The following is a 112087-nucleotide window of genomic DNA, read 5'->3' as shown; positions in this document are numbered from 1 at the left end:
CCATGTTGATTGCGTTGGCGACCATATCGATCGGCTGCCGAGCCAATGCGTAGGCGGCTGCGAAGACAGCCACCGCGCCGGCATCGTAGTAGAGCTTGAGGAAGACGCGTTCAGCGCTGTTGAGACCGAAACCGACCAGCGCCATGATGACGAGGGGCACGCCGAGAGCAAAAAACTCCTTGTGGGTGAAGCGCGGCGGGCCGCCAATAACGCGCCCGGATGCCACCACGCACGCCACGATGCCGGCAATCAGCACGGCGAGGCTCGAGCCGAGCGATACCGTCAGAAACGAGCGTTGGAAGATAAGGATGGCGGCGATCGGCAAGGCGAGTTGCAGCAGGCCGCGCAGATATTCAAGCATCGAATAGAGGGAATGACGCTGCTGCATTTGCAGCACCGTCAACGCGAACCGGCTGATGGAGCCGGCAATCAGATAGCTGCAGACGGCGATTGCAAATTCGATCCAGCGCTCCGGCACGATCACCGCCGAGGCGATCACGGATATGATCAGGGCCAGCACCGTGGTGACAAGCAATACCTGTCCGGCAAGCATCAGGCTGCCACGGCTGACGTCGCCTTTTCCGCCAAGCCGCAACAAGGCAATGCGCAGCCAGTTGGTAACGGCAACATCCGTCATTTCGCCCACGGTGACCACCAGGGTCAGCAGGCCATACTCCGTCTGGTCGATCAGCCGCGTCATGACGACCAGCAGGAGCAGAGCGGAAACCCGCGTCAGCAGAATAGCTGGGCCATAGATGAGTGTGGAACGGAGCAGCAAAGGGTTGTTCCCGGAAAATTTGCCGTCGATTAATCGTTGACCGACGGGAATTCCAGCACGATGACGGCAAAGGGTGAACGGATATAGTTTGAACCAAAAGATTTGTCGTAAATCTTTTTTGGAACCTTTGCTTTACGGTCACCCGGCATCCGCAATCCAAATGGTGTCATGTTGCAGCGTCTCGCCCACAATAGAAAAATACATGTCTTGGTCGCAACGCCCTCGGGCGTTTCGGGACAAGGCGGCATCGACCGGATCATGGGGGCGCTGAAGCAGGAGTTCGAACGGCAAGAGATCGCCGACATCGATCTGCGCTTTCTTTCCAGCCGTGGCCCGGGACATGTCGGGCTTTCGATCTTCTACATGCTTGGTTTTTGCGCGCGGATGCTTGCGGCCCGCCTCGACAGACGCGCCGACGTCATTCACATCAATATATCGGTCTCCGGCAGCACCTTTCGCAAGATGATGATCGCCGCCTGCGCCAGGCTGTTGTCGATACCATATGTCCTTCATCTGCATGGGGCGCAGTATCAGACATTCTGGAAAGATGATCATAGTTTCATGAGCCGCCGTATCAGGGCTCTGTTCGAGCATGCCGGCCGGGTGATTGTCCTGGGGGGGCTTTGGCGCGATTTCGTCGCCAGCCGGGCACCGGCGAACGGCGGCAATATTGTCATCGTTCCCAACGCCACGGCAGTTCCTTCCCTGGCGCATGTCGGCGGAGGCGATCACGTGCACATCCTGTTCCTCGGCCGCATCGGCGAGCGAAAGGGCGTGCCGCAGTTGGGCGAGGCGCTGGAGCGGATGAAACATCTCAGGGGTTGGCGTGCCACGATCGCCGGCGATGGTGAGGTCGAGCCGGCACGAGCGAGGTCGGTCGCTCTAGGGATTGCCGACCGTATTGCTTTTCCGGGCTGGGTGGGACCTGACGAGGTCGCATCACTGATCGCTTCGGCCGATATTCTGGTGCTCCCCTCGTTCGCCGAAAATCTGCCAATGTCGGTGATCGAAGGCATGGCGGCCGGCCTGGCTGTCGTGGCCACCCCGGTTGGCGCGGTCGAGGACATCATCACCCACGAACAATCCGGTCTGTTGGTGCCGCCCGGCGATGTGGCGGCGTTGACCGAGGCGTTAACTCGGCTGGTCGAGGATACGGCGCTGCGCGCGCGGCTTGGCGCCGCCGCCATGGCGGTGCACCGGGAAAGGCTTGAGCTTGCACCGTTTGTCGACGCGATCTGCGATGTCTGGAGATCGGTCGCGTCCGAGGCGCGATCGGTCAAGCGCTGACGCTGTCCTTCATTGTCGTCACTGCGGCGGGCCAAGCGCGAATTCGCGGTGGAATATCTCCAGGTTCAAAAGCGCCCATATCAGTTTTTCGTGGTCCGCGGCGCGCTCGGCGTGCTCCCTGACAATCTGGTCCAGCTTCTTGGCGCTCAAATAGCTACGGATGACCGAATGGGACGAACACAGATGGTCCCGTACATAATCGCTCATCGGCCCGCGGAACCATTCGGCGACGGGCACCTTGAAGCCGATCTTTGGGCGGTTGAGGACCTCGTCGGGAACCATGCCGGCCATGCAGTCGCGCAGGATCTGTTTGCTGTGCAGGAAGCCCAGCCTGTAACGATCGGGCAGTTGGCTGACGAAGGAAACCAGATCGCGATCAAGGAATGGCATTCGCCCCTCGATTGAACCGGCCATCATCACTCGGTCGCCCCGTTCCAAGAGGTTGTCGGGCAACCACGATGTCTGATCAAAAAACAACACACGGCGCAGATGAGATTCCGTCACACTCGAAGAGAACGGGAAATCGTTGCAGTCATGGCCGCAAGTGGCCAACCCACCGAGGAGCGAATCGCGTTCCCGCGCCGTCATGGCTCCAAACCAGGAGATCATCCGGGTGGCAAAGTCCCGTTCACCCGCGCTTCGGGCAAATGTATCGAACTTGGCCGATGCGCCGGGCAATGCGCGCATCAAAGGGGCGAGGAGATTGTTGTGAAGCGACGCTGGAACAAGTGACCGGTAGACACCCGCCAGAGACTCTGCGCGATGTTTGGGGTAGCCGCCGAGTATCTCGTCCGCACCTTCGCCCGTAAGCACCATCTTGACGTCCTGCGAGGCTCGAACCGACATCAGGTAAATTGGAATGTCCGTACTTTGTGAAACAGGTGCCCCCCGATGGCGGACCATCTTGGGCAGATGATTCATCAGGTCATCCGCCTGGATGACGATTTCGCAATGATCGGTCTTGAAATGATCGGCGACGCGCCGGGCGAATGGAAGCTCGCTGTAAGCCTGTTCGCTGAAACCGACCGAAAACGTACGAATGGGGTTGTCGCTGTGCCTGGTCATCAGGGCAACGATTGCCGACGAGTCGAGGCCCCCGGACAGAAAGGCGCCAAACGGCGCATCACTGCGCATCCTGATCTCGACAGAACGGTCGAGCAATTCCAGAAATCGCCGCTTGGCGGTTCCTGGATCGATATCCGCTGTCAGATCGGTCTGATCCGGGGGCGCATAGTAGCGCGTTTCCGTTACTTCCCCTTGCGACCACACAGCGTAGCTTCCCGGGTTGAGCTTGCGGATCTGTTTGAAAAGCGTCCGCGGTCCAGGCACGTAACGCCAGGTCAGATACTCGCGCACTCCATCCAGATCGAGCTGCTGGCCATCTGGCTGCGCAGACAACAACGCGCTGATCTCCGAGGCAAACGACAGCAAATTTCTGCCTTGCATGAGGTAAAGGGGTTTTTTTCCAAAGGGGTCGCGAGCGAGGATCAATTCGCGCCGTTGAGCGTCCCACAGCGCAAAAGCGAACATCCCGCTCAATCGGTCGAACATGGCCAGGCGCCACTGGTCATAAGCCCTGAGCAGCACTTCCGTGTCGGAGCGTGTGCGAAAACGGTGGCCGAGACCGATCAACTCCTCACGCAACTCGATGTAGTTGTATATTTCGCCGTTGAAAATAATCCGGAGCCGTCCGTCCTCGGTCTGCATCGGCTGATTTGAATCGGCGTTTAAGTCAATAATCGCCAGGCGGCGATGCACCAATGCCAACTGGTCCTCGCCTGTGTTCAGGTCCAGGAGTTCGATGCCTTCGGCATCGGGACCACGATGCTGCAAGGCATTCGACATCCCGGCGGCCCGATCTTGTGGCTTCTCGACCCTGCGCCCAATCCAGCCGGCAATTCCGCACATTCTTTCCCTTGGCCCTCTTTCCCTTGTTTGCGTATGATCGAGGACACCAATCTACAGCGAATATATTAAATAGCTGCTCGGTGGAGTGATTTTAAAACTGAGCCTGATTTGGTTCGATCAGGCCCTCTCGGCTGCAACTGGAGACGACAGTCCTTGGGTTTCACGCGATTGATCGCCAGCAACCAGGCAGACCGCTCGAACCGATCCTGACCCGATGACGAGTTATGGCAGGCCCAGTGCCCGCAACATCTCCCGGTCCGGGATCGCAGGCCCCTTGGGTTGGATAACACTCATTCCGTAAGGATTGGAGAATTCCCAGGCCGACCACGGCATCGCGAAGCGTTCCGCCTCTCTGCGCACTGCCATGAGATAGCGCAGGCGATCAGCATCGAAAGCTCCCATGCGGCCATCCGCAGACATCAGGATAACGCCGAATTCGCCCACGAACAGGCGTCTGCTCGCTATGCCATGGGCTTCAGCCCAGTCGACCGCCTGACGGAAACCCGCTTCGAGCTGGCTCTGCCCCCAATTCTGCTCAAAGTATCGGGCGATCGTTTCACGCGCCGAGGCCATGTTCATCACCTCTTCGATCTGGCTCAAGCCGGCGGCGTCCATCTGCGCCTTGAGGGTTTCGGCGACCACTTCGGGCGTGCTGGCGTCGGCAGGCCAGGGAAGGCCGGAGGAGAAAGCGTTCTTGTCATCGGCCCGCTGGTGCGTGAAGCTGTGCGGATCATACATGTGGAAGCTGTAATAGACGTTGGGGTCGTCGAAGTTGGGGTCCAGGTTGACCAGTCCCGCGATGCTCCCGCCGCAGGCGCCGGTCGCGACGATGGTGAGTTCGCTGCTGACGGCGCGAATATCGCGAACCGTGCCTGCCATGATCCGCTGCCAGTCATCGCTGCCGCTTGAATCGCAAGGGTAGTAGGCGGGCTCGTTATAGGGCTCGAGGGCGACCTTGTCGGCGCCAATTTTGATCAGCATGGCAGCCACCGCCACTACCATTTTGCGATAGCGGGCAACACCCTCGCTGTCGGCCCCGCCATGGATCATTTCCATGCTGTAGGCCGGAACCTGGCTGACGCCATGCAGATCGAAAACCACCTTGAGCCCGCTTGAAACCACCCGCTGCACCGCAGCGGCAAGCATGTCCAGCGCCTGTTGTCGTTTGGCGCCCTCGCTGGCAAGCAGAGGGCCAGGGTCGACACTCAGCCGGACAAAGTCGAAGCCCATGGATCGAATGCGACCAAACTGGTCGCCGTCCGGCCAATCGGTGAGCGGCCTGCCGCCCGCAAGCCATTCCTTCTCGCTGCGATAGGGCGGCCATTTGTAGGAACCATCTTTCTCCACCGGCGACCAGTTGAGCCATTCATGGACGCCAACGCCGCGCTCAAGCGGGATCGGCGCCGCCTCGGCTGACAAAGCCATGCCAAGCGCGCACGCTATGACGTAGACAACTTTTCTCATCGCAAAACTCCGCGTCATGGCCGAAGATATTAACCGCGGGAACGGAAAAGAGGATGCCGCCACACGCTTTTTCGACGGGATGGTGTATGAGGATCAAAATCTTGGCGGAGCGCGGATGAGGGTCGGGTGGTATTTCAACCGATTGCGCAGCATGGAGTTGGCCGAGATATTGCATCGGTTGGACGAGCAGCGCCGGAGGACCGTTTCGCGCCGCCGCGACAACGGCTGGCAGCGCTATGCGTCGCCGCAGTTGCACCCGGTGCTGCACGGATTGCGGAATGCTGTGCCGGCCGCTGCGACACCAGCCCAGCGGCAAGCTATCGAGGCGGCTGCGCAAAACACTCTTCGGGGCCAGTTTTCAGCACTTGGGCAGACCTGGCCACAGCGAGACCCCTATACTCTCTTTCCACCCGAGCTCTGGCGCCTTGATCCGGTGACCGGCCGGCTTTGGCCAGGCCCCAAGACCCATACTTTCGATATCGATTTTCGCCATGCCACCGGCCGTGGCGATGTAAAATATGTCTGGGAAATCAACCGGCTGCAGCAACTGCCGCCACTGGCTGCCCATCTGCTTCTCACCGGCGATGATCAATCCCGTGCGGCCATCGAGGCGGCGATCGAGAGCTGGCATTTCGCCAACCCACCATTTCGGGGCGTTGGCTGGGCCTCGGGCATCGAGGTCGCGCTACGAGCCATCAGCCTGATTGTCACGCTCGACCTCGTCGGCGACCGGCTTGGCGCGGCGACGCGAGAAAAAGTCGGTGAAATACTGGCGGCAAGCGCCTATTGGCTGCCGCGGTTTCCCTCCCGTTTTTCGTCCGCCAACAACCATCTCGTCGCGGAATTGGCTGGCGAATATTTGATCGGTCTGGCTTTCGGGGCCGAGGTGGCTCGCGAGTCGCTCCTGGCTGAGGTGCTCAAACAGATCCTGGCCGATGGCGCCGGGGCCGAGCAGACCCCGACCTACGCCGCCTTCAGTGCCGAACTTTTCCTGCTGTGCGCTGCGGCGGCGCGCCAGGCCGGACTGCCTTTTCCCCAGCCCGTCGAAGCGCGTTTGGCCGCTTTCGCCAATTTCGCAGGCTGGCTCCCGCCGAAAACCAGCGGCTTCGGCGACAATGATGAAGGCCGCGTGATCACGCTGGGGGGCGAAACCGATTATGTCGGATCGGTCGCGGCCGCCATCCGTGGTTTTCTACGGATGCCGGGCAGCGCACCGGAGCCTGGCGATTTTCGTGCGCTTTTCTTCGGCGCGCCACCGCGGCCGGCGCCGGTGCCGAATGGATTGCATACATTCACGCAAGGCGGGCTCTCCGTCTGGCGCGGCGAGATGAATGGTCGCAACGTCCATCTGACATACGACCACGGCCCGCTGGGCTACCTTTCGATAGCGGCGCACGGTCATGCCGACGCGCTGTCGCTCACCCTGTGCATTGACGGCGATCCGGTGCTGGTCGACCCCGGCACATGGCTCTATGGTTCGGGGGGAGGCTGGCGCGACTGGTTCCGCTCGACGCCGGCGCACAACACGCTGAACCTAGAGGGTAAAAGCCAAAGCATCATCTCCGGGGCGTTCAACTGGTCGCACAAGGCGGTTGCGACATTGGTGGAGAGCGAGCCGGGGCCGCACTGGAGGCTGTGTGCCCGACATGACGGGTACAAAGGCCGCTTCGGCGTTGTGCATCAACGCGCCGTGACACGCGATGGCGACGGCATCCTCGTGACCGACCAACTGCTCGGCGGCAGCCGCGTCGCTGAGATCGTCTTCCAACTCGCCGCCGACCTCCACGCCAACAGGGATGGAAACATTGTCACGATATTGCGCGGCGCTGAACCTTTGATGACTATCCACTTTCCAGACGCAGCGATCCACATCCGTTCCGGCGGCGACACACCGGGCCAGGGCGGCTGGGTTTCGCCGCGCTTTGGTGCAAGGCAGCCAGCCGAACGCCTCGCATGGCGTGGCCAAGTAGGCGAAAAGGGAGTAGTCATCCGGCTCGCGCCAAGTCCGCCGCAGACCCGATAACGGGCAGGTTGCAGGCGCAGCGTTCGACATTAATTACGTTCAGATATTTAGCGGTTTTGACACCGTTGATCTGCTAATTTGGCCATGATTGTTCTGCCAGTCGCATCCCGATACACAGTTGCGGGCAGCATATGATAGGCCTGGCAATATGTGCTTCGCGACGAGCCGGATCACCATTTCACCACCTAGGAGCCACTGCATCGATGTTTTCGGAATTCGCCAGAGTGATCGTGGAAAAACTCTCACACATCGATCTGCTGACACTCGGTCTCCTGTTGCTCACGGCGCTGGGGAGCGCGGTGGTCGCCTACTGGCGAACGGTCGAACAGAAATCCTTCCGGGACTTTTTCGACTTCGCCTTTCCCGCGGAAGTCATCATGCACCCATCGGCGCGAGCGGACGCATTGTTCTGGATCACGAAAAGGCTGGTGATGCCCTTCCTGCTCATTCCTGCCGGTGTCACCTTCGTTGCCGCCACGGGATATGCAACAAACCAGGCAGTCGGCTGGCTCTTCAGCATCTCGCAACCGCTGATACCCGGCCCCGCCGGCCCAGTGACGATCATCCTCTTCACCGCAACCATGCTCGTTGCTTACGATATCTCCTACTACCTATATCACGTTGCCCAGCACCGTTTCCCGTTCCTGTGGGAATTGCACAAGGTGCATCATTCGGCCGAAGTGATGGTTGGGATCACCAAGGACCGGGTTCACCCCCTGGACGATCTGATGAACCGGATCTGGGACGGCGTCATACCGGGGATCAGTTTCGGCTTGTGGAGCCTGATTGCGCTTGATCCGGTCGAGATCGCCATATTTGGCATCAACGTCTATGTCATTCGCAACATTCTCATGATGGACTTTGTTCGCCACACGCATCTGAAGATTTCCTTCGGCCGGTTGAACGGCGTCATCTTGTGTCCGCACTGGCACCAGGTGCATCACAGTGTCGACCCTCGCCACTACGACAAGAATTTCGGGCTGCTTTTTTCATTCTGGGATCGCATATTCGGAACGCAGTTCATCCCGGATCCGGACGAAGACCTCAAGTTTGGACTGATAGATCGCGACGTACGCGACTATCAGTCGCTTTTCGGACTTTACGTGCTGCCGCTCAAGAAAATGGCAAACCATATCATGCGACTTTTTCAAAAGCGCATCGATGTCGCGCAGCCGCAGGACCGTCTCCAACCATGAACAAAATGGCTTCGATTGACGCTGTTGGTGCGGAGCGACTGGAAATCGTCAGTTCGACGGATCGCCTGGCCGCCATCGAAGCCGAATGGGTAGACCTATGGCATCGTACCCATGCACTGATCTTTCAGAGCCATGCCTGGGTTTCGGCATGGTGGAGCACCGTGCGTGACCGCGACCGGCGCTCGCTGCGGATCGGCCTGGTATGGAGCGATGACAGGCTGGTCGCTGTCATTCCCCTGGCGATCGGCAGACGAAAAGGACTTCGGCTCCTCGAATGGGCCGCCAATAGCTATACGGACTATGGTGATATTCTTGTCGCGCCGGAATGCTCCCTATCGGCCCTCCAGAACCTCTGGAACCGGATCTGTTCGGCGGGTGGCTTCGATCTTGCTTTTATCAATCGTCTGTCGCCGGATGCGGCAGCCCGCAGGATTTTTACACCGGGCTCTTCCAGCGGCGTCAAGCTTCGCGCCAATCACCGGGAGGAAGTCAGTTATCGCGTCGCTGGACAGTGGGCCAGCGGAGCAGCATGGCTGGCGGACCAGCCGAAAAAGATGCGCCAGAACTATCGGCGCGGCATCAAGATACTGGAAGAAACAGGCGAAGTGAAATTCCGCCTCCTGTCGGCTGACGAGCCGCTGCAGCCATTGCTGGAGCGACTGTCGGCGCTGAAGCGCAGATGGCTGGAAAAGCACACGCGTGAATCCGACCTTTTCGAAGAGGGCGAGCCGGTTCTTGCCGCCCTGGTGGACGCGCTGTCACGCGCCGGTGTGCTGCGCATTTTCGTACTTGAATGCAATGGTGCGATGGTCGCGGTTTCCATCAACATCGTCCAGCACAACGTCATGATGGCATTCGTTACCACCTACGACCCTGACTTTAGCCGAGCGTCGCCGGGTGCGGTCCTGATTACGGAGTATATACAGTGGTCGTTTGATCACGGCTTGGGATTGGTCGATTTCCTCTGTGGCGGAGAGGCCTTCAAACATAGGTTTGCAACACAGGCCGTTACCCTCCAATCCGTTCTTGGGGCACGCACTGTGCAGGGCGCGCTCGCTTCTCTCGCTGATCGTATCTGTCAGACGATCCGCGTACGCTCACGCGGATTGGCGTCGGCGAATCCAGAGCGCCCGCCCGATGAGACTGCTTAATTTAGCTGGATAACTTGGGCATAAGCCGCCGAGCGTTGAGGGCTGGCGTGCGACATGGGCGCGCCATTCGAAAATCCGCGTCGATTGCGCCTCGGAATTGGGACCGAATGGGTCCGCAGGTGCAGACTTCAATTCCCGCAAATCACGTCTCTCGAGGCGCAGTTTGTCGTCTGCGAAGCGTTGCAACACGTTCGTTGGCGTCACAACGGTAGCAGGCTAGGTCCTGAGAATCATTGAAGATTTTTTCGGACAGGGCGCTACCATAGGTCGGCGTTTTTACTATGATTTCAGTAGCTTAGGTAGGCTGGTAGCGGGAGAGCGCTACCGCCTTTCCGCCCACTCGTCGAACTACCGGTTCCTGCTTAGGTGCTGCGGCTGAGCTGTGTCGCTGCAATCTCCCGCCAGACATGCGCGCCAGCATGACATATGATGAACGTGACAACCCAAGGAGTGTGAGCCGGAGTCGATGTCTGGACGCCCCGGGTTCGGAACTGCGCTGCGGATGGCCAACGCATGGAAAAGGAGTGCCTGTCAGTTCAGGGTTCTACCGTTCCCTGCCGCGCTGCCCAGTCGAACGGGTAAAGGCAATAGAAATAGCCGGTACGCTCGGTGGCGATGTATTTCAGGTGGGTGGCGTTTGGCAGCCAGACGATATCGCCGGGATTGCACTCATGGCGACCGTCGTCCAGTTCGATCGTCAAGGTGCCCTCGTGGATGAACAGCACCTCGTCGTAGGTCACGGTCCAGTCGATCGAGGCGTTCTCGAGATACTCGATGCCGCCGCCCATGGTCCGACTTATATCGGCATTGATGACGCGGGCAATCGAGGATGTGCCAGTCGGTGTGACCGACGGCTTCAGGGTCAATTCGCTGTGCTTGAAGATCTTGGCCTTGGACACCGTTTATCCTTTCCTTGCGCGGAGGTTGGCTTTCGAAGGGGTGACGCCGGACGGGGCCAGTCCCGCGAGCCATCTGGTCAAGAGGTCGGGTTTTCGGCCGGCATGTTCGAGATCGTCGCGCCGCCGCACCGCGCCACGAACGAAATGCGCGCCGACGAACCGGAATGGTTCGGATGGGAAGCCTCGCGTCACTGGGCGCACGAGCGCCGAATGGGTGAGCTCGGATTCGCCGCCGGTCAACAGGCCGGTCAGGATCTTGCCGCCGAGATAGGCCATCGTCGTGCCGTTGCCGGAGAAGCCGTAGCCGTAGACGATGTCGCGGTTGGCGGGCAGGGCGCCGAACAGTGGCACGCCGCTGACGGTCCGATCGATCGGGCCGTTCCATGATGTATCGAGCGGAAAGTCGGCGAGCGCCGGGTGACCATCCCGCAACGCGCGGCGCATGTCGGCGACCCGTGGCGATAGACCATGAAACCGCCTGTCGACGATGCCGCCGAGGCCGATGACGCCGCCACTGACGCCGACAGACAGCCGACCATCGCGCGTCGGCGACCAACCGCCGACGAAAACGCGGGAATCGATCATCAGCGGCGCGCGGCGGTAGCCGATCTTGTCGAGAAGGTCTGGAATGGGTTTTGACATGGCGTCGTCGCTGGAGATGTTGAAGATTGCCGGCGCCAGTTCTCGAATGGCGCCGGACCATGCATTCATGGCAAGCACAATCTTGCCGCAGGACACAGTGCCTCTCCCCGTCTCCACCTTGAGCGTGCCGTCGCGCGAAAACCGCGTCATCGGCGACTTTTCATAGATGCGCACGCCGCGTGTTAGTGCTGCCCGGCGCAGGCCGCGCACGAGGAAACCGGGATGCACGGTTGCCGACGACGCATCGAACGCGCCGCCGAGGTGGCTCGTCGTGCCGGCTATCGCTGCGATCTCGTCGCGCGAAACTCGTCGCGCCGGCACGTAGCCATGCGCCGCCAGCTTGTTCAACGCGTCGTCCCAGGCGCCAAGCTGGGCTTCGCACGTCGCACCCCAGATCCAGCCGATGCGATCAAACCAGCTGTCTATTCCCTCGGCCTTGCAGAAAGCCTCGATGCCGCGGATTGCGGCTTCGGATGCCTTGATGATCGAAAGTGCATCGTTTCCGTCGCGCAGCGCGGCGAGCGCGCTGTATTTCGTCCATGCCGAGAGCACCATGCCGGAGTTGCGGCCGCTCGGGCCACCGCCGCAAATGTCGCGCTCGACGATGACAACATCGAAGGCGGGATTGTGCTCCTTGAGGCGTATAGCGGTCCACAGGCCCAGATAGCCGCCGCCGACGATGCAGATGTCAGCCTGCGTCGCCTCTTCGAGCGGAGGCGCAAGGTCTGGGTCCTCGGGCAGGGCCTGCCGCAGCCAATGGCTTCGCCAGACGATGTCCTTTTCCGTCAGTTGCATCACGATGCGCCTCTGGCTGATAGGCGGCGCTCCACGAGCCTGACCCAAAGGCTCGCGCCAATCGGCAGGATTGCGTCGTTGAAATCGTAGTTGGTGTCGTGAGCCGCGGCCTGGTGCGCATCGTCGGCCTGGCCGAGCAGGAAATAGCAGCCGGGCCGCTGTTCCAGCATGTAGCAGAAATCTTCAGAACCCATCTCGGGAGGCGGATCGATGACGAGACTTGCCGGTCCCATCACCTCGTTCACAATCGCGATCATCGCGTCGGCTTGCGCCGCAGTGTTTATCGTCGGTGCGAAGGGCGTTTCGTAGCGGAGGTCGACGCCGGCGCCAAAAGCTTCAGCTTCGTTTTTCGCGATGCGGCGGATTGCCGTCTCCAGCGCCTTTTGAACCTGGTGGTCGAAGGTGCGCACGGTGCCGGTCAGAAACGCCGTATCGGGGATGGTGTTGAAGGCTTCGCCTGCGCGCAGGCTGCCAACGGTGACGATTGCGGGAGAATGCACATCGGTGACGCGGCCGGGCAGGGCTTCGATTGCCAGCAGGATGCGCGCGGCGATGGGGAGTGGATTGATCGCCAGATGCGGCATCGCCGCATGGCCGCCCCTTCCGTGGACGACGATCTCGAAGCGATCGGCCCCCGCGGCCACCGTTCCGCGGTGGACGGCGATCTCGCCGAGCGGCCGTTCGCAATTGTGCAGCGCGTAGACTTCATCGCAGGGGAAACGCTCGAAAAGGCCCTCGTTCAGCATGGCAAGCGCCCCACCTCGACCCTCCTCGGCCGGCTGGAAGATGAAATGCACCGTGCCGGCGAAGTCGGGCGAGCGAACAAGCGCCGAGGCTGCGCCGAGCAGCATAGTGGTATGGCCGTCATGGCCGCAGCCATGCATCCGCCCGGGGGTGCGGGACGCATGCGCCAGCGGCCGTGCCTCAGTCATCGGCAGGGCATCCATGTCGGCGCGGATGCCAAGGCTGCGACCAGCGCCAAGCCTGCCCCTGAGCGTGCCGACGACACCTGTGCGTCCGACGCCTTCGGTCGTCTCGATGCCCCACGCGCGCAGTTTGTCCGCCACGAAACGGGCCGTCTCGAACTCTTCGAAACCGAGCTCGGGATTGGCATGGAGATGCCGCCGCCACGCCGTCATCTCGGTCTCGAGTTGCTGCACCGGCGGAACCAGTTTCATGCCGATGCCTTTGCGCGGAGAGCTTGCGAGCGGCTCTGCAGGATAGCGATGAGCCCAAGCAGGATCGCCGAGAAAGCCATCAGCAGCACGGCGACAGCCGCGATGGCAGGGCTGATGGACTCGCGCACCCCGGAGAATATCATGCGGGGCAAGGTTCGCTCCGCGCCCGTCGAGAGGAAGCTTGCGACGACGACTTCGTCGAAAGAAATGATGAAGGCGATGATGGCCCCTGTAACGACGCCCGGCGCTATCAGCGGCAGCACCACCTTGAAGAAGGTGCGCATGGCGCCGGCGCCCAGCGATGCCGCCGCACGAACCAACGTCCGGTCGAAGGTCGAAAGACTGGCGACGACGGTGGTTAGCATCACAGGCACGGCCATCGCCGTGTGCACCAGAATGATTGATAGCTTGTTGCCAACGAGTCCCAGCGTGGCGAAGAATGAAAAGGCCGCGACGCCGACGATGACGACCGGCGTCACCAAAGGCGCGGCGATGATCGCGTAGAGGATCCGTTTCCCGGCAAAATCACCCCAGGCGAGCCCGATCGCCGCAGGTATTCCGAGCAGCAAAGCCAGAACCGTGGTGGATAGCCCGATGACGACCGAGTTCCACAGCGCGTTCGGCCAGCGCTCGTCGATCCACAGTTCGGCATACCAGCGCAACGACCAGCCCGGCGTCGGAAATGCCAGCGAATTGCTCGAGGTCAGCGACATGGGGACCACGATCAGCAGGGGCAGGATCATGAAAGCCAGCAACGTCGCCGCATAGGCATACATCAGCCCTTTCCGGAAGCGGTCGGCGCTCATGCGACATGCGCCTTGCTGCGGAAGAGGACGGATGCCGTCCAGAACAGGAACGCAAACAATACGAGGATCATCAGCAGTTGCAGGGAAAGCGCTGCGCCCATGCCCCAGTTCAGCGTGCTGTTGGTGTAGAAGGCTATGTAGCTGGAGATCATCTGGTCTGTCGGCCCGCCGACAAGCGTCGGGGTGATGTAATAGCCGAGCGCGAAGACAAAAACGATCGCCCCGCCGGACAGGATCCCGGGCAGGATCAACGGCAACTGGACGCGGCGCCACGCCGTGAGCCACGGCGCCCCCAACGACAGCGCCGCGCGCATGTAGGTGGTCGGAACCCGCCGCATGACGGCGACGACGGAGAGGACCATCATGGGCAGCAGAACCTGAACCATCGCCAGATACAGCGAAAAGCGGGTGTAGATGAGGTCGAGGGGTTCGCTGACGATACCCAATCCGAGCAGTGTGGAATTCACGGGACCGTTCTTCTGCAGCACGATGATCCAGATGACGGTGCGCACCAGCAGCGATGTCCAGAGCGGAAACAGGATCAGCGCGAACATCAGCTTCGACCAGGCAGGCGGCGCGCTGACGATCGCCTGCGCCAGCGGCACGGCGAGCACCGCGCAGATGACCGTCACCACGATGCTGATCCAGATCGTACGCAGCAGCGCGTCGACGAAGATGGCGCGGTCGGCCGAAACGGCTTCGATCGAATTGTCCGCGCCGCGCTTCAGGTCGAGGCTCGCAAGCAGATAATAGTCCGTTCGCGCGCTTTGCTGACGCGCTATGACCTGCCAGAGATCGATGTTTTTCCAGCCGGCCTGTTTGGCGAGCACCTCGTCGCGCACGGGGCGCATGCCGAGCTTGCCGTCGGCCGCATCCTTTGCCGTCTTGATGACGAGGAAACGGCTACCGACAACGCGCTGGTTCACGAGTTGCGCCAGGACGCCTTCCTTCCCGGCGCGCCGCGCGTCGGCCAGGTCCTCGACGAGTGCTGCAAAGACGGGTTCGCCAGGCAGGCCGCTCTCTGCTTTCCAGCCGGCAAGAGCGGCAATGGTGCGCGGCAGGTTGTTCGAGAAATCCGAGTTGTCGACGGCCAGAGCGAGGAAGCGCGCCACCGGCCACAGAAACAGAATGACGACGAATAATATAAGCGGAGCCGTCAACAGGGCGAGCATGCCGCCCCGTTGGCGTCGCTTCATAGCCGGTTTTGTCCCGACCAACATGCCCAAGTTACTTCGCGAGCCAGGCCTTGAAGCGTTCTTCCAACGCTTCCTTGTGCTCGGTCCAGAAGTCGTTGTCATAGGCGGCGCCGTACTGGAGGTGCTCCGGCGACGTCGGCAGGTTGGCCTTCCAGTCCGCGGGAATGAGGTCGGCGGCTTCCTTGCGGCCGGTGCCATAGGCATAGAGCTTGGAGAAGCCGGCCTGGTTTTCAGGGATGGAGAACCACTTGAGGAGATCCAGCCCGCCTTGCTGGTGCGGTGCGCCCTTCACCACGGCCCAGTAGTCGGTGCCGTAGAAGAAGCCGGCGTCCCACGCGATGGCGTAGGGCTTCTTCTCGTTGATGGCTTCGTTGGTGATGCGTGCATTGAACGCGTCGCTGAGCGTCACTTCGCCGCTGTCGAGGTTCTGGATGCCCTGCGTCGTGGTGGACCACCAGACGACGTTCGGCTTGATCTTGTCGAGCATGGCGAAAGCCCGGTCGACACCTTCCGGCGTGGCCAACACCTTGTACATGTCCTCGCGTTTCACGCCGTCGGCCATGAGCGCGTTTTCCAGCGTGAACTGCGCTTGCTGGTAGAGGCCGCGCTTTCCTGGAAATTTCTCGACGTTCCAGAAGTCCGCCCAACTCTTTGGCGCGGCGTCGCCCTTATAGACATCGGTGTTGTAGGCAAGAACCGTTGCCCATGTGTCGGACGCGACACCGCATTCATGCAGGGTGCCTGGGAGATAATTCGCCGCGTCGCCGGTGATCTCGGGCGTCAGCGGGACGAACAGGCCTTCGGCGCAGCCGACCTCCATGGCGGGCGCTTCCACCGAGACGACGTCGTAGGTAATGTTGCCCGCCTGCACTTGGGCACGCACCTTGGCGACCTCGCCGCCCCACTCTTCCATGATGATCGGGACGCCCGTCTTTTCGGTATACTTGTCCCAGACTCCATCCTTGTAGGCCTTGTCCCATGTACCACCCCAGCCGACCACCGTGACGGGATCGGCCGCGGACGCGGCAAAAGTCGAGGTCGCGAGGCAGATAGCGGCGGCAGATACGGCTTGCAGATAAGTCCTCATCGCAGTTCCCCTTTCTTATCGTTGCGGATTTGATCAAATTTCAAACGCAAAATGGATTGATTAGCAACAGGAATTTGCGATAGGGTGCAAAAAAGTTAAAAAGACAAGGGGATTTGATCGAATGCTGCAAGGCACTAGAGACGTGCGCGCCAATGTCAGTCTCGCTGCTGTTCTGGACGAGGCGCGACAGTGTTTCGCTGACGCCAACCCAAACAGCCTGGCGCGTCAGAACGAGGCCGCGGCATCGTTGCCGGGCGGCAATACGAGGGCTGTACTTTGGTACCCGCCATTCCCTGTTTCGTTCGTCTCCGGCGAGGGCTGCAGGGTGACCGATCTGGACGGCCATACCTATGTCGACCTGGTCTCGGAATACAGCGCCGGCTTCTACGGCCACTCCGACAAGGCGATTTCGGCGGCCCTTGTGGACGTCATACAGGGCGGCATCATGCTGGGTGCACCCAACCGCTACGAGGCGCGCCTGGCAGCGGCGGTGGTCGAGCGTTTTCCAGCCATCGAGCGCGTGCGCTTCTGCAACTCGGGCACCGAGGCGAACATCATGGCGATTTCCGCCGCTCGCGCCATCACGAAGCGTTCGAAGATACTCGCCTTCCGGGAAGGCTATCACGGCGGCGTACTGACTTTTGCGCATGGCGGCTCACCGCTCAATTTGCCTTTCCCCTTTGTTTTCGCCGACTACAACGATAGTGCAGGCGCCGTGGCGCTCATCAAGGAACAGGGCGACGAGCTTGCCGCCGTCATCGTCGAACCGATGATGGGCGGCGGCGGCTGCATCCCGGCGACACGCGAGTTCCTGCAGGCGCTGCGCACAGCGACGAAGGAGACCGGCGCGCTGCTGATCTTCGACGAGGTCATGACCTCGCGCCTCGACTATCGAGCGCTCCATGGTGCGCATGAAATTTTTCCCGATTTCGTGACGCTCGGAAAGTACATCGGCGGCGGTGCGAGTTTTGGCGCATTCGGTGGACGCGCCGACCTCGTCGACCGCTTCGATCCGGCTTTGCCTGGTGCGTTCTCGCATGGCGGGACGTTCAACAACAATATTCTCAGCATGGCTGCTGGTTTCACCGGTCTGACGCAGGTGCTGACGCAAGAGGCGAGCCGCGCCATCAATGCGCGCGGCGATCGCTTGCGTGAAGCGATGAACGTCTCCCTTGAACGACATGGCGTCGAGGGCATCGTCATAGGGCGCGGGTCGTTGATGAACCTGCATTTCGTCAGGGGGCCGGTGGACAAGCCGGCGCGGCTCGACGATGCCGATCCATCGGTGATTGCGCTGTGGCATATCGAGATGCTGTTGCGAGGGTACTACGTGACGCCGCGCGGCATGCTGGCGTTGTCACTGCCATTTGGCGACGCCGAACTCGACGGCTTCGCCGCCGCATTCGACGATTTCCTGTCGAGCAACCTCAAAATACTGCCCCGCCGGACAAACTGATGCTCGATCGCAAGGATGCCACCGCCGGCTCGGCCGCGCAAAAGACAGCTCATGTTCGTGTCCATACGGGCTTGAAGGAAGCACTGATGAACGGTGACTTCCTGCCCGGCCAAAGACTGGTCGTGCGACAGCTTGCCGAACAGTACCGGACCAGCGCCATGCCGGTGCGCGAGGCCTTGCGGCAACTCGTCAGCGACGAGGCGATGTTCGACCACCCAAACCGGGGCGTCATCGTCCCCGAGGCCACGGTGGCGCGTATTTCGGATCTCGTGCGTGTGCGCTGCAGCGTCGAAGGGACCGCGGCCGAATGGGCTGCGACGACCATCACGCCCGAAGAACTCGATGAATTGGCGAAGCTGAACAGCCTGATGCGCGAGTGCGTCGAGAGCAACGTCATGGCTAACTATCTCGGCCTGAACAGGCGGTTCCATTTCACGATGTACCATGCCGCGCGGTCACCTCTCATCCAGCAGATCATCGAGAAATTGTGGCTGCAGGCAGGACCGTTTTTGAACATCGTCCGCTCGGACGTGACCTACGGCCTGGGCCTGGACCATCACGACGAAATGCTCGCGGCGCTGCGTCGCGCCGATGGCGCGGCTGCGCGCAAGGCCTTGGTGGCCGATCTGCGCGAGGCCGCCGACATCATTCTTCGCGCCGCGGCGGCGGCTGAGGCGCAGCCTGCTCGAAAGCGCTCGACTTCGGTGCGCCGTGATCCGAAGGCGCAGGCTCGGTGATGGGCGGATCTCCGCGTGGGCCGGTTCACGTCGAGTTTCGCGGCGTCAGCAAGCGCTACGGGCATGCGGTCCAAGCGGTGCGCCAGCTCGACCTGGAAATCATGCGCGGCGAATTCCTGACGCTGCTAGGCCCTTCCGGGTCCGGCAAGACGACGGCGTTGATGATGCTGGCAGGATTCGAAGATACGACCGAGGGCGAAATTCTCATTGACGGTCAGCGCATCGACAACGTTCCCGCCAATCGTCGCGGCATCGGCATGGTGTTCCAGAACTACGCGCTTTTCCCGCACATGACGGTCGCCGAAAATCTGGCTTTCCCGCTCGAGGTCCGCAAACTTGGCCGCGAGGAGGTCAGGCGACGTGTCGGGAACGTTCTCGACATGGTCCAGTTGCCCGAATTCGGCAATCGGCGGCCAGCGCAGCTTTCGGGCGGGCAGCAACAACGCGTGGCGGTTGCCCGGGCCCTGATTTTCGAACCAAATCTTGTCTTGATGGACGAACCGCTTGGCGCCCTCGACAAGCAGCTGCGCGAGCAGATGCAGTTCGAGATCAAGGATATTCACGCCCGGCTGGGCGTGACCTTCGTCTACGTCACGCACGACCAGACTGAAGCGCTGACCATGTCGGACCGGATCGCAGTGTTCAGCGCCGGCCGCATCGAGCAACTGTCGACGCCGCGCGAACTGTACGAGCGTCCCGCGGCGAGCTTTGTCGCAAGTTTCATCGGCGAGAGCAACCGCATGTTGGGTGCCGTGCTGGCCGGGAGCGAGGATGGCGGCGTATCCGTCCGCCTCGACGACGGCGACGTTGTGTTGAACGCCATGTCCTGCGGTGCTGCGCTTTCTGCGGGTGTCAGGGTGACGCTGTCGATAAGGCCCGAGCGCCTGTCCGTTCTGCAGGACGGCGTCACGGCGCTCAACGAGATTCCGGCGACGGTCGTTCAATCAATCTACGTCGGCGATCATGTCCGGCTCGTCGCCGCGACCGCGAGCGGCCAGAAATTCATCGTCAAGCTAGCCACTTCATCGTCTCAGCCGAAGCTCGATCCAGGTACGGCGATCCGGCTGGGCTGTGGTCGTGAGGATTGCCTCGCGCTCGATAGATAACAACAAAAGGCAGACAAGGGAGACTCTAACCATGAAGAAATCGCCGAAAGTCGTCATCACCTGTGCGGTCACCGGCTCGATCCACACGCCGACGATGAGCCCGCATCTGCCCATAACGCCGTCAGAGATCGTCGATGCCGCCGTCGGCGCAGCCGAAGCTGGCGCCTCGGTGATCCATCTGCATGCCCGCGACCCCGAGACGGGCAAACCGACCCCCGATCCCAAGCTCTTCATGGACTTCCTGCCGCGCATCAAGCAGCAAACCAACGCGGTGATGAACATTTCTACCGGCGGCGGCCTCAAGATGACGCTCGACGAACGTCTCGAAGCCGCTCATGCCGCCAAGCCCGAACTCTGCTCGCTCAACATGGGGTCGATGAATTTTGCCTTGCACCACATCGCGCCAAAATACACCGAATGGAAGTTCGACTGGGAAAAGCCTTATCTCGAGGACACCAAGAACGGCATCGTCTCCAACACGTTCCAGCAGATCGAGCGCATCATCGTCGAGGTCGGCCAGGCCTATGGGACGAAGTTCGAGTTCGAGTGCTATGATGTCAGTCACCTCTACACGCTGGCGCACTTTCTCGACCGCAAGCTGCTGAAGCCACCGCTTTTCGTCCAGACGATCTTCGGACTTCTAGGTGGAATTGGCTCTGACCCCGAAGACATGATGCATATGCGCAGGACGGCGGAGCGACTGTTCGGAGACGACTATCTCTGGTCGATCCTTGCAGCCGGCAAGCATCAGATGAACCTTTGCACGATGGGAGCGATCATGGGCGGCAATGTGCGGGTTGGGCTGGAAGACAGTCTCTATGTCGGCAAGGGCGCGCTTGCCAAGAGCAATGCCGAGCAGGTCGCCAAGATCAAGCGAATCCTTGGCGAACTCTCGCTTGAAATAGCGACGCCCGAAGAGGCGCGGCAGCTGCTGGATCTCAAGGGTGGCAACGAGGTCGGGTTTTGACCGCGCCCGGCATTGAAACCTATGTCGGCGTCGTGCACCCTTGGATGTGCGACGCGATGGGCCATCTCAACGTTCGTCACTACGTCGCCATGTTCGATGATGCCAGCTTTCAACTGCTGGGCAGGATTGCCGCTCCCAATCTAACGCCGACTCTCGGCTGGGCGGACGTCAGGATGGAGATCGACTATGCGCACGAAACCGCGGTTGGAACCTTGGTCACCATTCGCTCGGTTGTCGAAAAGGTTGGGAAGTCGTCTCTGACCTATCTGCATGAAATGCGCGGCACGCTGGACGATGTGCTGCATGCACGCATGCGCACCGTAACGGTGCGCTTCGATCTTCAAGCGCGGAGCAAGATCGAGATCGAAGGCAAGGCCCGACAAGCGAGCGCAAATCTCCCGAGGGGTGAAGCCGATGCGCATGCGTGGTCAGAGCGCAGATCATGAACCTGTTTCTGAAGCTGCGCGATGATTTCGGAATGTCATGTCTTCTCATTGCGCACGATCTGGCCATCGTTCGCCAGGCCGCACAGCGCGTCTACGTGATGTATCTCGGCCGCGTCATGGAAGAAGGTGAGAGCGGCGCGCTCTATAGCCAGCCCGCACATCCGTATACACAGGCGCTGCTCAGCGCGGTCCCGTCGACAAATCCAGTTGAGGAGCGCGAACGTCAGCGGATCATTCTAAAGGGAGATGTGCCAAGCCCTGTGAATCCGCCGACCGGATGCCGTTTTCGTACGCGCTGCCCTGCCGTGCAAAGTGTTTGTGAGACATCGCCTCCGGTCAACAGCTTGTCGGAATCGAATCTCGCAAGTTGTCATTTCGCTGGTCGGATCAAAGCGGGTATCCTGCAGGAATACGACGTGAGACAAGTCGGATAAACCGGCGTGGGAGACGGAGAGGCCCAGGTTCTCCAATATTGATGCGTACTCGCGGCGCCGAATACGGCTTGGGGATCTCCATGCCAGTAGCCGGAGACCGGATTCCTCTGGTCGGCACAGTCGCAACGTTGCGTCGGCGCGATCGGTGCTTCAGTCGGCATTCAGCGGTACATGCATCGGCTACTTGGGTTTCTCCTCAAGCTTTTCATCCCCGAAAGAATTGCCTCCCAGGTGCGGCTCGATATCCGAAGCTTGACGATTCTATCCCACATTCGCCTCACGTCCGCACCCTCAACGCCTGCTCCAGCCTGTCGGCAATCTGTGTGACGATATAGGCAATCACCATGTAGATCACGACGGCAATCACGAAGGCTTCGAGGTAGTAGTAGTTCAGGGCGGCGGTCAGCTGGGACTGGGCGAAGATATCGACGACCTCGATGGCGAATCCGAGAGAAAGCGCCTTCATGATGACCATCATCGAAGTCGTCAGGTCGGGAATTGCCGTGAGGGCCACCTGGGGAAACAGGATACGTCGAAACAGTTGGCCGCCCGTATAGCCGAGCGAATGGGCCGCGTCCGACTGACCGGTGTCGAATGCATTCAGGGCTCCCTTGATAATCTCGGATTGGAACGCGGCGACACAGCCGGTAATCGCAACGACAAGAATGACCCAATTGGGGGTTTCGTGAGCGTTGAAGTTGATCCCGAGCAACGAGAACAGGAACTGGAATGCGGGCGGCAGACCGAAATAGGCGAGGAAAATCACGATGACCATTGGAACGCCCTTGAAGACGATCTTGTAAGTCATGATGAGCTCTCGCAGAACCGGCACCCGTCTGTATTCGATCAGCGCGAATATGCTGCCGACTATCGTCGACAGGACGAAAATCAAGAGTGCCATTCCAACGGTCACGGGTACGGCACTCAGAATTTCCTGCGTGTCCTGGAGCAAAATATCGGTATCAAACATGGTTGAATACCCTTACGTCAGACGCTCGCGAGGAGCTCGTTCTTGATCTGAGTTGTTGTCGTTGCCTCTGGCGCTTGCATCGGTGATCGAAGCTCGAAGAAGCGCACGATGAGCCATGCGACCAGGCACATCAGCGAATAGATGACCGCCAGGACGAGGTAGGTTTCGAACTGGAACTGGTTGTAGTCGCGCTCCATGATCAAATGCGCAGTCGCCATGACGTCGGCGGCGCCGATGTACATGACCAGCGCAACGTTATGGATCAGGTAGATGACGGAGTTCCCGTAGCCCGGTAGTGCGAAGTGCACCCCTTGCGGGCCGACGACGCGAGTAATTTTCTGCCGGAACGTATATCCAAGGCTATCGGCCGCATCGTGCTGGCCGCGATCGACGGCAAGATATGCAGGCCGCATGACTTCCGACAGATATCCTCCATGGTAGAGGCTCAACCCCACCATGGCAGCCATCGTCGGCGAAATAAAATCTTTGGCGCCGAACAGGATCACCAACAGCGGAAGCCCATAAAACGCGACGAACAGCTGCAGGACGACAGGAACGCTCCGGGCATAGGACACGTAGAGGTCCACCAGGTGACTGATCAGTGGCACCCTGCGAACACGGAGTGTTGTCGCGATGAGAGCCAGACAGAACCCGGAAATGAGGGCCGTAAACGTGATGGCGAGCGTCAGCGGCAGTGCCGTTAGCAACTCGGGAATCATAGCAGATACATCCACTTTGAAACGCTCCTTCTTGCAATTCAGCCTTGCCGCTGACTAGCGAATATGGCCCTCAACGGCCGTGCTATTTCATGTACTGGACGATGCCCTCGCCGAACCACTTCTGCGAGAGCTTCTCGATCGTGCCGTCGTCTTTCAATTCCTTGAGAACCTTGTTCACATCGTCAGCCAGAACCTTGTTCTCGTCTGATCTGTGGATCAGCATGTAGGTGTTGTTGCTGAACACTGGTTCGGACGCCACGATATCGAGTTTCTTTTGCTCGATGACGGTCTGCTCACCGAGATTGGACGGCAAGACGAGAGCGTCGAACTTGCCGTTCTGAACTTCGTCCAGCCGGTTCGGGTAGGGAATGCCTGCACTCGATGCCGTGACATCGAGCTTGTATTGCGGGTTTTCTTTCTGCCAGTTCATGATGAACTTGTAGGTTCCACCGCCGGCCGTGGTCGGAACGATCCTCTTGCCGACCAGGTCTTTCATTTCCTTGATGCCGCTGTCTTTCTTGCTGTAGATCTTCATCAGGCTGGCGCCCATGGGATTTTCCGGAATGAAGAACTGCTTGGAGCGCTCGGGCGACTTGTAGTAGCCACCCACCGCGATGTCGTACTTGCCCGTGGCGAGGCCAGTTTCCTGCGCGATGTCAGAGACACCTTCCATCTCGAACTTGTATTGCGGCAGCTTTGCGTTGATCGCCCTCAGGAGATCGGGCTCATAGCCTTGCGGCTCGACGCCGATCGCGCCCCATGCCAGCGGCTTGGATTCGGCAGACGTCGCGATCTTGATTGTCCGAACGGTCTGACCATAACTGACTCCTGCGGTTGCAAGGGCTATTGCGATGCCGCCGACGACAGCCAGGGCATGACGACGGGAAAAGCGGGATGTGATTACAGACATTTCTTAGGTTCCCTTGTTGTTGGATTATTGAAAAGCGAGTTCTGACTGCAGGAATTGAGCAAGTCGTGGGCTGGAAGGCGCGTCGAAGATATCAGCCGGGCTGCCATCGGCGGCGACCACGCCACGGTCCATGAAGACGATCCGGTTGGAGATGTTCCTTGCGAATTGCATCTCGTGGGTCACAAGCAGCGAAGTGATCCCTGACGAGGTGACGTCCTTGATCACCTTCAGGACTTCACCGACGAGTTCTGGATCCAGCGATGACGTAGGCTCATCGAAGAGTATCACGTCGGGACGAACTGCCAGGGCGCGCGCAATGCCGGTGCGCTGGAGCTGGCCGCCCGACAGTTGGGAGGGATAGCTGTCTCGCTTCGGGGTGAGGCCGACCCGCTCGAGCTCCCGCAAGGCGATCTCCCGCGCCTCGTCCGCGGACTTGCGCTGCACGACGACCAGTGGATCCATCACGTTCTGCAGGACCGTCATGTTCTTGAAGACGTTGAATTGTTGAAAGACCATCGCCGTTCGCAACCGGATCGCCTGGACAGCGACCTTGTCGGCACGCTGGTAATCCATCCGGATCTGATCGAACGCGATGGTTCCTGACGACGGCTTGGCCAGGTAGTTGATGCATTTCAGCAACGTGGTCTTGCCGGTGCCGCTGGGGCCGATGATCGAAACCACGTCACCCCGCTTTACCGAGAGATTGACGCCGTTCAGAACCTGCGTGCTTCCGTAAGACAGCTTTACATCTTTGAGTTCAAGCATTGCTGGTTGTCCCTTCGGAAAGTGTGAGACGGACTGCTTCGACCGCATGCGACATCATCACCCGCTCTCCGCATGGCCGAGAACGTGCATCAGCCGGTTTGCCCAGCCGAAGATCGATATGGCGTGGATCAGGTCGATAATCTCGCGGTCGTCCATGCCGACTGATCGAAGCGCGGCGATATCGTCTGCCGTCGCTTCCGACGGGGCCGCCGACAGGCGGCGGGCAAAACTGTAGATTGCCGCATCGCGTGGGCCGAGCGCTTCAGGTTTATCGAGATAGAGCGCGGTGACCACTTCGTCGTTCTTGGTCAGCTCTGCATGCCTGCGGGCGTGAACAACGGCGCAGAATTTGCAGCCATTGACGATGGACGCACCTAATGCACCAAGCTCGCGGTCAGGGCGGGCAAGCCCGCCTTCGACATACATGATGGCGTTGAACAAGATGGTGCGGGCAAGGTAGCTCTCAGGGTCATGCGCAAGGGTGCGCACATATTCCGAAACTTTCTTGGCTGATGGCGTGACCTTCATCGCTTCAAGCTGTTCCGGCGTGGCCTCGGATAGCTCGACCGGCGCTATGTACGGATGCCAATTCAATGGCTTCAGGCGCACCGCGGAAATCATGCCGTCCTCAACAATCGCAGGCCGGTTGCCACCCGCGTCTGGAAATTGACGAAGGCGATGAGCTCGGAAAGGGCGACGATCTGAGGATTGTTCAATCCAGCTTGGGCGAGCAGGGCGATGTGGCCCGCTTCCGCCTTTTTCGGTGTCAGCGTAATCAGGTCCACATGACGTGCGATGGTCGCCAATGGCTCTTCCAAATCCGTTTCCCCCTGGGCTAAGGCCAGAAGCTGCTCAGTCGGATCGAGCTGAGCCAGCTGCACATCAAATTCGGCCATCAGGACCGGATCGGCATTCAGAGCGGCCATGCGACGGGCCAGAGCAACCCGCAAATTAGGCGCAAGCCCTTGGTCGTTTGCTGGCTGCAGGACGGAGAGGCGACATTCCTCGGCCCCCAGCACGAATTCAGGCCGAAACCGACGCGCGCTGAAAAGCGCATCGTGCGGTGATAGACCGGCGGCCTTGTCCATTGCGTCGATCACAGCGCGGCCTCCTTCTCCAACAAGGGTGTTGAATCGACCCATTCGTCGCCCAGAAGTTCGGGCGTGTCGTAAGCGATCAGGTTGGCGAAGTGGGTTTCGACATCTTCGGCAAACAGCGATGCGGCAATGCCGCGGACCAAACGGTCGGCACCCGCGCTGACGGCTGGGATATCACCGGAGACCTTGCCGTGCGTCAGCATGGCGGCGTCGTTGAAGCAGTGGATATGCGACAGCATCGGGCAGGAGCCGGGGACGCGCTCACGAAACTCGAAGGCGGGACCTAGGTCCGGTGCATCGGACATGCCTGCACGCGCCGGCCCCATGTCCGGTGTATATCGGCCATCCGACCAGGTGCGGATATGTGGCGCGATGGCTGCAAATTCCGGGCGGCCGTTGAAGTCGTTTGAAAAGCCGGTTGCCGCGATCAGGAAGTCGTAGCGCATCAGCCCCTGGGTGGTTTCGATAAGCAGGCCTCCCGCATCTTCCGTGACCGCGACGATGCCGCAGTCGAGAAAGAACCGGGCATTGGGGTGGCGAGAAACGCGAAGCGTCGATGAACGCGGCGGCGGCGTCTGGGTTGAGGCGGTGTAGTCGAAGAACTTCCACTTCCAGGCATCGGGCAATTGATGCATGCCGAGTACAATACCCGGACTGCCGATTCCGGTCAGCTTGTTGATGCGCGGCATTTCCTTGCGCCGGATCAACATGTCCACAGATCCGGCGCCCGCCTCGAGTGCGGTTGCGGCATTGTCCATGGACGAGGCACCGGCGCCGATGACCGCCACACGCTTACCTTGCAGCGCGTCGAAATCGATCTCGTCCGCAGAATGGGCCCAATAAGCGCGATCGATGCCCCTGAGGAAATCGGGCACGGCAAAACCGCCCAGACCAGAGCGGCCGGTGGCCAGAACGAGATGACGGGTGAGAACCCGGCCGGATTCCGCGCCTTCGATATCGATCGCAATCAGATCACCAACCGGTGCGACGCCGGTCATGCGCACGCCGTTGCGCACAGGCAGAGCAAGAACCTTGCGGTACCAGACCAGGTAATCCATCCACTGGCCCTTGGGGATTTTGTCCAGCGACCGCCAGGCGTCGACGCCCCATTGCGCCGTGAACCAGGCGCGGAACGTCAATTGCGGCAAGCCGAGCGACGGACCGTGCAGGGTCTTCGGCGACCGGAGTGTTTGCATGCGGGCAAACGTTATCCACGGTCCTTCGAGCCCAGCCGGCGCCGCATCATAGGCGACGACATTGGTGATCCCTGCCAGCACCAGCTTTGCCGTGGCAGCAAGTCCGCACATGCCAGCGCCAATGACCACGACATCACGGACCGGGGCGCCCTCATGCATGCGTGTGGGGACCCAGGGCTTGGCGGGCAGCTCGACAAAGTCGAGATCCTGCGCAAGCTGGGCTTCCAACGCGGCAAGGCCCGTCGATGCTGCCGGGGTGGGAGTATGCTTCATATTCCAGTTCCGTTATTTGTGCCCGACGCGGGATCGTTCACCAATTGGCTGGCCAAAGCTGGATCGAGCTTCTTGAAACCGACGATCGACCGTTCAGCCACCGCTTCGACCGCATCCATCAGCGCCTGCGCGACTGGGCGAAGGGGACGTTTTGAGGCAGCCACAACGCCCCAATAAAAGAGAACGGTTACATCGATCGGGCGAATGACGACCCCAGGCAGGGCGACGCCATAGGCCGTGAGGGGATCGATGACGGCCGCGACACCAGTATGGCGCACGATCTGCAACGCGCCGTAGGCAGTATTGGTCCGGATCACCGGGCCGGTGTCGATGCCCCGGGCAGCGAGTGCCTTGGCGACATGCAACTGAAACCGCAGCGGATTGAGCAACGTAGCCACGCGACGACCCGCAAAAGCCGAAAGCGGTATGACATCAAGTTCAGCCAGCGCATCGTCCTCCCGCACGGCAGCAACATCAGGCGCCGAATAGAGCCGTAGGACATCCAGACCGGGCGTATCGAGCGGCAGGCTTGAAAACCCGATCTCGGCACGTCCGCTGCGCACTTCCTGGGCGACGATCGAGGGAAGAAACTGCCCGAGATGCGTCTCGTGCGGAAGCTCGACACCCTTGAGCTCGGCCAGGGCCGCCGGGATCAAGCCGGTGCCGATCGCGGAGGTTGTGACAATCTGCAGGATCCGCCCACGGCCGGCGGCGATCATCTTGGCCCGCGCTGCAAGTTCGGTGAAAGACATCAACAATCGCCGCGCTTCCTCCTCGAATGCGACACCCTCTTCAGACAGCTGCACCCGTCGACCGATCCGATGCAGCAATTCGAAGCCAAGTTCGGCCTCGAGCTCCTGAATGGTGCGTGTCACCGAAGGTTGGGAACGCCCGAGCATGTCAGCCGCCTTGGTGATGCTGCCGCTGGCAGCAACCGCAAGGAAGGTCTGAAGGTCCCGGGTTTCCATGTTCTCCCTACATGCGTAATTCGTATGATTGACATCGTCTCATTCATTTTTGATATATGTCAAGCGGAAACTAATAGTCGTTGCGGCGTTTGCCGGCTCAGAGCCGGAGTCCTGATCGAAACGGCTGATGGCAACCGACGTGACTTCAATTCGGATCCTCCCGATGAAAAAACTTGTAGGCGGGGACGGCAAGGATTCTCGAACCATAAAGCCGGCGACAGGAGGAATGTTATGCGCGTGAGTATTCTGGGCGCTGGAGCAATTGCCTATGGCCTTGCGGCCTATTTGGCACAATCGGGACATACGCCAACACTTTGGTCACCGTCGGGAGACCGCACCAGAACGTTGGCGACTGGCGAATTATTGAAGGCGACGGGGGATATCGAGGCGACGGTGCCGGTGCGTATTGCCAATGATTGTAAAGATGCCATCGATCACGCGGATGTGGTGGTGATCGCGCTTCCCGCTTACGGCCACAAGATGGTGATGGATGCCGCGGTCCCTCACCTGGCAGATGGTATTCCTGTCATCGTCAGTTCGCACAGTTCGTTCGGCGCGCTGTATCTCTCCAAGCGGTTAGCCGAGCGCAAGGTCAGGTTGCCGATCGTCGTTTGGGGCACAACGCTCTTGACCGGCCGCCAGCTCGGACCAACAGAAGTCCAGGTCACTTCCATTCGCCAGAAGCTTGATGTTGCGACGCTGCCTTTCGATGCGCTCGATCAAGGGTACAAGCTTTGCACGGCCTTGTTCGGCGATCGTTTCGTCAAGCGCGATGGTCTGCTGGCAATTGCGCTCAGCAACCTCAATCCGCAGAACCATCTGGGAATTGCCCTTCTCAATCTCACACGAATGGAGAGGGCCGAGCGATGGAGCCAGGGGGGAAATGTCACTCCTGCCGTTGGTCGCTTCATCGAGGCTCTGGATGCCGAACGATTGGCCATAGCTGGCAATTTCGGTATCGCGGTTCGTACCGTCCAGGAACATTTTTCATTGTCGTTCCACGTCCCCATGAGCACCGTTTCGGAAATGAACCTGGAGATGGATCGCCAAGGTCGTGGCGGCTTTGGCCCGACGACTATCGAGAGCCGCTATATTCTCGAGGACGTTCCGTTCGGCCTGTTACCAACCGCAGTCCTGGGGAAGATCAGCGGAAATCCGGCGGTTCTCCATGAATCCGGAATTTCCATATTGTCGGCGGCTTATGGCCGGGATCTCAAGGGAGATAATGATATTCTTCCTGGGCTCGGCATCGAGAACATGACAAAGACGGATCTTGAAGCCCTTTGCCGCAAGGGGTTTTGAGCGCGCTCGCGGCCAATGCGGCGTGATTACGCTTTGAGGAAGCTAGCGCGACGCTCCTGTTACATCATTGCGAGCTGATTCTAACCAACGACATCCGAAGGTCGACTTACTTGACTTGTGAGCGGATAACTTCTATATGATGTGGACACTTTAAGAAGGAGGTATAACCATGGTCCGTCCTGTAGAAACCCCAACCCGTGAAATCAAAAAACTCGACGGCCTGTGGGCATTCAGTCTGGATCGCGAAAACTGTGGAATTGATCAGCGTTGGTGGGAAAGCGCGTTACAAGAAAGCCGGGCAATTGCTGTGCCAGGCAGTTTTAACGATCAGTTCGCCGATGCAGATATTCGTAATTATGCGGGCAACGTCTGGTATCAGCGCGAAGTCTTTATACCGAAAGGTTGGGCAGGCCAGCGTATCGTGCTGCGTTTCGATGCGGTCACTCATTACGGCAAAGTGTGGGTCAATAATCAGGAAGTGATGGAGCATCAGGGCGGCTATACGCCATTTGAAGCCGATGTCACGCCGTATGTTATTGCCGGGAAAAGTGTACGTATCACCGTTTGTGTGAACAACGAACTGAACTGGCAGACTATCCCGCCGGGAATGGTGATTACCGACGAAAACGGCAAGAAAAAGCAGTCTTACTTCCATGATTTCTTTAACTATGCCGGAATCCATCGCAGCGTAATGCTCTACACCACGCCGAACACCTGGGTGGACGATATCACCGTGGTGACGCATGTCGCGCAAGACTGTAACCACGCGTCTGTTGACTGGCAGGTGGTGGCCAATGGTGATGTCAGCGTTGAACTGCGTGATGCGGATCAACAGGTGGTTGCAACTGGACAAGGCACTAGCGGGACTTTGCAAGTGGTGAATCCGCACCTCTGGCAACCGGGTGAAGGTTATCTCTATGAACTGTGCGTCACAGCCAAAAGCCAGACAGAGTGTGATATCTACCCGCTTCGCGTCGGCATCCGGTCAGTGGCAGTGAAGGGCGAACAGTTCCTGATTAACCACAAACCGTTCTACTTTACTGGCTTTGGTCGTCATGAAGATGCGGACTTGCGTGGCAAAGGATTCGATAACGTGCTGATGGTGCACGACCACGCATTAATGGACTGGATTGGGGCCAACTCCTACCGTACCTCGCATTACCCTTACGCTGAAGAGATGCTCGACTGGGCAGATGAACATGGCATCGTGGTGATTGATGAAACTGCTGCTGTCGGCTTTAACCTCTCTTTAGGCATTGGTTTCGAAGCGGGCAACAAGCCGAAAGAACTGTACAGCGAAGAGGCAGTCAACGGGGAAACTCAGCAAGCGCACTTACAGGCGATTAAAGAGCTGATAGCGCGTGACAAAAACCACCCAAGCGTGGTGATGTGGAGTATTGCCAACGAACCGGATACCCGTCCGCAAGGTGCACGGGAATATTTCGCGCCACTGGCGGAAGCAACGCGTAAACTCGACCCGACGCGTCCGATCACCTGCGTCAATGTAATGTTCTGCGACGCTCACACCGATACCATCAGCGATCTCTTTGATGTGCTGTGCCTGAACCGTTATTACGGATGGTATGTCCAAAGCGGCGATTTGGAAACGGCAGAGAAGGTACTGGAAAAAGAACTTCTGGCCTGGCAGGAGAAACTGCATCAGCCGATTATCATCACCGAATACGGCGTGGATACGTTAGCCGGGCTGCACTCAATGTACACCGACATGTGGAGTGAAGAGTATCAGTGTGCATGGCTGGATATGTATCACCGCGTCTTTGATCGCGTCAGCGCCGTCGTCGGTGAACAGGTATGGAATTTCGCCGATTTTGCGACCTCGCAAGGCATATTGCGCGTTGGCGGTAACAAGAAAGGGATCTTCACTCGCGACCGCAAACCGAAGTCGGCGGCTTTTCTGCTGCAAAAACGCTGGACTGGCATGAACTTCGGTGAAAAACCGCAGCAGGGAGGCAAACAATGAGCTCAAGGAGACATGAACGATGAACATCAAAAAGTTTGCAAAACAAGCAACAGTATTAACCTTTACTACCGCACTGCTGGCAGGAGGCGCAACTCAAGCGTTTGCGAAAGAAACGAACCAAAAGCCATATAAGGAAACATACGGCATTTCCCATATTACACGCCATGATATGCTGCAAATCCCTGAACAGCAAAAAAATGAAAAATATCAAGTTCCTGAATTCGATTCGTCCACAATTAAAAATATCTCTTCTGCAAAAGGCCTGGACGTTTGGGACAGCTGGCCATTACAAAACGCTGACGGCACTGTCGCAAACTATCACGGCTACCACATCGTCTTTGCATTAGCCGGAGATCCTAAAAATGCGGATGACACATCGATTTACATGTTCTATCAAAAAGTCGGCGAAACTTCTATTGACAGCTGGAAAAACGCTGGCCGCGTCTTTAAAGACAGCGACAAATTCGATGCAAATGATTCTATCCTAAAAGACCAAACACAAGAATGGTCAGGTTCAGCCACATTTACATCTGACGGAAAAATCCGTTTATTCTACACTGATTTCTCCGGTAAACATTACGGCAAACAAACACTGACAACTGCACAAGTTAACGTATCAGCATCAGACAGCTCTTTGAACATCAACGGTGTAGAGGATTATAAATCAATCTTTGACGGTGACGGAAAAACGTATCAAAATGTACAGCAGTTCATCGATGAAGGCAACTACAGCTCAGGCGACAACCATACGCTGAGAGATCCTCACTACGTAGAAGATAAAGGCCACAAATACTTAGTATTTGAAGCAAACACTGGAACTGAAGATGGCTACCAAGGCGAAGAATCTTTATTTAACAAAGCATACTATGGCAAAAGCACATCATTCTTCCGTCAAGAAAGTCAAAAACTTCTGCAAAGCGATAAAAAACGCACGGCTGAGTTAGCAAACGGCGCTCTCGGTATGATTGAGCTAAACGATGATTACACACTGAAAAAAGTGATGAAACCGCTGATTGCATCTAACACAGTAACAGATGAAATTGAACGCGCGAACGTCTTTAAAATGAACGGCAAATGGTACCTGTTCACTGACTCCCGCGGATCAAAAATGACGATTGACGGCATTACGTCTAACGATATTTACATGCTTGGTTATGTTTCTAATTCTTTAACTGGCCCATACAAGCCGCTGAACAAAACTGGCCTTGTGTTAAAAATGGATCTTGATCCTAACGATGTAACCTTTACTTACTCACACTTCGCTGTACCTCAAGCGAAAGGAAACAATGTCGTGATTACAAGCTATATGACAAACAGAGGATTCTACGCAGACAAACAATCAACGTTTGCGCCAAGCTTCCTGCTGAACATCAAAGGCAAGAAAACATCTGTTGTCAAAGACAGCATCCTTGAACAAGGACAATTAACAGTTAACAAATAAAAACGCAAAAGAAAATGCCGATGGATCCACAGCAAGCGAACCGGAATTGCCAGCTGGGGCGCCCTCTGGTAAGGTTGGGAAGCCCTGCAAAGTAAACTGGATGGCTTTCTTGCCGCCAAGGATCTGATGGCGCAGGGGATCAAGATCTGATCAAGAGACAGGATGAGGATCGTTTCGCATGATTGAACAAGATGGATTGCACGCAGGTTCTCCGGCCGCTTGGGTGGAGAGGCTATTCGGCTATGACTGGGCACAACAGACAATCGGCTGCTCTGATGCCGCCGTGTTCCGGCTGTCAGCGCAGGGGCGCCCGGTTCTTTTTGTCAAGACCGACCTGTCCGGTGCCCTGAATGAACTGCAGGACGAGGCAGCGCGGCTATCGTGGCTGGCCACGACGGGCGTTCCTTGCGCAGCTGTGCTCGACGTTGTCACTGAAGCGGGAAGGGACTGGCTGCTATTGGGCGAAGTGCCGGGGCAGGATCTCCTGTCATCTCACCTTGCTCCTGCCGAGAAAGTATCCATCATGGCTGATGCAATGCGGCGGCTGCATACGCTTGATCCGGCTACCTGCCCATTCGACCACCAAGCGAAACATCGCATCGAGCGAGCACGTACTCGGATGGAAGCCGGTCTTGTCGATCAGGATGATCTGGACGAAGAGCATCAGGGGCTCGCGCCAGCCGAACTGTTCGCCAGGCTCAAGGCGCGCATGCCCGACGGCGAGGATCTCGTCGTGACCCATGGCGATGCCTGCTTGCCGAATATCATGGTGGAAAATGGCCGCTTTTCTGGATTCATCGACTGTGGCCGGCTGGGTGTGGCGGACCGCTATCAGGACATAGCGTTGGCTACCCGTGATATTGCTGAAGAGCTTGGCGGCGAATGGGCTGACCGCTTCCTCGTGCTTTACGGTATCGCCGCTCCCGATTCGCAGCGCATCGCCTTCTATCGCCTTCTTGACGAGTTCTTCTGACCCGGTACCTCAGCGCTAGCGGAGTGTATACTGGCTTACTATGTTGGCACTGATGAGGGTGTCAGTGAAGTGCTTCATGTGGCAGGAGAAAAAAGGCTGCACCGGTGCGTCAGCAGAATATGTGATACAGGATATATTCCGCTTCCTCGCTCACTGACTCGCTACGCTCGGTCGTTCGACTGCGGCGAGCGGAAATGGCTTACGAACGGGGCGGAGATTTCCTGGAAGATGCCAGGAAGATACTTAACAGGGAAGTGAGAGGGCCGCGGCAAAGCCGTTTTTCCATAGGCTCCGCCCCCCTGACAAGCATCACGAAATCTGACGCTCAAATCAGTGGTGGCGAAACCCGACAGGACTATAAAGATACCAGGCGTTTCCCCCTGGCGGCTCCCTCGTGCGCTCTCCTGTTCCTGCCTTTCGGTTTACCGGTGTCATTCCGCTGTTATGGCCGCGTTTGTCTCATTCCACGCCTGACACTCAGTTCCGGGTAGGCAGTTCGCTCCAAGCTGGACTGTATGCACGAACCCCCCGTTCAGTCCGACCGCTGCGCCTTATCCGGTAACTATCGTCTTGAGTCCAACCCGGAAAGACATGCAAAAGCACCACTGGCAGCAGCCACTGGTAATTGATTTAGAGGAGTTAGTCTTGAAGTCATGCGCCGGTTAAGGCTAAACTGAAAGGACAAGTTTTGGTGACTGCGCTCCTCCAAGCCAGTTACCTCGGTTCAAAGAGTTGGTAGCTCAGAGAACCTTCGAAAAACCGCCCTGCAAGGCGGTTTTTTCGTTTTCAGAGCAAGAGATTACGCGCAGACCAAAACGATCTCAAGAAGATCATCTTATTAAGGGGTCTGACGCTCAGTGGAACGAAAACTCACGTTAAGGGATTTTGGTCATGAGATTATCAAAAAGGATCTTCACCTAGATCCTTTTAAATTAAAAATGAAGTTTTAAATCAATCTAAAGTATATATGAGTAAACTTGGTCTGACAGTTACCAATGCTTAATCAGACTAGAGCTTCCATCCGCTTGCCCTCATCTGTTACGCCGGCGGTAGCCGGCCAGCCTCGCAGAGCAGGATTCCCGTTGAGCACCGCCAGGTGCGAATAAGGGACAGTGAAGAAGGAACACCCGCTCGCGGGTGGGCCTACTTCACCTATCCTGCCCGGCTGACGCCGTTGGATACACCAAGGAAAGTCTACACGAACCCTTTGGCAAAATCCTGTATATCGTGCGAATTGTCTAGATTCGCTTCATCGAGGCTCTGGATGCCGAACGATTGGCCATAGCTGGCAATTTCGGTATCGCGGTTCGTACCGTCCAGGAACATTTTTCATTGTCGTTCCACGTCCCCATGAGCACCGTTTCGGAAATGAACCTGGAGATGGATCGCCAAGGTCGTGGCGGCTTTGGCCCGACGACTATCGAGAGCCGCTATATTCTCGAGGACGTTCCGTTCGGCCTGTTACCAACCGCAGTCCTGGGGAAGATCAGCGGAAATCCGGCGGTTCTCCATGAATCCGGAATTTCCATATTGTCGGCGGCTTATGGCCGGGATCTCAAGGGAGATAATGATATTCTTCCTGGGCTCGGCATCGAGAACATGACAAAGACGGATCTTGAAGCCCTTTGCCGCAAGGGGTTTTGAGCGCGCTCGCGGCCAATGCGGCGTGATTACGCTTTGAGGAAGCTAGCGCGACGCTCCTGTTACATCATTGCGAGCTGATTCTAACCAACGACATCCGAAGGGGACCAACACAGGTTGGATATTATCAAACTGTGTTGGTCCGAGTTGGCTATTTCACCTGCTTGATCTCCCCCGGCGCCAAACGGCGCCGGATAAGACGTGCCGTATCGATCACATCATGCGTTTGATGTCGGTGTACGCGCCATTCGTCTTCAGCGTCACGGTGACGTCGGCACCGGTGCGGTTGCGCCAGAACCAACCGTGATTGCCGTCAAAGGCTGCCTCAAGTACGCCCTCGTCCTCTGCAGCACCGCGTCCCTTCTCGTATGAGATGTTTTCGCCGCCGCCGTCACCATGGGTGTCGAAGTTCACCGCCGCGCCATTGGCTGTCCAAGAGTAGTTTGCCTTTGCGCCCTTGGCCATGACGAGCTTGATCTCAGCTCCTTCGCCGGGCTTGAGGGTGACCGACATTTCGTCCGTCCGCAGTTCCTGGGCAGAGGCGGAACCAATCACCAGTTCAGCGAAGACGCGCTCCAGAAGACTCGACTGCTGATCTTGGCCTGGCACTGCGGTCGGCGTGCCGTTTTGCAATTCGCGAAGGCGGTCTTGCTCGGCCTCTTCGGCGAGTTGTGTCTTGATCTCGCCCATCTCGGTGAGCTCGAGCGCTCGCCCAACGCCGGTGGGATCGATGGCGTATTCGGCCGGCAGCACGATGGTCACAAGGATGGCCGCTGCCGCGACAATGGCGATGAGGGTAGATCGGAGGAGCTGCATGGATGTCGGCAGTTCAGCGCGGGTCGGGATGTCTGTGTTGTACATGGGAGAATTCCTTTTTTTGATCTTTACTTGGAGGTTCAGGAGACGACCCAGCCGGTGAGTTGATAGCCGATCAGCACAAACCCGGCGGTCATCATGATGGTGTTGGCGGTGTATGCGTGGCGCCAGAAACTGTCGGTCCGGCGCCAGTAGCCCATGACGATAAGGATAGCAGCGAGCGCCAGAAGCTGACCGACCTCAACGCCGACGTTGAAGGCAAGTAGGTTGGGCACGAGCCCGTCGGGCGAGATGTTGTATTCGATGATCTTCGTCGACAGGCCGAAGCCGTGGAAAAAGCCGAAGATCAGCGTCGCGATCTTGGTGTTCGGCTGGAAGCCGAGCCACCTCTGGAAGGCACCCATATTGTCGAGCGCCTTGTAGACGACCGACAGGCCGATGATCGCGTCGATGATGTAGCTGTTGATGCCAACGTTGAAATAGACGCCAAGCAGCATGGTCGTGGAATGGCCGAGCGCGAACAGGCTCACATAGATGCCAATGTGCTTCATCCGGTAGAGGAAGAAGATCACGCCGAACAGGAACAGGACGTGGTCGTATCCCGTCACCATGTGCTTGGCGCCGAGATAGATGAAGGGCAGCAGATTGATGCCCGTGATCTCCTGGATATAGCCCTTGTCGCCTTCGGCAACGGCATGGGCGAGGGCAGTCCACCCAAGCAATGGGAGGGTCAGGAGAGCAATGAGCACAGGAAGGGCAAACCGCCAGCGCGCGCAAGGCGTGCGTGGCGGACCCTTGTAGAAGGATCCTTGCATGAGAATTCCAATCGTCGTCGTTGAGGATGGCCGCGCGTGCGGCCGCGATCATGCGATGACGATCTGCCTGGGAGGGCGCTCAAGCCGGAAACGGATTTCTAGGTCGGCAAACGAAGGCGGGTAAACCAGCCAGCTCCGGCCTATCGGCGGTGCTGGCTGCGCGAAGCCCGGAAGCGTGCTCGCCGTTTCATGGGTGTGGTCGGCCGGATTGTGGCCGTGGGTATGACCAAAGCTCTGCTCATCGGCTTCGCCATCGTCATGGCTGTGGCCGTGTTTTCCGATCTGTGCTGTCAGCTCTGCGTGACGCGCTGCCTCGGCGGCAGCGAGCGCAATCGGGCTATGCGAGGCCGAACTACCCACTGGGGAGAGCAGCACGCCGAGAGTCATCGCGAACGCGACGATGAGACGAAAGGCTGTGCTAGGGATCCAATTCGGCATGCTTAACGATTATTCTCTAAAATCCTAACGAATGGTGGCATGCACCAGAATCGAGGCCACTTTGAGGCTTGGAATATCCTCTCGGGGGGGATAGCATCAAGGGCATGAATGAGCGTCCCCACGTCCACGAAACCCATCCTGCCATCATCAAGCGGCTGAAGCGCGCCGACGGCCATCTGCGCGGGATCGTCGAGATGATCGAGGCCGGGCGACCGTGCCTCGACATCGCCCAGCAACTTCATGCCGTGGAGAAGGCCATCGCCCAGGCCAAGAAGACGCTGATCCAGGACCACCTCAACCACTGCCTTGAAGACGTCGTCGGACCGCTGGCGCTCGAGCAGCGCCGCTCGATCGACGAGTTCAAGGATATCACCAAGTACCTGTGAGAAGCGCCATGATGGACAAAGTTCGCGATTGGTTCGGGTTCGGCCCGATGACGCAAGGCATGGGCGGCCACGGACATGATCACGGCGAGGGCGGCCATGGCCACACGCATGGCGTCATCGACCCGACGATCGCCACGACGACGCGCGGCATCTGGGCGATTAAATGGTCATTCGTCGTTCTGGCCATCACGGCGGCGCTGCAGTTGGTGGTTGTGTTCCTCTCCGGCAGCGTGGCGCTGCTGGCCGACACGATCCACAATGTCGGCGACGCGGTCACCGCCATCCCATTGTGGGTCGCCTTCATGCTGGCCCGTCGCAAACCGAGCAAGACGTTCACCTACGGGCTGGGTCGCGTCGAAGATCTGGCCGGCATTCTGATTGTCCTCATCATCTTGTTCAGCGCCATCGTTGCCGGCTACGAGGCGATCGACCGGTTGATCAATCCGCAGCCGATCGCATTTCTTGGCTGGGTCGCCATAGCCGGCATTATAGGTTTCTTAGGCAACGAGGCCGTTGCAGTGTTCCGTATCCGGGTCGGCCGCGAGATCAACAGCGCGGCGCTGATCGCCGACGGCTACCATGCGCGCACCGACGGCTTTACCAGTCTGGCGGTTGTGCTGGGTGCTATCGGCGTATGGCTGGGGTTTCCGCTGGCCGATCCGATCATCGGGCTCTTGATCACGGTGGCCATCTTCGCGATCGTCTGGCAGTCTTCGAAGGCAGTCCTCACGCGCATGCTCGACGGTGTCGAGCCCGGCATCGTCGATGAAATCCATCATGCCGCCGAGCATGTGTCCGGTATCGAACGTGTCCAAAGCGTGCAGGCGCGCTGGATCGGCCATCGCCTGCATGCCGACGTCGCCATCAGTGTCGCCGACGCGGCGACGGCCAAGGACGTGATGGGCGTCACCGAAGCCCTCAAGGAGGAACTGTTCGCCCACTTGCCGGCGTTGGCTGAAGCGAATGTTCGTCTGGAGAGTTCGGCCGGGTCTGCCGCGACGGGCACGGAACCCTCTCACTCACATGGTCATCATGCGCCGGAGCCCTTCAAGGTCGACTGCGATCTGGCTGCCGGGACATTGGAAATCGTCGACACGCCGGCTGGCGAGCGGATGCGGCTGACCATCGACCGGCATGCCGACGATCTGATGGCAACGGTGATCATCGATAGGCCTGGCGGGCCGGAGACGCTTCGCCTCGAACCCATCGCCGACAACCATCATCGCCTTGAGAGCACCGTGGCTCCTGCTGAGCCGCATGAGTTCCAGGCGAGGCTGGTCTTGGCCGCGAAGGGTCGCGAGCAGGTGCTGCCGTTCAAAATGGTCGAGCCGGAAGGCCACCATCACTGAGATCAGGCCCGCCATTCAATCGCCACGGATCAACGACCCATCGCTCCTCCAAGAAGACAGACATATGCTGCAAGTCCTTGCCAATCGCACTTATCGCCATCTTTTCCTGGCCCAGGTCATCGCCCTGATTGGCACTGGCCTTGCCACCGTGGCGCTCGGGCTGCTTGCCTATGACCTTGCCGGCGCCGATGCCGGCGCGGTGCTCGGCACGGCGCTTGCCATCAAGATGATCGCCTATGTCGGCGTGGCGCCCGTTGCCGCCGCGTTCGCCGAGCGCCTACCACGCCGTACCATGCTGGTTTCGCTCGACCTCATCAGGGCAGGGGTTGCCGTATTCCTGCCCTTCGTCACCGAAGTCTGGCAGATATATCTTCTCATCTTCATCCTGCAGTCGGCGTCAGCCGGCTTCACCCCGACCTTCCAGGCTTCGATCCCTGACGTGCTGCCCGAAGAGAAGGACTACACACGGGCCTTGTCGCTCTCGCGACTGGCCTACGACCTGGAAAGCGTCGTCAGCCCCCTCCTCGCGGCGGCGCTGCTTTCGGTCATAAGCTTCCATAGCCTGTTCGCCGGCACGGTTGTCGGGTTCCTGGCGTCAGCGGCGCTGGTCGTCTCCGTGGTGCTGCCCAGCCCGCAGCCCTCCGAGCCGCGCGGCATCTATGAACGCACGACGGGCGGGATCCGCATCTATCTGACGACGCCGCGTTTGCGCGGTTTGCTGGCCCTTAATCTTGCCGTCGCGGCGGCCAGCGCCATGGTGATCGTCAACACGGTGGTCCTGGTGCAGGCAAAATTCGACCTCTCCCAGAGCGACACGGCATTTGCCCTTGCCGCCTTCGGGGGCGGCTCGATGATCGCGGCGCTGGTCCTGCCGCGGCTGCTGGACGGCATCCCGGATCGGGTTGCGATGTTGTCAGGCGCCGGCCTGCTGGTTGCCGGCTTGTTCGCAGGGCCGTTTGCCATCAGCTATCAGCTGCTCTTGCCGCTCTGGTTCGTGCTCGGGCTCGGCTATTCGCTGGCGCAGACCCCGTCTGGGCGGCTGATCAAGCGCTCGGCCGATCCCGTCGACCGGCCGGCATTGTTTGCCGCGCAATTCGCGCTTTCGCACGCCTGCTGGCTCATCACCTATCCGATCGCCGGACTCGTCGGCGCGGCGATGGGCCTGCCCTTCACCTTTATCCTGCTTGGCGTCATTGGCGCCGCGGCACTCTTTGCCGCGATGTGGTTGTGGCCGCGTCACGATCCCGACGTTCTCAGCCACGCCCATGACGATCTGTCTGACGGGCATTCGCACCTCGAGGACGCCGTCTGGACCGAAGCAGGCTTCGAGCATGCGCATGGTTATGTCGTTAACGATAGGCACCCAAAATGGCCGAAAGCGAGCTGAGCGGCCCCAATGCTGGGAGATGTTGGTGCCTTCGGCGCGCTGTTCCTCACCGCGTTCGCCGCAGCGACAATTCTGCCGCTGCAGTCAGAGGCGGTGCTGGCCGGCCTGCTGCTGACCGGAAGCCAGTCACCGGCGGCGCTGATCCTGGTCGCGACGATCGGCAACGTGCTTGGTTCGGTTGTCAACTGGCTGCTCGGCCGCTGCATCGACCGCTTTCGCGACCGCAAATGGTTTCCGGTCAAGCCCACTGCGCTCGATCGCGCCGCGGCGCGCTACCGCCGTTGCGGACGATGGAGCCTGTTGCTGAGCTGGGTTCCCGTCATCGGCGATCCGCTGACGATGATGGCCGGTGTTCTGCGCGAGCCGCTCTGGAGCTTCGTTGCGATCGTCACGATGGCGAAAGCCGGCCGCTATCTCGCGCTCTCGGCGGCGGCGCTGAACTGGCTGTAGGCCGCAACCGCGACCAAGTGGGTCGCTGGGGTAAAACTCTCAAACGGTTTTCCGACTTTATGTCTTATGTCTATACAAATTAGCAAGCGTGCACATGATCGTTGCCAATCAAACAAAAAGGGGAACTAACATGATGACTCTCGACCGCCGCAATTTCCTGGCCTCCACAGCCGGCCTGGCCTTCATTGCCGCGTTTCCACGCGCCGCGTACTCGGAGGGGCATGAAACGTTGAAGGTCGCCATTGCCGCCGAAACCGGCGATCTCGACCTGCTGCAAAACGTCTCCACGCTGAGTTCCTACACGGTCGTGTTCGACGCCCTCATACACTATGGCCAGGACGGCGCGCTCGAGCCCGGGCTCGCCACCAAGTGGGCTGTCGCCGGCGACCAGCTTTCGATCGCCTTCGACCTGCGCGAAGGTGTTGCCTTCAGTGACGGCACGCCCTTCGATTCGACCGCCGCGGAATGGAATCTCAAACGCTGGCTGGGCGTCGCGGATTTCTCATGGATCGGTGTGTCCGACGCATTCGACAGCATCGTCACCGATGGACCCAGCAAGTTGACGATCAAGCTAAAGCGTCCGGTGCCCGCCGCCTTGCTGGAGCTCACCATAGTGCGTCCGGTGCGCTTCCTGTCGCCGAAGGCGGTCGACGCCGGCGGCAAGCAGACCGCTCCGGTCGGCACCGGACCGTGGATCGTCGAAAGCTACAATTCCTCCGGCACCGTGCTGGTGCGCAACGACAAATACTGGGGCGAGAAGCCACTGTTTGCTCGCATGGAACTGAAGGTGGTTCCCGACGAACTCGCCCGCGCCAACGCGCTGCGTTCCGGCGACCTCGACGTGATCGGCGGCGACTGGGTGGCGACGCTGTCGCCGCGCCGCGCCCGCGCGCTTGAAAAGGACGGCATGAAAGTGGTGGCCGAGGCCGGCACCGCAACCATGCTGCTCGGTTATTCGCCGAAGGCCAAGATGATGGCCGACAAGGCCGTGCGCGAGGCCATCTATGTCTCGGTCGACCGCGCCGCGATCGCCAAGGTGTTGTTCGAAGGCTACGCAGATCCGGCGGCGGATCTCTTTCCGACCAACGTGCCTTCCTCGGGCAAGCGGCATAACGTGCCGGTACGCGACGTCGCCGCGGCCAGGAAAATCCTTGCCGATGGCGGTTGGAGCGAAAGCGGAGGCGCCTGGAGCAAGGAGGGCGCGCCGCTGGCGATCGATTTCCTCGTATCGGAGGAATCGCTGCCGGGTTCGCGCCGCATCGCCGAGATGATCCAGGGTCAGCTGTCCGAGGTCGGCTTCCAGGTTCAGGTCTCGTCAGTCGACAACGCCACCATGCACGACCGTCGCCCGGCGTTCGAATATGATCTTGCCTTCTTCACCACCTATGGCGCGCCCTATGATCCGCACGGCACGCTCGGCAACGCGTTCGTATCCACCGCCGACAGCGGGCCGGACGGCAAGATCTATGTTTCCCCGGAGCTTGATGGCGTGGTCAAGGCCGCGCTCGAAGCGAGCGGCGACGAACGCGAAGCCAAGATGCAGGCGCTCTACGACTGGCTGCACGACAACCGGGCGATCTGCCCGCTCGTTGTCAGCCAGCGGCTGTGGGCGCACAATCCTCGCGTCGAGAACTTCGCGCTTCCCGCGACGGACTACGACCTGCCGTTCAAGGCGATCACGCTGAAGGCCTGAACGCCTCGAATCTCCTGGGGGAGTTCCGATGAGACGCACGATTCTGCGAAGGATGTTGCTTGCCTGTCTGCTTGTCGTGGCGGCATCGGCATTGACCTTTACCCTGGTTGCCGCGGCGCCGGGCAACGTCGCCGCGCTCATGGCCGAGCGTGCGGCAGGCCCGGGCGCGGATGCCGAAATGATCAAGAAGATCGGCGAGGACCTCGGGCTCTATGATCCGCTGCCGGTCCGCTACGGCCGATGGCTTTTCAGCGCTATCACCGGCGATCTCGGCGTCTCGCTGCGCACCGGCAAGCCGATCGCGCAGGAATTCGCCGCCAGAATCCCGATGACGGCGGCGCTGCTTGCGGGCGGCGGCATTCTCGCCTTTTTCCTGTCGCTGGCGCTCGGCGTTGCCGGTGCGGTCAGCAATGGTGGCGCGTTGGACCGGTTCCTCCACGCCTTCTCGCTGGTCGGCGCCTCGACGCCGAACTTCTTCGTGGCGGCGCTGCTGGTCATCGTCTTTTCGGTGATGCTGGGCTGGCTGCCCACCTTCGGCGTCGGCGGCTTCACCTCGTGGCTCTTGCCGTGGGTGACAATCGCCCTGTTTCCGGCATCGGTGCTGAGCCGCGTCGTCCGCGTCAACCTCCAGGAGGCCATGTCGCGACCCTTCGCCACGACGGGCTTCGCGAAGGGCTACACGAGGACACAGGTGCTGATGCGCGAGGCTCTGCCCAACATCGCCATCCCGTTCCTGACCACCTTCGGCGCCCAGTTCACGCTGATGATCATCGGTTCGATCGTGGTTGAAACGGTGTTTGCGCTGCGCGGCGTCGGCGCCTTCTTTATCGATGCAATCCGCTTCCGCGACTTCGTCGGCATGCAGTCGGTTCTGTTGCTGTTCGTGGTGTTCTTCGTTGTCGTCAACCTGATGGTTGACGTGATCTGCATGTTTGTCGACCCGCGCATGCGTAGGGCGAGAGGAGCTTGATCCGATGAACACTTCCTTGTTCAGGAGCATGAAGGACTGGCCCTGGCTGGTGCTGCTGCCAGTCGTCTTCTTTGTCGCGGTCGGTGTGCTCGGTCCCTCGATCATGCCTTACGATCCCGGCGCGCAAGACTACGACGTCACGCTTGCGGGACCGAGCTGGGCTCACTGGCTGGGCACCGACTATCTCGGCCGCGATATTCTGAGCCGCATCATCGGCGGCGCCCGCATATCGCTGGTGGCGATGGTGATCGTGCTGGTGGCCGCACTTGCCATCGGCGTCAGCATCGGTTCGTTCGCCGGTTATGTCGGCGGGCGCGTCGAGCTGGTGTTGATCAGCCTCATCGACATCGCGCTGGCGCTGCCAAGCTTGGTGATCGCGCTGGCGCTGATCGGCATTCTCGGCACCGGCTACTGGTCGATGATCACGGCGCTGACGCTGGCGTGGTGGGCGAACTATGCCCGCATGAGCCGCGCCGTGGTCACCGCCGAATTGCAACAGCCCTATATCGAAGCGGCAAGGGTGATGGGCGCCAGCCATCTGTGGATCTTTGTGCGCCATATCCTGCCGCATGTCCTGGCCCTCGTCGTGGTCTATGCCAGCGCCGATGCTGGCGCCCTTGTCCTGGCCATCGCGACGCTGAGCTTCCTCGGCCTGGGCGTCGCGCCGCCGGCGCCGGAATGGGGCCAGATGCTGGTCGACGGCATGAGCTACATTGAGGAATACCCGAGGCTGGTCGTCCTTCCGGGCCTTGCGCTCACTTTGGTGGTGGTCAGCTTCAATCTGCTGGGCGAGACCTTCGCGTTGCAAAAGGTGCCGAGGCCGGTGCGCGGCGGTTTGCTGCGCAAGCGTCGCAAGGCGCGCGCCGTTGAGGAAGCGGAGCGGAACGCCGTCGAAACGGGAACAGCCGCGCCATGAGCGACGAGCCGATCTACTCCATAGAAAACATGGTCATTGATCTCTACGCCACGACCGTTTCCGTGCGCGCGGTCGATGGGGTGTCGTTCAACGTCCGTCCCGGCGAGACAGTCGCCGTCGTCGGCGAGAGCGGTTCGGGCAAGACCGTCATGACGCTTGGGCCGCTCGGCCTGCTGCCCGAGGGCGTCACCGTCGACATCAAGGGATCGGCCCGAGCCGAAGCGAGCGAACTGGTCGGAATGGAGTCCAGGCGCTTGTCTGACCTTCGCGGCCGCTATTTCGGCGTCATTTTCCAGGACCCGATGAGCGCGCTGAACCCGATGCTGAAGATCGGACCGCAACTGGCGCGCCAGGCGCGCCGCTTTGCCAATCTCTCGCATGCGGATGCCCGCAAGGAAGCGGTCTCGCTGCTCGCCCGCACCGGCATCCCTGACCCGGAAGACCGCTACGATCGCTATCCGCATGAAATGTCTGGCGGCATGCTGCAGCGCGCCATGATCGCACTGGCCCTGGCAAGCCGGCCGCGCGTGCTGATCGCCGACGAGCCGACCACTGCGCTGGACGCCACGGTGCAGGCGCAGATCCTGGAGCTCATCCGCCAGATCCAGCGCGAGGAAGGCATCGCGGTCGTGCTGATCACGCACGACATCGGCGTCGTCGCCTCGGTCGCGGACCGGGTCATGGTGCTCTATGCCGGGCAGGTGGCGGAGGAGGGGACCGCGATGGATGTGCTGACGCGGCCGACGCATCCCTATACACGCGGGCTGCTTGCCTCTGTACCGGATTTCCGCGCCGACGAACGCGCCGCGACCAAGGAAATACCAGGTTTGCCGCCGAACCAGATCAGGCTGGAGCCGGGCTGCCGTTTCGCTGCCCGCTGCGAACTGGTTGAGCCCGAATGCCGCGTGCATCGGCCGCCGCTCCAGACGATCTCGACGGGCGGGACGCCGCACAAGGTGGGATGCCCGGTGGTGCTGAGGCGGGAAGGGATAGCAATCCATGGCTGACATTGCGGCGATTGAGGTCAAGGGCCTGAAGGTCCATTTCGCCAACCGCTCCGGAACAGGCGCCGTGCGGGCGGTCGACGGCATCGACCTGACCATTCCGCGTGGTGCCTTCCATGGCATCGTTGGCGAATCCGGTTGTGGCAAGACCACGCTGGCTCGCAGCGTCGTCGGCCTGCAGAAGGAGACTGAGGGTACGGTGCTGATCTCGGGGCGGGATCGCGCCCAGTGGCTGAAGTCGGACCGCAAATCGTTCAGCCGCGAGGTCCAGTTCGTCTTCCAGGATCCGCTGGGCTCGATGAGCCGTCGCCAGACCGTCTACCAGACGCTGGAAGAGCCGCTGCAGATCCATCGCCTCGGATCTCCGGCCGAGCGCCGGCGCCGTATTGGCGAGCTGCTGGATCTGGTGGCGCTGCCAGCGACCGTGCTCGACCGCCTGCCGCGTTCGCTTTCCGGCGGCCAGCGCCAGCGCGTTTCGATCGCTCGCGCGCTTGCGCTGAAGCCATCGATCCTGGTTTGCGACGAACCGCTCAGCGCGCTTGACGTTTCGATCCGGGCGCAGATCGTCAACCTGTTCACATCATTGCAGAAACAGCTTGGCCTTACCATCGTCATCGTTGCGCATGACCTGGCGATCGTGCGCGAGGTCTGCTCAAACGTGACGGTGATGTATCTTGGCCGCATCGCGGAAGCCGGCGTGACGCGGCCGCTGTTTCGCGAGCCGGCCCATCCCTACAGCCAGGCACTGCTTTCGGCGGTTCCTTCGCCGGATGCTCGTATCGAGGCCGGCCGTCGCCGAATCATCCTCGCGGGCGACCCTCCAAGCCCCAGCGCGCCGCCACCGGGATGCCGCTTCAACACCCGCTGTCCTGTGGCGATCGATGTCTGCCGGACCGAGGAGCCGATGTTGCGCTCGGTGCCGCATGGCGGGGTCGCGGCCTGCCACCTGGCCGACGGCGAGCGGCGGCCGGTGATTTGAGTGCCGACTTGATCTGCCCTCGTTGCCCGCTACTTCAGGCCGCCGCCGGCTTCGTGACGGGTGGCCAGCTATGGGTCTCCGCCTTGCGTCGTGAGGCCCAGGCATAAAGCGCATCGTAAATGACGAAGCCGTGCTTCAGGATCTCGTGGTCGTCGGGCGTCACGTCCCGCAGCCCCATGGAGATCGCGAGCAGTCCTGCAGACTGTGGCGTGAGATCGTGCCGATCCGTGTCGGCGCCGCGCACGATCGCGGCAATGGTCACGATCGCCGGGTCGCGATCGAGGCCGAATTTCGAGACGAAGGTGTCGAAGCTGCAACCGTCGCCGACATGGGTGAATTCGACGCCGGGCACGTCGTAGGGTGTCGCGCCCGCTTCCTGGGCAACACGGATCACCTGATCAGGTGCCGCGAACAGGAAATCAGGTTCCTTGTCGATGAAGCGTGCAATCAGCCAGGGGCAGGCGATGCGGTCGATGACCGGGCGTTCACGGGTAACCCATTTCATGACGCAATCCTTTCTTCGCTCATCACCAGAGGGACGGTTGGCGCGCCGATGGCGTGCCAGGCGGCGATGCCGCCTGAGAGCGCCGTTGCATCGACGCCGCGGCGACGCAGTTCGGCGACTGCGTCGCCGCTGACCTGGAAGCCGTAGACGCAATAGACGATGACAGGCCTGTCCCTCGGCAGTTCATCGGCCCAATCGGCAATGGTCTCGGGAGCGCGGAGCTTGGCGCCCGGCAGCATATCGCTGCGTTTTGCCAGATCGTCGGCCAGGCAGACGTCGAGCACGACCAGATCTTCGCCCTGGTCGAGTCGGGCCCGCAGTTCCTCTGGCGCAACAGTTGGAACCTTATTGTCCGATGCAGGTCCTGTTGAAGGATCGCGCTGCGCGACAGCCCGCCGGTGGCGGGCGGCAACCCGCTCCCAATGGATGTTCTTCATGAACGCGTCGACATAGGCGCCAGCCTTGGCGCCAAAATCGAGGTGGTAGGCATGATCGTACATGTCGAGCGCGAGGATCGGCATGCCGCCGGCGAGACAATTGGTGTGATCCGCCGCCCATTGAATCGTCAGCCGATCGCGGCGCTCCGACCAGGTCAGCAGCGTCCATCCCGAGCCTCCGGCCTGCGCCTTAGCACAAGCCATGAACTTGGCGCGCCATGCCGCCACGCTGCCGAAGTCGCGCTCCAGTGCTGCGGCAAGATCGCCTCCGGCATCGCCGGAACCACCGAGCCCATCGAAATAGATCTCGTGCAGGATCGCCGAATTTGCCGCGACCAGCTCTTCGCGCTTCAACCCGTTGATGTCGAAGACGGGTGCTGCGCCCCAGTCGAGTTCATCGAGCCGCTGTTCGATAGCGTTGAGGCGGCGAACCGCACCGCCGTAATTGTTTTCATAATGGCTGGCCAGCAGGCGTTCGGACAGTCCGACGAGCCTGGGCGGCTTGAACGGCAGCGGCATGATCTGGTGCGGCATTGGATTTCCTCGCTCGGCGGCACGGCCATCCGTGAGCAGGCGCACGTTATGCCCAAACGAGAAATGATACAAGTGTTGCATCTTGCTCAGACGTTTGATACCGGTCACTTATGGGCGAGAGGGGATCGATCCCAGCTGCGCCGGGTATTCCACCAAGGACGAGGAGCGAACCATCTGCGGCTGAACCGCAGTCCTCAGGGGCGGCACGCCTTGGGTGGTTGCCACCACCGATGTCGCTTCCGAAAGGCCCGCGGTCACCTCGACGCGACCGTTGTCGGTGACACCAGCCTTGATGGCGAGGCGTGTGATGCGATTGTCCGTAACTGTGTACACGAAGGTGCCGTCGCCACTACTTCCGGGGCCTCCATTCCTGCCGGACGACGTTCGAGGGGCGCCAGATGAGCTTTCTTTCTTCGCCCGGAAGTGCGCTGGGGCGCTTCGACAACCGACGATGAGCTTCGCCCGCATTGAAGTATGGTGTCTCTGCGGATTTTGGCCATTTAGTATGGTTTGCGCATGAGTCATGATACAAGTGTTGCATCTAATTCAGTCCATGATACGGTTCACTTATGAGTGAGGGGCAATCGCAGGAGCAGCGCTGGCTGCTCCTGATTTATCAGCTGCCAAGCAAGCCCGCCTATTTCCGGGTGAAGATCTGGCGACGGTTGCAAGGCATCGGCGCGGTCGCAGTCAAAAGCACCGTTTACGCCCTGCCGGCGAATGCCGAGATGCAGGAGGATTTCGAATGGCTTCTGAAGGAGATCGTCGCCGGCGGCGGCGAGGCCATGATTTGCGAGGCGCGCCTTGTCGACGGTCTGTCGGACGCGCAGGTGCGGGCGATGTTCGACGCGGCCCGTGATGCCGACTATGCGGAGATCGCTGGGGAAGCGCGCGAGCTGGCTGCAGCGATTGGGGCCGACGCGACATCGGAAAAACACGCAGAAGCGCGTCCGCAACTTGGTCGCTTGCGCAAGCGGCTCACTGAAGTGGTGATGATCGACTTTTTTGGTGCCAGCGGTCGCCTCACGATCGAGGGACTGATCGCCGAACTTGAAACACAGCTTACAGAGGACAAGGCCATGACCAAGGAACCGAAGAAGGCCGCCGAGCCGAGCGAGCTCAAGGGCCGAATCTGGGTCACGCGCCGGGACGTGCATGTCGACCGCATCGCCTGCAGTTGGCTGATCCGCCGGTTCATCGATGCTGACGCGATCATCCGCTTCGTAGCGGGCAAGGGATACGTGCCAAAGGAGGGGGAATTGCGCTTCGACATGTTCGAAGGCGAAATCACCCATGAGGGCGATCGCTGCAGCTTCGAAGTTCTGCTTACCCGCGCCGGCATCAATGATCCGGCACTCCAGGCCATCGCCGAGATCGTCCATGACATCGACCTCAAGGACAACAAGTTCGGTCGCGAGGAGGCGACTGGGATTGCCAGTCTGATTGCAGGCATCGCCATGGCGAACGAGAGCGACGAACAGCGGATCGCGCAGGGCGCTCCTGTCTTCGACAACCTCTATCAGTATTTCCGCAAGAAACGCGGATGACCGCAGGGACTCAAACTATGGCCAATCTGGAGCAGTCCGTCACGACGCCGCCATCTCTGGCCGAAACCCACGACCATGACATTTCGTTTGCGGACGCCATGCGAGTATGGGCCCGCGTTGCAATGCTCAGCTTCGGCGGCCCGGCCGGCCAGATCGCCATGATGCATCGGATCGTCGTTGAGGAAAAGCGCTGGATCGGCGAGACGAGATTCCTGCATGCGCTCAACTACTGCACGCTGCTGCCCGGTCCGGAGGCGCAGCAATTGGCCATCTATATTGGCTGGCTCATGCACAAGACCAAAGGCGGCCTCGTCGCGGGAATCCTGTTCGTGCTGCCAGGCGCGGTCGCCATCATGGTCCTGAGCTGGATCTACGCCATCTTCGGCAACGTTGGCGCTATCCAGGCGCTCTTCTTCGGCCTGAAGGCGGCGGTTCTGGCCATCGTGCTCGAAGCGGTCCTGCGGATCGGCAGGAGGGCGCTCAGGAACAATGTGATGGTCGGCCTCGCTGCGGCAGCCTTCATCGCCCTGTTCTTCTTCCATGCACCGTTCCCGCTGGTCATCCTGGTTGCGGCCGTGATCGGCTACGTCGGGGGCAAGATGGGTTGGGCCGCATTCCAGCCAGGCAATGGACATGGCAAGCTTGGTGGCAAGCAGGTCGATGATGTCGACTCGGCGCTTGGCGAAGGGATGCCGGCGCATGCCCGGCCATCCATCGAATGGTCGCTGAAGATTGCGGCGGTGTTTCTGCTGCTATGGTTCGTTCCGGTCCTTTTCTTGTTGCTGTTTCTTGGGCAAGGCAATGTCTTCACCGACATCGCCATCTTCTTTTCCAAGATGGCGGTGGTGACGTTCGGCGGGGCCTATGCGGTGCTTGCCTATGTCGCCCAGCAAGGAGTCGAGCACTATGGCTGGCTGAAGCCTGGAGAAATGCTGGATGGCCTCGGCATGGCCGAAACAACGCCGGGTCCGCTGATCATGGTCACTCAATTCGTTGGTTTCATGGGAGCATTCCGGGAGCCGGGGGTTCTTAACGCGTTGGTCGCTGGAACGCTCGGCGGCCTTCTGACGACGTGGGTGACCTTCGTCCCGTGCTTCCTGTGGATATTTCTCGGCGCGCCGTACATAGAGACGATGCGCAGCAACAAGGCCCTGTCAGCCGCACTGTCGACCATCACGGCAGCGGTGGTTGGAGTGATCCTGAACCTCGCGGTGTGGTTCGCGCTTCATGTCCTGTTTCGCGATTTGCATGAGATCGGCTTGCTGGGCATGAGGCTCGACGTGCCAGTCCTCGGTTCCCTCAACATTCCGTCTCTCGTACTGACCCTCGGTGCGATGCTGGCGGTATTCCGCTTCAAGGTCGGCGTGATCCCGATGCTAGCGGCATGTTCGATCCTGGGCGTGCTTTTCGGCGTCGCGGCGGGCTCGGTCTAGGGCGATCTTTCTGCTCGGATGCGAGCATCGCAGTCTATTTCGTATCGGGGCTGCCTGATGGGCGAGCAAGTAGGAGGCGAGGTATAATGGGCACGAGGCGAGTGGCTTTGGTCTGGCGCGGTGACCGGGAGGCGCGTCGCACGGCGACACCGCAGAACAACCGGTTTCATCGCGTGTTCGAGGAACTCGCTGCGATCGGTGTTCACGCCGAACCGGCCGTTTATGACGAAGAGTTTGCCGAGGAGGTTCGGACCCAGCTCCTGGCGACGGACGGCGTGCTGGTCTGGGTCGATCCCTTGCACGAGGGAAAAACCCGTGCGGTGCTTGACCCGCTGCTGCGCGACGTGGCGGCACGCGGCCCCTGGGTGAGTGCACATCCAGACGTGATCCTGAAAATGGGCGTGAAGGAAGTTCTGCACCGTACGAAGCATCTCGGATGGGGAACCGATACTTACCTCTACGGCTCCGCCGAGGCTTTTCGCGAGGCGTTTCCGGAGCGGCTTCGAACGGCCGGTCCACGGGTGCTGAAGCAGAACCGCGGCAATGGCGGCCAGGGAGTATGGAAGGTCGAGCTGATCGGTTCGCTTCCTGGCGGAGAGCCGGCGGTTCGGGTGCTGCACGCGCGACGCGGCAGTACGCCGGAAGAACTCGCACTGCCGGATTTCATGGCGCGCTGCGAGGTGTATTTGACACCCGATGGCTGCATCGTGGATCAGCCATTCCAACCGCGTTTACCCGACGGGATGATCCGCTGTTACATGGGCGCCGACAAGGTGGTCGGCTTTGGCCACCAGTTCATCAAGGCCCTAATCCCGCCACCTCCTGAAGGGCCAGATTCCGAGGCTGCGCAACCAGGGCCGCGGATAATGCATCCCGCCACGGCCGAACCGTTTCAGTCGCTGCGGACCAATATGGAAACCGGGTGGACGCCGCAAATGATGGCTGTGCTAGGCGTCGATGCCAGGTCGCTGCCGATCATTTGGGATGCCGATTTTCTCTACGGACCACGGACTGTGTCAGGTGAAGACACGTATGTGCTTTGTGAGATCAACGTCAGCTCGGTCTTTGCCATCCCCGATCAAGCGCCGGCCGAAATAGCTCGACTCGTTGCCATGCGATTTTGAATCGACGAAGATTGGCGGTCCGAGTGAGGCTCTGGCCGAACGCGGTTCGGCGGTCAGTCCGATGGTCGCCGGACCCCTGCTTGCCGTTTCCGGTTTCGGCTGACCAATTCTCGTCGCCGGTGGCTTGAACACCATCTACGAAATCCTTTGCTCATGACGTTTCGCAAGATTCGGCCGCCCGAGGAACGTTAGCCTCAACCGGCGCGAGATCTGGATTTGGAAGGTCTTGCTAGGGTGACCGCCCCGGAAGAGCTGAACCCGCCATCCGCTGGAACAGGTCGTCGACCTGGGCCGGCGATAGGCTGGAGTCCTCGGCGATCCACCAGGCAAGCACCGAGAGAAAGGCTCCCGATATGAACTGGACGACGAATTCCAGCGGCACGCCCGCGTCGCCGATCCGCTTGCCAGACAGTTCGGTTCGCACTGCGCGCCGTATGCGTTCACGCAATTGATCGTGGATCGTGTCGCCGCTGCTCGCAAGTAGCGCTTTGTGAAGCGACCGGAACGCCCGCGCGTGCTCGAACATCGGCAGGCTGAATTCGAACAGGCGATTGCCTGTCTTTTCGTCTGCCGACACGCGCCTGCTCAGCGACAGCAGATGCGCCTCAAGGGCCGCGCTGCGCAATTCGTCCTTGCCGGCATAGTGCGTATAGAAGGTCGACCTGCCGACATCAGCTTTCTGGCAGATGTCTTCCACGGTGAGAGCCGCATAGCCGCACTCTGGGATCAGAGCAATCAGCGCGTCCTGCAGCATGGCGCGCGTGCGCGCGACACGACGGTCGATCGTACCCCTGTCGTCGGGCCGCTCGATTTTAATGGTCATTGCTCTTTCCACCGTGCGGTTTGGAACGTTCAGCGGTCCGTTGTCCAGCAACAGCGCTAATGGACAATCTGTCCAGTATGATACGCCGAGTCCAGAAGCTCAAGAATGCCTTGAGCACTCCGGAAACGGACGAGGAGGCAAAAGGAAATGCACCAATTTGGTCATCGGGCTGGAAACGGACAGCATTCGCGAAAGGGTGTTATTATGCTTGCCGTGCTCGTCAAACTGTCGCTGGTCAGCGGTTTTCTACTAATGCTTCATTTCGGGGACGGCTATCTCAATGCCGGTGCTTGGACGGCTGCAGTCCACGGCCTCATCCTCGCTGCGGTCGCGGCATTCGCACTCTGGGGCGGCTTCCATCACATGCGGACTGCCGGCGCGCATGGCGCCGGCGAAAGGGGCATCGGCATCGTCCTGCATAGGGCGGTCGGCTATGACCTGCTTGCGCGCGTCCTGACTTGGGGCCGCGAGGACCGGTTCCGTGAATTCATGCTGCGTCTGGCAAGGCTCCAGCCCGGCGAGGCGATGCTCGATGTCGCCTGCGGTACGGGCACGCTTGCCATAGCCGCGAGACGGTTGGTCGGAGCGGTCGGACGCGTCACGGGCGTCGACGCATCGGTCGAAATGGTCGAGAGGGCGCGCGTCAAGGCTACGCGAGCCGGCGTTGATCTTACCTTCGTCCAGGCGACGGCCCAGGAACTTCCCTTCGAGGATGGCCAATTCGACATCGTGATCGGTACGCTCATGCTGCATCACCTGCCGAAACCCGACCGATCGACCTTCTTCCGTGAAGCGGAGCGGGTTCTGAAGCCGGGAGGCCGACTGCTGCTGATCGACTTCGGAAGGCCGCTGCACGAATCCAGATTGCCGAGGCTCCATCGGCACGGGCATATCGACATGAATGCGGTCGGAACTCTACTGGTCGAGACAGGCTTCAGGGTCGACGATACCGGCGCCGTCGGGACCATGAACCTCGATTATGTGCGCGCGACCACGGACAAGATCCTGCCTGCCTGAGCGCGGCATGCCGCGGCGACCGGACCGGGCGCGCCGCCGCCAGGAACACGCGCGGGCCGGTAGTCGCGGGCCGCGCTGCATTGCGTGCGTAGCCGCCGCGGCGCTATCTTGCCGATTGGCTATCCCGGCCTGCTTCGATACGCGAGTCTACCGAATGCCCAAGACCTACTTGTCCTTGACGCTTGCGGCCGCATGGTTGGCATCACCGCTTGCGCATGCCGATGGCGTCGACCGGGCGCTGGATGCCTTCCACGCGACATGCCTGGCGCACGGCCCCGACTTCGAGCGAACCGCGACATTGGCAAAGACGCGCGGATGGACGCCGCTCGTCGACGGCGCGGCACTTGCTCCTGTGGATGCCATGAAGGCGTTCCGCGGATGGCAGGTCACCGGCGACGACCTTCCGGCCGGAACGATGGTCGCGGTGACCAGGGCTACCATGGACGGCAGGTCCGTCCAGACCTGCTCGCTCAAGCTTTTCGATGTCGACCGCGCCGAGTTTGAAAAACGGTTCTTCCACCGCACCGACGCCGAAAAAATCGGCGAGGAGAGGAAGGGCAGGCAGGTTTCCCGGCTGTTCATACTGATCGCGGGCAATCGCAAGCAGCTCGTGCATTTGACGTCGCCAGCCGTTCGGAGCACAGCGAACGCCATCATAGCAAGTTCGATCGTCGATGATTGAAAAGGCTTCGCGGGCCGCGTCCCAATTTAGCCTGCTTGCGCTGCCAGATCACTCGGTTGGCGCGCAATGACGAGAAAGCGAGCGCAAATGCGACTGACCAGCACGATTTTTGGCATGGCGCTCCTGCTCGCCTCCACCGTCGCGGTCGGCGCTCATCCTCATGTCTTCGCGGAAGCCCGTTTGGACCTAACGGTTGGCGCTGACAAGTCGGTCAAGTCGCTCAAGCATCTCTGGCGGTTCGACGAGCTCTTCTCCTCGACGGTGCTGATGGAGTTCGACAAGAATTCCGACCTTACTCTGGACGCCGAAGAACTCGACGCCGCCGCCCTCACCATCCATGCCTCACTGGAAGAATACAATTATTTCCAAATGGTCACTGTGGAAGGCAAGGACGTGGCGATGACGCCGCCGGCGAGGCTGGTCACTAGCTACGAGAACAATCAACTCGTCATCCAATTCGAGACGCAGCCGAAAGACACGTTGGCGCTCGCCGGCAAGGTGAGCATCGGCGTCTACGATCCGACCTTCTACACCGCGATCGATTTCACCGATGACGATAAGATCGCCGTGGCTGGCCTACCGAAAGATTGCACGAGGGCAGTCGTCCGCCCCGATCCGAATACCGCAATCGCACAGAATCAGACGAAATTGACGGATGCCTTCTTCAGCGATCCGACCGGAACCGATCTCGGCAAGATATTCGCGACACGCCTTGAATTGACGTGCGGTTGAAGCGGCGGAACGGATAGAACGTGTTTTTCCAAACCCTGGTCGAGTTTCAACGCACGATATACTTGGCGCTCGCCGAACAGATCAAATTGCTGTCAGCCGGGGGCGACTGGCTGGCGTTCACTGCCTTCCTGCCGATGGGTGTCCTGTTCGGAGCTGCGCATGCTTTGACACCCGGACACAGCAAAGCCGTGCTGGCTACCTATTTGGCCGGATCGGATGCCAGCATCCGTCGCGGCCTACTGGTGTCGCTGACACTCTCCTTCACCCATGTCACGATTGCCGTTGTGATTGCAGCCCTCTCGTTGCCATTGGTCTCGATTGCGCTGGGCAGCGTCGGCCGGGCGCCGCTTTTGGAGGATGTCAGTCGTGGCCTGCTCGGGTTAATTGGTCTGTGGATGCTTTGGCGGGCGCTCAGCCACGGTCATCACCATCAGCATGAAGGCGAGGTTGTGGGCGTCATGGCCGGCCTGATCCCATGTCCATTGACGCTCTTCGCGATGACCTTCGCGATCTCAAGAGGTGTTCCGGTCGCGGGCATACTCTTTGCAATCACCATGATGGCCGGCGTGGCACTGACGTTGTCTTGCGTGGCAGTTCTGTCGATCCTGTTTCGGGAACGGCTGGTGCATTTCTTCGACCGTCGGCCGCGCCTGTTCGATGTGATATCGCGAACTATCGAAGGTACCGCCGGCCTTATTCTTACTGGCGTGGCTGTCTGGCAAATCTCGTCGAAATGAGAAAGTTTGACCGACCGCCAAGGCCACAGCGATTCTCATAGGGATCACATTGCAATTAACGACGTCGTGCCATTAAGTGCCGGCACGCGTGGTTCGGGTTTGGGTTTAGAACATTGAGCGACCGTCAGAAGATCATTTGGATGATAGCGCTGGCGATCCTCGCCGGCATCGCGGTGATATTGCTAAATCACTGGATCAAAGGCGATCTCTACGCGGCGGGTCCATTGACTTCGACTACCCAGACGCCACATTTAGTTCGGCCGGCATGACCGGTTCTTTTTCTATCCGATTTCTGGCCCGCCGGTTCGCGCCGGCGGATTTTTTGCGGGGGTAGGATACTCAGCGCGGATTTGGCTATCTTGCCCCTGATTGTCAGAGGCGGAGCTGCGGTGATCGCTCCGCAATGATGGCCAACGGCGGTTTCACGACGGCATACGCGCTTGAGAGATGAGAGTGGCTGTTTCATAAAGAGGATATCATGCCTGCGGACGATGGTAGTCTACGCGACATTCTTGGAATTCTGTTGGTTCTCCTACTCGTAGGCGCCAACGGTTTCTTTGTCGCCGCCGAATTTGCGCTGGTCGCGGTTAGACGAAGCCGCGTCGACGAATTGGCTACAGCTGGACGCTCGAACGCCAGCCTCCTTCAACGGGCTTTGGTGAATCTCGATGCGAACCTTGCAGCAACTCAGCTCGGCATCACCATCTCATCGCTGGCGCTCGGTTGGGTCGGCGAGCCTGCACTCGCTCATCTGATCGAGCCACTCCTCTTGGGAGTGATGGGGTCGCTGGCCACGGCAGCTTCGCACACCATTGCCGTCGCAATCGCCTTCATCATCATAACCGCGCTACACATTGTCCTGGGTGAACTAGCGCCGAAAAGTCTGGCGCTCCAGCGCAGCGAGAGCACGGCACTTCGGGTCGTCCGCCCTCTCGGTCTGTTCCTGTTCCTGCTCAGGCCGGCGATTCTTGTTCTCAACGGTCTCGGCAATCTGGTGCTGCGTCTGTGCGGTCTGCGTCCGGGCACAGGCGAGGAGTCCTTGCATTCGCCCGAAGAGCTGAAGCTGCTCGTGGCGGCAAGCCAGGAGGCAGGGCTCCTTCATCAGACGCAACAGGAACTGGTCGAGCGTGTCTTCAACATCGGCGATCGGCGCATTGCCGACATCATGACACCGCGACGCGATATCGACTGGATCGATACCGACGACATCCCTGACGAGATTCTGCGCACCATCCGGCAATGTCGCCATGAGCAGCTTCTGGTCGGCCGTGGGGGGATAGACGAACCGCTTGGCATGATTCTGAAGAAGGACCTTCTCGACCAGGTGCTCGACGGCAAAACGCTTGACCCGATGGCGGTCATCCGAGAACCTTTGATCGTTCACGAGGCAACGCCGATTTTCCGTGTACTCGATCAGTTCAAGCGGACGCCGGTGCGTCTGGCGATCGTCATCGACGAATATGGCGCTCTGGAGGGGATCGTCACCCAGACCGATCTGCTCGAAGCCATCGCAGGCGACCTTCCTGACCTGGACAATGAGGACCCTGATGTCATCGAGCGCGATGACGGGTCCTTGCTCATCGACGGAATGATGCTGGCGCACGATGCGTTCGCTCGCCTAGGATTCCGATCGGGGTCTGCCGAAGGGGATTTTCACACGATCGCTGGGTTCGCCTTGTCAAGCCTTGGGCACTTGCCGGAAGCCGGTGAGCACTTTGACTACGAGGGCTGGCGCTTCGAGATCCTCGATATGGATGGAAGGCGGATCGACAAGCTGCTCGCTCGCCGTGAGCCGCCTACATCCAAGCCGGCAACCAGTTGAGACTGACCGCGCGACAGGCCGGTAAGCCGGCCGGCCTTTTGCGCGCGAATATTCCCACTTTTCGAACCCACGCTCCCACAGTAGTCCCTATCCACAAACGCCCGTCAGTTCGCCCAGGACGCGTATCCGCTGGAGTCACAGTGACTGGTGAGCGTCTTCGCGTCGCGCTATGTGATCAATGGAACCGACAGTTGAGGGTCTAAATGGACGCCAAGAGCGCCGTCTGGCTGATTATTGGGGTCCTGGTGGTGCTAGTGGTGGCCTTTCTCACCGCAATGGCATTCGGGCTGCTATGAGTCAGCCAGGCTGATCGACACTCGCCACAGGCCGTTGTGACCGCCGGGGCGGTGGCACCCCCATTACCACAGCGACTGCGCGACGGAGGGACATGTCGGTTGCGTGTCGACGAACGACCACAGATGCGGCATGCGGCAATTTTTTGCGGCGAAGAATGATTTTTGAATCGTGTACAGAAGTCATGGCCAAGACCAATCCCAAATCCCCTGATTTTCCGCCGCCGCGCCGTTGACCCGCTTTGAGAAAGCCGAGTTCGCGAAGCTTTGCGATCCGAAAGGCCGTCGCAAATCAACTTGCGCCGACAGATGCCTCGCTGGTCTGTGATCTGGTAACGGCGAGGTCGCGCTCATCGCCATGCGAGCCCTGTTCAAGCGCGCTGTGGCCGATTGCAGCGACTCCGAATTTCTTTCGACGAAACGACATCTGCTGTCGATCACCAGCGGCATTGACCGGACAACGGCGGCCACGCAAAAGATGGCCGCGCAATTGGGCGTCTAAGTCCGTCGCTCGCCATTTCATCGGCCGATCTTGATGCGCGGGAGCAATATTGGATATTGAACATCGGCACTTAACCAGTAGGTAATTTGCAATCAGCCAGTTGTGCTAACTCCACGATAGTGCTCTTCTGTCCGAATTATCTTGGGAGGGCGATATGAAATCCACAATTCTTGCCGCCATGGCGGCTTTGACCATGTTGGCATTTTCGGTGGATACCTTCGCACACGGCGGCGGCACCGATGCCAATGGGTGCCATACCAACCACAAGACTGGCGAGTATCACTGCCACTGATATCAGGACCAAATTGCGTGATTTGGGTTCGTGCGAGTAGGCATATTCGCGGCGCCTGGATAGCAGCGTTGCTCACCATGGGGGGGCGCAGATGAGAATTCGAAGGCTGTTCCACTTGGGCACATTGATGCTTGCGGCGGCATCAGCCACGCCATGTCATGCGCAGGGGACTTTCGGAGGAAATGACTGCACCGAAGATTGTTCCGGGCATAAAGCTGGCTACGACTGGGCTGAGCAAAATCAGATTTCCAACGACAGCGACTGCAGCTCAAACAGCCAATCATTTAATGAGGGTTGCCAAACCTTCGTCGAAGACCCGTCTCGCGGTTCGGACGAAGACGATGAAGGCGAAGAGATAGACGACTGAGATACAGCGCTGATTCGGATAAGGATCCAGCCGGCGGCTTCCCGTCGTGTAGGCGCGGTCGCTTTTGGTGTGGCATCTTTCATCGGCTGCGCTCATGCCGAAGACGCGTGCGACCCAAACTACGCGGGAGCCTGCGTTCCAATCGCCAGCGACGTCGATTGCTCCTCCGGAAAGGGCAATGGTCCGCCTATGTACGCGGCCCGGTCACTGTTGTCGGCAGGGATATCTATGATCTGGACCGCGACGGCGATGGGATCGGCTGCGAAAACGGCTAGAGCCACGCTACGGCTTGGACGGCCCTGTCCCGTTCCACTGGATGAACGCCACTTCCTTCCCGGTGACTTCCCGCACGGCTTTCAACAGCACCTCATGCAGGACGCGCGTCTGCCGGTAGTCGTCGCTATGGGGCGATATAAACGGCTGATGATACTTAAGTGCAGTGCCTCCGCTGCCGTCGCAAAGCGCTCAATTTCAGCCTGTGATAATTGCTGCGAACCTTTCGACCTGGCCATGTCCTATCCTCGAAATCTCTCTGTGTGCCAGACGACCTTGCCGTCGATCTTCATCGGCTTGTGGATCATCAAGCGCTTCGGCAGATGCTCGGGATGCACCTCCAAACCAATGGTCGAACCGGGAATTTCCACCACTCTTATCGGGAAAGTCACGCAGCGCATCACCTCGGCGTCAGACGCCCGGCGTGAATCCGACCTTCCAGCAATGCCTCACCGCGCGTCGGCGTGACCGCAGCGGGAACATTCGGCCATGCGGTGGAGGATCAGGTGTGGCGCATCTATAGGAAATCGTCGGCATCTGTCGGCTTAGAAGTGCTGCCCTCAGCAATCAATTGGTCGCCTTCGGAGCCGCCCTGAACGCGATGACGATTCAGCCCAAAGATTAGGGAAATCGGACGTCCCTTCTTCACCGGTTAGGAGTAGGACCAACACCGCCCTGGCGCGTGAGGAAGGTCTGTGGCCGAAATTCAGAAGCGCAGGGCGCAAGCTACAATGGCCCTGACTGATCTTAGCCAATGTGGCGTTCCTTCCGGGTATTCTTTCCAGGCCACGCCCAAGGCGTCCTCGAATGGATTGGGTCTGACCGAAGACCGTCTTCGTTTCACTCCGTCTCGATCGTCTTCTCGCAACGTCGGCGCTGCGTTTTCTTCCCCTGTCCGCTGCGCGTCCATTCCTCACGGTCCAAGAAAGCCTCGCGTCGCCGTCTTCCACTTCGTTTCAGCCCCTTCGGGATGCAGACCGATCGTTTCCGGTCTCACGTCCACCATCGAGGCCGCGATGGGCGCGGCCCGAGAAAACACAAAGGAACATCACCATGGCTACGATCGGCACTTTCTCCCGCACCGCGAACGGCTTCTCCGGCTCGGTCAAGACCCTCAATCTCAACGTCAAGACGGTAACGTTCGCTCCGACGGATGGCGAAAATGAAAAGGGTCCCGACTTCCGCATCTTCGCTGGCGCCACCGAGTTCGGGGCGGCATGGAAGAAGACCTCGCGCGAGGGACGCGACTACCACTCGGTCAAGCTCGACGATCCCAGCTTCCCCGCTCCGATCTATGCGAGCCTGGTCGAGACCGACACCGAGGGTGAGTTCTCGCTCATCTGGTCACGCCGCGCCGCAGAGTGACCCGACAAAACACGAAGCCCCGCCGCAAGGCGGGGCTTTGCCATGTTCAGGTCCTATACAACTTGGCACGTCCGCTAGGTGCAGCGCGTTACGCTTTGGCCGGCGCCTTGCGGACCTTCTTCAGCGGCGACTTCATGGCCGCCGCAGTCGTCGCCGCTGCCGCCGCACGAGTAGCCCGTTTTGGTTTTTCCGCCGCGGCAGACGTGGGCGTCGCCGCCTTGCGCCCGAGCCCTATTGATTTCGCCAGAGCCGACCGGGTAGCCGCGTAGTTCGGCGCCACCATCGGATAGTCGGACGGCAGGTTCCATTTCTGCCGGTATTCGTCGGGGGTCAGGTTGAAGTGCTGAAGGTGCCGCTTGAGCGATTTGAATTTCCTTCCGTCTTCCAGACAGATGATGAAGTCAGGTGTCACCGATTTCTTGATCGAAACTGCCGGGTCCTGTTTTACCACAGGTTCTACCGCCGGCGTGCCGATGCCATTCAGGGCGGCATGGATGTCGCCGATGAGTTTCGGCAACTCGCCAACCGGTACTGGATTGTTCGATACATAGGCGGCGACAATGTCAGCCGTTATCGACACGGTATCCAGTTTGTTGCCTTGCTCGAGAGCAGTGGTCATATGATTTCCCTTTTTTGTATCGGATGAATTGAGCGACGTTTGATTTTTCTAGCCTGCCCACGGCGCAAATAGTACGTTTCTTCGTAAAATCCACCTCTTTTGCGCAACATGACAAGAGTAAGTTTCGCTTCTGTTGTCCCATCGGCTGGGATGCTTTTGCCTATCTCATCTAAAGCGAGGAGCTTCCTTCACTTTTCCGCCCGTTCCAGCTGTGCAGAGCAATGCCGCTGGCTCTCACCCTGGCTATAGAGTTTGTATCAATGCGCAGTGTGCATGATCGAATCTGGAGGGCGTGGGAGGTTTCGAGGGCACGATCTGGATTTTGAAGTTCGCTCATAGGGCAGCGCCCGCTTTGACGAGCGTCGCCAACGCGAGCCTTGCGCTCTATATGATCAGGATCAAGGCTCGCGAGAGAAGATTGTCGGCGGTCGCGAGGAGATCGCGAAAGCTTCCTGCGCAAGCGCTTGACTGCGGCGCTGGCACACCGGCGGAAGTTTGCTGTTCCGACTTCGGACTGGCCGCTGCTCGCCAACTGTGGCTATGTTCGCCAGTCCATCTGCTCTTCACGCCGTTCACCATCGAATGCCTGCTTTCCCTTCGCGGCCAAAAGCTCCCGGGCATGCTTACCGTCATGGCCCTGCAGCTTCGCGGCGATCCAGAGCATCGCGCCGTAGATGATTGCGCGATCGTCATTGGTGAGCTCGACAATGCCTGCCTTGAGGACGAGACCGCCAAGCTCGATCAGCTGTCGGGTGCGTTTGCGACGCTCCACCTGCCATGTTCTCATGTCATTGCGAGCCTGTGCCGCCTGCCGGCGATTGCGCGCTGCCCGATTGCGCTGGAGCGCCGCGAGGGTTGCGCTGAGATGCCGAAGCAGTTCGCCGGGACCTGCTCTCGAAAAACATCACCCCACGCTTAGCCCATGCCTCACGCTTTGCCGTGTCTTTCGTCTCAGTGATTGCGACCAGTGCGCCCGCCAGTTCGTCCGCGCTGAGCTGATCGGCGCCGGTGGCGATCACCAGCTCGCCAAGCTGCTGCACCTTTCTGGTTTTGAGCTCTCGCGCTTTTTCTTCCAGGGCTTGAAGTTCTGCGTCGAAGTCCCGCGGTTTGCGCATGGCTGTCTCCATCGGTTGTCGGTCGGAGGATGATAGGGGAGCGGCTGCCGGAAGGCTTCAGGGTCGCCGAGACAGCCCGGGACGGGCTGGTCCATCCCGAGATTTTTTCGAGGGAGGGCGCGCTTATACGTCGTGCCGACGTGGGCTTTGACGTGCAAATGATCTGGTCGCGATGGCGATCTATCATCTTCACGTCAAGGTCATTGGCCGCAAGGCAGGCTCAAGCGCTGTGGCGTCCGCCGCCTACCGCTCGGCCTCGCGGCTGCGTGACGAGCGGATAGAACGCAGCCACGACTTCTCCGCCAAGCGCGGTGTCGTTCATTCCGAGGTGATGCTGCCGGAGGATGCACCGGAGGCCTGGCGCGACCGCGAACGGCTTTGGAACGATGTCGAGGCGTTCGAGGTGAGGAAGGATGCGCAACTTGCCCGCGAGGTCGAGTTTGCGCTCCCGCGTGAACTCAGCCAGGCGCAAGGCATCGAGTTGGCGCGCGACTTCGTTCAGGCTGAGTTCGTAAGCCGGGGCATGGTCGCCGATCTCAATGTGCACTGGGACCGCGCAGAGGATGGAAGCCCCAAGCCGCATGCTCATGTCATGCTGACCATGCGGGCCGTGGACGAGAATGGTTTTGGCGCCAAGGTTCGAGACTGGAATGCTACCCAGCTGGTTGAGCGCTGGCGCGAGCGATGGGCGGAGCTGGCCAATGAACGCCTGGCCGAACTCGACATCGACGCGCACATCGATCATCGCAGTCTGGAAGCGCAGGGCATTTCACTGGAGCCGCAAACCCAGATTGGTGCGCCAGCACAGCGCATTGAGGGCAGTGGCCTTGCTGCTAGCGACATTGAAGCAGATCGCGCCGAACTGCATCGCGACATCGCGCGCAACAATGGTGCGCGCATCATTGCCGATCCATCCGTGGCGCTCGATGCCATCACGCACCAGCAATCGACTTTCACCCGAAAGGACATTGCGAAGTTCTCGCATCGGCACAGCGACGGAGTGGAGCAGTTCAACGCGGTCGTGGCAGCCATCAGCAACGCACCCGATCTGATTGAACTCGGCAAGGACGGACGTGGCGAAGATCGCTTCACCACTCGGCAGATGATCGACACCGAACAGCGCCTTCACCGCGCTGCGGAGCGTATCGATTTGGACGAGAGACACGCGGTGAGTAACGCACATCGCGAGGCGGCACTGGCGCGCGCAGCGCAACGCGGGCTTGTCCTTTCGAGCGAGCAGACCGATGCGCTGGCGCATATCACCGATAGAAACGGTCTTGGTGTCGTCGTCGGCTTTGCCGGAACGGGCAAGAGCGCCATGCTGGGCGTTGCGCGCCAGGCATGGGCAGCGGCGGGCTACGAGGTTCGAGGCGCCGCACTCTCCGGCATTGCCGCCGAGAATCTGGAAGGCGGATCAGGCATCTCATCACGCACCATCGCCAGTATGGAGCATAGCTGGGGACAGGGCCGCGATCTGCTCACAGCTCGCGATGTCCTGGTGATTGATGAGGCCGGCATGGTCGGCACGCGCCAGTTGGAGCGCGTGCTTTCCCATGCCGCCGACGTTGGCGCAAAAGTCGTACTCGTCGGCGATCCGCAGCAGTTGCAGGCGATCGAGGCCGGCGCCGCATTCCGTTCCATCCACGAGCGTCATGGCGGCGTCGAAATCGGTCAGGTTCGCCGGCAGCGTGAGGACTGGCAGCGCGATGCCACGCGCGATCTGGCAACCGGCAGGATCGGCGCCGCGATCGGCACCTACGATGCGCAAGGCATGGTGCATCAGGCTGCAACGCGCGACGAGGCGCGAGCTGAACTCGTCGAGCGCTGGGATCGCGACAGGCAGGCGCATCCAGAGGCAAGCCGGATCATCCTCACCCACACAAACAACGAGGTGAGCGCGCTCAACCAGGCAGCGCGCGAGCGCATGCGCGCTGCTGGCGATCTCGGCGACGAGGTTCAGGTGGATGTGGAACGCGGCCCAAGAAACTTCGCCAGCGGCGACCGGGTCATGTTCTTGCGCAACGAGCGCGGGCTTGGCGTCAAGAACGGCACGCTCGGCATTGTGGAAGAAGTCAGCAAACAAGGCATGACCGTGCGCACCGATGATGGCAGGTCGGTGCGGTTCGACCTGAAAGACTACGCGCACATCGACCACGGCAATGCCGCAACCATTCACAAGGCGCAGGGCATGACCGTCGACCGGACCCATGTGCTCGCCACGCCGGGCATGGATGCGCATGGCAGCTACGTCGCACTGTCGCGGCATCGAGACAGGATGGAGCTGCATTATGGGGCCGATGACTTCGCGACCCCCGAACGGCTGGTCCGCACGCTGTCACGCGACCGCGCCAAGGACATGGCGTCGGATTACGAGAAGGTCGACCCGGCGCAGAGCTATGCCGAGCGGCGCGGCATAACCTTCCGCGAGCGCGTGATAGAGATCGTGCGCCGCATCGTTCCGGAGAAGCTTCGCGACAGGATCGGCGGGCTGCTGGACGGGTTGCGCTCGCCTGGCGACGCCGGGCTTGACCAAGACCTTGGGCGCAGGCCGGGAAGGGAAGACGGTGGAGCGCGAGGCGACGATGCCGTCGCCGCGCCTGGAAGGGAAGCTTCCGCCAGAGGAGCGCAGCGCGACACGTCTGTGCCGGTGGACGCGGAAGCGGCGTTGCGCAGCGCTCGCACCCAGGCGCTTATTCGTCACGCGCGCGCTATCGACGCGATATCGCACAACGGAGATGCGGATGGGCTGGGCAGTCCCGAGCAGATGCGCGAGTTGAGGGATGCCCGTAGGGCCTTCGAGAAGGTGCGGCCCTTTGGCTGGCGCGATGCCGAAGCGGCTTATGTGAAAAATCCCGAACTTGTCCACGAGGCGGGGGCTGGCCGCGTCCGCCGCATCGTGCTTGCTCTCCAGCTTGAGACGGAAATCCGCACCGGGATGGACATCGATCCAGGCCGCCGCGCCGACCGTTTCGTCGAACGCTGGCAAAAGCTCGATCGGACGGGACGGGAGCAATATCAGGCCGGCGACATGTCCGGCTACAAGTCAACGCGCTCGGCCATGTCCGATATGGCCAAGAGCCTTGAACGCGATCCGCAGCTTGAATCCATGCTTGCCAATCATAAGAAGGCGCTTGGCATCGAGGTCGAATCCGGCCGGCGTCTGGGTGTGGAACTGGCATTCAGCCATGGCATCGGAAAGGGGCGGGGCCTTGGGCTCTGACACCCCTCCGATTTGCCACCGTTTTCACGCTACAGGCGGATGAAGCGAAAAATCGGATTGCCTCCGGCATGGGTTCGTCCTGTCTGTCCCAACAGAAATCAGCAACAACCATTCAGGTGGACGCAAGCTATGTCCGAGCCGGATCGTATCGTTCGTCTCAAAACAGTCCTCGCCAGGACCGGCCTGTCCCGCTCGACAATCTATCGCAAGATCGCCGACGGCACGTTCCCGGCTCAACTGAGGATCAGCACCAATGGCGCCGGGTGGCATGAATCCGAGATCAACCGCTGGGTTGAGGATCCCATTCGATGGGGGTCGAAGGCTGAGGTGAAGAGGTCCGATTGAACGGGTAGGTGCAACAACCTGGGGGCTTCCTTGCCGGTTCTGCAAATTGTCAATTTGCACTAGCGCGGTCACACGCTCCCATCGCTCAACCTGTTACTTCCGATAGCTTCTTGATGGCTGACGGAGCGCTAAAACCGAGAATCTCGGCGAGGTTTATAAACTCCACGACATCAACACGTCTCTGTCCGCTTTCTAGTCGAGCTACGAACGATTGGTATTGGCCGAGCCTGGTTGCCAACTCAACTTGCGTAAGGCCTGCCGCTTCACGGTTTTTGATCAGCAGCGCGATCAAAGCTTTGTGCCGATTCGTACCGAGTGTATCGACCACTTATCACCTCATCTGAACTCAGATGGGGGCTTCCTTTATATCTGATTTTCAGTTATCTTAAATTCAGATATTTAGCTGAGGCCGCCAAAGCGTTTGGCTGTATCACCAACCATGCAAAGCTGTTTGGAGCTCGGATCATGGATGATTCCGACGATAGCATGAATTTGTTTTTCATCACCCGGCGGCGCTTGCTGACGGGAACGGCCACGGGCGCGGCGGCATGGCCCTTCCAGGCAAAATCGCTGGCTGGCGAACTGACGGACGGCAGCGCGGCTGATCCTGCTCTTCGTCTGTGTGGGAGCTGGCAAAGAATCCATGATGAGACACTGGCGCTGTGCCGCGAACAGCAGCGGTTGGAGACACACCTCGCCAGGATAGTTGGCTTTCCCTGCGCCAAGGTGCGGCTTGCCGATGGTACGGACGTGACGCTCCATTCCATCGAGAGCCTGAACGATGCCCACTCTCCTGAAAATGAAGTCGAATGGGGCAGGGCGCTTGCGGATTTCGTGGCACACCAGGCGCGCTGGGACGCTGCTGATGCTGAGATCGGCTATTCGAGAACAGACGAACTGATCCGGCAATCGGAAACAGTCGAAGGGGCACTTCTGGATGATCTACCGCAGACAGCGGCCACGTCCATCGAAGGCATTTTGGCCAAGCTCAAGGTCATCCTGCGTGACGGTGAGCACTGGGAACATCCAGACGATTTTCCCTGGCCGCACATCCGATCGGTACTGAATGACCTCGTCCGTCTTCACCGTTTAGACGTTGCGACGAACCCAAGCTCAGAAAAGCAGCAAAACTCACAGAGCAGGTGAAGCCTTGATGAAAATCTTGGATCGTTTTCAAAGCGGTGTGGCACCTAACGGTGAGGTCGGTCCCCATCCGGCCGACCGTCACGTCGGCAGGCAGATCGCGACTCTGCGAGTCCAGTCGGACGTCTCGCAGGCGCAACTGGCCCGTGCGATCCGCATCAGCTTTCAACAGCTCCAGAAATACGAAAGCGCGCGCAACCGCGTCAGCGCTTCCACGCTCTACGAAATCGCCCGCTCGCTGGATGTTCCTGTCAGCCGCTTCTTCGATGGTCTGCCGGGCAATGGCGAGGCAACCGCTCCGCTCCTGACCGTAGACGAACGCCTGGGATTCATCGCCAGCGCGGAAGGCAGACGCTTGATCGAAAGGCTGATGCGACTCCCCCCGCGTGTGCGCAACCGCGTGTCGTCTCTGCTCTTTGAATTGGGAAAGGAAATCGATCCTGTGCAATGCCCAGACGAGTATTAGAAACGAGGTTGAGGAGGTCGTGAGGGCCCGCGCCACTTGTTGCCTACAACCTCGGAAAGACGGCGGTGGGTGTAGTCAGGCGATCCCGCCAGACATGCCTGAGAGCTTCTCCAGAGCCGCCCGGAATAGCTTGCGGCTTGAGGTTGGGACTTACGGATTTCCGAAAAGCACGCCTTGCTATCCAATTCTGCGACTAATCAATTTGATGGCTTTTCTCATCTCCTGCATGCGCGCATCTGGGAGACATGGACCAAGATCATGATCTCGGCAGGATCGAACCAAGCCGCGCATTCTTATTTTCAGCAGAAGCCCAGCCGATCCGTAGCGAGCGCTACTCGCAATGGTTGTGAGGCACCAAAAAAGGGCCTTGTTCCGAGCGCCTGATAGAGCGATTCTGCGCCTTGCAAAAGCACTTGCGCGCCAAGCGGCTCGCGAAGACCACGAGCGTGAACAGGCCGAGAAAACTTATCATGACTCGAACCGCGATCTACGCACGCTTCTCAACCGACCTCCAAAATGAGCGATCAATCGACGATCAACTCGCTTTGTGCCGAGCATATGCAGAACGTGAGGGGTTGAACGTTGTCGCAACGTTTGACGACCGAGCACGCTCCGGTGGCTCCGTCCTGGGCCGTGACGGATTACTTCAGCTCATGGACAAAGCGCGTGAGCACGAATTCGACGTGCTCGTCGTAGAGGCACTTGATCGGCTTTCGCGCGACATGGAAGACCTTGCGGGCATTCACAAACGCCTTTCATTTCTCGGCATCGAAATTCGTGCCGTTCACGAAGGCGTGGTGAACACGGTCTTGGTCGGCCTGCGCGGTCTCGTTGGCCAGCTATACCGAGAGGACATCGCTCACAAAGTCCGCAGGGGCCAAGCCGGCCGAGTCAACAAAGGGCTTCACGCCGGCGGTCTGACCTATGGCTATTCGTACGTGCTAGGCGATCCCGGGAAGCGGATGATCGCAGAGGATGAAGCGGAAATCGTGCGTCGTGTCTTTCGAGAGTATGTCGCAGGGCAAACCCCGCGCGATATCGCTCACGATCTAAACACAGACCGCATACCGCCGCCTCGCGGTCGTGCCTGGAATGCCTCCACCATCAATGGAAATGTGCAGAGAGGGACGGGGCTGCTTCACAATGAGCTTTATGCTGGCCGCCTGATCTGGAACAGGGTCAGAATGATCAAGGATCCTGACACGGGGAAACGTGTCTCGCGCCCAAATCCCAAGGGTGACTGGCGAGTAGTCGCAGTGCCCGACCTCGCTATTGTTCCGTCCGACCTGTTCGACGCAGCACAAGCACGCAAGAAGGCGCGTGCAGCCACTCATCCAAGCCACCAGCGCCGACCACGGCACATGTTGACGGGGCTCCTGAGGTGTGGTGCCTGTGGTGCGGGAATGTCGTCGAAAGGCGTGGACAAGTCCAAGCGCATTCGCATCCGCTGTTCCGCCGCGACTGAAAGCGGAACATGCGCCGATCCCAAGACCTTCTATTTGGATACGGTCGAAGCTGCAGTTCTGAACGGCCTTTCCGCCGAGTTGCGCCATCCCGAAGTGATTGCCCAGTACGTCCAGACCTACCACGAAGAACGGAAGCGCTTGGCAGCCGACACCGATGCCAGGCGCAGCCGTTTGGAGCGACGGCTTGAAGAACTAACTCGGGAGATCGAGCGCCTGGTCAACGCCATTGCCAAGGGCTATGGCGACCCAGCCGTGCTGGGACCGCAATCAACAACGCTGAATGAAGAGCGTAAGGGCATTCTAGCCGAGTTGGATCGGGTGCCCGCCGCTACGGGAGTGATCGCGCTGCACCCTGCGGTGCTCGCTCGCTACGAGGAACAACTAAACCAACTTCGGACCGGGCTTGCTAAGGGCATTGCTTTTGGCGATTCCGAATGTGCAGAGGCAATGCGCGACTTGGTCGAAACCGTCACGGTGTTTCGAGATCCATCGAGGATCGGCGGCGTCGAAGTCGAAATCGCTGGGCGGTTAACGGCACTCTTGGGCGAGGGTGCCTTCCCCCACGGCGTCAAACGAGCGGGGGGAATGGTGGTAGCGGGAGAGGGACTTGAACCCCCGACCCCAGGATTATGATTCCCGTGCTCTAACCAACTGAGCTACCCCGCCAGGGCGGCGAAAGGCCCGAAATCCGCCTTAAATCGAAAGGCATTTCGAGGCGTTCGCCAAGGTCGCGCGGATATAAGGTTGGGAGGGCGAGCCTGTCAAGCATCGATGCGCGAGGGGCGCCGGCATATTGTCGCCGGTAAAAGCTTTGCCGGGCTGGCATCTCCGGTAAGCCACCGGGGTTGAGTTCGACGGGGCACGCCGCTATGTCTCGGCCAAGAAATTAGAGTTTGAAGCTGATGAAGCCGCGCATTGCAGTCCTCGGTTGCGGATACTGGGGCAGCAACCACATCCGCACCCTCAAGGCGCTCGGCGCGCTACATGCGGTTTCCGATGCCAATCGGGCGCGGGCCGAAGGCTTTGCCAGCGAGCAGGACTGCCTGGCGATCGAGCCCGACCAGCTGTTCGTGCGTGATGATATCGACGCCATCGTCATGGCGCTGCCGCCGCAATTCCATGCCGATCTTGCCGTGCGCGCCGCTGAGGCCGGCAAGGACGTGCTGGTGGAAAAGCCGATTGCGTTGACCGTGCCCGACGCCGAGCGCGCCGTGCAGGCGGCCAGGGACAACGGCCGCGTGTTCATGGTCGGCCATGTCTTGCGATTCCATCCCGCCTTCGAGACGCTGAAGGCGCTGATCGACAATGGCGAGCTCGGCGAGGTTCGCTACATCCACTCGCACCGGCTCGGCCTCGGCAAATTCCACACCGAGAACGACGCACTGTGGGATCTGGCGCCGCACGATCTGTCGATGATCCTGGCCATCACCGGCACCGAGCCGATCGACGTCAGGGGCGAGGGGGCCGCACTCCTCGACAATCTCAGCGATTTCGCGCATCTGCACATGCGTTTTCCCAATGGCTTGCGCAGCCATCTCTTCACCTCGCGGCTCAATCCCTATCGCGAGCGGCGGCTGACCGTGGTCGGCACCAAGGCAATGGCGGTGTTCGACGATGTCGAGCCATGGGAGCGCAAGCTGGCCGTCTACCGCCACGCGGTGTGGCAGGACAGCGGCCAGTGGGCCTTCACCACCAACGAGCCGTCCTATGTCGCGGTCGGCCAGGGCATGCCGCTGACGCGCGAGCTCGAGCACTTCATCCAGTGTATCGAGACGCGGGCCGAGCCGCGCACCAGCGGCGAGGAAGCCATCAGGGTGCTCCGCATCCTGACGGCGGGTACAGTCACGCACACAAAGTCCTGAGACCGTTTCGAAACTCTGCCCTTAAGGCAGATCGAAACTAAAACTGTCTCCGAGAGGGGTAGTGTTTACTCTGCGGGAATCTGCGCCGGCCTGGCTGCGAGCCGGCTGAGCATGGCTTCGGCCTCGGCGCCGCGCTCGGAGCGCTCGATGAAGCCGCCGCCGAAGACGCGGGCTTCGTTGCCGTCGTCGGAATAGAGCACGCAGGCCTGTCCGGGCGCGATGCCGGACTCGCCGTCGACCAGTTCGACAAAGGTGCTGCCGGCGCGGTGATGCAGCACGGCCGGGCGCGGCGGCCGCGTCGAGCGGACCTTGGCGAACAGCTCCATGCCGGCGGCCGGAATGTCGGACAGCGCGCGATCGCCCAGCCAGTTCATGTTGCGCAGATAGATCTTGTGGGTCTCCAGCGCCTCGCGCGGGCCGACGATGACACGGGCCCGGTCGGCGTCGAGATGGACGACGTAAAGCGGCTCGCCCGAGGCGATGCCGATGCCGCGGCGCTGGCCGATCGTATAGCGCAGGATGCCGTCATGGCGACCGAGCACGCGGCCGTCGATATGGACGATGTCGCCTGGGTTGGCGGCAGCTGGCTTCAGCTTGGCGATGATGTCGGAATATTTGCCCTGCGGCACGAAGCAGATGTCCTGACTGTCCTGCTTGGCGGCAACGGTCAGCCCCATTTCTTCGGCGATGGCCCGCACCGCAGGCTTGGACAGCCCACCCAGCGGAAAGCGCAGATAGTCGATCTGCGCCTGCGTGGTGGCAAACAGGAAATAGCTCTGGTCGCGGTCGGCATCGACGGGCCGGAACAGCGCGCGGTGGGCGCCATTGGCCCCGGAGCGGATATAGTGGCCGGTGGCGAGCGCATCGGCGCCAAGGTCCTTGGCGGTGGCCAAAAGGTCGGCGAACTTCACCGTCTGATTGCAAGAGACGCACGGAATGGGCGTTTCGCCGGCGACGTAGCTTTCGGCAAACGGGTCGATGACCGCCTTACGGAAGCGCTCCTCATAGTCGAGCACGTAATGCGGAATGCCCAGTGTCTCGGAAACGCGGCGGGCATCGTCAATGTCCTGGCCGGCGCAGCACGACCCGGCCCGGTGCGTTGCGGCGCCATGGTCGTAGAGCTGCAGCGTGACGCCGACGACATCATAGCCTTCGCGCTTCAAAAGGCCGGCAACGACAGACGAATCCACACCGCCCGACATGGCGACGACGATGCGGGTGTTTTGCGGGCTGGCGGGAAGGTCGAGGCTGTTCATGGTTCTTTCGTTCTGCGCGGCGCTTCAATGGCAGTGGCGCGAATATAGGTCAACCACACCAGCGGCGCCAGCTTTGCGGCGGTGCCGATTTTGCGGGAAAATTGCGCGCCTGCCCGCCGTTGCCTCAAATGCCGACGAAAAGACTAACGCGGCGTTCATGATCCTTACCTACTCATTAGGGTTCGCTTAGGCAATTTTTAAAGCTGTGGCGGTAATGTGGTGGGGATTGGGTCTTTGAGTTTTTAGTAGAGAGTACGATGACCGATCTTGTTAGACCGCGAGTCAAATATGTTATTGGGCCTGACGGCAGCCCTCTTACGATTGCCGATCTTCCGCCGACGAATACACGTCGCTGGGTTATCCGGCGCAAGGCGGAAGTGGTTGCTGCGGTGCGCGGCGGGCTTTTGAGCCTCGACGAGGCATGCCAGCGCTACAAGCTGACCACCGAGGAATTCCTGTCCTGGCAAGCGTCGATCGACGAATACGGCCTTGCCGGGCTGCGCACGACGCGCATCCAGCAATACCGGCACTAGAGCCAGGACCACAACAGAAAAGGGCGCGGTAACCGCGCCCTTTTGCCTGTCGGTAATGCCTGCTTCAGACCGTCAGCACCACCTTGCCGATCGGCCTAGTGGCGAGAAAAGCGTGCGCGGCGCCCGCCTGTTCGAGCGGAAACGCCTTTGCCACATGGACCGCAAGCTTTCCCTCATCGACCAGTTTGCCAAGTTCGACGAGGCCTTCACGGTCGGGCACGACGGACATGCGCTCGACGCGGATCCCACGCGCAGCAGCCTTGGCTCGGGTGGTGTCGTGGATATTGAGCAGCGACACCAGGGCGCCACCGTCCTTCAGGACTGTCAGCGATTGGTCGGCATGGTCGCCGCCCATCGGCTCCAGCACCAAGTCGACGTCGCTGACCTCGGCGGTGAAATCTCGCTTGGTGTAGTCGACCACTTCATCGGCGCCGAGCGAGCGGACGAAATCGAGTTTCTTCGGGCTGGCGGTGGCGATGACATAAGCGCCGTGCGCCTTGGCGATCTGCACCGCCAGATGCCCGACGCCGCCGGCCGCAGCATGGATCAACACGCGCTGGCCGCGCTTCAGGCCGCCATGGCGGACAAGGCCTTGCCAGGCGGTCAGACCGGCCAGCGGCAGCGCGCCGGCATGATTGTGGTCAATGCCTTGCGGCTTCGGTGCGATTTCATCGGCCGGGGCCACAGCGAGCTCCGCATAGGCCGCGGCCTGCTTGGGAAAACGCGGCATGCCGAACACGGCGTCACCGACCCTGAGGCCGCCATCGACGCCTGGGCCTACCGCCTCGACCGTACCTGAAATATCCCAGCCCAAAGTGAAGGGCGGTTCGCCCAGCAATGGATAGTAGCCGGCGCGCACCGAGCCATCGACCGGATTGATGCCGGCAGCATGCACGCGCACGAGCACTTCGCCGGACTTGGGCGAGGGCGCGGGGCGATCGGCGATGACGAGGACGTCGGGTCCGCCGACTGAATTCTGGACAACGGCACGCATGGGAGGCTCCTGCTGGGGTTTCTGTGCCACTATCATTTGGATAGTAATATTCCCTTGTCCAGTATGTACCTTTTCCATATATAGGCACCTCATGGATAGTGATAATGATTGCGGCTCCGGCTATGACGCCTTCCAGCGGACGTGTCCTTCGCACGCCGTGCTCGAGATGCTGGCCAGCAAATGGGTCTATCTGACGGTTTGTGCGCTGCGCCGTGGCCAGATGCGCAACGGCGAACTGGCGCGTAAGCTCGAAGGCATCACGCCTAAAATGCTGACGCAGACGCTGCGCGTCCTCGAGCGCGACGGGCTTGTGCGGCGCGAAATCTTTCCGGTGATCCCGCCGCGGGTCGAATATGAATTGACCGAACTTGGCCAGAACCTGGCGGGGCTGCTCACCCAGATACGCTCCTGGTCGGAAGAGCATGTGCCTGACATCAAGCAAGCGCGGGCGAGGGCGGCGGCGAACCTGGAAAGGGATTTGGCACGGGCCTGAAGCTGCGGCCGCCTTACGGGCCGGATCAGCAGCGCCGGAGCCTTTTGGCGCGCTACACGCAAAGCAAAGCGCGGCGTCAGGCGGCGCCGGTCGGGTTAAAACCCTGCCGTCAGCCGATCATGGCGCTGCGACCGCCGAGTTCCGCGTCGCGGATCTTGGTGTCGCGCGATTCCAGCATCTCGGCCTTGGAAAGCTCCGCTTCAGCTTCGCCGAGTAATGATTCGGCAGCACTTCGCTGCTGGGCGAGGTCGCTTTGAGAGTTTCTGAGGTTATCACGGCGCAGACGCGCCGCCTTGGCGAAGGTCGGATAGGCAAAATGATTGATGTCGGTGATGCCGGCCTTCTTCTCCTCGGCGGTGATCTGAAGCTCCAGTTCAACGGCCATGCGCTCGAACTCGGCGATCATCATGTCGAGCTGCAGCAGCTGCCGCCGCTTCTCATTCACCTGAAATTGCTTCAGCCGAACGAGGTTTTCACGTGACTTCATGATTCGGTACTCCCGGAAACGCACACCTGCACATATCGTCCAATCCGCCCGCCAGGGCCTGGCGTCGCCCGTATCCACCGGCATTCCCCGAACTATGGGAAACAAATCCCTAAAGTTTTTTGCCGGCGGTAACCATTCGTTTACGCGCATTGTTAATCATAAGGGCGAGGACTTAAGGCCGGGTAAAAATTCCGGCTCCCGATACGGAAGCCGGCCAGCGAGTCCCTTGAGTCACTTAGTCCGACTTATTAATGTGTTGCATTAGCGATTTGGTTCTGTGATTTATCATTAGATTCAAGAGGGTGTAGAAAGGGGTTAAAAAATCTGGTACCGTCCTTGGTGCGGAATTAGGTTTTGTTAACCATTCGATGGCAGCCTCTGTTCAGGCAATCACTGCTCCGGTCCCGGATGGGTCGTGACATGGTCCGGCGGCAGAAAAGGGGAATGAAATGCGCGTTCTGCTGATAGAAGACGACAGTGCAACCGCTCAGAGCATCGAGCTGATGCTCAAATCTGAAAGTTTTAATGTTTACACGACCGACCTCGGCGAAGAAGGTGTCGATCTCGGTAAACTTTATGATTACGATATCATTCTTCTCGACCTCAACCTTCCCGATATGTCCGGCTACGAAGTCTTGCGGACACTTCGCCTGTCCAAGGTGAAGACGCCGATCCTGATCCTGTCCGGCATGGCCGGTATAGAGGACAAGGTGCGCGGCCTGGGCTTCGGCGCCGACGACTATATGACCAAGCCGTTCCACAAGGACGAACTGGTCGCCCGCATTCATGCCATCGTGCGCCGTTCCAAGGGCCATGCCCAGTCGGTCATCACCACCGGCGACCTGGTGGTCAATCTCGACGCCAAGACCGTCGAAGTCGGCGGCCAGCGCGTGCATCTGACCGGCAAGGAATACCAGATGCTGGAGTTGCTCTCGCTGCGCAAGGGCACCACGCTGACCAAGGAAATGTTCCTCAACCACCTTTATGGCGGCATGGACGAACCGGAACTGAAGATCATCGACGTCTTCATTTGCAAGCTGCGCAAGAAGCTCGACGCAGCATCCGGTGGGCAGAACTACATCGAGACGGTCTGGGGTCGCGGCTATGTGCTGCGCGAGCCGGAAGACATCCGCGTCAGCGCCTGAGCGAACACCATCCGATTGAATTTAATGAGAAAACCCGGCTCAGGCCGGGTTTTTTGCTGTCCTTCTTGGCCGAGGACGTGCCGAGTCAGGCGGCAACCTTCAAGGTACGAAAACGTTCGAGCAGTTGCGGCCGGTTGAACGGCTTCAACAGATAACCCTGGGCGCCGGCGCGCTTTGCCTTCATGATCGAGGCAACATCGACCTCGACCAGTGAGATCAGAATCTGCGGTTTGATCGTGCTCTCCATGGCGCGAACCTGGCGAATGACGTCGACCGCTTGCATGTCCGGCAGGGCGCCGTCGACGACAATCACATCAGGCATCTCGGCAGCGCACATCTCGACAGCATCAAGTCCAGTTGCCGCTTCGATCACCACCATGTCGGAGCCGCCAAGAATCCGTTTTGCAACCTTTCTGATGACGCTCGAATCGTCGACAAACATGCAGCGCTTCATTTCCGGGTCCTCTTTGCCATGGTGCGAACCGGCGGCATCCGGGTATCGGGATGCACACTAGGCCAATCTGGTAAAGAAGCAGAAAAGCCGTTAGGTAAAGTTTTTACAAACATGTCGTTTGCAGCCCCATTCGGCAGGGGCGTTGCCGGCAATGAAACTTGCTTGTTCTGAATTGCCGCAAATATCAGCGGGAAAAGATACTTGATTGTTCTTGATGCTCGGACGTCCTGCCGAGCGGCTTCGCTCAGGCCGCGGACAGCACGATCTCTTCGGCGGTCGCGTGAATCGAGATCGTCATGTTGGCCTCACGCGCCAGCAGCAGCGTGTAGTAGGGCTGGACGGTATGGGCGTCGATAGGCTCCTCGGGCTTGTTGCCGGAATGGAGCTCGAGGAATTTCGGCGGCACGCGCAGCATCGGGCCGCTTGCGGCAAGCGCAAAGCGCGGCTCGGTGTCGAGGTTTTCCAGCGTGACCACCAATCTGCCACCGCGCGGGATGGCAGCATTGGCGACGAGCAGCAAATTGAGCAGCAGCTTGACCTTGTTCTTGGGCAGCAGGGCGCGAACCCCGTTCCAGATCAATTCCGGCTTCTCGTTCTTCAGGAAGGCGATGGCGACGGACTCGGCATCGCCGGTGTCGATCATCATGCCCGCCGAACCGGCGGCGCCGAAGGCGATGCGGGCGAATTGCAGGCGGGCCGAAGCGTTTCTGGCGCTCTGCCGGATCAGTTTCATGGCGTCTTCGTCGGCGCCGCCCTCGTCCAGGAGTTCAAGGCCGTTGTTGATGGCGCCGACCGGCGAAATGATGTCGTGGCAGACTCGGCTGCACAACAACGCTGCGAGATCGGGTGCGGAGAGAGAGAAAAGCTCAGCCATCGGCGAAAAATCCCTGCTAAAATTCACATCCTGGTGGCCGCGCGGCCGACAGCCACGCTCACCACCCGAATCACGCTCTCTCCCCCCCAGGCATTCTGAATACACAGCGCCCGAGCGTGCAGCAACAATCCACAATTCTTGTGAGAAAAACGGCATCTTTGCACAGGATCGGAGCCCGCGCAGACCGTCAGAAACAGCCTTCGAACCGCCATGTTCATGTGGGAGGTTAATGGTTGAAAAAGGATTACGGCATAGTTTGCCCGTAACAGTCATCCTTAACGGCCGCCTAAAGAGCCGGACGGGTGCGAGGCGTCGGCGAAAGTGCTCCCTGACGGAGATTGGAAGCATGGTTTCCCGATTCTACGACCGGACGTTTGTCCGCGTCTTCTTCATGGCGATTGCCCTCATGGGCGCTCTCGCTTTCTCAACCTCTGCGTCGCGGGCACAGGAATACACCGCTCAGGAGATCGTCGATTCCGGTCACAAGTTCTTCGGCGCGACGTCGGGCGGTCTCGCAACCGTCGTCGAGAAGATTTTTGCCTCCTACGGCCTGCCCAATGGCTATCTGCTCGGCGAAGAGGGATCCGGCGCGCTGATCGGGGGCCTGACCTATGGCGAAGGTACGCTCTACACCAAGAATGCCGGCGACCATAAGGTGTTCTGGCAAGGGCCTTCGCTCGGTTGGGATTTCGGCGGCGAGGGATCGCGGGTGATGATGCTCGTCTATAACCTCGACGACGTCAGCAATCTCTACAATCGGTTCGGCGGCGTTGCCGGTTCGGCCTATGTCGTGGCCGGCGTCGGCTTCAACGTGCTGCAGAACAACAGGGTGCTGCTGGTGCCGATCCGCACCGGCGTCGGCGCGCGGCTTGGCGTCAATCTCGGCTATCTGAAGCTGACGCAGAGGCCGACCTGGAATCCTTTCTGAGCGATTCCGACCACACTTCGACCCGATCAACAGATTCTGACCCGGTGCAGCTGCGGCAAACCCTTGCCGCAGCGCTGGATTTGCGTCATGCGAACATGGCAAAGTCCAGACTTGGCGGTTGCCGGATAGCGGCCCGCCCGTAACGGGTAGTCACCTTGGTTCAGTCGATCCTGTTCTTCGCCCTCGGCTTTCTGTGCGCAGGCTTTCTGGCGCTGCTGGTCGCGCCGGCCATCTGGCGGCGGGCGGTCGCGCTGACACGCAAGCGTGTCGAGGCGTCGGTGCCGCGAACGCTGGCCGAGATCCAGGCCGACAAGGACAGCTTGCGGGCCGAGTTCGCCATGACGACGCGCCGGCTCGAAATCAGCATCAAGACGCTGCGTGAGCAGGCGAATGAGCAACTCGTCGAAATCAATCGCGGCCGCGAGGCGCTGAAGGGCCTGGCGGTCGAGCGCAAGGACAAGAAGCAGGCGCTTTCGGAGCTCGGGGAAAAAAACGAATTGCTGCTGCATCGCGAGCAGCAGATACAACAGCTGTCGGACAGGCTTGCACAAACAGAGCGCATGATGGAAAAGCGCGCGCTCGAGCTGGAAAAGCTCGAACATATGTACGACGACGCGTCCTTCTCCTCCAGCAATCGTCAGATCGAACTGGTGGCTCGCGAATCCGAGCTGGAAAAACTTGCCAACGACATTTCAGTGCTGCGCGGCCAGCGGAAGGAGGCCGACAAGCGCCATCAGGAAGTCGTCGCCGAAGGCAAGGCCACGCGCGATGCCTTGAAGGCCGAAAAGAAAAGAACCGCCGACCTCGACAGAAAGCTCGAGCGCCTGCTCGCCACGCTGGCCGATCGCGAGGACAAGCTCGATCGCCGCGAAAAGGAACTGGCCCGGCTTCGCGAGCGGGTGAAGGGCGAGGCTACAGGAGGCGCCGTGGCTGCTGGCCTGGTTGGTGCGCAAGACAGTGCCCGCGCCAGGAACGAGGACATCGACAAGACGCTCGCCAAGCTCGAAGGCGACCGAGAGCGGCTCGAAGCCAGGCTGACGACGCTGGCCCGCGAAAACAAGCGGATGAAGGCGGAGCTTGGCGGTTCTGGATCCGCGAAGCCCGGGAATGGCCCCGGCAATGGCAATGATGCCGGTTCTGCCTTGCGCGAACAGATGAACAATCTGGCGGCTGAGGTCGTCCATTTGACGGCCAAGCTCGAAGGACCCGATTCACCGATCGCCAAGGCGCTGGCGGCGCCGCAGGAAACGCGGTCAGGAACCACCAGCCTGGCCGATCGCGTGCGGGCGTTGCAGAAGGCAGATTTGCCGAGCTGAGTTTCAAGCCCCGGCTTGGAATTGCCTGACTACGCCTATCAGGGCGAAAAATGGTGCAGCGCAATGGCTGACGCGGCAGCAACATTCAGGCTGTCGAACCCTTCCGACATCGCGATCCGCACCGTCCGCAGGCGGGCAAGCAGGCTCTCCGGGAGGCCCTCGCCTTCGGTGCCGAGATAGAGCGCCAGTCGTTTCGGTCGCGCGGCATCACGAATGTCAGCCTCACCACGCGGCGACAAAGCGACCTGGCCGAAGCCCAACTCGCCGAGCTTCGCGATGAAAGCTTCAGTGTCGCCGAAGGACGCAAAGGGCACCTTCAACGCGGCGCCGACGGAGACGCGGATCGCCTTGCGATACAGTGGGTCGCAACAGGTGGCGTCGACGAAGACGGCATCGGCGCCGAAGGCGGCGGCATTGCGGAAGATCGATCCGATATTGTCATGGTTGGCGATGCCGATGAGAACGACGATCAACGCTTCGGCAGGCAAGGTGTCGAGCAAGGCCTCGGCGGGCTGTGGCGTGCCCTTGCTGCCGATCGCCAATATACCGCGATGCATGTGGAAGCCGGCGATCCTGTCCATGACGGCGCTTGCCGCAACGTAGACCGGCAGGTCGGCAGGGGCCTTGCGCAGGATGTCGTCGAGCCCGGCCAGCCGGTTTTCGAGGACCAGGACCGACTCCGCAGCAAAGCGTCCGGCTGACAGCAGGACGTCCAGCACCACCTTGCCTTCGGCAACGAACCGGCCATGGCGGCCGGTGAGATCGCGCTCGCGGATGTCGAGATAGGCGGCGACCCGCGGATCGCGCGCGTCGTCGATCTGGATCGGATCCATCAATACCTCGGCCGGCGAAAAATCGTCAGCGAGGTAAGGAGCGATCGGAGTCGCCAGTCAAGCCCTGCAGGTCAAGTCCCGGCGCGGCGCAGACGCGTTGCCATCTGGGACAAGTCGCCTATCCCGAAAATGCCGTCCAGCATGCGCAACAGTTCGCGCACCGCTTCGGACTTGCAGGAATAGTAGATCATCTGCCGGTCGCGGCGGGTCTCGACAAGATCGAGCGCCCTGAGCTTGGCCAGATGTTGCGACAAAGCGGACTGGCTGAGCATCACCTTTTCGGCGATGGCGCCGACCGACATTTCACCGTCGGCCAGATAGCTCATGATCAAGAGCCGCTTTTCGTTGCCCATAAGGGTCAGAAATGTCGCCGCCGATTCGGCATTGGCGATTAGTTTGGTCGAGACCATCGATGCCCCATGTTTTCCTGCTCATCCAAACGCTATGGGGGCAAATAGCGTTGGCTGCTATAATTCAGCTATGGATCACGCTGCTGATTCAGCGTCGCCTGAATCGTAGATCATTTCGCCCAAATCTCAAGACGTGCTTTTGATTCATGACGATTATCCTTGCGTAGCTGGCGCACGACCGGCTTTGGCCATGTCGACCAGAACCGGCCGCAGGTCGCGCGCGGTCTTCAATGGCTGCGGAAAATAGACCCTGCAAACGGTGTCGCCCGATGCCAGGTCCATGCCATCGGCATCGAAGCCGGTCATGGTCCAACCATCACCTTCAACCCTGGCGAAATGATGGGCATAGACGGCGATGGCGTCGAGATGGTCGGCATTCATGTGGTCGAGAGCGGATTGTTCGCTGGCGGCCAGCTCGTCGACGATCAACCCCTCGGTGATGAGATCGGCACGGTCGAGCAGGTAGGCCTTGCCGAAGCCGCCATTCAGGCTGGCGCGCTCCGGCTCGAGGCGAAAGATCGAGAAATCGCCGAGCCCGGCATAGAGCTTTGCCTTGGGATTGCGGTTGAGATAGCGCCGCTCGGCGCGGGTATGCGCGCTCGACCCGCGTTCCAGCGGCTGCGCCCGGCAGACCAGCGTTATCCTGGGATGCGCCAGCGGATCGCCCTTGCCGGGTTCGCCGGCAAGCAGCGAGCAGCGCGGCTCGGCAAGGATGGCGCCGGTATGGGCTGACAGCGCCGAGACAAGGATCAGAGGCGTGCCATCGATGTCGGTGGCGACTCCGACCCTGGAGGCCAGCGGTGCGCCGGTCGACGGCTCGATCACCGCGAGGGCGCCGAAACGGGCGCTGCGGATCAGCGTTGCGGCCAGCCTGATCGCCTCGGCGTCCGTCGCGCGAATGACGTCCTTCTTCGGCTGGTCCAAAATGCCCACCAGGTAAGTTGATTTTCTAAATCCAGTTATTGGCCAATCATGCCGGCTTTGACAAGCGCTTTGATCTCGGCTGTCGAAAAGCCGAAGCGCGCCAGCACAGTCTGGGGCAGCTGATCGTCATCTTCAGACATGCCGGCAAGCGCCGGCTGCGAGGCCGAGAAGCGTGGCGCGGGCGCGGGGCGCTCGAGCGCACCGGCCTTCACAAATGCGTGACGCGCCCGGTTGTGCGGATGATCCCTGGCTTCGGCCAGCGACAGAACCGGCGCCACGCAGGCATCGCTTGCGGCAAACAGCGCGTCCCAGTCGTCGCGTGTCTTCTGCCGGAACCGGTCGGCAATGGCCGCGCGCATGTCCGGCCACAACGCCTTGTCGTATTGGCCGCGGACAAAATCCTCGCCGAGCGGCAGCAGCTTTGCGAATGCGGCGAAGAAGCACGGCTCAAGGCAGCCGACCGCAACGTGGCGTGCGTCCGCCGTCTCATAGGTGTCGTAGAAGGGCGCACCGGAATCGAGCAGGTTGGCGCCGCGCCGGTCGCTCCACAGACCTGCCGACATGAAGGCGTGTATGGGGGCCGCCAGCATCGAAGCGCCCTCGACCATCGCCGCGTCGATCACCTGGCCTTTGCCGGAGCGCGAGCGCTCGAACAGCGCTGCAAGCACCCCGGCGATCAGCATCATGGCGCCGCCGCCATTGTCGGCGATCAGATTCAGCGGCGGCACCGGCCGACCTTCCTCCCGGCCGATGGCATGCAACACACCCGAATAGGCGAGGTAGGTGATGTCGTGGCCGGCACGACCTGCGAGCGGCCCGTCCTGGCCGAAGCCGGTCATGCGGCCGTAAATCAGCGCCGGATTGCGCGCCAATGCAGCATCCGGGCCGAGACCAAGCCGCTCCATCACACCGGGGCGAAAGCCTTCGACAAACAGATCGGCCTTTTCGGCAAGGCGCAGCAGCAGTTCCGTTCCTTTGGCCTGCTTGAGGTCGACGCGCAGGATGGAGCGGCCGTGACGGTCGAGATTGTACGCATCGGAGAGCGGCAGCAGGGGTTGGTCCGAACCGGTGCGCTCGATGCGCAGCACCTCGGCGCCCCATCTCCGACAGCATCAGCCCGGCCAGAGGCACCGGGCCGAGCCCAGCCATCTCGATGACTTTCAGGCCGGCCAGCGGACCGGTCTTCACTGCGCCGGCCGCCATGGCCGTCTATTTCGGCGCCATGCGGATTGCCCCATCGAGGCGGATGGTTTCGCCGTTCAGCATCTGGTTTTCGACGATATGCAGGGCGAGCGCGGCATATTCGGACGGCTCGCCGAGGCGGGACGGGAAGGGCACGGCCGCGCCGAGCGAATCCTGCACCTCCTGCGGCATGCCGGCCATCATTGGCGTCTTGAAGATGCCGGGCGCGATGGTGCAGACGCGAATGCCGGAGCGCGCCAGGTCGCGGGCAACCGGCAGCGTCATGCCGACGACGCCGCCCTTGGATGCGGCATAGGCGGCCTGGCCGATCTGGCCATCATAGGCGGCCACCGACGCGGTGTTGACGATGACGCCGCGCTCGCCGCCCTGCAGCGGTTCGAGTTTGGCGGCACGGTCGGCGACGAGGCGGATCATGTTGAAGGTGCCGATCAAATTGATCTCGATCACCTTGCGGTACTGGTCGAGCGGATGTGGACCATCCTTGCCGATCGTCTTCACGCCGATGGCAATGCCCGCGCAATTGACCAGGATGCGCGCTGGCCCAAGTCTCTTTTCCACCTCGGCGACCGCGGCCGCACCGCTGTCGGCGCTGCTCACATCGCACTGGATGGCGGCGCCGCCAATGTCGCCCGCCACCTTCGATGCCCGGTCGATGCCGATATCGAAAATGGCGACGCGCGCGCCCTTGTCGGCCAGCGCGCGGGCGGTTGCCTCGCCGAGGCCGGAGCCGCCGCCGGTTACGATCGCAATCTGGCCGTTCGGGTTCATGCTGCATGCTCCGTGCTGTTCCAGGTCATGCTACGGAGGTCGCCGCCATGGTGCAACCTGACCAATGGGGATCCATCGCGACCGGTGCCGCGACCGATCCTGGAGCTCAGGCCATCACTGGTGCCTGCTCCGCGATCCTGGCAAGGCTGGCATGGCCGACCTCGCCGGAGAGCCGCGCCACGGCACCGGGCACGATCTCGTGCGACAGCAGCCGGTCGAGGTCGACCGGGCGCGGCATGGAGATCTGGCCGCGGGGGATCTTTCTGAAGCCGAGCGGGCCGTAATAAGGCTCGTCGCCGACAAGGATCACCGCCGGCGCGCCGGCCTTGGCGGCCGCCTCCAGCGCGATCGCCACGAGCCGGCGGCCGATACCGAGATTCTTGAAGGCGGGCCGCACGGCGAGCGGCCCGAGCATCAGCGCGCGTCCGGCGCCGGCGGCGATGCGGGTCATGCGCACCGAAGCAACGACGATGTCGCCATCCATGGCGACAAAGGATAGCGAGCGCTCGTGGCCGCCGGTCTCGCGAATCTTGTAGGCGGCCAGCACGAAACGGCCGGGGCCAAAGGCTTCGTCGTTGATGGCTTCGATTTCGGGATCATGCGCCGGAGTTTCCGGCAGGTATTTCACGTCGGCAAGGCTCATGGTCTTCGCGGTCCGATAAAGAGGAAAGGTTGCTGCAAGCGGCAGCGTTCGCCAGTCAGCGCTTTCTAAGCGCGGGCGCCCTTTCGTCGTCGGTCAAACCGGATCAAGCCAAGATCGAACATGCGGAGTGTCCGCTAGCATCAATTTCCGGCGGCTGCAATCGGCTGTTTTCATCCGGCGTTTCATACGAGTGACGCTCTGTTCAGCAGATGACGGCTTCGGCATTGCCGCCTTGCGACTACATTGGCCAAGGCACGCAAGGAGATTTCGTATGGGATTGCTGGTCGAAGGCAAATGGCAGGACCGTCCGGCCAATGTCGATAGCAGCGGCAGGTTCATCCGCGCCGAGACGCAGTGGCGTGACTGGATCACGCGCGACGGCGCGCCGGCGCAAGGTCGTACGCGCGGCTTCAAGGCCGAGCCCGGACGCTACCATCTTTATGTCTCGCTCGCCTGTCCGTGGGCGCACCGCACGCTGATCTTTCGCGCGCTGAAGAAGCTAGAAGACATCATCCCGGTTTCAGTCGTGCATCATTTCCTCGGTGCTGAGGGCTGGACGTTTTTGGCCGAGGATGGCGCCACCGGCGACACGCTCTACGGCCTCGACTTCCTGCACCAAATCTACACCAAGGCCGATCCAGCCTATTCGGGCCGGGTTTCGGTGCCGGTGCTGTGGGACAAGAAGGAAGAGACCATCGTCTCCAACGAATCCGCCGAAATCATCCGCATGCTCAATTCGGCGTTCGACGAGTGGGGCGATGCCGCTCTCGATTCCTATCCGCCAGGCCTGCGCGGCGAGATCGACAAGGTCAATGCGCTGGTCTTTCCCGCCGTAAACAACGGCGTCTACCGCGCCGGCTTTGCCACCACGCAAGCGGCCTATGAAGAGGCGTTCGGCGAGCTGTTCGCGGCGCTCGACACGCTGGAGGGCCGACTGTCAAAACAGCGCTATCTCACTGGCGAGCGTGTCACCGAGGCCGATTGGCGGCTGTTCACCACGCTGGTGCGTTTCGACCCGGTCTATGTCGGCCATTTCAAATGCAATCTGCGCCGCATCGCCGACTATCCGAACCTTTCGAACTATCTGCGCGACCTCTACCAGGTGCCCGGTATCGCCGGCACGGTGAACCTGCACCACATCAAAATGCACTATTACGGCAGCCACGAGAGCATCAACCCGACGCGCATCGTGCCGGTCGGGCCTGGGCTCGACTATGGCGCGCCGCACGACCGGGCGCGGTTCAGGCAGGCGGCGTGAGCATCGGATTGACAGCCTACCAGTACGGCGATACCGGCTCGCCTTCAAAAACCTCGGCAAGCCGCCGCAGCGTCGCCGGCGTCGTGCCATGCGGCAAGCGGTCGAGCGGAAAGAAGCCTGCTTCGGCGATCTCGTGGTCCGGCAGTTTCGGCGCGGTCTGGTTGAAGGTTTCGATGAGATAGAGGCCGACATGGTCGCGGCGGCTGGAGCGGCGGTTGAAATGCATCGATTTCAGCACCGGCTGGGCTGTCAGCGCGATGTTGCCTTCCTCGGCCAGTTCGCGCACCAGCGCCTCACCGAGCGTCTCGCCGACTTCGACGCCCCCGCCCGGCAATTGCCAGCCGGGAACGTAGGTGTGGCGGATGAGGAAGACAGTGTTTGAGGCGCGATCGTGGATCAGGCCGCGCACGCCCAGCGTCATCGGCCGCCGCAGCAGGAAATAGAGATGGAACAGCCTTGCCCTGAGGCCTGCCCAGCCGGTCTGGCGAAACGCCTGCTCCGGGTCCGATATAGCCATGACTAGCGAAACCGTGGATGGGCAGGAAACAGTGAGTGGAAAGCGGGGAGCGCGTCGCCTATGAAGGAAGGATGTTCAGGCTCGCGCATATTTCCGATGTCCATCTGGGGCCGCTTCCCGGTGTAACCTATCGCGAACTCGCGTCCAAGCGCGTCGTCGGCTACGTCAACTGGCAGCGCAACCGCCGCCGCCATATGCACGATGCCGTCATCGACACCATCGTCGCCGACATGAAGGCGAGCACACCCGACCACCTCACCGTTACCGGCGATCTGGTCAATCTGGCGCTCGACGGCGAGATCGAGATGGCCAAGCACTGGCTTGAGACGCTGGGTTCGCCGGAGGATGTCTCGGTGGTGCCGGGCAACCACGACGCCTATGTGCCGGGCGCCTTCGACAAGGTCTGCCGCTCCTGGGCGGCGTGGATGAGCGGCGACGGCGTGACTGCGCCGATCGACCGCAACGCTTTTCCCTATCTGCGCGTACGCGGCAATGTCGCGCTGATCGGCGTTTCGACGGCGCGCGCTACGGCGCCGTTCATGGCCAATGGCTTCTTCCTCGAAGGTCAGGCGCAAAGGCTGGCGACAGTGCTCGACGCAACGAACAAACGCGGCCTGTTGCGGGTGATCATGATCCATCATCCGCCGGTGCGCGGCGCCGTCGCCCAGCAAAAGCGCCTGTTCGGCATCTCCCGCTTCCACAAGACCGTTCATAGGCATGGCGCCGAACTCGTGCTGCACGGCCATTCGCATCTGCCGTCGCTGTTCTTCATCGGCGGGCGCGGCGCCAGGATTCCGGTCGTCGGCGTCGCCGCCGCCGGGCAGTCGCCAGGCAGCAAGAACCCGGCGGCACAGTACAATCTGCTCGATATTGACGGGGAGAAGGGCAATTGGCTGATTCGCCTGACGCGGCGCGGCCTGACCGGGCCGGCCTTGCCGCCATCGGACCTGCAGGTCATTGAACTCGGCGCGCAGACACCGAGGCCTCCAGATCGTTGATCAGAAGCTGATCTTCATCGCCATCAGGCGATCCCAAAACAGCGCGGCCGCCACCGCCAGGCCAACAAGCGCGCCGGCGGCGACCAAGCCGAGACCGGAAAGGAACGTCGACCAGCCCCTGCGGGGCACGGCTGCTTGCAAGGGCGGCTCAGCTTCCGGCACGGCGGCGCGTTTCAGGTCGGCGACGGCCGGCTCGACACCGCCCTCCATCATGCGCTGGCGCTCGACGATACGCTCCGCCACATAGCGCGTGACCTGATCGGCGACCGGTTTCATATCGGTCGATTCGGCGAGCACGACGCGGCCGATGCGGGTATCCCTGAGAAAGCGGTAGGTGCGGCGGTCGCGCCCCATGGCGACATGGCTGACGGCGTCGATCCACAGGCGGGGCTGCAGGCCGGAGGAGATGACGAAGTCGAAATTGTCCATGTCGGCGGGCACGTCGGCAAAGACCGGGGCGAGCTCAGCGGCGAGCAGATCAAGCCGCATCCGGTGCGCCTCGCGCATGTCGACCACGACATCGTCGCGATCGGCGAAGGCATTTTTCACATCGCGAACGGCGTCGGACAGTTTGCGGGAGGTGTCGATGGGGGTGATGTTTTCGCCAGTGTCCTTCATCGGCGTCGCCTCGCTGATATGGTTAATTGCGAGTTAACACAGGCGGCGGCAAAATGCACTGGCGAGATGCGGGGCGCAAGTAAGTTAGCTCGCCGCGGCCTCGAATGTCGGACGCAGGCGCCTGCCGCGGCGTGCCATGTTTCGGCGCACGGCCTGGGCGACCACATCAGGTACTTCCTCGACCAGCATATGGCCGGCATCGAGCACGTGATGAATATGAAAATGCGCCGGCAGACAATCAGCCTGGGTAAAGGGCAGCACCGGATCGTCCGTTCCCCAAACCACCATCACCGGCATGTCGAGGGTGTCCAGCTGTTCGCGGGGTATGACCCCCTGCCGCTCGTTCCTGGTCATGACGGCCGATATCTCAATCAGCTTGCGCAACTGGCCGGGGCGACGGCGTAGGTCCGCCAGGACGCCAACGATGCGTTCGGGCGGCGGACTTCGCGGTCCCGACATGGCGGCAAGGCAGGCGCGGATTTCCCGTCTGTCGGCGGCCGCGGCGTAGCGGCGCAACAGCGGTCCGTTGATCTCGAGGCCAACACCGCCCGGCGCCAGAAGCGTCAGCGAGCCTATCCTTTCAGGCTCGGCAAGCGCCATCAGGGAGGCGACCGCGCCGCCCATCGAATGACCGGCGACATGCACCCTTGCTATCCCGCGTGCGGCGATATCGGCGAGAACCGCTCGCGCCGCTGTTTTGGCCGGGCCGCTGCCAGGAAATTCGAGAGACAGTCCGTGTCCCGGAAGATCGTAGGCCAAGGTCCTGACTTCGGGCCCTAGCGACGCGGTCACCTCGCGCCAGATATCATGGCAACCACCGAAGCCATGCAGCAGGACGACCGTCTTCGGCCCGGCGCCCCGCTCGGCAACATAGAGGGATGAGACCATGAAAATGTGCGATTATTGCAAGACTGGAGAGGAAATTCGAATCGAGGCTGGATTGCTCCCAGTCCAGACCGATGGCCAGTAAAGTTTTCGCGATCCGGAAAGACTAGCTGGCGTTGCCGAGGCCCGCGGCGCGCAGCGCCTCAACCAGCCGGTCGGTCAGATCGGCGGGATATTTGCGCTCGGCGAAGGCCGCGCGCGGATCGGCGGCGAATTTCGGGAATTTGGTGGTCAGCTCATCCAGAAGCTTGGCTGCCAGCTGTTCGCGGCCGGCAGCCTTGGCGCCGATCAGCCGCGCCGCCAGATAGTGCGATTTCATCGCCGTCGTGCGCAGCGACTCGCTGGCTATCGCGGCCTTGTTCATGTCGCCCAGCATGAATTGCCCGGCGAAAAGCCCAAAATCCCACCATGTCGGATGGCCGCTGAACGTCTCAACGGCATGGGTCAGGATGGGTGTTCCCTCGGCATATTTGCCGGCAAAGATCAGGCCATAGCCGTAAGCGGCAGCCATGCCGAGGTCGTAGGGGTTGAGCTCATAGGCCTTGCGCATCCAGCGGATCGATTCCTCGGTGTTGCCGAGGCGCGAGTTGAGGTAGCCGTAGGCGCGGTGCGCATAAGGGCTGGTCGGTCCCATCTGGATGGCGCGATGGGCGAAAGACATTGCCTGTTCGACCGTCGCGCCAGGCGGATAGGCGTAATGATCGGTGGCGGCCTCAAGGGTCAGGGAGGCCAGTTCCGAATAGACCAAGGACGATTTCGCACCCTGGCCGGCGAGCTTGTCCAGGCAGCGATAGGCAGCCTCGTGCGTCCTGGTGCTCTGGTCGAGATAGTATCTGTCGTTGAGGATCAGGCAGCTCGTCAGCCCGGTCTGAATGCCGTTCTGTTCGATGTAGCTGTAGAGCGGGCCGGAGGCGGGAATGGTCGAGCTGAGGATGGCGGCGATACGATCCTCGACGGTGCCAGGTGCGCTGTCGGCGGCCGTCAGACTGCGGGACAAAAGCACGCGGCCGGTCGCCACGCTCTGCAGTTCGAGCGTCACGTCACCTGCCATTGGTCCCGGCAGGACATCGAAAACGAAGCTGGTCGGGTCGGTGCTTGGGTCGCGCTTGCTGTCGGCGTCGCGGCCGATGAAGTCGATGGTGTCGAAACCGGCAAGGCCGGCGCGCAGCGAAGCGGCGACGCGGCCGGCCTCGGGGCCGGTGGCCTTCACGGCGATGTAGACGAGGGGCAGGGCCTCCATCGACGGCGATGCGATGCTGCTCGTTACGCCAGCGGTCTCGACCACCGAGGTCGGATCACTGCTGGCAAGCAATGCGCCGCTGCCCTGGCGCAGGATGAGCACGCCCAGCATGAGGATGACCAGCGTCATGGCGACCCAGAAGAACTGGAGATGGCGCGCCAGCGAAGGCCCAGGTTCTGTAACCCCCGCGGCCGTCGCGCCAGCGGGAACGGCGTCAAGAGCCGTCTGGTCGGGCGATCCGGGCAAGGCGGCTACCGCCGCCGCAAGCGGCTCCTGCCCAACCGGCAGGCGTATGGCGTTGAGCTCATAGGACGGCACGTAGCCGCCGCGCGGAATGGCAATGCGAACCGGTTCGGCTACGCCTTCATTGGCGAAATAATGCTGGAGAAGTTCGCGCAGCCGGCCTGCCTGCACCCGGACAACGGCGTCGGTCGACGAATTGAAATCGCCGTCCTTGCCGAAGACGTCCATGGCGATGGAGAAACCCTTGAGCCTGTCGGCTTCGCCGGCCTGCTCGCGCTCAACAAGATAGCGCAGCAACTTGCGCGCGCGCTCGGAACGTCCGAACGTTTCGCTGGCGAGCAGTCGCTCCAGTGTCTCGCGCACTGCGGGGGCGGCAGGCGTGGCATGCTGCAAGTGTCGATCCTCTCGAAGTCGGCACAGGTTGAGGCGCAATCATATAGAGCCTGCACTTCCATACAAGCATGCTTATGTTATGCGATCGCGTAACACACCGGATAGTTGCCGGTGGTTGACACAAAAAACCGGAATTTCCCTCGGCAAATGGGGGATTTCCGGGCGCCGCGGACATTCGGCGCCCGGGAAATATCAGCCGGCCTTGCGGCCGATTATCCGGTTGGCGGCCGAAACAACGGCTTCCAGCGAGGCGGCGACGATGTTGGTGTTGATGCCGGCGCCGAACAGCTTGCTGCCGGGATATTCCATCTCGACATAGGAAATCGCCGAGGCGTTCGAGCCGCGCTGGAGCGAATGTTCGGAATAATCAAGCACCGACATGTCGACGCCAACATGACGCGACAGCGCATCGACGAAGCCGTCGATCGGGCCGGTGCCGGAGCCGGCGATTGTCGTCTCCTTGCCGTTGTCGAGGATCACCGCCTCGACCACGCGCCGGCCCTTTTTCTCGGTATCGGGATAGGTGTGATGGTCGAGGAACTTCAGTCGTGCGCCGGGCTGGTCGACATAGGTTTCGATAAAGCGGTCATGGATGCGTTTTGCCGGCACTTCCTTGCCTTCGGCGTCGGTGATCGCCTGGATCTCCTGGCTGAACTCGATCTGCAGGTTGCGCGGCAGATTGAGGCCGTAATCGGCCTGCAGTACATAGGCGATGCCGCCTTTGCCCGACTGCGAGTTGATGCGGATGATCGCCTCGTAGCTGCGTCCGACATCGGCCGGATCGATCGGCAGATAGGGCACTTCCCAGACCGGCGTGTTGGCCTTCTTCAAGGCCTTCATGCCCTTGTTGATGGCGTCCTGGTGCGAGCCGGAAAAGGCGGTGTAGACGAGTTCGCCGACATAGGGATGGCGCTCGGAGATCTTCAGCTGGTTGGAATATTCGTAGACGTCCTTCATCCGGTTGATGTCGGAGCAATCCAGATGGGGATCGACGCCTTGCGTGTACATGTTGAGCGCCAGCGTCACGATGTCGACATTTCCGGTGCGCTCGCCATTGCCGAACAGCGTGCCTTCGACGCGGTCCGCACCCGCCATCAGGCCGAGCTCGGTGGTGGCGATGCCGGTGCCGCGATCGTTGTGGGGGTGCAGCGAGATCAGCAGGTTCTCGCGGTCGTCCAGGTTGCGGCACATCCATTCGATCCGGTCGGCATAGATGTTGGGCGTCGACATCTCGACCGTCGACGGCAGGTTGATGATCAGCTTGTTGTCGGCTGTCGGCTTCACGATCTCGGTGACGGCGTTGCATATCTCCAGCGCGACTTCGAGCTCGGTGCCGGTAAAGCTTTCGGGCGAATATTCGAAGCGATAACCGCCGCCGGCCTTGGCCGCCATGTCGGTGATCATCTTGGCCGCGTCGGTGGCGATGCGCTTGATACCGCCGACATCCTTCTCGAAGACGACGCGACGCTGCAACTCGCTGGTCGAATTGTAGAAATGCACGATCGGGTTGGTGGCGCCCTTCAGAGATTCGAAGGTGCGGGTGATGAGTTCGGGACGGCACTGCACCAGCACCTGTAGCGAAACATCAGCCGGCACATTGCCTTCCTCGATGCACCAGCGGGCGAAATCGAAATCGGTCTGCGAGGCCGAGGGGAAACCTATCTCAATCTCCTTGAAACCCATGTCGAGCAGCAGGGCGAACATGCGCGCCTTGCGCTCATGACCCATCGGATCGATCAGCGCCTGGTTGCCGTCGCGCAAATCGACCGAGCACCAGACCGGTGCCTTGTCGATGACCTTGTTGGGCCAGGTGCGGTCGGTGAGACCGACCGTCGGGTAGGGCTGGTATTTTCGGGCCGCGCCCGGCATGTGGCCGGCCGCGCGTTTTGCGCTTTCGGCTTCGCCGGCGCGGATGTCTTCTCGTGCGTTCATCGTCTTGTTCTCCCGGCGGCTCGCGGATCGGTCTTCGGACGGATTCCAGGGCGAGCAGCGCCTTATCAGATTTTCGTTCGCTTGATGTGAATTGCCAATTTCTGAACTGGCCAAGGAGCGTGCGCGTAAGCGGCGGTTCGACCGCCGGGCGCTCCTTCAGCGAACCCGGCGATCGCCGATAAGGCCGAGAAGAAGCAGGGTCGATGCCAGCGCGCGCACGGTCTCGCCGGCAAAGCCGGTCGGACGGGAAGCGACGGAGGAGACGCGCGTGTTCATGGCGGGTTTCATACAGGAGCCGCCATGGACAGGCAAGTGGGCTGCCATTCCACCACTCGCGAGCACTCTTCCCCATGCGCGGCAAATGCGCCAGACTTGCGTGTAGCCGGGGCCGCAATGCTTCGCCGTCTGAGGGGTCATCCGTGAATTTCGTTTTCTTCTCGCCGCATTTTCCCGCCAACGGCGCCGATTTCTGCGACCGGCTGAAAAAGGCCGGCGCCACGGTGCTGGGCATTGGCGATGCGCCTTATGAGGCGCTGGACGGCAAGCTGAAGGCGGCCCTGTCGGAATATTACCGCATCGCCGACATGGAGGACTACGATCCGGTGTTCCGGGCGATGGGTCATTTCATCCACAAATGGGGCCGGATCGAGCGCTTCGAGTCACTCAACGAGCATTGGCTGGAGCTGGAAGCCAACATCCGCACCGACTTCAACATCTACGGCACCAAGCTCGATTTCGTGAAGAATTTGAAGCGCAAGAGCCGCATGCGTGCATTCTTCCGCAAGAGCGGCGTCGACACCATCGCCCAGCGCAAATGCTCCGACCGGGCCGGCGCCATGACCTTCATCCGCCGCGTCGGCTATCCCGTGGTGGTGAAGCCCGATTCCGGTTCCGGCGCCTCGAACACCTTCAAGATTTCCAACGCCGGGGAGCTTGACCAGTTTTTCAGAGACAAGCCCGAGGACGTGACCTTCGTCATGGAGCAATTCATCGAGGGGCTGGTGGTGACCTTCGATGGGCTGGTCAACCGTGACGGCGAGGTGGTGCTGGCGGCCAGCCACCGCTACGACCAGAGCATCATGGAAGTGGTCAACAAGGATCGCCACATGAGCTACACCTGCTTTCCCAAGGTCCGACCGGCGATCGAAGAGGCCGGCCGCAAAATCCTCAAGGCGTTCGACGTGCGCGAGCGCTTCTTCCACATCGAGCTGTTCGAAACCAAGGACGACCGCGTCATCGCGCTTGAGGTCAACATGCGGCCGCCCGGCGCCTGGATGACCGATGCGATCAACTACACGTTCGACATCGACGTCTACGCGGCCTGGGCGGACATGGTGGTGAAGGATGCCGCCGGCGGGCCTTACGAGGGCAAATATTTCACCGCCTATGCCAGCCGCAAGCGGCGCCTCGACTATTTGCACAGCCATGAGGACGTGATAGCCGCGCATCGCGACAAGATCGTCCATCATCAGCCAATTGAAGAGGTTTTCAGCCGCGCCATGGGAAATTACGCCTACCAGATGCGCTCGAAAGACGAAGCAGCACTGCGCGCGGCCGTCGCCTACATTCACGCGGAAAAGGCTTGAACGCGATGGACATCTCCTATCACAAGCATTTCGCCCGCAATCTCGGCCGCGACATGGAATACAAGCGCTACGGCCATGCCGGCCGGCCGGTGGTGGTGTTCCCGACCTCGCAGGGGCGGTTCTACCACTTCGAGGATTCCGGCGGGGTTGGGACGCTTTCCGAATTTATCGATACCGGCCGCATCCAGCTGTTTGCGGTCGACGGCGTCGATTCGGAATCGTTCTTCAACAAGCATGCCGGCGCCACCCACCGCATCGGTCGCCACGAGGCTTATTTCCGATATGTGCGCGAGGAGGCGCTGCCGGAGTTTCTGGCGACCGCCGAGCAAGCCAATGGCGGGCGCAAATTAAAGCCGCTGTTCACCGGCTGCTCGATGGGCGGTTACCATTCCTCGAATTTCGTCTTTCGCTTTCCCGAACTCGCCAGCGGCGTCATCGCGCTGTCGGGCGTCTATTCGGCGGGCGACTTCTTCGGCAAGGCGCTGGAAGGTGATATCTTCTACAATTCGCCGCTCGACTATCTGCCCGGCATCGTAGACCCAAAACTGCTTGCCCGGCTGAAGTCGCTGAGGATGATCTTCTGCTGCGGGCAGGGCGCCTGGGAAGAGCGGATGCTGGTCGAGACCCGCAGGCTGGAACAGATCCTGCGCGACAAATCCATTCCCGCCTGGGTCGACTATTGGGGCGGCGATGTCAGTCATGACTGGCCATGGTGGCACAAGCAGCTGGTCTATTTCTTCGGCCGCTGGCTGGATGATGATCTGATGCACCGGCTCGATTGATGACCACACCCGAACCTATCCGCCGCTTTATCGAGGCCACCAATGCGGGTGATAGCGAGCCGTTCTCCACACGTTCACAGCCGACGCGTCCCTGACCGACTGGGGGCGGTCCTTCCAAGGCCGCCAGCAGATCGCGCGCTGGAACCAGTCGGACAATATCGGCGTGAAGTCCAATCTTCGCATTGTCCGCATCGCCGAGGTCGAGGGCAGCTACCGCGTCCGCATTGCCGTGAAAGGCAATGGCTTCAACGGCGAGGGTGACATGACCTTCGTGCTGGACGGCCACCGCATAGCGAGCCTCGTCATCTCCTGACGCGGCTCAGCTACCCTTCCTGGCAAACCGGCAGAGCAATGGTCTCGTGTTCCACCGCCGATCCACGGCGCAAGCCGAGAAAGACGACAAGGGCGGTGACGATGGTGATTGCCGCCAGCACGATCAGCAGCTTGTCGAACGCGATCTCATAGGCCTGGACCAGGACCGTGGCTCCGGCACCCGGCAAGTGGGCTGCCGCTTCGCCGATGTTGCCGGTCACCAGCAGCTGCGCGGCGGCGGTTGCATCCAGGGAAGATGCCGACCCCTGAGCCGCCAGTTGGGCTGCCGTGAAACCCGACAGGACTGCCATGACGATCGCCAGCGCCACGCCTTCGCAAGCGACGCGGGTGGTGTTGAAGATGCCGACCGCCATGCCGGCACGCTCTTTCGGCACGACGCCGACGGCAAGTCCGTCCATCAGCCCCCAGGGCAAGGCGATGCCGACGCCTATGAGGATCAGCGGCGCCACCAGCGCTGCGACGACAGGCGGTGTCAGGCTCAGCCAGACAAGGCCGCCGGCGGCCACAAGCAGGCCGACACCGCAGATCGTTGCCGGAGCGATCCAGCGCGCTACCTGGCCGGCGAGCAGTGGCAGGATCAACAGCGGTCCCGACAGGCAGATCATCAACTGCCCCGCCTTGATCTCGCTCATCCCCTCAATGCCGATGAAGCGGATAGGCAACAGCACCAGCAGGACGACGAAGCCATAGGCGGGAGCGGCCGCCAGGAACTGGACGCCGACGAAGCGGGGAAAGCGGAACAGCGAGAGATCGAGCATCGGCCGGCGCACGCGCCGCTCGACGACGACGAAAGCGGCAAAGCAAAGGGCGGCCGCCACGAGAAGCCCGATCACCAGGGGATCGGTCCAGCCGCTCTGCGGCGCTTGCAGCACGCCGTAGGTCAGCGATGCCAGCGCGATCGTAAAGGTGCCGGCTCCCGCCCAGTCGAGGCCGGTCGCATCCGGATCGCGCGATTCCCTGATGGTGCGCAGGCCGAGCAAAGCGGCTGCAATCGCGAGCACTGCCACCAAGACGAAGATCGATCGCCAGCCGAAAGCATCTATGAGCAGGCCCGACGCGATCGGCCCAAAAGCGAGGCCGATGCCGAAACTGGTGCCGAGGAAGGAGAAGGCGCGCAGCCGCAATGGCCCATCGAATTCCTGGGCAAGAGCGGAGGCGCCGCCGGCAAAGGCGGCGGCACTGCCGAGCCCTTGCGCAGCCCTGAGCACATCGAACCAGACGATATCAGGGGCAAACATCGATCCCAGCGATGCCAGCACATAGGTGGCGAGGCCAACAAGGAAGAGCCGCTTGCGGCCATGATTGTCGGCCAGCGCGCCTGATGCCATCAAGGTGGCGGCGAAGGTCAGCATGAAGGCGTTGGTCACCCAGTTGAGCGCGATCGGGCTGCCGCCGAGGTCGGCCGCAATGCGGGAAAGCGCGACGGCCGGGCCGGTGAAGGTCAAGGGCATTGTCATGGCGGCAAGGCATACCGACAACAGGACAAGCCATGGCGCGACCGCGCCGTTTGTGGTCTTCGAGGTCATGGATTTCCTATCTGAACCAGGATCCGCCGGCCTGCCGCAAGCTTGCTGCGCCGGTCGTAACGGGAACATAGGCTCGCGACACTTCGAGAAAAATAGTGTTAAATCTCCAGATATACCGGACTGAAACGCTCGAATGGAGAGATGCGATGGAACGCCTCAATGGGCTCCTGGCCTTTGCCCGCACGGCTGAGTTCGGCAGCTTCATCGCTGCGGGCCGCACGCTCGGCATCTCGGCATCGGCCGTCGGCAAGAGCGTCGCCAGGCTCGAGCAGGATCTCGGCGTAAGGTTGCTTCAGCGCAGCACGCGCCGCATCGGCCTGACCGAAGAGGGCAAGCTGTTCAACGAGCGGGTGCGGCGCATCCTCGACGACATCGACGATGCCGAGGCGATGCTGTCGCGGAGCCGCGAAACACCGCATGGGCGGCTGCGCGTTTCGACGCCGATCGTGACCTATCATTTGCTGTTCCCGGTGCTGTCGGAGTTCATGGCGCGCTATCCCGAAATCGAACTCGACATCGACTTTAACGACCGCATCGTCGACCTCATCGACGAAGGCGTCGACATCGCGATCCGCAGCGGCGACCTGCCGGATTCGCGCCTGGTGGCGCGGCCGCTTGCACCCTTCCGGCTGCTGTTGTGTGCGGCACCCTCCTATATCGAGCAGCACGGCAACCCGAGCCGCCCGGACGATCTCGTGAACCATTACGGCATCCGCTTCCGCTTTCCCAACAGCGGCAAGCTGCAAGGCTGGCCGTTCATCGGCGGCAGCGCCGAGCCGCAGGTCCGCTCGATGCTGACCTGCAACAACACGGAGGCGCTGAAGGGCGCCACGATGGCCGGGCTCGGCATCAGCTCGATGCCCGATTTCCTGGTCCGCGAGGCGCTGCGTGACGGCCAGCTACGCACGGTGCTGGACGACCATGTCGACGGCCGCGGCCAGTTCCGGTTGTTGTGGCCGTCCAATCGTCATTTGTCGCCGAAGGTTCGCGCCTTCGTCGATTTCCTTCCCGACCGGCTTGCCGCGACGCTGAGCGGCTCTTGAATTAGTCCTTCGCGGCCGACGGCGATAACGAAGACAGCGAGGAATAGCTCTGCTTCTCAGTAGGTGGCGCGGCCGCCGGACAGGTCGAAGGTCGCGCCGGTGGTGAAGGAATTTTCGTCCGATAGCATGAAGGCGATCATCGCAGCCGCCTCTTCGACTTCGACGAACCGGCCTCGCGGCACCTTGCCCAGCATGTAGGCGACCTGGGCCTCAGTGAGCTGTTCGAGGATGCGGGTGCGGGCGGGCGATGGGGTCAGCGCGTTGACGGCGATGTCGTGGCCGGCCAGTTCCTTACCGAGCGATTTTGTCAGCGCGAGCACGCCGGCCTTGGCGGCGGAATAGGCGGCGGCATTCGGATTGCCTTCCTTGCCTGCGACCGAGGCGATGTTGACGATGCGGCCGTAGCTGCGCGCGATCATGCCGGGCACCAGGCGCTTGCAGCAGTAGAAGACGCCGTTGAGGTCGATGTCGATTATCTGGCGCCAGGCGGCAGGATCATAATCCGCCACCGTCGCTGCCGGTCCGGCGATGCCGGCATTGTTTACCAGCAGATCGACCGGACCAAGCGAGCGCTCGGTTTCGGTCGCGGCGCTGTCGACGGCCTCCATCAGCGATTGATCGCACAGCAAACCCTCGACCCGGCCGAGCGGGGCGAGTTCGGAAACGGCCTTCGCCATGGCGGTCTCGTCCACATCCCAGATGGCGACGCTGGCGCCCGATGACAGCAGTCGCCGGGCGACAGCAAGGCCGATGCCTTGCGCGCCGCCGGTCACCACGGCGACCCGGCCTGAGAGATCGACGGCATTCACACGACGTTTCATGGGCACTTTTCCTCTTCCCTGGATATTTGAATCTCAGTCCCTGACGGCTCTCGCCATCAGCCGCGCTATGCTCGGCCCGGCGATGAGCACGACCAGGAAGCGGGCCGACTGCAAGGCCATGACGAAGGATATGTCGACGTTCTGGGCGGCGGCGGCAATGATGGCGACGCTGTCCATGCCGCCGGGGCTGGTCGCGAGATAGGCGGTCAGCGGATCGATACCAAGGACGTGGCTGATCAGCCAGGCTAGCCCGCCGCAAAAGGCGATCAGCACGACGATAGAGCCGACGATCTGCGGCAGCGCCCGTGTCGCATGACGCAGGATCGCCCGGGTAAAATTCAGCCCTATCGACCAGCCGACCATCGCATAGGAGAGCGCCAGCAGCCATGGCGGCAATTGCATCGCCACGCCGAAGCCGAGATGGACGATGGTGCCGATGATGAAGGTGCCGAGGAAGAAGGGTGACGGCAGCCGGCACAACCGGCCGAGCAGGCCGCCGACCAGCGCCACGCCGAGCGTGGCGGCAAAGGCTGCCGGTTCGATCGGCGGGAACCAGACGATGGATGGTACCTCGATGCCCGAAGTGTCGACCCACATCTTGGCGACGAGTGCTGCCGTCATCGAGACGAAGATGACGCGCAGATACTGCATGAAGGCGACGAGGCGCTGATCGGCGCCGAAGGCACCGGCCATCAGCACCATGGCAGTGGCAGCACCCGGCGACGAGCCCCAGACCGCGGTGGTGCCGGGCAGGATGCGCCAGCGGCTGATCAACCAGCCAAGCAGGCTCGACGCCGCAAGGGTCGCCAGCACCACGACAAGGACCAGCGGCCATTCCTTGTAGAACACCGAAAAAATGTCGGTGGAGATCGACGCCGCGACCAGACAGCCGACCAAGGCCTGGGCGGCGGCGAACAGCGGCCGCGGCACGCGCACCGTGGCGCCATTGGTGCCGGCAAGGATCGCCGCCAGCATCGGGCCGATCAGCAGCGCCGCCGGCAGTGCGGCGTATTCCAGCGCGCCGGCGAACAGCAGCGAGACGATCAGCAGCACCAGCCACTGCCGAACCGGACGCATGCGCGCCATGCGTTCGACGGCCGGTTGGTCTGGCGAAGAGTCCATGTTTGGGTCTTAGACCTGGAAGAGAAAAATGCGAACGCTGTCTCGGACGAAATTCACGACCCCGACCCCGCGTTGGGATGTCACTCGTTCTTGATGGCGGGCAGGCCGAAACCGCCGGCCGGATGGGTCTCGACCTGGAATTCGAAGCCGGCGATGATCGGCCGGGCCTTGGCGATCGCTGCCTGGACCTCCGGCAGCTGCAGCGAAGCCTTGTGGCTTGCGGCGTCGGTCCACACTTCGGTCACCCAGATCGCGTCGGCATCGGCCGGGTCGCGGGCGATGACATAACTCAGGCAACCCGGCATGGCGCCGGTCGAGGCGAGCAGCACATCCATGATCGCGTCGCGCTGGCCGCGCGCCGCCCGCATCTTTCCGATCAATCCGTACATTGCCTCTCCCCTTTCTTCAACCTCAGCAAACGTGCGCACGACATGCATGGTTGCGAGACGCAGTATGCAATTGCCGGCTCACGGCATCAACTGGCCGCCGTTCACCTCGATCACCTGGCCGGTGATGTAACCACTCAGGAGATCGGAGGACAGGAAGAGATAGGCGCCGACGCAGTCTTCGGCCGTGCCGGCACGCCCTTGAGGAATGGTGGCGACCATGCCCTTCATCTGCTCGTCGGTGGAATAGCGCTCATGGAAGGGTGTCGCGATGGTGCCCGGCGCCACCGCGTTGACGCGGATGCCGAAGCCGATCAGTTCCTTGGCCATGCCGCGCGTCACATTGGAGACAAAGGCCTTGGCCGAACCGTACAGCCCGGCGCCGCCGCCAGCGCCATTGCGCGCCGCGATCGACGAGGTGTTGACGATGAAGCCGCCCTGCTTCTTCAGCCATGGCATCGCCTTGCGCGAGGCCGTCAGCACCGAGCGGGCGTTGAGGTCCATCACCGCGTCGTAGTGCGCCTCGGTCTGCTCCGCATAGGGCACGCGGCCGAGCATGCCGCCGGCATTGTTGATCAGCCCGTCGAGCCGCCCGAATGTTTCGGCGCTCTCCTCGACTACCCGCTCGACATCGGCTGCCTGTGAGAAGTCGCCCTGTGTCAGGAACACCTCACCGCCGCTGTCGCGGATGGTTTTGGCCAGCGTTTCTGCGGCCTTCCGGCTCGAATTGTAGTGCAGGGCGACCCGGCATTTCTGGGCGGCGTAGGCCAGTGCAAGGGCGGCACCGATGCCGGTCGAAGCGCCGGTGACCAGCACCGCCTTGCCGGCAAGATCGGGGATGACGAGGGTGGTCGCGGTCATGAGCACTTTCCTTCGGGCTGTTTGGCCACCCTTCGTAGGCTCTCATGGCCTTCACGTTCAAGCCCGTGGCGGCTCAGGGCCGGAGATAGGCGTAGCCCTGGCGCTGCAGTTCGGCGAGCTTGACGACGCCGCCCTTGTCGGCGGCGTGGAAGCCCTCGAGCAGGTCGGCAAGCGTGATCTCCATGCCTTGCATGGTGTTGCCGCAGGCATGCGGCTCAAGGCCCTGTTGGACAAGGCCGGCAAAGCGTCCCGAGATCGCCGCCGATAGGCCTTTCGACTTGAAGCCGGCAAGGGCCGGACCATGCACGACCAACACGATGTCGACATTGCCGCCGGTGCCTTCATAGTGGTTCTTGATGTTGCCGAGCACGAAGTTGACCTTATCGAGGTCGCTGAGGTGATAAGCGACCTTCGGTCTGTCTTCAGCGGCGGCGGCCCGGCTCAGCCCGAACAGGCCGGCGGCACCGGCAAGGCTGGCCCGGAACATGTCGCGTCGACGCATGGCATCCTCTCGGCTTGGCGCTCCCCGCAGATTGCGTGGCTGCGGCCATGATACTAGCATAACTTGACGTTACGTCCTGTCGATGCGAGGAGGCGTCACATGGCGTTCAGGAAGTGGAAGGTTGTTGCCAGCGCTGGATTTGGCTGCGTGCTGCTCGGCGCGCTTGCAAGTTCGGCCCTTGCCGGCGATGCGCTTAAATTACCCGAACTCAGCCCGAATGGCGCCGATGCGTGTTTCGGCCGCGTCTATGATGCGGCGCACCTCAAGGCGCATCCAAAGCAGAAGGTGGCGCGGATCTTCTTCCTCTATGGCCATGATCCGGTGAGCCATCCGAACGAGGAGCCGATGGCAAACGCCGACACCTCCTACAACGGTTTTCTCACCACCATGGTGCGCGGCGCCAAGGCGCCGCAATGGGCCGGCGGCTGGTGCAATCACGAGTCCGAGGACGGCAAGTCAGGTCCGATCCGCTGCGGCATGGACTGCGACCGCACCATGGCGTCGCTGAAGCTCGATGACAAAGGCCGCCTGATCCTCACCGACGTCTCGTCCGATCTCTATCTCGACGCCGGATCGGAAGACGAACTGGGCGAAGCCGAATATGACCGGCAGGCTCTGGGCTCGGAGGACAACAATTTCCGCCTCGACCCGATGCCGGCCGCAACCTGCCAGGCTGAATTCGCCAAGATCGACCCGATCGATCCGGCGCTTGGGGCTCCCTTGCGCGAGCGACTGAAGCCGGACCAGCCTTTCTGTTTCGGGCGAGACTACGATGCCGCGCATCTCTCCTCGCATCCCGACCAGGTGACGCAGTCGATCCGGGTCTTCCGCGGGCCGGTCGAACTCGCCTCCTTTGCCTCAGGCGATGTCGCCAACTGGCCCGACGGCTCCGATGTCGCCGTTTCGGTGACCACCAGGAAGAACGGGACGAAGGTCACGCAGACCTATTCCTGCCAGGGTGAAGCGGATCAATGGCGCTGCGCGGCCAGTTCGAAGATGAGCAACTTTTCCTGCGATATCGCGCAAAAGGAAATCTTCCTCAAGCGCGGGGCCAACGGCACCATGATGCTCGCCAATCCCAACAGCAGCCTGGCGATCGTCGATTTGTGCTCGGCGGATGGCAAGACCAAGTCCGATGACAAGGTCTACCGGTTGGAGGCTATGCCGCAGTCGACCTGCACTCGTTGAGTTCGATCTTGTCTATGACGCTACCATGGTATATATCTTTGCTATATCTCATTTGAGGATAGCACATGGACAAGGCAAAGGTGTTCTGGTCAGGCCGGTCACAGGCTGTGCGCTTGCCTAAGGAGTTTCGGTTCGAGGCAGACGAGGTTTCGATCCGTCGTCATGGGCAAACTGTCATCTTGGAGCCGCTTGCGCAGGATTGGGCATGGCTCGACCAGGTCATCGGACCGGTTGACGACGATTTCGTCCAGGGAGCGCTGGAGCGTCAGGATGGTCAGGATCGACCTGCTTTGGATGACCTCTTTAAGTGACCTACCTGCTCGACACCAATGCCGTCATAGCGGTCATCGCGGGCGACGAGGGTCTGCTGGCTTTGCTCAAACGGCATGCACCACAAGACTTTGCTCTCTCGGCGGTCGTTTTGCATGAGCTGTACTACGGCGCTGAAAAGAGCCAGCGAAAGGTCCAAAATCTGGCGCGCATCGAAGCCTTGCAGTTCCCGGTACTTGAATTCGACCGAGACGACGCGAGACATGCCGGTGAGATTCGTGCTGGGCTTGCGGCACTGGGAACCCCGATTGGTCCCTACGATGCGCTGATTGGCGGGCAGGCACGTGCTCGGGACCTCACGCTGATAACCCGCAATATCCGGGAATTCGAGCGGATCAAAGATCTCACTATCGAAACGTGGTAACTCGCCTCACGCGAACGGCACCGCCGTCGTGCCTTTCGGCAGCTTCGCCTCGTCGTCCGGTTCGACATGGATGGTGACGCGCACCGAGGGGATTTCGGCCTTCAGCGCGTCCTCGATGCGGTCGCAAATGACGTGGCTGGCGCCGACCGTCATGTCGGCGTCGACGACCAGGTGGAACTCGATGAAGGTGGCGCGGCCGGCGATGCGGGTCTTGAGGTCATGAACCTCCAGCGCGCCCTTGCAATTGGCCGAGATGATGTCGCGAATGTGCATGTGTTCGGACGTGTCCACTGCGCGGTCCATCAGCCCGTTCATCGACGAGCCGATGACGTGCCAGCCCTGCCACAGGATGTTGAGCGCGACGATGACGGCAAGCGCCGGATCGAGGATCTGCCAACCGGTCAGGATAGCGCCGACGAGGCCGCCGAAGACGCCGACCGAGGTCACGACGTCGGTCATGATGTGCCGGCCGTCGGCGACCAGCGCCGGTGATTTTGCGCTGCGCCCGGCGCGGATCAGCGTCCAGGCCCAGAAGGCGTTGATGACGGTGGCGACACCGTTGATCGCCAGGCCCTCCCAGGGTTGTTCGAGCGGGGTCGGCGTCTGCCAGGAGCGCCAGACCTCGTTGAGGATCAAAAGCGCGGCGAGCACGATCAGCACGCCTTCCAGCACCGCCGAAAAATACTCGGCCTTGTGGTGGCCGAACGGATGGTCCTGGTCGGCCGGCTTGTAGCTGACCAGGACCGCCCAATAGGCGGCGGCCGAGGCTATGACGTTGACGATCGACTCCAGCGCATCCGAATAGAGCGCAACGGAGCCGGTGACGTACCATGCGGCAAGCTTGAGCGCGAGCACCACGCAGGCGATGACAATCGACCAGAAGGCAAGGCTGGCGATCCTTTGCCTGGCCGCTGCCTTCGCTGCGATCGCCGCCATGTTGTCCGTTGCCGCCATCGTTTCTAGGCGGCCTTTTCCTTGGCCTTGCGCGGCAGATGCGCAACGATGTTTTCGATGATGCGCATGCCGGCATTGTGGCCGAGCGTCATGATCGATTCCGGATGGAACTGGACGGCGGCGATCGGCTCCTTGCGGTGTTCGAAGGCCATGATGATGCCATCCTCGGTCTCGGCGGTGACGATGAAATCGTCGGGCAGCCGCACCGGATCGGCGAAGATCGAGTGGTAGCGGCCGACGGTCACTTCCTTGGGCAGGCCGGAGAAGATGATTCCAGGCTTGGAGACGCGGATGCGCGACGGCTTGCCGTGCATCGGCACGTGCAACTGCCTGAGTTCGCCGCCATAGGCCTCCGCCAGCGCCTGCAGGCCAAGGCAGACACCGAAGATCGGCAGGTCGCGGGCGCGGGCGTTCTTGATGGTCGCGGCGCAGTCGAAATCCTTCGGCGTGCCCGGTCCGGGCGACAGCACGACGAGATCGGGCTTCAGCCGTTCGAAGACTTCTTCCGGCACCGGCGAACGCACGGTCGAGACATTGGCACCGGTCTGGCGGAAATAGTTGGCCAGTGTGTGGACAAAGGAGTCCTCGTGGTCGACGAGCAGGATGTTGACGCCGTCGCCGGCGCGCGCGGTGGTGCGTTCGGCGCCTGCGGCATTGCCCAATTTGGCGTCGCGAATGGCGGAGAGCATGGCGGATGCCTTCAGTTCGGTTTCGGCTTCTTCTTCCTCGGGGATGCTGTCGAAGAGCAATGTGGCGCCGGCTCGCACCTCGGCAATGCCGTCCTTGATGCGGATGGTGCGGAGCGTCAGGCCGGTGTTCATGTCGCCGTTGAAATTGACCATGCCGATGGCGCCGCCATACCAGGCACGCGGGCTCTTTTCGTTCTGCTCGATGAAGCGCATCGCCCACAGTTTCGGCGCACCGGTGACGGTGACCGCCCAGGCATGCGACAGGAAGGCGTCGAAGGCATCCATGCCTTCGCGCAGGCGCCCTTCGATGTGATCGACGGTGTGGATCAGGCGCGAATACATTTCGATCTGGCGGCGGCCGATGACGCGCACCGAGCCCGGATCGCAGACCCTTGACTTGTCGTTGCGGTCGACGTCCGAGCACATTGTCAGCTCGGATTCATCCTTCTTGGAATTGAGCAGCTTCAGGATCTGCTCGCTGTCGGAAATGGCGTCGTCGCCGCGCTTGATGGTGCCGGATATCGGGCAGGTCTCGACGCGGCGGCCATTGACGCGCACGAACATTTCGGGCGAGGCGCCGATCAGATACTCGTTTTCGCCGAGATTGATGAAGAAGGAATAGGGCGACGGATTGATCGACTTCAGCTTGCGCGAGATTTCGGAAGGCTGCGTCTCGCAGCGTTCGTAGAACATCTGCCCGGGCACGACCTCGAACAGGTCGCCGCGCTTGAAACTGTCCATCGCCTTGCGCACCAGATTGGCATATTCGCCCGGCTCATGGTCGCCGCGCGGCGGGATGCGGTCGGCGGTCTTGAACGGTTCGGCAATTTCGTCGCGCGGCAGCCCCTCGGTTGAAAAACCGTCGCCGGAATAGTCGTAGCGGTCGGTCCAGGCCTTGGTCGAATAATGGTCGACGACCAGGATCTCGTCAGGCAGGAACAGCACGAGATCGCGCTGGCTCTGTTTGCGCTCAAGCTTGTAGTCGACTGGATCGAACTGGAAGGCGAGGTCGTAACCGAAGGCGCCGTAAAGGCCGAGATTGGCGTCTTCATCGGTCTTGAACAGAGCGGTGATGGCGCGCAGCACAGTAAACACAGAGGGGACGCGGCTGCGCTCTTCCTCTGTGAAGACGCGGCCGGGCTTGGCGACATCGAGGCGGATCAGCTTTTTCGAGGTTTCAGCAATCGTCACCTCGGCAACGCCGGCCAGCGTCTTGCCGATCACCGGCAGCAGCACTTCGCCACGGCCATTCAGCGCCTCGATGCGCATGGCGCGGCCACGCGCGGAAATCACCAGCGGCGGATCGATGATGGCCGTATCCCAGCGTGTGTAGCGGCCCGGATATTCGTAATTCGAGGAAAACACCGCACCACGGCGCGAGTTCAAGCCATCGACATAGGCATCGATCGCACCGGCGTAAGGCTTGTCGTGGCGTTCGCGGGTGATGGTGACACCACCTGCGGTCACGAAGCTTTCCGCGCCGTTTTCCAGAGCCTTCATCGTCATTGCCGTCTCCATATGGCTTGTTGGGGGCAACGGACCCGGGAATGGCTTTGAAAAAACAAATGGCCGCCCGGACATTCCGTTGCGGCCACCCTCTATTTTCACGCGCACGCGTTCGAACAGGCCGCTGTCAGCGAGCCCACCACCAAATGGTCTTGATCGAGCGCATGTTCATGGGCGAAATCCATAGCGGCGAAAAGCCGGATGCGCAACAGGTTTGAAAGGCCTGTTTGTGGCCGCCGCTTCCGCAGCCCATGGCACATCGCCAAGGCTTGGGGTCCTGCCTAGACTGTTCGTCCAACATCGGAAAGACGGGAAGACAGCAATGACCGAGCAGATCGAGCGCGCACGCAGGTTCCATGCGCTCCACGTCAGGGGCAACCCGATCGTTCTCTACAATGCCTGGGATCCGGGCTCGGCCAAGATCGTCGAGAAGGCGGGCGCCAAGGCGATCGCCACCGGAAGCTGGCCGGTCGCGGCTGCTTTTGGTTATGCCGATGGCGAGAAAATTCCGCTGGAGCTGGCGCTGGACAACATCAAGCGCATCGTGGCGGCAGTCGACCTGCCGGTGACCATGGACCTCGAAGGCGGCTACGGCGTCGAGCCGGTGACTGTCGCCCAGACGGTGACACGTGCCCTGCAGGCCGGCGCCATCGGTTTCAATTTCGAGGACCAGATCGTCGGCGGCGCCGGTCTGCACGACATCGCCATACAGGTGAAGCGCATCGAGGCGGCAGCGGCGGCGGTGAAGGCTTCCGGCATTCCCGCCTTTATCAACGCCCGTACCGACATTTTCCTCAAGGCCAAGCCGGATGTGCATGACAGCGTGCTGCTCGACCAGGCCATCGAGCGGGCGCACGCTTATGAAAAGGCAGGAGCGAGCGGCTTCTTTGCGCCGGGGCTCGGCGACGAGGGTCTGATCGAGGCGCTGTGCAAGGCGACGGCATTGCCGGTCAACATCATCGCGCTGGCGCACGTGCCGCCGCGCCAGCGCCTGGCCGAGCTTGGTGTCGCCCGTGTCAGCCACGGCCCGGTGCCGTACCGGCAGATGGCCGAATGGCTGGAGACCAAGGCGCGGCTGGCGATTTCGGGTTAGCTCAGTCCTCCAGCGTGCCTGACCTCGCGTCGGCGCTCTTCTTGTCGCCGACCAGCTTCAAGAGATCCTCGCCGGCGCGGATGATGCGGCGCGAGCGGCGGGTCAGGATGACGCCGTCCTGCGGCGCCAGCACTTCGGTGCGGCCGCCGGCCTCGCCCGGTGTGTGGACGATGGTGGCGAGGCGCGCGCCCTTGGCGACGCGGTCGCCGGGCTTGACGTCGTAGAGGATGGCGCCGGCCCGGGGCGCCGGCATCATGTCGATGTTCTCCAGCGGCGCGACGAGACCCTTGAACGCGCCGGGTGCGGGCAGGGCGGTATCGGCGATGACGCCGCGCGCCGCCAGCAGCCGGTAAAGGCCTTCGGCATCGGAACTTGCCAGCGCGCCGTCGACATCCAGCATGCCACGGCATTCTACCGTGGTGGCAACGCGGCGGTCGAGTTGCGCCACGTTGGCGGGGACGTTCTGGTAGGGCATGATCGTGGCGCCCTCGAAGGTGCCGTCGGTGTCCTCGCTCCACAACACCACGGCGTCGATACCCATGGCGGCGGCGCAATCGGCCATCGCCGGCCACAGGCTGGCGTGGACGTAGAGATAGGCAAGGCCCTCGTCATCGCAATGCAGGTCGAGCACGATGTCGTGGCCGAGCGACAGCTGCACCAGACGGGTCTTCAATCGCTGGTCGGGGGTGCCAAGCGTGGTGTCGGGCAAAAGCTTGGCGTCCGGTGCTGCGAGCAACGGAAAGCCGCGGTTGAAATTGTTGCGGGTGCCGAGATGAAAGCGGCCCTGGTGCTCGCCGAAATGATATTGCGCGCGGCCGATCGGATTGGCCCAGGGCACGACCGTGATGCTGCCCTTGATGCGGCCTTCCGCTTCGGCCTTGTTCAGCGCCGGCATCAGCGCGTCGATGGCGACGACACCAGGCAATTCACCGGCGTGGAGTGCTGCCTGCAGATAGGCCGAAGGTGCTGCCTTGTCGGCGCCGGCGAAGCGGAACACCGGGAATTCGTAGGAAACGCCTTCGGTATCGCCGGCGATGCGTTCGATCGATTTCTGCATGGGATGCCTCCAGGATAAGAGGCAGAACACATGCACTTTTGCCGAAGGGCTGTCGATTGGTCCAGTTCGCGCCGCCATGGGCGCAATGGAATTATTCGGCGGCGGCCGGAACCGGCCTTATCGGCGCCGATCCTTCGAGCGCCTGCGAGACAACGGCTACGCTGACCGCCAGCAGGGCCAGCACCGCGCCGACCAGCGGCAAATGAGCATAGGAAACGCCGGCCGACAGAGCCACGCCGCCGATCCAGGCGCCGCTGGCATTGCCGACATTGAATGCGCCCTGGTTGAGCGTGGCGGCGAGGTTCGGCCCTTCCGAAGCCGCTTCGACGACGCGGATCTGCAGCGGCGGCACGACGACGAAGATCAGCAGTCCCCACAAGAAGACGATGCCGATGGCGACGCTGGCGATCGCGCCGTACTGCATGAAGCCGACAAACAGAACTGCCATCAAAAGCAGCGTGCCGATGACCGTCGGCATCAATTTCCAGTCGGCCAGCCGGCCGCCGATGATGTTGCCTATGGTCATGCCGGCGCCGAACAGCAGCAGGACCCAGGTGACCGCGGAGGTCGACAGGCCGGAGACATCGGTAAGGTAGGGCTTGATGTAGGTGAAGACGGCAAACAGGCTGGCCGAGGCCAGCGAGGCGATCAGCATGGCGAGCCAGACCTGCAGCTTGCCCAGCACGCGCAGTTCGCTGCGCAGGCCGCCGCCGCTCGGTTCGACGACATTGGATGGCACCAGCCAGGCGATGGCGGCAACAGAGATCAGGCCGATGCCGACGACGGCAAGGAAGGTGGAGCGCCAGCCGAAGGCTTCGCCAAGCGCGGTGCCGGCAGGAACGCCGAGAATGTTGGAGAGCGTCAATCCCGCGAACATCATCGCCATGGCGCTGGCGCGCTTGTTGCGCGGCACCAGGCTGGCGGCAACGACGGAACCAATGCCGAAAAAGGCGCCATGACCAAACGCGGTGAAGACGCGCGCGGCCATCAGAAGCCAGTAATTGGGCGCAATGGCGCAGAGCAGATTGCCGACGACGAACATCGCCGTCAGCGTGACCAGCACTGGCTTGCGCGGCAGATGCGCGGTGGCCATGGCAACGATGGGTGCGCCGAAGACGACGCCCAGCGCATAGCCGGTGACCAGCAGGCCGGCCGAGGGGATCGACACGCCGAGATCGGCCGCAACCTCCGGCAACAGGCCCATGATGACGAATTCGGTGGTGCCGATGCAAAAGGACGCAATGGCAAGCGCAAGGATCGGCAAAGGCATGGAAAATCCAGACTGAATCGGTTCAATTCAGACTGAACGAGAGCCTTGCCGCGCGCAATGCACATTGCTGCAACGCACCAATGCAGAAAGCGCTGAGCTTGACGCGGAGCTATGTCAGGCGAGCGGCTTCAGCTCCTGGGCGATGGTTGGCAACAGCTCCGAGACGTTGGGGTGGATATGCACGGCGCGCGCCAGCGTATCGACCGGCGCCTTGGCGTACATCAGGTCGAGCACGCAGTGCACCGCCTCGTCGCCGCCGGGGCCGAGCACGGAGCAGCCGAGGATTTGCCTGGTGTCGGCATCGACCAGGATCTTCATGAAACCTTGCGTCTCGCCCTTTTCGATGGCGCGGCCGACGCGGGTCATTGGCCGCTGGCCGACCAGCGCCTTGCGCCCGGATTTCTTCACCGCCGCCTCGGTCATGCCGCAGCGGCCGAGCGGCGGATCGATGTAGAGCGCATAGGCCTCGATGCGGTCGCTGACCTTGCGCGGATCGTCGTCGAGCAGATTGGCGGCAACGATCTCATAATCGTTGTAGGAGGTGTGGGTGAAGGCGCCCTTGCCGTTGCAGTCGCCCATTGCCCAAATGCCGGGCACGCTGGTGCGCAGCTGGTCGTCGACGGTGACGAAGCCGCGCAGATCGACCGCGACGCCGGCCTTATCGAGGCCGAGATCGTCGGTGTTGGGGGTGCGGCCGAGTGCCAGAAGCACATGCGAGCCGACCGCCGGCGGCTTGCCGGATGAGAAGGTCACGGCGATCTCCTTGCCCTGTCTGGCAAAGCGGATGTCGTCGGCGCCGACATGGACTTCTATGGCTTCGTTTTCGAGGATCGATAGGACGGCCGCCGACACGTCCTCGTCCTCGCGGCCGGTCAGGCGCGAACTCTTCTCGATGACGGTGATTTCAGAGCCGAAGCGGCGAAACATCTGCGCGAATTCAAGAGAGATGTAGCTGCCGCCGACGACGATAAGATGGCGCGGCAAAACATCGAGATCCATCATCGAGGAGTTGGTGAGGTAGTCGACGTCGTTGACGCCCGGCAGGTCGGGCACCGAGGCGCGGCCGCCGGTGTTGAGGAAGATCTTTTCGGCGGTCAGAAGGTCGCCGCCGACACGCACGGTGTTGGCGGATTCGAAGCGGGCGTGGCCGCGATAAAGCGTGCAGCCCTTCATGCCGGCGATCCACGTCTCCAGATTGCTGCGGGAGTCGTTTGTGACCTTGTCCTTGCGCGCCTTGATCCTCTTGTAGTCCACGCCGACAGGGCCTGAGAACGTCACGCCGTAGTCCGCGGCACGCCGCGCCAGATGCGCGGCATAGGCGCTGGCGACCATGGTCTTGGTCGGCATGCAGCCGGTGTTGACGCAGGTGCCGCCGACCAGCTTGCGCTCGATCAGCGCCACGCTCATGCCGGCTGACGTCAGCCGGCCGGCGAGAGGAGGGCCGGCCTGTCCGGCGCCGATGATGATGGCGTCGTATGTCTTGGCGTCTGAGGCTTGGGCAGTCATACCACCGCCGCCACGATCAGCAGGCCGCCGATGATCGCCACCGCGTCCTCGATGAGGGCGGCAGGCAAATCCTTGCCGAAGGCGGCGGCCAACCGGCCGCGCGCTTC

111 protein-coding genes, 1 tRNA gene and 1 pseudogene (2 of these 113 cut by a window edge) are annotated in these 112087 nt (G+C 61.1%); 56 read left to right on the top strand and 57 right to left on the bottom strand.

Going from position 1 to position 112087, the window contains the following annotated elements; genetic code table 11:
• Positions 1–778, bottom strand: the 5' portion of a protein-coding gene (locus tag ACYG9V_RS28455) for a lipopolysaccharide biosynthesis protein (RefSeq protein WP_352762430.1). 662 nt of this gene lie to the left of the window's left edge; 778 of the gene's 1440 nt are visible here — the first part of the coding sequence; its start codon is at positions 776–778; the stop codon falls past the left edge of the window.
• 168 nt (positions 779–946) lie between these two features.
• Here ACYG9V_RS28455 and ACYG9V_RS28450 point away from each other — a divergent pair, with 168 nt between their 5' ends.
• The gene (locus ACYG9V_RS28450) at positions 947–2065 is read left to right on the top strand and encodes a glycosyltransferase family 4 protein (RefSeq protein WP_352762429.1); all 1119 of its coding nucleotides are present in this window, start codon (positions 947–949) and stop codon (positions 2063–2065) included.
• 18 nt (positions 2066–2083) lie between these two features.
• Here the strand turns inward: ACYG9V_RS28450 and asnB are convergent, their stop codons facing one another.
• Together asnB and ACYG9V_RS28440 are read right to left on the bottom strand one after the other, a co-directional pair.
• Complete coding sequence (gene asnB, locus ACYG9V_RS28445) at positions 2084–3973, bottom strand: asparagine synthase (glutamine-hydrolyzing) (RefSeq protein WP_023703936.1); 1890 nt, start codon at positions 3971–3973, stop codon at positions 2084–2086.
• A 222-nt stretch (positions 3974–4195) separates the two neighbouring features.
• On the bottom strand, positions 4196–5437 hold the full coding sequence (locus ACYG9V_RS28440; RefSeq protein ID WP_031192949.1) for a glycoside hydrolase family 5 protein: 1242 nt from the start codon (positions 5435–5437) through the stop codon (positions 4196–4198).
• 16 nt (positions 5438–5453) lie between these two features.
• Between ACYG9V_RS28440 and ACYG9V_RS28435 the strand changes: the two genes are divergently transcribed.
• The 3 genes from ACYG9V_RS28435 to ACYG9V_RS28425 all read left to right on the top strand — a co-directional run bounded on the left by ACYG9V_RS28435 (position 5454) and on the right by ACYG9V_RS28425 (position 9807).
• Positions 5454–7460 carry a heparinase II/III family protein gene (locus tag ACYG9V_RS28435; RefSeq protein ID WP_023671805.1) on the top strand — a complete coding sequence of 669 codons (2007 nt, stop codon included), beginning with the start codon at positions 5454–5456 and terminating at the stop codon, positions 7458–7460.
• Between the two features lie 203 nt (positions 7461–7663).
• Positions 7664–8656, top strand: a complete 993-nt coding sequence (locus ACYG9V_RS28430; RefSeq protein ID WP_023686296.1) for a sterol desaturase family protein — start codon at positions 7664–7666, stop codon at positions 8654–8656.
• On the top strand, positions 8653–9807 hold the full coding sequence (locus ACYG9V_RS28425) for a GNAT family N-acetyltransferase (RefSeq protein WP_023696861.1): 1155 nt from the start codon (positions 8653–8655) through the stop codon (positions 9805–9807). Before ACYG9V_RS28430 ends, ACYG9V_RS28425 begins: the two co-directional genes overlap by 4 nt.
• 536 nt (positions 9808–10343) lie before the next feature.
• Here ACYG9V_RS28425 and ACYG9V_RS28420 read toward each other — a convergent pair.
• The 6 genes from ACYG9V_RS28420 to ACYG9V_RS28395 are packed head-to-tail and all read right to left on the bottom strand — an operon-like array spanning position 10344 to position 16410.
• Positions 10344–10706 carry an AraC family ligand binding domain-containing protein gene (locus tag ACYG9V_RS28420; protein WP_023671808.1) on the bottom strand — a complete coding sequence of 121 codons (363 nt, stop codon included), beginning with the start codon at positions 10704–10706 and terminating at the stop codon, positions 10344–10346.
• Between the two features lie 3 nt (positions 10707–10709).
• Positions 10710–12143: an NAD(P)/FAD-dependent oxidoreductase gene (locus ACYG9V_RS28415; RefSeq protein ID WP_023804774.1), complete on the bottom strand. Its 1434-nt coding sequence runs from the start codon at positions 12141–12143 to the stop codon at positions 10710–10712.
• A complete protein-coding gene (locus tag ACYG9V_RS28410) occupies positions 12143–13321 on the bottom strand; it encodes a M20 aminoacylase family protein (protein ID WP_023713984.1) in 1179 nt (392 codons plus the stop codon). Before ACYG9V_RS28410 ends, ACYG9V_RS28415 begins: the two co-directional genes overlap by 1 nt.
• Positions 13318–14127, bottom strand: coding sequence for an ABC transporter permease (locus ACYG9V_RS28405; protein ID WP_050588874.1), 810 nt, complete (start codon positions 14125–14127; stop codon positions 13318–13320). Before ACYG9V_RS28405 ends, ACYG9V_RS28410 begins: the two co-directional genes overlap by 4 nt.
• Complete coding sequence (locus ACYG9V_RS28400; protein WP_023686279.1) at positions 14124–15323, bottom strand: ABC transporter permease; 1200 nt, start codon at positions 15321–15323, stop codon at positions 14124–14126. The genes ACYG9V_RS28405 and ACYG9V_RS28400 overlap by 4 nt, the downstream gene beginning before the upstream one ends.
• 31 nt (positions 15324–15354) lie before the next feature.
• Complete coding sequence (locus ACYG9V_RS28395; protein WP_023696855.1) at positions 15355–16410, bottom strand: ABC transporter substrate-binding protein; 1056 nt, start codon at positions 16408–16410, stop codon at positions 15355–15357.
• A gap of 121 nt (positions 16411–16531) precedes the next feature.
• Between ACYG9V_RS28395 and ACYG9V_RS28390 the strand changes: the two genes are divergently transcribed.
• The 6 genes from ACYG9V_RS28390 to ACYG9V_RS28365 are packed head-to-tail and all read left to right on the top strand — an operon-like array spanning position 16532 to position 21556.
• On the top strand, positions 16532–17866 hold the full coding sequence (locus ACYG9V_RS28390; RefSeq protein ID WP_023713980.1) for an aspartate aminotransferase family protein: 1335 nt from the start codon (positions 16532–16534) through the stop codon (positions 17864–17866).
• On the top strand, positions 17866–18603 hold the full coding sequence (locus ACYG9V_RS28385; protein WP_023713979.1) for a GntR family transcriptional regulator: 738 nt from the start codon (positions 17866–17868) through the stop codon (positions 18601–18603). Before ACYG9V_RS28390 ends, ACYG9V_RS28385 begins: the two co-directional genes overlap by 1 nt.
• Positions 18603–19709 (top strand): ABC transporter ATP-binding protein, encoded by a 1107-nt coding sequence (locus ACYG9V_RS28380; RefSeq protein ID WP_031197590.1) that lies wholly within the window; start codon positions 18603–18605, stop codon positions 19707–19709. The genes ACYG9V_RS28385 and ACYG9V_RS28380 overlap by 1 nt, the downstream gene beginning before the upstream one ends.
• 31 nt (positions 19710–19740) lie before the next feature.
• A complete protein-coding gene (locus tag ACYG9V_RS28375; RefSeq protein WP_023713977.1) occupies positions 19741–20676 on the top strand; it encodes a beta-keto acid cleavage family enzyme in 936 nt (311 codons plus the stop codon).
• Positions 20673–21122 (top strand): acyl-CoA thioesterase, encoded by a 450-nt coding sequence (locus tag ACYG9V_RS28370; RefSeq protein WP_023669863.1) that lies wholly within the window; start codon positions 20673–20675, stop codon positions 21120–21122. The genes ACYG9V_RS28375 and ACYG9V_RS28370 overlap by 4 nt, the downstream gene beginning before the upstream one ends.
• A complete protein-coding gene (locus ACYG9V_RS28365) occupies positions 21119–21556 on the top strand; it encodes an oligopeptide/dipeptide ABC transporter ATP-binding protein (protein WP_050592897.1) in 438 nt (145 codons plus the stop codon). Before ACYG9V_RS28370 ends, ACYG9V_RS28365 begins: the two co-directional genes overlap by 4 nt.
• Positions 21557–21833: 277 nt before the next feature.
• Here ACYG9V_RS28365 and ACYG9V_RS28360 read toward each other — a convergent pair whose 3' ends face one another.
• From ACYG9V_RS28360 to ACYG9V_RS28325, 8 genes are all read right to left on the bottom strand, one after another.
• Positions 21834–22526: an amino acid ABC transporter permease gene (locus tag ACYG9V_RS28360; RefSeq protein WP_023669865.1), complete on the bottom strand. Its 693-nt coding sequence runs from the start codon at positions 22524–22526 to the stop codon at positions 21834–21836.
• 17 nt (positions 22527–22543) lie between these two features.
• Positions 22544–23260: an amino acid ABC transporter permease gene (locus ACYG9V_RS28355; protein WP_023669866.1), complete on the bottom strand. Its 717-nt coding sequence runs from the start codon at positions 23258–23260 to the stop codon at positions 22544–22546.
• Positions 23261–23327: 67 nt separating this feature from the next.
• Complete coding sequence (locus tag ACYG9V_RS28350; RefSeq protein ID WP_023669867.1) at positions 23328–24155, bottom strand: transporter substrate-binding domain-containing protein; 828 nt, start codon at positions 24153–24155, stop codon at positions 23328–23330.
• A 24-nt stretch (positions 24156–24179) separates the two neighbouring features.
• Positions 24180–24920, bottom strand: coding sequence for an amino acid ABC transporter ATP-binding protein (locus ACYG9V_RS28345; protein WP_023669868.1), 741 nt, complete (start codon positions 24918–24920; stop codon positions 24180–24182).
• Positions 24921–24977: 57 nt separating this feature from the next.
• The gene (locus ACYG9V_RS28340; RefSeq protein ID WP_023669869.1) at positions 24978–25541 is read right to left on the bottom strand and encodes a peroxidase-related enzyme; all 564 of its coding nucleotides are present in this window, start codon (positions 25539–25541) and stop codon (positions 24978–24980) included.
• On the bottom strand, positions 25538–26020 hold the full coding sequence (locus ACYG9V_RS28335) for a CMD domain-containing protein (RefSeq protein WP_023669870.1): 483 nt from the start codon (positions 26018–26020) through the stop codon (positions 25538–25540). Before ACYG9V_RS28335 ends, ACYG9V_RS28340 begins: the two co-directional genes overlap by 4 nt.
• Complete coding sequence (locus tag ACYG9V_RS28330; protein ID WP_023804775.1) at positions 26017–27486, bottom strand: NAD(P)-binding domain-containing protein; 1470 nt, start codon at positions 27484–27486, stop codon at positions 26017–26019. The genes ACYG9V_RS28335 and ACYG9V_RS28330 overlap by 4 nt, the downstream gene beginning before the upstream one ends.
• Positions 27483–28454 (bottom strand): LysR family transcriptional regulator, encoded by a 972-nt coding sequence (locus tag ACYG9V_RS28325; protein ID WP_023669872.1) that lies wholly within the window; start codon positions 28452–28454, stop codon positions 27483–27485. The genes ACYG9V_RS28330 and ACYG9V_RS28325 overlap by 4 nt, the downstream gene beginning before the upstream one ends.
• Positions 28455–28685: 231 nt before the next feature.
• Here ACYG9V_RS28325 and ACYG9V_RS28320 point away from each other — a divergent pair, with 231 nt between their 5' ends.
• The 5 genes from ACYG9V_RS28320 (at position 28686) to ACYG9V_RS28300 (ending at position 35795) form a co-directional block, all read left to right on the top strand.
• Entirely contained in the window at positions 28686–29756 is a 1071-nt protein-coding gene (locus ACYG9V_RS28320; RefSeq protein ID WP_031197587.1) for an NAD/NADP octopine/nopaline dehydrogenase family protein, read from the top strand.
• A gap of 169 nt (positions 29757–29925) precedes the next feature.
• Positions 29926–31737, top strand: coding sequence for a beta-glucuronidase (gene uidA, locus ACYG9V_RS28315; RefSeq protein ID WP_257825605.1), 1812 nt, complete (start codon positions 29926–29928; stop codon positions 31735–31737).
• 19 nt (positions 31738–31756) lie between these two features.
• Complete coding sequence (gene sacB / locus ACYG9V_RS28310) at positions 31757–33178, top strand: levansucrase (protein ID WP_001022105.1); 1422 nt, start codon at positions 31757–31759, stop codon at positions 33176–33178.
• 178 nt (positions 33179–33356) lie between these two features.
• Positions 33357–34151, top strand: a complete 795-nt coding sequence (locus tag ACYG9V_RS28305; RefSeq protein ID WP_000572405.1) for an aminoglycoside O-phosphotransferase APH(3')-IIa — start codon at positions 33357–33359, stop codon at positions 34149–34151.
• A 1242-nt stretch (positions 34152–35393) separates the two neighbouring features.
• Positions 35394–35795, top strand: coding sequence for an NAD/NADP octopine/nopaline dehydrogenase family protein (locus ACYG9V_RS28300; RefSeq protein WP_460221628.1), 402 nt, complete (start codon positions 35394–35396; stop codon positions 35793–35795).
• Between the two features lie 210 nt (positions 35796–36005).
• Here ACYG9V_RS28300 and ACYG9V_RS28295 read toward each other — a convergent pair whose 3' ends face one another.
• Genes ACYG9V_RS28295 through ACYG9V_RS28285 form a run of 3 tightly spaced genes read right to left on the bottom strand, consistent with a single transcriptional unit; the run spans position 36006 to position 37861 of the window.
• Positions 36006–36653 (bottom strand): hypothetical protein, encoded by a 648-nt coding sequence (locus ACYG9V_RS28295; RefSeq protein WP_023669873.1) that lies wholly within the window; start codon positions 36651–36653, stop codon positions 36006–36008.
• Between the two features lie 35 nt (positions 36654–36688).
• The gene (locus tag ACYG9V_RS28290) at positions 36689–37423 is read right to left on the bottom strand and encodes a HupE/UreJ family protein (protein WP_023713974.1); all 735 of its coding nucleotides are present in this window, start codon (positions 37421–37423) and stop codon (positions 36689–36691) included.
• Between the two features lie 48 nt (positions 37424–37471).
• Complete coding sequence (locus ACYG9V_RS28285; RefSeq protein WP_023696825.1) at positions 37472–37861, bottom strand: hypothetical protein; 390 nt, start codon at positions 37859–37861, stop codon at positions 37472–37474.
• Between the two features lie 104 nt (positions 37862–37965).
• Between ACYG9V_RS28285 and ACYG9V_RS28280 the strand changes: the two genes are divergently transcribed.
• The 9 genes from ACYG9V_RS28280 to ACYG9V_RS28240 all read left to right on the top strand — a co-directional run bounded on the left by ACYG9V_RS28280 (position 37966) and on the right by ACYG9V_RS28240 (position 46995).
• Positions 37966–38247: a metal-sensing transcriptional repressor gene (locus ACYG9V_RS28280; RefSeq protein ID WP_023669876.1), complete on the top strand. Its 282-nt coding sequence runs from the start codon at positions 37966–37968 to the stop codon at positions 38245–38247.
• 8 nt (positions 38248–38255) lie between these two features.
• Positions 38256–39596 (top strand): cation diffusion facilitator family transporter, encoded by a 1341-nt coding sequence (locus tag ACYG9V_RS28275; RefSeq protein ID WP_023713973.1) that lies wholly within the window; start codon positions 38256–38258, stop codon positions 39594–39596.
• A 64-nt stretch (positions 39597–39660) separates the two neighbouring features.
• Positions 39661–40983, top strand: a complete 1323-nt coding sequence (locus ACYG9V_RS28270) for an MFS transporter (RefSeq protein ID WP_023804776.1) — start codon at positions 39661–39663, stop codon at positions 40981–40983.
• 9 nt (positions 40984–40992) lie between these two features.
• Positions 40993–41433: a YqaA family protein gene (locus ACYG9V_RS28265; protein WP_031197584.1), complete on the top strand. Its 441-nt coding sequence runs from the start codon at positions 40993–40995 to the stop codon at positions 41431–41433.
• Between the two features lie 130 nt (positions 41434–41563).
• Positions 41564–43126 carry an ABC transporter substrate-binding protein gene (locus ACYG9V_RS28260; RefSeq protein ID WP_460222049.1) on the top strand — a complete coding sequence of 521 codons (1563 nt, stop codon included), beginning with the start codon at positions 41564–41566 and terminating at the stop codon, positions 43124–43126.
• Between the two features lie 28 nt (positions 43127–43154).
• The gene (locus ACYG9V_RS28255; RefSeq protein ID WP_023669881.1) at positions 43155–44096 is read left to right on the top strand and encodes an ABC transporter permease; all 942 of its coding nucleotides are present in this window, start codon (positions 43155–43157) and stop codon (positions 44094–44096) included.
• A 4-nt stretch (positions 44097–44100) separates the two neighbouring features.
• Positions 44101–45012 (top strand): ABC transporter permease, encoded by a 912-nt coding sequence (locus ACYG9V_RS28250; protein ID WP_023669882.1) that lies wholly within the window; start codon positions 44101–44103, stop codon positions 45010–45012.
• Positions 45009–46019, top strand: a complete 1011-nt coding sequence (locus tag ACYG9V_RS28245) for an ABC transporter ATP-binding protein (protein ID WP_023669883.1) — start codon at positions 45009–45011, stop codon at positions 46017–46019. Before ACYG9V_RS28250 ends, ACYG9V_RS28245 begins: the two co-directional genes overlap by 4 nt.
• Entirely contained in the window at positions 46012–46995 is a 984-nt protein-coding gene (locus tag ACYG9V_RS28240; RefSeq protein WP_023804778.1) for an oligopeptide/dipeptide ABC transporter ATP-binding protein, read from the top strand. Before ACYG9V_RS28245 ends, ACYG9V_RS28240 begins: the two co-directional genes overlap by 8 nt.
• Before the next feature lie 34 nt (positions 46996–47029).
• On the opposite strand, the gene ACYG9V_RS28235 is transcribed toward ACYG9V_RS28240, so the two are convergent.
• Positions 47030–47500 (bottom strand): chromate resistance protein ChrB domain-containing protein, encoded by a 471-nt coding sequence (locus ACYG9V_RS28235; RefSeq protein ID WP_023669885.1) that lies wholly within the window; start codon positions 47498–47500, stop codon positions 47030–47032.
• Complete coding sequence (locus ACYG9V_RS28230; protein WP_023804779.1) at positions 47497–48471, bottom strand: Fe-Mn family superoxide dismutase; 975 nt, start codon at positions 48469–48471, stop codon at positions 47497–47499. Before ACYG9V_RS28230 ends, ACYG9V_RS28235 begins: the two co-directional genes overlap by 4 nt.
• Positions 48472–49040: 569 nt before the next feature.
• Between ACYG9V_RS28230 and ACYG9V_RS28225 the strand changes: the two genes are divergently transcribed.
• The 3 genes from ACYG9V_RS28225 to ACYG9V_RS28215 all read left to right on the top strand — a co-directional run bounded on the left by ACYG9V_RS28225 (position 49041) and on the right by ACYG9V_RS28215 (position 52575).
• Positions 49041–50018, top strand: coding sequence for a chromate resistance protein ChrB domain-containing protein (locus ACYG9V_RS28225; RefSeq protein WP_023669887.1), 978 nt, complete (start codon positions 49041–49043; stop codon positions 50016–50018).
• 17 nt (positions 50019–50035) lie between these two features.
• The gene (chrA, locus tag ACYG9V_RS28220; RefSeq protein WP_031197581.1) at positions 50036–51451 is read left to right on the top strand and encodes a chromate efflux transporter; all 1416 of its coding nucleotides are present in this window, start codon (positions 50036–50038) and stop codon (positions 51449–51451) included.
• Positions 51452–51537: 86 nt separating this feature from the next.
• Positions 51538–52575, top strand: coding sequence for a Cj0069 family protein (locus ACYG9V_RS28215; protein WP_031201381.1), 1038 nt, complete (start codon positions 51538–51540; stop codon positions 52573–52575).
• 229 nt (positions 52576–52804) lie between these two features.
• Here the strand turns inward: ACYG9V_RS28215 and ACYG9V_RS28210 are convergent, their stop codons facing one another.
• Complete coding sequence (locus ACYG9V_RS28210) at positions 52805–53449, bottom strand: TetR/AcrR family transcriptional regulator (protein ID WP_023669890.1); 645 nt, start codon at positions 53447–53449, stop codon at positions 52805–52807.
• A 153-nt stretch (positions 53450–53602) separates the two neighbouring features.
• Between ACYG9V_RS28210 and ACYG9V_RS28205 the strand changes: the two genes are divergently transcribed.
• The 7 genes from ACYG9V_RS28205 (at position 53603) to ACYG9V_RS28175 (ending at position 59842) form a co-directional block, all read left to right on the top strand.
• The gene (locus ACYG9V_RS28205; protein WP_050588535.1) at positions 53603–54415 is read left to right on the top strand and encodes a class I SAM-dependent methyltransferase; all 813 of its coding nucleotides are present in this window, start codon (positions 53603–53605) and stop codon (positions 54413–54415) included.
• Between the two features lie 7 nt (positions 54416–54422).
• The gene (locus tag ACYG9V_RS28200) at positions 54423–55097 is read left to right on the top strand and encodes a hypothetical protein (protein WP_156940642.1); all 675 of its coding nucleotides are present in this window, start codon (positions 54423–54425) and stop codon (positions 55095–55097) included.
• An 87-nt stretch (positions 55098–55184) separates the two neighbouring features.
• On the top strand, positions 55185–55829 hold the full coding sequence (locus tag ACYG9V_RS28195) for a DUF1007 family protein (RefSeq protein WP_460221597.1): 645 nt from the start codon (positions 55185–55187) through the stop codon (positions 55827–55829).
• A 20-nt stretch (positions 55830–55849) separates the two neighbouring features.
• Entirely contained in the window at positions 55850–56566 is a 717-nt protein-coding gene (locus ACYG9V_RS28190) for a HoxN/HupN/NixA family nickel/cobalt transporter (protein ID WP_023669894.1), read from the top strand.
• 478 nt (positions 56567–57044) lie between these two features.
• Positions 57045–58388: a hemolysin family protein gene (locus ACYG9V_RS28185; protein ID WP_023669895.1), complete on the top strand. Its 1344-nt coding sequence runs from the start codon at positions 57045–57047 to the stop codon at positions 58386–58388.
• Between the two features lie 949 nt (positions 58389–59337).
• Positions 59338–59475 (top strand): YHYH domain-containing protein, encoded by a 138-nt coding sequence (locus ACYG9V_RS28180; RefSeq protein ID WP_023669898.1) that lies wholly within the window; start codon positions 59338–59340, stop codon positions 59473–59475.
• Between the two features lie 115 nt (positions 59476–59590).
• Positions 59591–59842 carry a hypothetical protein gene (locus ACYG9V_RS28175; RefSeq protein ID WP_245263712.1) on the top strand — a complete coding sequence of 84 codons (252 nt, stop codon included), beginning with the start codon at positions 59591–59593 and terminating at the stop codon, positions 59840–59842.
• Between the two features lie 282 nt (positions 59843–60124).
• On the opposite strand, the pseudogene ACYG9V_RS28170 reads toward ACYG9V_RS28175, so the two are convergent.
• Positions 60125–60354: pseudogene (locus ACYG9V_RS28170) on the bottom strand (hypothetical protein).
• 814 nt (positions 60355–61168) lie between these two features.
• Between ACYG9V_RS28170 and ACYG9V_RS28165 the strand changes: the two are divergent.
• The gene (locus ACYG9V_RS28165; RefSeq protein WP_023669902.1) at positions 61169–61480 is read left to right on the top strand and encodes a DUF736 domain-containing protein; all 312 of its coding nucleotides are present in this window, start codon (positions 61169–61171) and stop codon (positions 61478–61480) included.
• 88 nt (positions 61481–61568) lie between these two features.
• On the opposite strand, the gene ACYG9V_RS28160 is transcribed toward ACYG9V_RS28165, so the two are convergent.
• From ACYG9V_RS28160 to ACYG9V_RS28150, 3 genes are all read right to left on the bottom strand, one after another.
• Positions 61569–62099, bottom strand: a complete 531-nt coding sequence (locus ACYG9V_RS28160; RefSeq protein ID WP_023669903.1) for a Ros/MucR family transcriptional regulator — start codon at positions 62097–62099, stop codon at positions 61569–61571.
• A gap of 538 nt (positions 62100–62637) precedes the next feature.
• Positions 62638–62886, bottom strand: coding sequence for a conjugal transfer protein TraD (locus ACYG9V_RS28155; RefSeq protein ID WP_023669904.1), 249 nt, complete (start codon positions 62884–62886; stop codon positions 62638–62640).
• Position 62887: 1 nt separating this feature from the next.
• On the bottom strand, positions 62888–63214 hold the full coding sequence (locus ACYG9V_RS28150) for a conjugal transfer protein TraD (protein ID WP_023669905.1): 327 nt from the start codon (positions 63212–63214) through the stop codon (positions 62888–62890).
• Between the two features lie 172 nt (positions 63215–63386).
• On the opposite strand from ACYG9V_RS28150, the gene traA reads away from it, so the two are divergent.
• Complete coding sequence (gene traA, locus ACYG9V_RS28145) at positions 63387–66434, top strand: Ti-type conjugative transfer relaxase TraA (RefSeq protein WP_023669906.1); 3048 nt, start codon at positions 63387–63389, stop codon at positions 66432–66434.
• A 129-nt stretch (positions 66435–66563) separates the two neighbouring features.
• Positions 66564–66779 carry a helix-turn-helix transcriptional regulator gene (locus ACYG9V_RS28140; RefSeq protein WP_023669907.1) on the top strand — a complete coding sequence of 72 codons (216 nt, stop codon included), beginning with the start codon at positions 66564–66566 and terminating at the stop codon, positions 66777–66779.
• Positions 66780–66864: 85 nt separating this feature from the next.
• On the opposite strand, the gene ACYG9V_RS28135 is transcribed toward ACYG9V_RS28140, so the two are convergent.
• Positions 66865–67107 (bottom strand): helix-turn-helix domain-containing protein, encoded by a 243-nt coding sequence (locus ACYG9V_RS28135; protein WP_023699715.1) that lies wholly within the window; start codon positions 67105–67107, stop codon positions 66865–66867.
• Between the two features lie 137 nt (positions 67108–67244).
• On the opposite strand from ACYG9V_RS28135, the gene ACYG9V_RS28130 reads away from it, so the two are divergent.
• The 3 genes from ACYG9V_RS28130 to ACYG9V_RS28120 all read left to right on the top strand — a co-directional run bounded on the left by ACYG9V_RS28130 (position 67245) and on the right by ACYG9V_RS28120 (position 70487).
• Positions 67245–67925, top strand: coding sequence for a hypothetical protein (locus ACYG9V_RS28130; protein ID WP_023669908.1), 681 nt, complete (start codon positions 67245–67247; stop codon positions 67923–67925).
• Between the two features lie 7 nt (positions 67926–67932).
• On the top strand, positions 67933–68388 hold the full coding sequence (locus ACYG9V_RS28125; RefSeq protein WP_023686247.1) for a helix-turn-helix domain-containing protein: 456 nt from the start codon (positions 67933–67935) through the stop codon (positions 68386–68388).
• A 470-nt stretch (positions 68389–68858) separates the two neighbouring features.
• Entirely contained in the window at positions 68859–70487 is a 1629-nt protein-coding gene (locus ACYG9V_RS28120) for a recombinase family protein (RefSeq protein ID WP_031201392.1), read from the top strand.
• Here the strand turns inward: ACYG9V_RS28120 and ACYG9V_RS28115 are convergent.
• Positions 70444–70520, bottom strand: a tRNA-Met gene (locus ACYG9V_RS28115). The genes ACYG9V_RS28120 and ACYG9V_RS28115 overlap by 44 nt on opposite strands.
• A 236-nt stretch (positions 70521–70756) precedes the next feature.
• Here ACYG9V_RS28115 and ACYG9V_RS28110 point away from each other — a divergent pair.
• On the top strand, positions 70757–71716 hold the full coding sequence (locus ACYG9V_RS28110; protein ID WP_023699712.1) for a Gfo/Idh/MocA family protein: 960 nt from the start codon (positions 70757–70759) through the stop codon (positions 71714–71716).
• A 65-nt stretch (positions 71717–71781) separates the two neighbouring features.
• Here ACYG9V_RS28110 and mnmA read toward each other — a convergent pair whose 3' ends face one another.
• Complete coding sequence (mnmA, locus tag ACYG9V_RS28105) at positions 71782–72972, bottom strand: tRNA 2-thiouridine(34) synthase MnmA (protein WP_023683624.1); 1191 nt, start codon at positions 72970–72972, stop codon at positions 71782–71784.
• 257 nt (positions 72973–73229) lie between these two features.
• On the opposite strand from mnmA, the gene sciP reads away from it, so the two are divergent.
• Entirely contained in the window at positions 73230–73505 is a 276-nt protein-coding gene (gene sciP / locus ACYG9V_RS28100; RefSeq protein WP_013529904.1) for a CtrA inhibitor SciP, read from the top strand.
• Positions 73506–73569: 64 nt separating this feature from the next.
• On the opposite strand, the gene ACYG9V_RS28095 is transcribed toward sciP, so the two are convergent.
• Positions 73570–74499, bottom strand: coding sequence for an NADP-dependent oxidoreductase (locus ACYG9V_RS28095; protein ID WP_023825384.1), 930 nt, complete (start codon positions 74497–74499; stop codon positions 73570–73572).
• 91 nt (positions 74500–74590) lie between these two features.
• Between ACYG9V_RS28095 and ACYG9V_RS28090 the strand changes: the two genes are divergently transcribed.
• Positions 74591–74992, top strand: a complete 402-nt coding sequence (locus ACYG9V_RS28090) for a winged helix-turn-helix transcriptional regulator (RefSeq protein WP_023699710.1) — start codon at positions 74591–74593, stop codon at positions 74990–74992.
• Between the two features lie 109 nt (positions 74993–75101).
• On the opposite strand, the gene ACYG9V_RS28085 is transcribed toward ACYG9V_RS28090, so the two are convergent.
• Positions 75102–75479 carry a flagellar export protein FliJ gene (locus ACYG9V_RS28085; RefSeq protein WP_023669945.1) on the bottom strand — a complete coding sequence of 126 codons (378 nt, stop codon included), beginning with the start codon at positions 75477–75479 and terminating at the stop codon, positions 75102–75104.
• Between the two features lie 449 nt (positions 75480–75928).
• Between ACYG9V_RS28085 and ctrA the strand changes: the two genes are divergently transcribed.
• A complete protein-coding gene (gene ctrA, locus ACYG9V_RS28080; RefSeq protein ID WP_006203583.1) occupies positions 75929–76624 on the top strand; it encodes a response regulator transcription factor CtrA in 696 nt (231 codons plus the stop codon).
• A gap of 85 nt (positions 76625–76709) precedes the next feature.
• On the opposite strand, the gene ACYG9V_RS28075 is transcribed toward ctrA, so the two are convergent.
• A complete protein-coding gene (locus ACYG9V_RS28075) occupies positions 76710–77078 on the bottom strand; it encodes a response regulator transcription factor (RefSeq protein ID WP_023669946.1) in 369 nt (122 codons plus the stop codon).
• 244 nt (positions 77079–77322) lie between these two features.
• On the bottom strand, positions 77323–77952 hold the full coding sequence (gene chpT, locus ACYG9V_RS28070) for a histidine phosphotransferase ChpT (RefSeq protein WP_023669947.1): 630 nt from the start codon (positions 77950–77952) through the stop codon (positions 77323–77325).
• A gap of 391 nt (positions 77953–78343) precedes the next feature.
• On the opposite strand from chpT, the gene ACYG9V_RS28065 reads away from it, so the two are divergent.
• Both ACYG9V_RS28065 and ACYG9V_RS28060 read left to right on the top strand, forming a co-directional pair.
• On the top strand, positions 78344–78880 hold the full coding sequence (locus ACYG9V_RS28065; protein ID WP_245259859.1) for a DUF1134 domain-containing protein: 537 nt from the start codon (positions 78344–78346) through the stop codon (positions 78878–78880).
• Between the two features lie 155 nt (positions 78881–79035).
• On the top strand, positions 79036–80196 hold the full coding sequence (locus ACYG9V_RS28060) for a coiled-coil domain-containing protein (protein WP_023669949.1): 1161 nt from the start codon (positions 79036–79038) through the stop codon (positions 80194–80196).
• Between the two features lie 38 nt (positions 80197–80234).
• On the opposite strand, the gene ACYG9V_RS28055 is transcribed toward ACYG9V_RS28060, so the two are convergent.
• From ACYG9V_RS28055 to ACYG9V_RS28030, 6 genes are all read right to left on the bottom strand, one after another.
• Positions 80235–81029 (bottom strand): TrmH family RNA methyltransferase, encoded by a 795-nt coding sequence (locus ACYG9V_RS28055; protein ID WP_023683629.1) that lies wholly within the window; start codon positions 81027–81029, stop codon positions 80235–80237.
• 71 nt (positions 81030–81100) lie between these two features.
• Positions 81101–81439, bottom strand: coding sequence for an ArsR/SmtB family transcription factor (locus tag ACYG9V_RS28050; protein ID WP_023669951.1), 339 nt, complete (start codon positions 81437–81439; stop codon positions 81101–81103).
• A 153-nt stretch (positions 81440–81592) separates the two neighbouring features.
• Entirely contained in the window at positions 81593–82363 is a 771-nt protein-coding gene (locus ACYG9V_RS28045) for a HugZ family pyridoxamine 5'-phosphate oxidase (RefSeq protein WP_023699709.1), read from the bottom strand.
• 35 nt (positions 82364–82398) lie between these two features.
• Entirely contained in the window at positions 82399–83451 is a 1053-nt protein-coding gene (locus ACYG9V_RS28040; RefSeq protein WP_245271336.1) for a CaiB/BaiF CoA transferase family protein, read from the bottom strand.
• Between the two features lie 121 nt (positions 83452–83572).
• Positions 83573–84334: a 3-hydroxyacyl-CoA dehydrogenase gene (locus ACYG9V_RS28035; RefSeq protein ID WP_023683632.1), complete on the bottom strand. Its 762-nt coding sequence runs from the start codon at positions 84332–84334 to the stop codon at positions 83573–83575.
• Positions 84335–84440: 106 nt separating this feature from the next.
• The gene (locus ACYG9V_RS28030) at positions 84441–84977 is read right to left on the bottom strand and encodes a GNAT family N-acetyltransferase (RefSeq protein ID WP_023686191.1); all 537 of its coding nucleotides are present in this window, start codon (positions 84975–84977) and stop codon (positions 84441–84443) included.
• Between the two features lie 271 nt (positions 84978–85248).
• Here ACYG9V_RS28030 and ACYG9V_RS28025 point away from each other — a divergent pair, with 271 nt between their 5' ends.
• Positions 85249–86235: a glutathione S-transferase family protein gene (locus ACYG9V_RS28025; protein WP_023699707.1), complete on the top strand. Its 987-nt coding sequence runs from the start codon at positions 85249–85251 to the stop codon at positions 86233–86235.
• A 16-nt stretch (positions 86236–86251) separates the two neighbouring features.
• On the opposite strand, the gene ACYG9V_RS28020 is transcribed toward ACYG9V_RS28025, so the two are convergent.
• Complete coding sequence (locus ACYG9V_RS28020) at positions 86252–86752, bottom strand: NUDIX domain-containing protein (RefSeq protein WP_031195394.1); 501 nt, start codon at positions 86750–86752, stop codon at positions 86252–86254.
• Positions 86753–86823: 71 nt separating this feature from the next.
• Here ACYG9V_RS28020 and ACYG9V_RS28015 point away from each other — a divergent pair, with 71 nt between their 5' ends.
• Positions 86824–87750, top strand: a complete 927-nt coding sequence (locus ACYG9V_RS28015; protein ID WP_023683636.1) for a metallophosphoesterase family protein — start codon at positions 86824–86826, stop codon at positions 87748–87750.
• Here the strand turns inward: ACYG9V_RS28015 and ACYG9V_RS28010 are convergent, their stop codons facing one another.
• From ACYG9V_RS28010 to leuA, 4 genes are all read right to left on the bottom strand, one after another.
• On the bottom strand, positions 87751–88368 hold the full coding sequence (locus tag ACYG9V_RS28010) for a hypothetical protein (protein ID WP_023817388.1): 618 nt from the start codon (positions 88366–88368) through the stop codon (positions 87751–87753). It abuts the gene before it with no gap.
• Between the two features lie 84 nt (positions 88369–88452).
• Positions 88453–89256, bottom strand: a complete 804-nt coding sequence (locus ACYG9V_RS28005) for an alpha/beta fold hydrolase (RefSeq protein WP_352762380.1) — start codon at positions 89254–89256, stop codon at positions 88453–88455.
• A 103-nt stretch (positions 89257–89359) separates the two neighbouring features.
• Positions 89360–91129: a tetratricopeptide repeat protein gene (locus tag ACYG9V_RS28000; protein ID WP_460222048.1), complete on the bottom strand. Its 1770-nt coding sequence runs from the start codon at positions 91127–91129 to the stop codon at positions 89360–89362.
• 192 nt (positions 91130–91321) lie between these two features.
• Complete coding sequence (gene leuA, locus ACYG9V_RS27995; RefSeq protein WP_023737773.1) at positions 91322–92998, bottom strand: 2-isopropylmalate synthase; 1677 nt, start codon at positions 92996–92998, stop codon at positions 91322–91324.
• Between the two features lie 482 nt (positions 92999–93480).
• Here leuA and ACYG9V_RS27990 point away from each other — a divergent pair, with 482 nt between their 5' ends.
• The 3 genes from ACYG9V_RS27990 (at position 93481) to ACYG9V_RS27980 (ending at position 95742) form a co-directional block, all read left to right on the top strand.
• Positions 93481–94647: an ATP-grasp domain-containing protein gene (locus tag ACYG9V_RS27990; protein WP_352762375.1), complete on the top strand. Its 1167-nt coding sequence runs from the start codon at positions 93481–93483 to the stop codon at positions 94645–94647.
• A 5-nt stretch (positions 94648–94652) separates the two neighbouring features.
• Positions 94653–95429 (top strand): esterase family protein, encoded by a 777-nt coding sequence (locus ACYG9V_RS27985; RefSeq protein WP_352762733.1) that lies wholly within the window; start codon positions 94653–94655, stop codon positions 95427–95429.
• 163 nt (positions 95430–95592) lie between these two features.
• Positions 95593–95742 carry a hypothetical protein gene (locus ACYG9V_RS27980; protein ID WP_245275015.1) on the top strand — a complete coding sequence of 50 codons (150 nt, stop codon included), beginning with the start codon at positions 95593–95595 and terminating at the stop codon, positions 95740–95742.
• 10 nt (positions 95743–95752) lie between these two features.
• Here ACYG9V_RS27980 and ACYG9V_RS27975 read toward each other — a convergent pair whose 3' ends face one another.
• Positions 95753–97288, bottom strand: a complete 1536-nt coding sequence (locus ACYG9V_RS27975) for an MFS transporter (RefSeq protein WP_352762374.1) — start codon at positions 97286–97288, stop codon at positions 95753–95755.
• A 146-nt stretch (positions 97289–97434) separates the two neighbouring features.
• Here ACYG9V_RS27975 and ACYG9V_RS27970 point away from each other — a divergent pair, with 146 nt between their 5' ends.
• Positions 97435–98331 (top strand): LysR family transcriptional regulator, encoded by an 897-nt coding sequence (locus tag ACYG9V_RS27970; RefSeq protein WP_023695836.1) that lies wholly within the window; start codon positions 97435–97437, stop codon positions 98329–98331.
• Positions 98332–98387: 56 nt separating this feature from the next.
• On the opposite strand, the gene ACYG9V_RS27965 is transcribed toward ACYG9V_RS27970, so the two are convergent.
• From ACYG9V_RS27965 to ACYG9V_RS27945, 5 genes are all read right to left on the bottom strand, one after another.
• Positions 98388–99140 (bottom strand): SDR family NAD(P)-dependent oxidoreductase, encoded by a 753-nt coding sequence (locus tag ACYG9V_RS27965; protein WP_023669968.1) that lies wholly within the window; start codon positions 99138–99140, stop codon positions 98388–98390.
• A gap of 45 nt (positions 99141–99185) precedes the next feature.
• On the bottom strand, positions 99186–100274 hold the full coding sequence (locus ACYG9V_RS27960) for an AbrB family transcriptional regulator (protein ID WP_352762373.1): 1089 nt from the start codon (positions 100272–100274) through the stop codon (positions 99186–99188).
• 80 nt (positions 100275–100354) lie between these two features.
• On the bottom strand, positions 100355–100663 hold the full coding sequence (locus ACYG9V_RS27955) for a putative quinol monooxygenase (protein WP_023691624.1): 309 nt from the start codon (positions 100661–100663) through the stop codon (positions 100355–100357).
• 78 nt (positions 100664–100741) lie between these two features.
• Complete coding sequence (locus tag ACYG9V_RS27950; protein WP_352762371.1) at positions 100742–101521, bottom strand: SDR family NAD(P)-dependent oxidoreductase; 780 nt, start codon at positions 101519–101521, stop codon at positions 100742–100744.
• Positions 101522–101594: 73 nt separating this feature from the next.
• Complete coding sequence (locus tag ACYG9V_RS27945; RefSeq protein WP_023683648.1) at positions 101595–102023, bottom strand: DsrE family protein; 429 nt, start codon at positions 102021–102023, stop codon at positions 101595–101597.
• Positions 102024–102122: 99 nt separating this feature from the next.
• On the opposite strand from ACYG9V_RS27945, the gene ACYG9V_RS27940 reads away from it, so the two are divergent.
• From ACYG9V_RS27940 to ACYG9V_RS27930, 3 genes are all read left to right on the top strand, one after another.
• The gene (locus tag ACYG9V_RS27940; protein WP_352762369.1) at positions 102123–103211 is read left to right on the top strand and encodes a hypothetical protein; all 1089 of its coding nucleotides are present in this window, start codon (positions 102123–102125) and stop codon (positions 103209–103211) included.
• A 65-nt stretch (positions 103212–103276) separates the two neighbouring features.
• Positions 103277–103522, top strand: a complete 246-nt coding sequence (locus tag ACYG9V_RS27935) for an antitoxin (protein ID WP_023724992.1) — start codon at positions 103277–103279, stop codon at positions 103520–103522.
• The gene (locus ACYG9V_RS27930; protein WP_023744268.1) at positions 103519–103905 is read left to right on the top strand and encodes a type II toxin-antitoxin system VapC family toxin; all 387 of its coding nucleotides are present in this window, start codon (positions 103519–103521) and stop codon (positions 103903–103905) included. Before ACYG9V_RS27935 ends, ACYG9V_RS27930 begins: the two co-directional genes overlap by 4 nt.
• 6 nt (positions 103906–103911) lie before the next feature.
• Here the strand turns inward: ACYG9V_RS27930 and ACYG9V_RS27925 are convergent, their stop codons facing one another.
• Both ACYG9V_RS27925 and ACYG9V_RS27920 read right to left on the bottom strand, forming a co-directional pair.
• The gene (locus tag ACYG9V_RS27925; protein WP_023751269.1) at positions 103912–104859 is read right to left on the bottom strand and encodes a cation diffusion facilitator family transporter; all 948 of its coding nucleotides are present in this window, start codon (positions 104857–104859) and stop codon (positions 103912–103914) included.
• A 5-nt stretch (positions 104860–104864) separates the two neighbouring features.
• Positions 104865–107054 (bottom strand): anthranilate synthase, encoded by a 2190-nt coding sequence (locus ACYG9V_RS27920; protein WP_352762368.1) that lies wholly within the window; start codon positions 107052–107054, stop codon positions 104865–104867.
• Between the two features lie 322 nt (positions 107055–107376).
• On the opposite strand from ACYG9V_RS27920, the gene ACYG9V_RS27915 reads away from it, so the two are divergent.
• Positions 107377–108147, top strand: coding sequence for an isocitrate lyase/PEP mutase family protein (locus ACYG9V_RS27915; protein WP_352513958.1), 771 nt, complete (start codon positions 107377–107379; stop codon positions 108145–108147).
• A 1-nt stretch (position 108148) separates the two neighbouring features.
• On the opposite strand, the gene ACYG9V_RS27910 is transcribed toward ACYG9V_RS27915, so the two are convergent.
• The 4 genes from ACYG9V_RS27910 to ACYG9V_RS27895 form a co-directional block, all read right to left on the bottom strand.
• The gene (locus ACYG9V_RS27910) at positions 108149–109204 is read right to left on the bottom strand and encodes a succinylglutamate desuccinylase/aspartoacylase family protein (RefSeq protein ID WP_352762366.1); all 1056 of its coding nucleotides are present in this window, start codon (positions 109202–109204) and stop codon (positions 108149–108151) included.
• A gap of 91 nt (positions 109205–109295) precedes the next feature.
• Complete coding sequence (locus ACYG9V_RS27905) at positions 109296–110474, bottom strand: MFS transporter (protein WP_352762364.1); 1179 nt, start codon at positions 110472–110474, stop codon at positions 109296–109298.
• 114 nt (positions 110475–110588) lie between these two features.
• Positions 110589–111980 carry an FAD-containing oxidoreductase gene (locus ACYG9V_RS27900; RefSeq protein WP_023686171.1) on the bottom strand — a complete coding sequence of 464 codons (1392 nt, stop codon included), beginning with the start codon at positions 111978–111980 and terminating at the stop codon, positions 110589–110591.
• Positions 111977–112087 carry the final stretch of a membrane protein gene (locus ACYG9V_RS27895; RefSeq protein WP_023686170.1) on the bottom strand. 351 nt of this gene lie beyond the right edge of the window, so only the last 111 of its 462 coding nucleotides appear in the window; its start codon lies beyond the right edge, outside the window — the gene reads right to left on this strand; it ends in the stop codon at positions 111977–111979. The genes ACYG9V_RS27900 and ACYG9V_RS27895 overlap by 4 nt, the downstream gene beginning before the upstream one ends.

This window comes from Mesorhizobium sp. W016, assembly GCF_054719485.1.
This window is presented reverse-complemented; position numbering and strand designations above follow the sequence as displayed.

Excerpts from the sequence above, each read along its gene's own strand:
- ACYG9V_RS28280 (WP_023669876.1), top strand. The coding sequence starts at position 37,966 with ATGAATGAGCGTCCCCACGTCCACGAAACCCATCCTGCCATCATCAAG.
- ACYG9V_RS28425 (WP_023696861.1), top strand. The coding sequence starts at position 8,653 with ATGAACAAAATGGCTTCGATTGACGCTGTTGGTGCGGAGCGACTGGAA.
- ACYG9V_RS28360 (WP_023669865.1), bottom strand. The coding sequence starts at position 22,526 with ATGTTTGATACCGATATTTTGCTCCAGGACACGCAGGAAATTCTGAGT.
- uidA (WP_257825605.1), top strand. The coding sequence starts at position 29,926 with ATGGTCCGTCCTGTAGAAACCCCAACCCGTGAAATCAAAAAACTCGAC.
- ACYG9V_RS28405 (WP_050588874.1), bottom strand. The coding sequence starts at position 14,127 with ATGAGCGCCGACCGCTTCCGGAAAGGGCTGATGTATGCCTATGCGGCG.
- ACYG9V_RS28305 (WP_000572405.1), top strand. The coding sequence starts at position 33,357 with ATGATTGAACAAGATGGATTGCACGCAGGTTCTCCGGCCGCTTGGGTG.
- ACYG9V_RS27940 (WP_352762369.1), top strand. The coding sequence starts at position 102,123 with ATGGCGTTCAGGAAGTGGAAGGTTGTTGCCAGCGCTGGATTTGGCTGC.
- ACYG9V_RS28150 (WP_023669905.1), bottom strand. The coding sequence starts at position 63,214 with ATGCGCAAACCGCGGGACTTCGACGCAGAACTTCAAGCCCTGGAAGAA.
- chrA (WP_031197581.1), top strand. The coding sequence starts at position 50,036 with ATGGCCAATCTGGAGCAGTCCGTCACGACGCCGCCATCTCTGGCCGAA.
- ACYG9V_RS28275 (WP_023713973.1), top strand. The coding sequence starts at position 38,256 with ATGATGGACAAAGTTCGCGATTGGTTCGGGTTCGGCCCGATGACGCAA.
- ACYG9V_RS28160 (WP_023669903.1), bottom strand. The coding sequence starts at position 62,099 with ATGACCACTGCTCTCGAGCAAGGCAACAAACTGGATACCGTGTCGATA.
- ACYG9V_RS28055 (WP_023683629.1), bottom strand. The coding sequence starts at position 81,029 with ATGGATCCGATCCAGATCGACGACGCGCGCGATCCGCGGGTCGCCGCC.
- ACYG9V_RS28090 (WP_023699710.1), top strand. The coding sequence starts at position 74,591 with ATGGATAGTGATAATGATTGCGGCTCCGGCTATGACGCCTTCCAGCGG.
- ACYG9V_RS28395 (WP_023696855.1), bottom strand. The coding sequence starts at position 16,410 with ATGAGGACTTATCTGCAAGCCGTATCTGCCGCCGCTATCTGCCTCGCG.
- ACYG9V_RS28440 (WP_031192949.1), bottom strand. The coding sequence starts at position 5,437 with ATGAGAAAAGTTGTCTACGTCATAGCGTGCGCGCTTGGCATGGCTTTG.
- ACYG9V_RS28260 (WP_460222049.1), top strand. The coding sequence starts at position 41,564 with ATGATGACTCTCGACCGCCGCAATTTCCTGGCCTCCACAGCCGGCCTG.
- ACYG9V_RS28340 (WP_023669869.1), bottom strand. The coding sequence starts at position 25,541 with ATGATTTCCGCGGTGCGCCTGAAGCCATTGAATTGGCATCCGTACATA.
- leuA (WP_023737773.1), bottom strand. The coding sequence starts at position 92,998 with ATGCCGGGCGCGGCCCGAAAATACCAGCCCTACCCGACGGTCGGTCTC.
- ACYG9V_RS27915 (WP_352513958.1), top strand. The coding sequence starts at position 107,377 with ATGACCGAGCAGATCGAGCGCGCACGCAGGTTCCATGCGCTCCACGTC.
- sacB (WP_001022105.1), top strand. The coding sequence starts at position 31,757 with ATGAACATCAAAAAGTTTGCAAAACAAGCAACAGTATTAACCTTTACT.
- asnB (WP_023703936.1), bottom strand. The coding sequence starts at position 3,973 with ATGTGCGGAATTGCCGGCTGGATTGGGCGCAGGGTCGAGAAGCCACAA.
- ACYG9V_RS27920 (WP_352762368.1), bottom strand. The coding sequence starts at position 107,054 with ATGACGATGAAGGCTCTGGAAAACGGCGCGGAAAGCTTCGTGACCGCA.
- ACYG9V_RS28330 (WP_023804775.1), bottom strand. The coding sequence starts at position 27,486 with ATGAAGCATACTCCCACCCCGGCAGCATCGACGGGCCTTGCCGCGTTG.
- ACYG9V_RS28320 (WP_031197587.1), top strand. The coding sequence starts at position 28,686 with ATGCGCGTGAGTATTCTGGGCGCTGGAGCAATTGCCTATGGCCTTGCG.
- ACYG9V_RS28400 (WP_023686279.1), bottom strand. The coding sequence starts at position 15,323 with ATGAAGCGACGCCAACGGGGCGGCATGCTCGCCCTGTTGACGGCTCCG.
- ACYG9V_RS28435 (WP_023671805.1), top strand. The coding sequence starts at position 5,454 with ATGGCCGAAGATATTAACCGCGGGAACGGAAAAGAGGATGCCGCCACA.
- ACYG9V_RS28005 (WP_352762380.1), bottom strand. The coding sequence starts at position 89,256 with ATGGTCTCATCCCTCTATGTTGCCGAGCGGGGCGCCGGGCCGAAGACG.
- ACYG9V_RS28245 (WP_023669883.1), top strand. The coding sequence starts at position 45,009 with ATGAGCGACGAGCCGATCTACTCCATAGAAAACATGGTCATTGATCTC.
- ACYG9V_RS28380 (WP_031197590.1), top strand. The coding sequence starts at position 18,603 with ATGGGCGGATCTCCGCGTGGGCCGGTTCACGTCGAGTTTCGCGGCGTC.
- ACYG9V_RS28225 (WP_023669887.1), top strand. The coding sequence starts at position 49,041 with ATGAGTGAGGGGCAATCGCAGGAGCAGCGCTGGCTGCTCCTGATTTAT.
- ACYG9V_RS27935 (WP_023724992.1), top strand. The coding sequence starts at position 103,277 with ATGGACAAGGCAAAGGTGTTCTGGTCAGGCCGGTCACAGGCTGTGCGC.
- ACYG9V_RS28270 (WP_023804776.1), top strand. The coding sequence starts at position 39,661 with ATGCTGCAAGTCCTTGCCAATCGCACTTATCGCCATCTTTTCCTGGCC.
- sciP (WP_013529904.1), top strand. The coding sequence starts at position 73,230 with ATGACCGATCTTGTTAGACCGCGAGTCAAATATGTTATTGGGCCTGAC.
- ACYG9V_RS27975 (WP_352762374.1), bottom strand. The coding sequence starts at position 97,288 with ATGACCTCGAAGACCACAAACGGCGCGGTCGCGCCATGGCTTGTCCTG.
- ACYG9V_RS28130 (WP_023669908.1), top strand. The coding sequence starts at position 67,245 with ATGGATGATTCCGACGATAGCATGAATTTGTTTTTCATCACCCGGCGG.
- ACYG9V_RS27960 (WP_352762373.1), bottom strand. The coding sequence starts at position 100,274 with ATGGACTCTTCGCCAGACCAACCGGCCGTCGAACGCATGGCGCGCATG.
- ACYG9V_RS28265 (WP_031197584.1), top strand. The coding sequence starts at position 40,993 with ATGCTGGGAGATGTTGGTGCCTTCGGCGCGCTGTTCCTCACCGCGTTC.
- ACYG9V_RS27910 (WP_352762366.1), bottom strand. The coding sequence starts at position 109,204 with ATGCAGAAATCGATCGAACGCATCGCCGGCGATACCGAAGGCGTTTCC.
- ACYG9V_RS28390 (WP_023713980.1), top strand. The coding sequence starts at position 16,532 with ATGCTGCAAGGCACTAGAGACGTGCGCGCCAATGTCAGTCTCGCTGCT.
- ACYG9V_RS28255 (WP_023669881.1), top strand. The coding sequence starts at position 43,155 with ATGAGACGCACGATTCTGCGAAGGATGTTGCTTGCCTGTCTGCTTGTC.
- ACYG9V_RS28195 (WP_460221597.1), top strand. The coding sequence starts at position 55,185 with ATGCGACTGACCAGCACGATTTTTGGCATGGCGCTCCTGCTCGCCTCC.
- mnmA (WP_023683624.1), bottom strand. The coding sequence starts at position 72,972 with ATGAACAGCCTCGACCTTCCCGCCAGCCCGCAAAACACCCGCATCGTC.
- ACYG9V_RS28120 (WP_031201392.1), top strand. The coding sequence starts at position 68,859 with ATGACTCGAACCGCGATCTACGCACGCTTCTCAACCGACCTCCAAAAT.
- ACYG9V_RS28155 (WP_023669904.1), bottom strand. The coding sequence starts at position 62,886 with ATGAGAACATGGCAGGTGGAGCGTCGCAAACGCACCCGACAGCTGATC.
- ACYG9V_RS28375 (WP_023713977.1), top strand. The coding sequence starts at position 19,741 with ATGAAGAAATCGCCGAAAGTCGTCATCACCTGTGCGGTCACCGGCTCG.
- ACYG9V_RS28125 (WP_023686247.1), top strand. The coding sequence starts at position 67,933 with ATGAAAATCTTGGATCGTTTTCAAAGCGGTGTGGCACCTAACGGTGAG.
- ACYG9V_RS28015 (WP_023683636.1), top strand. The coding sequence starts at position 86,824 with ATGTTCAGGCTCGCGCATATTTCCGATGTCCATCTGGGGCCGCTTCCC.
- ACYG9V_RS28240 (WP_023804778.1), top strand. The coding sequence starts at position 46,012 with ATGGCTGACATTGCGGCGATTGAGGTCAAGGGCCTGAAGGTCCATTTC.
- ACYG9V_RS28050 (WP_023669951.1), bottom strand. The coding sequence starts at position 81,439 with ATGGTCTCGACCAAACTAATCGCCAATGCCGAATCGGCGGCGACATTT.
- ACYG9V_RS28030 (WP_023686191.1), bottom strand. The coding sequence starts at position 84,977 with ATGAGCCTTGCCGACGTGAAATACCTGCCGGAAACTCCGGCGCATGAT.
- ACYG9V_RS28285 (WP_023696825.1), bottom strand. The coding sequence starts at position 37,861 with ATGCCGAATTGGATCCCTAGCACAGCCTTTCGTCTCATCGTCGCGTTC.
- ACYG9V_RS28350 (WP_023669867.1), bottom strand. The coding sequence starts at position 24,155 with ATGTCTGTAATCACATCCCGCTTTTCCCGTCGTCATGCCCTGGCTGTC.
- ACYG9V_RS28020 (WP_031195394.1), bottom strand. The coding sequence starts at position 86,752 with ATGGCTATATCGGACCCGGAGCAGGCGTTTCGCCAGACCGGCTGGGCA.
- ACYG9V_RS27955 (WP_023691624.1), bottom strand. The coding sequence starts at position 100,663 with ATGTACGGATTGATCGGAAAGATGCGGGCGGCGCGCGGCCAGCGCGAC.
- ACYG9V_RS28010 (WP_023817388.1), bottom strand. The coding sequence starts at position 88,368 with ATGAAGGACACTGGCGAAAACATCACCCCCATCGACACCTCCCGCAAA.
- traA (WP_023669906.1), top strand. The coding sequence starts at position 63,387 with ATGGCGATCTATCATCTTCACGTCAAGGTCATTGGCCGCAAGGCAGGC.
- ACYG9V_RS28365 (WP_050592897.1), top strand. The coding sequence starts at position 21,119 with ATGAACCTGTTTCTGAAGCTGCGCGATGATTTCGGAATGTCATGTCTT.
- ACYG9V_RS28205 (WP_050588535.1), top strand. The coding sequence starts at position 53,603 with ATGCTTGCCGTGCTCGTCAAACTGTCGCTGGTCAGCGGTTTTCTACTA.
- ACYG9V_RS28110 (WP_023699712.1), top strand. The coding sequence starts at position 70,757 with ATGAAGCCGCGCATTGCAGTCCTCGGTTGCGGATACTGGGGCAGCAAC.
- ACYG9V_RS27950 (WP_352762371.1), bottom strand. The coding sequence starts at position 101,521 with ATGACCGCGACCACCCTCGTCATCCCCGATCTTGCCGGCAAGGCGGTG.
- ACYG9V_RS27945 (WP_023683648.1), bottom strand. The coding sequence starts at position 102,023 with ATGCGTCGACGCGACATGTTCCGGGCCAGCCTTGCCGGTGCCGCCGGC.
- ACYG9V_RS28410 (WP_023713984.1), bottom strand. The coding sequence starts at position 13,321 with ATGAAACTGGTTCCGCCGGTGCAGCAACTCGAGACCGAGATGACGGCG.
- ACYG9V_RS28095 (WP_023825384.1), bottom strand. The coding sequence starts at position 74,499 with ATGCGTGCCGTTGTCCAGAATTCAGTCGGCGGACCCGACGTCCTCGTC.
- ACYG9V_RS27985 (WP_352762733.1), top strand. The coding sequence starts at position 94,653 with ATGGACATCTCCTATCACAAGCATTTCGCCCGCAATCTCGGCCGCGAC.
- ACYG9V_RS27900 (WP_023686171.1), bottom strand. The coding sequence starts at position 111,980 with ATGACTGCCCAAGCCTCAGACGCCAAGACATACGACGCCATCATCATC.
- ACYG9V_RS28200 (WP_156940642.1), top strand. The coding sequence starts at position 54,423 with ATGCCGCGGCGACCGGACCGGGCGCGCCGCCGCCAGGAACACGCGCGG.
- ACYG9V_RS28065 (WP_245259859.1), top strand. The coding sequence starts at position 78,344 with ATGGCGATTGCCCTCATGGGCGCTCTCGCTTTCTCAACCTCTGCGTCG.
- ctrA (WP_006203583.1), top strand. The coding sequence starts at position 75,929 with ATGCGCGTTCTGCTGATAGAAGACGACAGTGCAACCGCTCAGAGCATC.
- ACYG9V_RS27905 (WP_352762364.1), bottom strand. The coding sequence starts at position 110,474 with ATGCCTTTGCCGATCCTTGCGCTTGCCATTGCGTCCTTTTGCATCGGC.
- ACYG9V_RS28140 (WP_023669907.1), top strand. The coding sequence starts at position 66,564 with ATGTCCGAGCCGGATCGTATCGTTCGTCTCAAAACAGTCCTCGCCAGG.
- ACYG9V_RS28165 (WP_023669902.1), top strand. The coding sequence starts at position 61,169 with ATGGCTACGATCGGCACTTTCTCCCGCACCGCGAACGGCTTCTCCGGC.
- ACYG9V_RS28185 (WP_023669895.1), top strand. The coding sequence starts at position 57,045 with ATGCCTGCGGACGATGGTAGTCTACGCGACATTCTTGGAATTCTGTTG.
- ACYG9V_RS28180 (WP_023669898.1), top strand. The coding sequence starts at position 59,338 with ATGAAATCCACAATTCTTGCCGCCATGGCGGCTTTGACCATGTTGGCA.
- ACYG9V_RS28430 (WP_023686296.1), top strand. The coding sequence starts at position 7,664 with ATGTTTTCGGAATTCGCCAGAGTGATCGTGGAAAAACTCTCACACATC.
- ACYG9V_RS28450 (WP_352762429.1), top strand. The coding sequence starts at position 947 with ATGTTGCAGCGTCTCGCCCACAATAGAAAAATACATGTCTTGGTCGCA.
- ACYG9V_RS28250 (WP_023669882.1), top strand. The coding sequence starts at position 44,101 with ATGAACACTTCCTTGTTCAGGAGCATGAAGGACTGGCCCTGGCTGGTG.
- ACYG9V_RS28215 (WP_031201381.1), top strand. The coding sequence starts at position 51,538 with ATGGGCACGAGGCGAGTGGCTTTGGTCTGGCGCGGTGACCGGGAGGCG.
- ACYG9V_RS28035 (WP_023683632.1), bottom strand. The coding sequence starts at position 84,334 with ATGAACCCGAACGGCCAGATTGCGATCGTAACCGGCGGCGGCTCCGGC.
- ACYG9V_RS28290 (WP_023713974.1), bottom strand. The coding sequence starts at position 37,423 with ATGCAAGGATCCTTCTACAAGGGTCCGCCACGCACGCCTTGCGCGCGC.
- ACYG9V_RS28025 (WP_023699707.1), top strand. The coding sequence starts at position 85,249 with ATGGGATTGCTGGTCGAAGGCAAATGGCAGGACCGTCCGGCCAATGTC.
- ACYG9V_RS28075 (WP_023669946.1), bottom strand. The coding sequence starts at position 77,078 with ATGAAGCGCTGCATGTTTGTCGACGATTCGAGCGTCATCAGAAAGGTT.
- ACYG9V_RS28235 (WP_023669885.1), bottom strand. The coding sequence starts at position 47,500 with ATGAAATGGGTTACCCGTGAACGCCCGGTCATCGACCGCATCGCCTGC.
- ACYG9V_RS28325 (WP_023669872.1), bottom strand. The coding sequence starts at position 28,454 with ATGGAAACCCGGGACCTTCAGACCTTCCTTGCGGTTGCTGCCAGCGGC.
- ACYG9V_RS28345 (WP_023669868.1), bottom strand. The coding sequence starts at position 24,920 with ATGCTTGAACTCAAAGATGTAAAGCTGTCTTACGGAAGCACGCAGGTT.
- ACYG9V_RS28085 (WP_023669945.1), bottom strand. The coding sequence starts at position 75,479 with ATGAAGTCACGTGAAAACCTCGTTCGGCTGAAGCAATTTCAGGTGAAT.
- ACYG9V_RS28385 (WP_023713979.1), top strand. The coding sequence starts at position 17,866 with ATGCTCGATCGCAAGGATGCCACCGCCGGCTCGGCCGCGCAAAAGACA.
- ACYG9V_RS28295 (WP_023669873.1), bottom strand. The coding sequence starts at position 36,653 with ATGTACAACACAGACATCCCGACCCGCGCTGAACTGCCGACATCCATG.
- ACYG9V_RS27970 (WP_023695836.1), top strand. The coding sequence starts at position 97,435 with ATGGAACGCCTCAATGGGCTCCTGGCCTTTGCCCGCACGGCTGAGTTC.
- ACYG9V_RS28230 (WP_023804779.1), bottom strand. The coding sequence starts at position 48,471 with ATGCCGCACCAGATCATGCCGCTGCCGTTCAAGCCGCCCAGGCTCGTC.
- ACYG9V_RS27925 (WP_023751269.1), bottom strand. The coding sequence starts at position 104,859 with ATGGCGGCAACGGACAACATGGCGGCGATCGCAGCGAAGGCAGCGGCC.
- ACYG9V_RS28415 (WP_023804774.1), bottom strand. The coding sequence starts at position 12,143 with ATGCAACTGACGGAAAAGGACATCGTCTGGCGAAGCCATTGGCTGCGG.
- chpT (WP_023669947.1), bottom strand. The coding sequence starts at position 77,952 with ATGGCTGAGCTTTTCTCTCTCTCCGCACCCGATCTCGCAGCGTTGTTG.